This is a genomic window from Enhygromyxa salina (assembly GCF_002994615.1).
In the GTDB taxonomy this organism is placed as follows: Bacteria; Myxococcota_A; Polyangia; order Nannocystales; family Nannocystaceae; genus Plesiocystis; species Plesiocystis salina_A.
Window position 1 is genome coordinate 1 of record NZ_PVNK01000149.1, and the last position, 95,894, is coordinate 95,894.

At 69.3% G+C, this 95,894-nt stretch carries 77 protein-coding genes, 2 tRNA genes and 1 pseudogene; 29 read left to right on the plus strand and 51 right to left on the minus strand.

Going from position 1 to position 95,894, the window contains the following annotated elements; all coding sequences use genetic code 11:
* Positions 1-1,191, plus strand: a 1,191-nt coding sequence (locus ENSA5_RS37710; protein ID WP_181197799.1) for a carboxypeptidase-like regulatory domain-containing protein, incomplete at its 5' end; no start/stop codon positions are given.
* Between the two features lie 78 nt (positions 1,192-1,269).
* Complete coding sequence (locus ENSA5_RS15890; protein WP_181197800.1) at positions 1,270-4,464, plus strand: serine/threonine-protein kinase; 3,195 nt, start codon at positions 1,270-1,272, stop codon at positions 4,462-4,464.
* 43 nt (positions 4,465-4,507) lie between these two features.
* Here ENSA5_RS15890 and ENSA5_RS15895 read toward each other — a convergent pair whose 3' ends face one another.
* The 11 genes from ENSA5_RS15895 to ENSA5_RS37715 form a co-directional block, all read right to left on the minus strand.
* Positions 4,508-4,801 carry a hypothetical protein gene (locus tag ENSA5_RS15895; protein ID WP_106392514.1) on the minus strand — a complete coding sequence of 98 codons (294 nt, stop codon included), beginning with the start codon at positions 4,799-4,801 and terminating at the stop codon, positions 4,508-4,510.
* 81 nt (positions 4,802-4,882) lie between these two features.
* Positions 4,883-6,766, minus strand: a complete 1,884-nt coding sequence (locus ENSA5_RS15900) for a Na(+)/H(+) antiporter subunit D (RefSeq protein WP_106392515.1) — start codon at positions 6,764-6,766, stop codon at positions 4,883-4,885.
* Complete coding sequence (locus ENSA5_RS15905) at positions 6,756-7,076, minus strand: hypothetical protein (protein ID WP_106392516.1); 321 nt, start codon at positions 7,074-7,076, stop codon at positions 6,756-6,758. The genes ENSA5_RS15900 and ENSA5_RS15905 overlap by 11 nt, the downstream gene beginning before the upstream one ends.
* A 13-nt stretch (positions 7,077-7,089) precedes the next feature.
* A complete protein-coding gene (locus tag ENSA5_RS15910; RefSeq protein WP_219906798.1) occupies positions 7,090-8,649 on the minus strand; it encodes a monovalent cation/H+ antiporter subunit D family protein in 1,560 nt (519 codons plus the stop codon).
* On the minus strand, positions 8,649-10,187 hold the full coding sequence (locus ENSA5_RS15915) for a monovalent cation/H+ antiporter subunit D family protein (RefSeq protein WP_106392517.1): 1,539 nt from the start codon (positions 10,185-10,187) through the stop codon (positions 8,649-8,651). The genes ENSA5_RS15910 and ENSA5_RS15915 overlap by 1 nt, the downstream gene beginning before the upstream one ends.
* Before the next feature lie 9 nt (positions 10,188-10,196).
* Positions 10,197-10,574, minus strand: coding sequence for a cation:proton antiporter subunit C (locus ENSA5_RS15920; protein ID WP_106392518.1), 378 nt, complete (start codon positions 10,572-10,574; stop codon positions 10,197-10,199).
* 3 nt (positions 10,575-10,577) lie between these two features.
* Positions 10,578-11,060, minus strand: a complete 483-nt coding sequence (locus tag ENSA5_RS15925; RefSeq protein WP_219906799.1) for a Na(+)/H(+) antiporter subunit B — start codon at positions 11,058-11,060, stop codon at positions 10,578-10,580.
* Entirely contained in the window at positions 11,060-11,746 is a 687-nt protein-coding gene (locus ENSA5_RS15930; RefSeq protein WP_219906800.1) for a DUF4040 domain-containing protein, read from the minus strand. Before ENSA5_RS15930 ends, ENSA5_RS15925 begins: the two co-directional genes overlap by 1 nt.
* A complete protein-coding gene (gene mnhG, locus ENSA5_RS15935; protein WP_219906801.1) occupies positions 11,743-12,261 on the minus strand; it encodes a monovalent cation/H(+) antiporter subunit G in 519 nt (172 codons plus the stop codon). Before mnhG ends, ENSA5_RS15930 begins: the two co-directional genes overlap by 4 nt.
* Complete coding sequence (locus tag ENSA5_RS38895) at positions 12,261-12,605, minus strand: MrpF/PhaF family protein (protein WP_219906802.1); 345 nt, start codon at positions 12,603-12,605, stop codon at positions 12,261-12,263. The genes mnhG and ENSA5_RS38895 overlap by 1 nt, the downstream gene beginning before the upstream one ends.
* Entirely contained in the window at positions 12,602-13,090 is a 489-nt protein-coding gene (locus ENSA5_RS37715; RefSeq protein WP_181197801.1) for a Na+/H+ antiporter subunit E, read from the minus strand. Before ENSA5_RS37715 ends, ENSA5_RS38895 begins: the two co-directional genes overlap by 4 nt.
* A 280-nt stretch (positions 13,091-13,370) precedes the next feature.
* Between ENSA5_RS37715 and ENSA5_RS15950 the strand changes: the two genes are divergently transcribed.
* Together ENSA5_RS15950 and ENSA5_RS15955 are read left to right on the plus strand one after the other, a co-directional pair.
* Positions 13,371-16,082, plus strand: coding sequence for an endonuclease MutS2 (locus ENSA5_RS15950; RefSeq protein ID WP_181197802.1), 2,712 nt, complete (start codon positions 13,371-13,373; stop codon positions 16,080-16,082).
* A gap of 143 nt (positions 16,083-16,225) precedes the next feature.
* Positions 16,226-16,771, plus strand: coding sequence for an RNA polymerase sigma factor (locus tag ENSA5_RS15955; protein ID WP_181197803.1), 546 nt, complete (start codon positions 16,226-16,228; stop codon positions 16,769-16,771).
* An 80-nt stretch (positions 16,772-16,851) separates the two neighbouring features.
* On the opposite strand, the gene ENSA5_RS15960 is transcribed toward ENSA5_RS15955, so the two are convergent.
* Positions 16,852-17,985 (minus strand): hypothetical protein, encoded by a 1,134-nt coding sequence (locus tag ENSA5_RS15960; protein WP_106392522.1) that lies wholly within the window; start codon positions 17,983-17,985, stop codon positions 16,852-16,854.
* A 507-nt stretch (positions 17,986-18,492) separates the two neighbouring features.
* Between ENSA5_RS15960 and sppA the strand changes: the two genes are divergently transcribed.
* Positions 18,493-21,141, plus strand: a complete 2,649-nt coding sequence (sppA, locus tag ENSA5_RS15965; RefSeq protein WP_106392523.1) for a signal peptide peptidase SppA — start codon at positions 18,493-18,495, stop codon at positions 21,139-21,141.
* Between the two features lie 45 nt (positions 21,142-21,186).
* Positions 21,187-21,903: a TerB family tellurite resistance protein gene (locus ENSA5_RS15970; protein WP_106392524.1), complete on the plus strand. Its 717-nt coding sequence runs from the start codon at positions 21,187-21,189 to the stop codon at positions 21,901-21,903.
* Here ENSA5_RS15970 and ENSA5_RS15975 read toward each other — a convergent pair.
* The gene (locus ENSA5_RS15975; RefSeq protein WP_181197804.1) at positions 21,898-22,674 is read right to left on the minus strand and encodes a thioesterase II family protein; all 777 of its coding nucleotides are present in this window, start codon (positions 22,672-22,674) and stop codon (positions 21,898-21,900) included. The genes ENSA5_RS15970 and ENSA5_RS15975 overlap by 6 nt on opposite strands.
* Positions 22,675-23,114: 440 nt before the next feature.
* On the opposite strand from ENSA5_RS15975, the gene ENSA5_RS15980 reads away from it, so the two are divergent.
* On the plus strand, positions 23,115-23,591 hold the full coding sequence (locus ENSA5_RS15980) for an RNA recognition motif domain-containing protein (protein WP_106392526.1): 477 nt from the start codon (positions 23,115-23,117) through the stop codon (positions 23,589-23,591).
* 92 nt (positions 23,592-23,683) lie between these two features.
* Here ENSA5_RS15980 and ENSA5_RS15985 read toward each other — a convergent pair whose 3' ends face one another.
* The 4 genes from ENSA5_RS15985 to ENSA5_RS16000 form a co-directional block, all read right to left on the minus strand.
* Positions 23,684-24,898 carry a tyrosine-type recombinase/integrase gene (locus ENSA5_RS15985; protein WP_106392527.1) on the minus strand — a complete coding sequence of 405 codons (1,215 nt, stop codon included), beginning with the start codon at positions 24,896-24,898 and terminating at the stop codon, positions 23,684-23,686.
* A gap of 307 nt (positions 24,899-25,205) precedes the next feature.
* Positions 25,206-26,543, minus strand: coding sequence for a hypothetical protein (locus ENSA5_RS36025; protein WP_146155752.1), 1,338 nt, complete (start codon positions 26,541-26,543; stop codon positions 25,206-25,208).
* Positions 26,544-27,149: 606 nt separating this feature from the next.
* Entirely contained in the window at positions 27,150-28,094 is a 945-nt protein-coding gene (locus ENSA5_RS15995) for a DUF4435 domain-containing protein (RefSeq protein WP_146155753.1), read from the minus strand.
* Positions 28,078-28,977 carry an AAA family ATPase gene (locus ENSA5_RS16000; RefSeq protein ID WP_181197805.1) on the minus strand — a complete coding sequence of 300 codons (900 nt, stop codon included), beginning with the start codon at positions 28,975-28,977 and terminating at the stop codon, positions 28,078-28,080. Before ENSA5_RS16000 ends, ENSA5_RS15995 begins: the two co-directional genes overlap by 17 nt.
* Positions 28,978-29,368: 391 nt before the next feature.
* On the opposite strand from ENSA5_RS16000, the gene ENSA5_RS37720 reads away from it, so the two are divergent.
* Positions 29,369-29,593, plus strand: a complete 225-nt coding sequence (locus tag ENSA5_RS37720) for a hypothetical protein (protein ID WP_181197806.1) — start codon at positions 29,369-29,371, stop codon at positions 29,591-29,593.
* Positions 29,594-30,201: 608 nt separating this feature from the next.
* On the plus strand, positions 30,202-30,537 hold the full coding sequence (locus ENSA5_RS16010) for a hypothetical protein (protein ID WP_106392531.1): 336 nt from the start codon (positions 30,202-30,204) through the stop codon (positions 30,535-30,537).
* A 118-nt stretch (positions 30,538-30,655) separates the two neighbouring features.
* Here ENSA5_RS16010 and ENSA5_RS16015 read toward each other — a convergent pair whose 3' ends face one another.
* The gene (locus tag ENSA5_RS16015) at positions 30,656-30,967 is read right to left on the minus strand and encodes a helix-turn-helix transcriptional regulator (protein ID WP_258182877.1); all 312 of its coding nucleotides are present in this window, start codon (positions 30,965-30,967) and stop codon (positions 30,656-30,658) included.
* A gap of 104 nt (positions 30,968-31,071) precedes the next feature.
* Here ENSA5_RS16015 and ENSA5_RS16020 point away from each other — a divergent pair, with 104 nt between their 5' ends.
* Complete coding sequence (locus ENSA5_RS16020; protein WP_106392533.1) at positions 31,072-31,299, plus strand: helix-turn-helix transcriptional regulator; 228 nt, start codon at positions 31,072-31,074, stop codon at positions 31,297-31,299.
* On the opposite strand, the gene ENSA5_RS16025 is transcribed toward ENSA5_RS16020, so the two are convergent.
* Positions 31,300-31,626: a helix-turn-helix domain-containing protein gene (locus ENSA5_RS16025; RefSeq protein ID WP_106392581.1), complete on the minus strand. Its 327-nt coding sequence runs from the start codon at positions 31,624-31,626 to the stop codon at positions 31,300-31,302.
* A gap of 309 nt (positions 31,627-31,935) precedes the next feature.
* Between ENSA5_RS16025 and ENSA5_RS16030 the strand changes: the two genes are divergently transcribed.
* The 3 genes from ENSA5_RS16030 to ENSA5_RS16040 all read left to right on the plus strand — a co-directional run bounded on the left by ENSA5_RS16030 (position 31,936) and on the right by ENSA5_RS16040 (position 34,071).
* Positions 31,936-32,301: a helix-turn-helix domain-containing protein gene (locus tag ENSA5_RS16030; protein WP_106392534.1), complete on the plus strand. Its 366-nt coding sequence runs from the start codon at positions 31,936-31,938 to the stop codon at positions 32,299-32,301.
* A gap of 69 nt (positions 32,302-32,370) precedes the next feature.
* Positions 32,371-33,279 (plus strand): hypothetical protein, encoded by a 909-nt coding sequence (locus tag ENSA5_RS37725; RefSeq protein WP_181197807.1) that lies wholly within the window; start codon positions 32,371-32,373, stop codon positions 33,277-33,279.
* Between the two features lie 471 nt (positions 33,280-33,750).
* Entirely contained in the window at positions 33,751-34,071 is a 321-nt protein-coding gene (locus ENSA5_RS16040) for a helix-turn-helix domain-containing protein (RefSeq protein ID WP_106392535.1), read from the plus strand.
* On the opposite strand, the gene ENSA5_RS16045 is transcribed toward ENSA5_RS16040, so the two are convergent.
* From ENSA5_RS16045 to ENSA5_RS16065, 5 genes are all read right to left on the minus strand, one after another.
* Positions 34,068-34,307, minus strand: a complete 240-nt coding sequence (locus tag ENSA5_RS16045; protein ID WP_106392536.1) for a helix-turn-helix domain-containing protein — start codon at positions 34,305-34,307, stop codon at positions 34,068-34,070. The genes ENSA5_RS16040 and ENSA5_RS16045 overlap by 4 nt on opposite strands.
* A gap of 117 nt (positions 34,308-34,424) precedes the next feature.
* A complete protein-coding gene (locus ENSA5_RS16050; RefSeq protein ID WP_106392537.1) occupies positions 34,425-34,766 on the minus strand; it encodes a helix-turn-helix domain-containing protein in 342 nt (113 codons plus the stop codon).
* Positions 34,767-34,768: 2 nt separating this feature from the next.
* Positions 34,769-35,170, minus strand: coding sequence for a peptide deformylase (locus ENSA5_RS16055; RefSeq protein ID WP_106392538.1), 402 nt, complete (start codon positions 35,168-35,170; stop codon positions 34,769-34,771).
* Positions 35,130-36,299, minus strand: coding sequence for a serine/threonine-protein kinase (locus ENSA5_RS16060; protein WP_106392539.1), 1,170 nt, complete (start codon positions 36,297-36,299; stop codon positions 35,130-35,132). Before ENSA5_RS16060 ends, ENSA5_RS16055 begins: the two co-directional genes overlap by 41 nt.
* A 25-nt stretch (positions 36,300-36,324) precedes the next feature.
* A complete protein-coding gene (locus ENSA5_RS16065) occupies positions 36,325-36,906 on the minus strand; it encodes an RNA polymerase sigma factor (RefSeq protein WP_181197808.1) in 582 nt (193 codons plus the stop codon).
* 206 nt (positions 36,907-37,112) lie between these two features.
* On the opposite strand from ENSA5_RS16065, the gene ENSA5_RS16070 reads away from it, so the two are divergent.
* Positions 37,113-38,567, plus strand: coding sequence for a serine/threonine protein kinase (locus ENSA5_RS16070; RefSeq protein ID WP_181197809.1), 1,455 nt, complete (start codon positions 37,113-37,115; stop codon positions 38,565-38,567).
* Here ENSA5_RS16070 and ENSA5_RS16075 read toward each other — a convergent pair whose 3' ends face one another.
* Both ENSA5_RS16075 and ENSA5_RS36030 read right to left on the minus strand, forming a co-directional pair.
* A complete protein-coding gene (locus ENSA5_RS16075) occupies positions 38,568-39,080 on the minus strand; it encodes a hypothetical protein (RefSeq protein ID WP_106392542.1) in 513 nt (170 codons plus the stop codon).
* 75 nt (positions 39,081-39,155) lie between these two features.
* Entirely contained in the window at positions 39,156-39,500 is a 345-nt protein-coding gene (locus tag ENSA5_RS36030; RefSeq protein WP_146155755.1) for a hypothetical protein, read from the minus strand.
* Here ENSA5_RS36030 and ENSA5_RS37730 point away from each other — a divergent pair.
* From ENSA5_RS37730 to ENSA5_RS16095, 4 genes are all read left to right on the plus strand, one after another.
* Positions 39,499-40,122, plus strand: a complete 624-nt coding sequence (locus ENSA5_RS37730; protein ID WP_181197810.1) for a hypothetical protein — start codon at positions 39,499-39,501, stop codon at positions 40,120-40,122. The genes ENSA5_RS36030 and ENSA5_RS37730 overlap by 2 nt on opposite strands.
* Positions 40,122-40,757: a peptidoglycan recognition protein family protein gene (locus ENSA5_RS16085; RefSeq protein ID WP_106392543.1), complete on the plus strand. Its 636-nt coding sequence runs from the start codon at positions 40,122-40,124 to the stop codon at positions 40,755-40,757. Before ENSA5_RS37730 ends, ENSA5_RS16085 begins: the two co-directional genes overlap by 1 nt.
* A gap of 177 nt (positions 40,758-40,934) precedes the next feature.
* The gene (locus ENSA5_RS16090) at positions 40,935-41,234 is read left to right on the plus strand and encodes a hypothetical protein (RefSeq protein ID WP_106392544.1); all 300 of its coding nucleotides are present in this window, start codon (positions 40,935-40,937) and stop codon (positions 41,232-41,234) included.
* 13 nt (positions 41,235-41,247) lie between these two features.
* Entirely contained in the window at positions 41,248-41,439 is a 192-nt protein-coding gene (locus tag ENSA5_RS16095; RefSeq protein WP_106392545.1) for a helix-turn-helix domain-containing protein, read from the plus strand.
* Between the two features lie 235 nt (positions 41,440-41,674).
* On the opposite strand, the gene ENSA5_RS16100 is transcribed toward ENSA5_RS16095, so the two are convergent.
* Positions 41,675-42,649, minus strand: coding sequence for an alcohol dehydrogenase catalytic domain-containing protein (locus ENSA5_RS16100; protein ID WP_106392546.1), 975 nt, complete (start codon positions 42,647-42,649; stop codon positions 41,675-41,677).
* A gap of 104 nt (positions 42,650-42,753) precedes the next feature.
* Here ENSA5_RS16100 and ENSA5_RS16105 point away from each other — a divergent pair, with 104 nt between their 5' ends.
* The gene (locus tag ENSA5_RS16105) at positions 42,754-43,167 is read left to right on the plus strand and encodes a hypothetical protein (RefSeq protein WP_106392547.1); all 414 of its coding nucleotides are present in this window, start codon (positions 42,754-42,756) and stop codon (positions 43,165-43,167) included.
* Here ENSA5_RS16105 and ENSA5_RS16110 read toward each other — a convergent pair.
* From ENSA5_RS16110 to ENSA5_RS16125, 4 genes are all read right to left on the minus strand, one after another.
* Positions 43,104-44,822: a DUF8728 domain-containing protein gene (locus ENSA5_RS16110; RefSeq protein WP_106392548.1), complete on the minus strand. Its 1,719-nt coding sequence runs from the start codon at positions 44,820-44,822 to the stop codon at positions 43,104-43,106. The genes ENSA5_RS16105 and ENSA5_RS16110 overlap by 64 nt on opposite strands.
* A gap of 5 nt (positions 44,823-44,827) precedes the next feature.
* On the minus strand, positions 44,828-45,865 hold the full coding sequence (locus tag ENSA5_RS16115) for a zinc-binding dehydrogenase (RefSeq protein ID WP_106392582.1): 1,038 nt from the start codon (positions 45,863-45,865) through the stop codon (positions 44,828-44,830).
* Positions 45,866-46,078: 213 nt separating this feature from the next.
* Entirely contained in the window at positions 46,079-47,035 is a 957-nt protein-coding gene (locus ENSA5_RS16120; RefSeq protein ID WP_106392549.1) for a DUF3829 domain-containing protein, read from the minus strand.
* Positions 47,032-48,081 carry a diacylglycerol/lipid kinase family protein gene (locus ENSA5_RS16125; RefSeq protein WP_181197811.1) on the minus strand — a complete coding sequence of 350 codons (1,050 nt, stop codon included), beginning with the start codon at positions 48,079-48,081 and terminating at the stop codon, positions 47,032-47,034. Before ENSA5_RS16125 ends, ENSA5_RS16120 begins: the two co-directional genes overlap by 4 nt.
* Before the next feature lie 135 nt (positions 48,082-48,216).
* Between ENSA5_RS16125 and ENSA5_RS16130 the strand changes: the two genes are divergently transcribed.
* A complete protein-coding gene (locus tag ENSA5_RS16130) occupies positions 48,217-50,478 on the plus strand; it encodes a S46 family peptidase (protein WP_106392551.1) in 2,262 nt (753 codons plus the stop codon).
* A 106-nt stretch (positions 50,479-50,584) separates the two neighbouring features.
* On the opposite strand, the gene ENSA5_RS16135 is transcribed toward ENSA5_RS16130, so the two are convergent.
* Complete coding sequence (locus ENSA5_RS16135; protein ID WP_106392552.1) at positions 50,585-50,908, minus strand: LB_289 family protein; 324 nt, start codon at positions 50,906-50,908, stop codon at positions 50,585-50,587.
* Between the two features lie 570 nt (positions 50,909-51,478).
* Here ENSA5_RS16135 and ENSA5_RS37735 point away from each other — a divergent pair.
* Positions 51,479-52,747: a hypothetical protein gene (locus ENSA5_RS37735; protein WP_181197812.1), complete on the plus strand. Its 1,269-nt coding sequence runs from the start codon at positions 51,479-51,481 to the stop codon at positions 52,745-52,747.
* On the opposite strand, the gene ENSA5_RS16145 is transcribed toward ENSA5_RS37735, so the two are convergent.
* A complete protein-coding gene (locus ENSA5_RS16145; protein WP_146155756.1) occupies positions 52,729-58,230 on the minus strand; it encodes a VIT domain-containing protein in 5,502 nt (1,833 codons plus the stop codon). The genes ENSA5_RS37735 and ENSA5_RS16145 overlap by 19 nt on opposite strands.
* A complete protein-coding gene (locus ENSA5_RS16150; RefSeq protein ID WP_106392554.1) occupies positions 58,217-58,840 on the minus strand; it encodes an RNA polymerase sigma factor in 624 nt (207 codons plus the stop codon). The genes ENSA5_RS16145 and ENSA5_RS16150 overlap by 14 nt, the downstream gene beginning before the upstream one ends.
* Positions 58,841-59,064: 224 nt before the next feature.
* Between ENSA5_RS16150 and ENSA5_RS16155 the strand changes: the two genes are divergently transcribed.
* Together ENSA5_RS16155 and ENSA5_RS16160 are read left to right on the plus strand one after the other, a co-directional pair.
* Positions 59,065-59,346: a hypothetical protein gene (locus tag ENSA5_RS16155; protein ID WP_106392555.1), complete on the plus strand. Its 282-nt coding sequence runs from the start codon at positions 59,065-59,067 to the stop codon at positions 59,344-59,346.
* 154 nt (positions 59,347-59,500) lie between these two features.
* Positions 59,501-60,643, plus strand: a complete 1,143-nt coding sequence (locus tag ENSA5_RS16160; RefSeq protein ID WP_106392556.1) for a hypothetical protein — start codon at positions 59,501-59,503, stop codon at positions 60,641-60,643.
* Positions 60,644-60,974: 331 nt separating this feature from the next.
* On the opposite strand, the gene ENSA5_RS16165 is transcribed toward ENSA5_RS16160, so the two are convergent.
* Positions 60,975-62,222 carry a sterol desaturase family protein gene (locus ENSA5_RS16165; protein WP_106392557.1) on the minus strand — a complete coding sequence of 416 codons (1,248 nt, stop codon included), beginning with the start codon at positions 62,220-62,222 and terminating at the stop codon, positions 60,975-60,977.
* 82 nt (positions 62,223-62,304) lie between these two features.
* On the opposite strand from ENSA5_RS16165, the gene ENSA5_RS16170 reads away from it, so the two are divergent.
* The gene (locus ENSA5_RS16170) at positions 62,305-63,195 is read left to right on the plus strand and encodes an alpha/beta hydrolase (protein ID WP_181197813.1); all 891 of its coding nucleotides are present in this window, start codon (positions 62,305-62,307) and stop codon (positions 63,193-63,195) included.
* A gap of 150 nt (positions 63,196-63,345) precedes the next feature.
* Here the strand turns inward: ENSA5_RS16170 and ENSA5_RS16175 are convergent, their stop codons facing one another.
* From ENSA5_RS16175 to ENSA5_RS38900, 5 genes are all read right to left on the minus strand, one after another.
* Positions 63,346-64,320, minus strand: a complete 975-nt coding sequence (locus ENSA5_RS16175) for a DUF481 domain-containing protein (protein WP_106392559.1) — start codon at positions 64,318-64,320, stop codon at positions 63,346-63,348.
* A gap of 20 nt (positions 64,321-64,340) precedes the next feature.
* On the minus strand, positions 64,341-65,147 hold the full coding sequence (locus ENSA5_RS16180) for a mechanosensitive ion channel family protein (RefSeq protein ID WP_106392560.1): 807 nt from the start codon (positions 65,145-65,147) through the stop codon (positions 64,341-64,343).
* Positions 65,148-65,325: 178 nt separating this feature from the next.
* Positions 65,326-73,110, minus strand: a complete 7,785-nt coding sequence (locus tag ENSA5_RS16185) for a transglutaminase-like domain-containing protein (RefSeq protein WP_106392561.1) — start codon at positions 73,108-73,110, stop codon at positions 65,326-65,328.
* A gap of 175 nt (positions 73,111-73,285) precedes the next feature.
* On the minus strand, positions 73,286-73,993 hold the full coding sequence (locus ENSA5_RS16190) for a response regulator (RefSeq protein WP_106392562.1): 708 nt from the start codon (positions 73,991-73,993) through the stop codon (positions 73,286-73,288).
* A 60-nt stretch (positions 73,994-74,053) separates the two neighbouring features.
* Positions 74,054-75,961, minus strand: a complete 1,908-nt coding sequence (locus tag ENSA5_RS38900) for an ATP-binding protein (protein ID WP_219906803.1) — start codon at positions 75,959-75,961, stop codon at positions 74,054-74,056.
* A gap of 135 nt (positions 75,962-76,096) precedes the next feature.
* Here ENSA5_RS38900 and ENSA5_RS16200 point away from each other — a divergent pair, with 135 nt between their 5' ends.
* Positions 76,097-77,488 (plus strand): sigma-54-dependent transcriptional regulator, encoded by a 1,392-nt coding sequence (locus tag ENSA5_RS16200; protein ID WP_106392564.1) that lies wholly within the window; start codon positions 76,097-76,099, stop codon positions 77,486-77,488.
* Positions 77,489-78,135: 647 nt separating this feature from the next.
* On the opposite strand, the gene ENSA5_RS16205 is transcribed toward ENSA5_RS16200, so the two are convergent.
* Both ENSA5_RS16205 and ENSA5_RS16210 read right to left on the minus strand, forming a co-directional pair.
* Positions 78,136-79,602, minus strand: a complete 1,467-nt coding sequence (locus ENSA5_RS16205; protein WP_181197814.1) for an OmpA family protein — start codon at positions 79,600-79,602, stop codon at positions 78,136-78,138.
* Between the two features lie 151 nt (positions 79,603-79,753).
* Positions 79,754-80,248 (minus strand): hypothetical protein, encoded by a 495-nt coding sequence (locus ENSA5_RS16210; RefSeq protein ID WP_106392566.1) that lies wholly within the window; start codon positions 80,246-80,248, stop codon positions 79,754-79,756.
* 232 nt (positions 80,249-80,480) lie between these two features.
* Between ENSA5_RS16210 and ENSA5_RS16215 the strand changes: the two genes are divergently transcribed.
* Together ENSA5_RS16215 and ENSA5_RS16220 are read left to right on the plus strand one after the other, a co-directional pair.
* Positions 80,481-80,551, plus strand: a tRNA-Asn gene (locus ENSA5_RS16215).
* Positions 80,552-80,585: 34 nt separating this feature from the next.
* Positions 80,586-80,656, plus strand: a tRNA-Glu gene (locus ENSA5_RS16220).
* Between the two features lie 56 nt (positions 80,657-80,712).
* Here ENSA5_RS16220 and ENSA5_RS16225 read toward each other — a convergent pair.
* From ENSA5_RS16225 to ENSA5_RS16240, 4 genes are all read right to left on the minus strand, one after another.
* Positions 80,713-81,129, minus strand: coding sequence for a response regulator transcription factor (locus tag ENSA5_RS16225; RefSeq protein WP_106392567.1), 417 nt, complete (start codon positions 81,127-81,129; stop codon positions 80,713-80,715).
* Positions 81,130-81,217: 88 nt separating this feature from the next.
* Entirely contained in the window at positions 81,218-82,111 is an 894-nt protein-coding gene (locus tag ENSA5_RS16230) for an alpha/beta hydrolase (RefSeq protein WP_106392568.1), read from the minus strand.
* A 9-nt stretch (positions 82,112-82,120) separates the two neighbouring features.
* The gene (locus ENSA5_RS16235) at positions 82,121-84,064 is read right to left on the minus strand and encodes a patatin-like phospholipase family protein (protein WP_146155758.1); all 1,944 of its coding nucleotides are present in this window, start codon (positions 84,062-84,064) and stop codon (positions 82,121-82,123) included.
* Entirely contained in the window at positions 84,061-84,987 is a 927-nt protein-coding gene (locus tag ENSA5_RS16240) for a hypothetical protein (RefSeq protein ID WP_146155759.1), read from the minus strand. The genes ENSA5_RS16235 and ENSA5_RS16240 overlap by 4 nt, the downstream gene beginning before the upstream one ends.
* 88 nt (positions 84,988-85,075) lie before the next feature.
* Between ENSA5_RS16240 and ENSA5_RS16245 the strand changes: the two genes are divergently transcribed.
* Positions 85,076-86,437: a phthiocerol/phthiodiolone dimycocerosyl transferase family protein gene (locus tag ENSA5_RS16245; protein ID WP_146155760.1), complete on the plus strand. Its 1,362-nt coding sequence runs from the start codon at positions 85,076-85,078 to the stop codon at positions 86,435-86,437.
* Between the two features lie 54 nt (positions 86,438-86,491).
* On the opposite strand, the gene ENSA5_RS16250 is transcribed toward ENSA5_RS16245, so the two are convergent.
* From ENSA5_RS16250 to ENSA5_RS16265, 4 genes are read right to left on the minus strand one after another with little or no spacing between them, the layout of a single operon-like run.
* A complete protein-coding gene (locus ENSA5_RS16250; RefSeq protein WP_106392572.1) occupies positions 86,492-87,340 on the minus strand; it encodes an SDR family oxidoreductase in 849 nt (282 codons plus the stop codon).
* 3 nt (positions 87,341-87,343) lie between these two features.
* Positions 87,344-88,228 (minus strand): SDR family NAD(P)-dependent oxidoreductase, encoded by an 885-nt coding sequence (locus ENSA5_RS16255; protein ID WP_106392573.1) that lies wholly within the window; start codon positions 88,226-88,228, stop codon positions 87,344-87,346.
* On the minus strand, positions 88,183-88,956 hold the full coding sequence (locus ENSA5_RS16260) for a lysophospholipid acyltransferase family protein (protein ID WP_106392574.1): 774 nt from the start codon (positions 88,954-88,956) through the stop codon (positions 88,183-88,185). The genes ENSA5_RS16255 and ENSA5_RS16260 overlap by 46 nt, the downstream gene beginning before the upstream one ends.
* A gap of 53 nt (positions 88,957-89,009) precedes the next feature.
* The gene (locus ENSA5_RS16265; protein WP_308726551.1) at positions 89,010-89,948 is read right to left on the minus strand and encodes a 3-oxoacyl-ACP synthase III family protein; all 939 of its coding nucleotides are present in this window, start codon (positions 89,946-89,948) and stop codon (positions 89,010-89,012) included.
* 245 nt (positions 89,949-90,193) lie between these two features.
* Between ENSA5_RS16265 and ENSA5_RS16270 the strand changes: the two genes are divergently transcribed.
* Positions 90,194-94,210, plus strand: coding sequence for a serine/threonine-protein kinase (locus ENSA5_RS16270; RefSeq protein WP_106392575.1), 4,017 nt, complete (start codon positions 90,194-90,196; stop codon positions 94,208-94,210).
* Between the two features lie 7 nt (positions 94,211-94,217).
* Here ENSA5_RS16270 and ENSA5_RS39205 read toward each other — a convergent pair.
* Positions 94,218-95,744 (minus strand): annotated as a pseudogene (locus tag ENSA5_RS39205) (aldehyde dehydrogenase family protein).
* Positions 95,745-95,894 lie beyond the last annotated feature (150 nt).

Below are 95,894 nucleotides of genomic sequence, written 5' to 3' on the forward strand. Positions count from 1 at the left end.
ACCACGCCCATGACCGCCGCCTCGCCCTCGGCCTGCTCGAGACCGCCAGCGGCCACCGCCCACGCGGGCCCCGGGCGCGCGCGGGCGGTGGCCGCTGGCGGTCTCGAGCAGGCCGAGGGCGAGGCGGCGGTCATGGGCGTGGTCGTGTCACCCGAGCTCGGTCCGCTCGCGTCGGGCCGGATCGATCTGTGGTGTCGAGACGGGGAGCTGGCCGCGCGCGTGGCCGTTGGCGAGGACGGCAGCTTCTCGGGCCCAGCGTGTCCGGGGACGACCTGTGTCCGCCTCGTCCACCCGGCCTTCGAGCAGCCGCGGGGCTGGGAGCTCGAGCCCGACGAGGCGCGGGAGCTCACGGTCGTTCACGCGGCCCAGGTCAGGGGGACGGTCTTGTCGACGGCAGGCGATGCCATCGCCGACGCGAGCTTGATCGTCCACGACGCAGACGGCCGACGCGTGGCCGCGCGAAGCGACGCAGGCGGTGAGTTCCGCGCGGCGATCCCCGGGCTCCGGCCGTGTGACGCCTGCGACCTCGAGCGCGGGACGCCGACCTGTCGCGCGGATCCGCGGCCGGCGAGCACCAGCCGCGGGCGCGTGCTCGTCTCGGCCAGCGACTACGCGCCGGTCGAGGTCGAGGTCGAGCTGGAGATCGGCGCCGAGATCCCGCTCGAGCTGGTCCTCCCGCCCCCGGCGGCGCCGATCACGGGTCGGGTGCTCGGGCTCGATGGGCGGCCGTTCGGGGCCCGCGCGATGGCGCTGGCGACGAACGTGGCGCGGGAGGCCGAACAGCACGCCTGCGCAGTCGACGAGTCCGGTTCGTTTGTTCTGTCCGGCCTCGGTGACGGGCGTTATCGCTTGCGGGTGGTCCGGGATGGCCGCGAGCTCGCGACCGCCGACGATGTCGCGCCCGGTGACGAGATCGAGCTGCGCGCCGAGGTGCCCGCGCGCGGCGTCACGCTCGGGATCAAGGTCACAGCCGCGGACGACCGGCCAATGGCCAAGGTCCGCGTCGATGGCGGGCCGTTTCGCGGGGCCTGGACGGACGACGAGGGCTACGTCGCCGCAGCCAGCGTGCTCCCAGGCCGCTACACACTGCGCTTGCGGGCAGCCAAGTGCCCCGTCGTGCGCGAGATCGTGGACGTGGCTGCGCCTGGCATGGTCACGCCGAGGATCGTGCGGCTGCCTCCCGGCTGCTAGCTGCGCTTGCTGGAGTGTGGGGCAGGTAGTTCGTCGAGCCCCATCGCCGTCGGGCTGGCATTGGGTAAGATGTGCGCCGTGGCTCCCTCTGCCGAACCAACGGGCTCGCAGTCCGGCAGCCACAACCCATTCCCGCAAGTGTTCGGCAAGTACGTGCTGCTCCGGCCGATGGCGCGCGGTGGCATGGGCGAGCTGTTCCTCGCGGCCGCGGGCGAGACCGGCGGGTTCGAGAAGCTGTGCGTGGTCAAGAAGGTCCTGACCGACCTCGAGGACGACGGCGTCCGCCGGCGCTTCCTCGACGAGGCCAAGGTCGTCGTGCGTCTCAACCACGCGAACCTCGTCCAGGTGTTCGACGCCGGTCGGGTCGTCGAGGACTACTACCTGGCCATGGAGCTGGTCGAGGGCAAGGACCTGCGCGGGGTCTGGAACCGCTGCGCCCAGCTCCACCGTCGGATCCCCGTGGAGTTTGCGACCTTCGTGGTCCGCGAGCTGTGCCGCGCGCTCGACTACGTCCACGACGCGATGAGCCTCGACCTCGTCCACCGCGACATCTCACCGCCGAACATCATGGTGAGCTACCACGGGCAGATCAAGGTCACGGACTTTGGCCTCGCGACCCACGCGATCAAGAGCGAGCTGACCAACCCCGGGGTCGTGTTTGGCCGCTTCAGCTACCTGTCTCCCGAGCAGGCTCGCGGGCTGCCGGCCGATCGACGCACCGACATCTACGCGTCGGGCATCGTGCTGTGGGAGATGCTGACCGGGCGCCAGCTGTTCCCCGCCGATCGCCACCAGGCGGCCGGCGCCGCCGCGCTCGCGGAGCTGCGCAACCCCGTGATCGAGGCGCCCTCGTCGATCGTTCCGGGGATCCCCGATGGCCTCGACGCGGTCGTGCTCCGGGCGCTCGCGGTCGAGCGTGAAGATCGCTTTCAGACCGCGGGCGAGTTCAAGGTCGCGCTGTCCGAGGTCCTGACCCGCCACCACCCGAGCTGCGACGTCGATCGCGTGGCCGCGTTCATGCGCGACATCTTCGCGCGCGAGTACAAGCTCGAGGCCCAAGACTACGCCAGCTACTCGCGCGAAGACTTCTCGCCGATCCGCGCCCAGGCGACGATCGATGACTCGGACACGCTCAGCATCAGCGACTCGATCGAGGTCGGGCAGCCGACGTCGCGGTCGCGGTCGCGGTCCCGCGCCGGTCGTCAGGCGAGCGGCGATCTCTCGAGCCCGCCGCGGAGCGCCTCGGGCCCGAGGCGGGCCGGGGCGGCGAGCGCCGAGGCTCGGGCCGACGAGCAGGGCTCCTCGAGCTTCGAGCTCGACGACGGCGACATCGTCGAGCTCGAGTCGAGCAAGATCTACTCGGGATGGGACGGTGGCCCCTCGGCCGAAGAGCTGGCCGAGGCCGCGGCCGCGCGGGTCGGGACCGTGGTCGGCAAGCGCTACCGCGTCGATCGCCTTCTCGGTGTCGGTGGCATGGGCGCGGTGTTCGCTGCCACGCACCTCGCGCTCGGCAAGACCTACGCCCTGAAGATCCTCCACGAGGTCTACGGCCGCGACCCGGACATCATCGATCGCTTCATGCGTGAGGCTCGGGCCGCGACGCAGACCGGGCACCCGAACATCATCGATGTCCTCGACATCGGGACGATGGACGAGGGCGACCTCTACTTCGTCATGGAGCTGCTCGACGGCACCGACCTCGGGTCCGTGATTCGTCAGTCGGGGCCGCTGGCGGTCCGTCGCGCCGTGCACATCGCTCGTCAGATCTGCCGGGCCGTGAGCGCGGCCCACGACGCGGGCATCATCCACCGTGACCTCAAGTCCGAGAACGTGGTGCTCCTGGTCAAGGGCGGCGACCCGGACTTCGTCAAGGTCCTCGACTTTGGCATCTGCAAGCACATCGACACGGTCAGCCCGTCCCAGACGACCCCGGGCATGGTCATGGGATCGCCGGCCTACATGTCGCCCGAGCAGGCCGCCGGGGCCGAGGCCGACGTCAAGTCCGACATCTACGCGCTCGGCACGATCTTGTTCGAGATGCTGACCGGGCGCCTGCCCTTCACCGGGCGCAACGCGGTCGCGGTGCTGGTCAAGAAGGGCAGCGATCCGGCGCCGGACGTGATTGAGCTGCGTCCCGACGTCCCTTCGCCCCTCGCCGACGTCGTGGCGCGCTGCCTCGATCGCGAGCTCGAGCGGCGGCCCGAGTCGATGAAGGCGCTCGAGTACGAGCTCACGCGGGCGATCGAGGGCCGGGCGTCGGCGGTCGCGGCGGTCATGGGCCTGCAGATCGACGCCGAGGTCGCTGCGTCGGCTTCGGGCTCGGGACCCACGCGGCGGGCGAGCGGGGAGCCGCCGCCGTCGGAGCGCTCGGTCAGCGAGATCCCAGCCGAGAAGATCGTGACCGTGCACGATCAGGCCGCCGCCGCCCGATCGAGGTCGGCGCAGGCTCAGGTGCAAGATCGCGGCTCGCGGCGTGTCTGGCTCGGGCTCGGGCTCCTCGGTCTCGTCGTGGCGGTCGGGGTCGCGGGCGTGATGATGTTTGGGCCGCCGCCGTGGGGGGGCGAGGGCGAGGGGCCCGGAGCAGACAGCGGCGCCGCGGCCACGGACGCCGGATCGGAGCCGGCCGAGGCCGACCCGACCCCGGGCGGCGGGGGGTCCGAGACCGACACGAGCGGAGGCGAGACCGGGGACCCGAGCGCGGACGGAGGCGAGACGGGCGAGGAGCCCCCGGCCAACGACGCCGCCTCGATCGTCGCCCGGGCCGAGCAGGCCCTCGCCGCCTCGCACTGGCGCGAGCCGCTCGACCGCAGCCTCGCCGTCGAGCTCAACAACCTCGGCATCGTCAATCCTGGCAACGAGGCGATCGGTCGCCTGCGCCAGGCGGCCGAAGAGGTGCTCGAGCCCCTCGCGCGGACGGCCGCCAAGGACAAGGACTGGGCCACGGCGGTCGGCGCCTATCGAGACTTGCTCTCGGTCTGGCCCGAGCACGAGCGCGCCCGGGCGGGCCTCGTTGACGCCCTGCGTCAGTTTGGCCGGGCGCAGCGGGCCGCGGGTGACTTCACCGGCCTGCTCGACACCGCCGACGAGCTGCTCAGCCGCGAACCCAAGATGTTCCTCGCGCTCAAGTATCGGGCCGAGGCGCTCGCCGGGCTCGAGCGCTGGGAGGAGGCGGCCCCCGCCTACCGGGCGGCGATGCGGGTGCGCTCGTCCAACAAGGACGTCAAGAAGGGCTACTGGCGCGCTCGTCAGAAGCTCAAGCAGCAGGGCAAGTAGGCGCCAACAATACGCCCCCGCAGTTGGCTGCGGGGGCGGGCTGCTAGATGTCGAAGCTCAGCATGATGAGCTGGGGGATGAACTCACCGCGGACGCCGATCATGTTCTGGTGATCCTTGGCGATCCGGCCGCCCACGTGGACGCCGCCGGGTTTGAGCACCTCACCCTCGATGCTGTCGTCCTCGAAGATGTACTCGCGGGTCGGGCCGTCAGCGACCTTCGCACCCTCGTCGGTGGTCGCGGGGCCGGCCGCGGAGGAGCTTGGGCTCGGGGCCGCGGCTGCGGCGGTCGGGAGCAGGAGCAAGGCGGCGCACAGGGGGAGGAGGTACTTGTTCATGGGTAGCTTTCGTCTCCGGGAGGCACCAACGGCCCGGAGCGTCGCGCGGTCTGACGCGGCCTAAAATGGCCGAGCAAAGCCTCAGTCCACGAACAGGTTGAGGATCAGGAACACCAGCAACACGACCGTCAGCAGGAGCACCGTCGTGCCCACGCCCCAGGGCCGGTAGCGGGCGCCCTCGGCCTCGCCGGCCGCCGGTCCCGAGCCAAACTCGCGGGCCGCGGCCCGGGGCAAGCCCTGGATCAGGCCCTTGTGGAAGGGCTCGGCGGCGAGCAGCAGCGGCCGAAACACCCACTGCCACAGGCCCGGGAACATGCGCCGATAGACCCAGTCGGCGTCGAGGGTGATCGTCAAGGTTCGCTTGAGGCGATCGAGCAGGACGAAGAACGCGAGCCCGGCGAAGAGCAGCAGCTGCAGCTGGTTGATCACGTGGGCGTAGGTGAACGCGTGGTAGAGCTCGCCGCCGTCGGGCTTTTGGAAGGGGAGGATGTCGTAGAGCGGCTGGGGGTAGACGCCGAGCGCGACGCACAGCGCGGCGAACAAGATCATCGCCGCCTTCATCGTCCACGGCGGATCGAGCTTGCGGTCGTCGTTCTTGGGCGCGGGCTTCTGGAAGAACACGAACCAGGGGAATTTGATCCCGGCGTGGAGGAACACGCCAGCCGAGGCCGCGACGAGCACGAACCACGCGACGCTCGGGTGCAGGAGCGAGTCCCACACGAGCTGCCCGCCCTGCTCGGTCACCGGCGCCCACAGCTCGGTCATCGTCGCCGCGTCGGTGATCATCGACTTGGTCGTGAACCCCGAGGTCAGCGGGACCGCCGAGATCGCGAGCGCGCCGATGATCCCGCACCACATCGTGATCGGCATGGCCTTGTAGAGCCCGCCGAGGTCGGTGCACTTGCGCTTGCCGGTCATGAACAGGACCGAGCCGGCCGACATCAGCAGCAGGGCCTTGTAGATGATGTGGGCGAAGGCGTGGGCGGTCGCGCCGTTGACCGAGAGCCCGGTGCCGATCCCGACCGCGCAGACCATGAACCCGACCTGGTTGATGATCGAGTAGGCCAGGATCCGGCGCATGTCGTTCTCGAGGATCGCGTAGACGATCCCGTAGATCGCCATCAGGCAGCCGACCCAGACCAGGATGTTGCAGCCCGAGAACAGGACCAGGAGCACGTAGACCGAGGTCTTGGTCGTGAACGCCGACAAGAACACGGTGCCCGAGGGCGAGGCCTCGGGGTAGGCGTCGGGCAGCCACGAGCCCAGCGGCGGGGCCCCGGCGTTGATCAGGATCCCGAGCAGCATCAGGACCGAGCCGGGGCTCTCGAGGCTCGGGACCCGCCAGGGCTGGCCCTCGCCGACGACCATGCGCACGGGATCGACGAGCTCGCCGCCGAGGGTCATGGTTGGGATCAGGATCGAGCCGCTGGCGTGCACGTGCAGCGCGATGCCGGCCATCATGACCGCGCCGCCGAGGAGGTGCATGTTGACGTAGCGGCGCCCGGACTTGCGCGCGGCCTCGGAGTTGCCGGCCCAGACCACGAGCGTCGAGCCGACGGCCATGATCTCCCAAAACAAGAACAAGGTGATGAGGTCGCCCGCGAAGGTCACGCCGATCGCCGAGCCGGCGTAGAGCTGGGCCCCGGCCAGCTCGACGCGCCGGTCCTCGTAGCCGGGGCTCCCGGGCTTGCCTCGATCTTGGTGGTAGGCGAACAGCCCGCCCGCGAAGGCCATCAGCGCGAAGATCGTCGCGAAGGCCTTGGTCGGGAGGTTGAACTGGGCGAGGACCAGGTCGTAGTCGAGCCAGTGCGTGACGATGCGCCCGTGCTCGGGGAACATCCAGATCACGGCGAGGGCCGCGAGCGGGGCGATCAGCGACCAGGCCTTGTGGGCCGTGCCGGGGGTGAGCGCCGTGAGCAGGGCCCCGAAGATCAGGATGAAGCCAGGCGGGAAGCTAGCGACCATCGCGGAGCCTCCTGCCCTTGGCGTCGCGGGTGGGGTCGAGCGGCGAGTGGTCGTAGTAGGTGTCGGGCCGCATCAGGATCTTGCCGATGATCAGCTTGCTGACCATGACCATCAGCCAGCAGGTCGCGAAGCCGAACACCGCGTAGAACACCGGCCAGCCATCGACGATGAACTTGGCCGCGTGGTGAGGATCGTGCTCGCGCAGGTGGACGAGCTCGAGCAGCTTCGGATCGAGGAGCAAGAGCAGCCCGAGCACGGCGTAAAAGCCGAGCCAGAGCTTGCGGATGGTCTTGGGGTCGTCCAACGCCATGGCTCGCTCCGTCCTACTGGGGCATCGCCTCGGCCAGCATGCTGGCGTAGCCGACGAACAGGTCGGGGTAGAAGAACAGCGCGACGGTCGCCGCCGCGGTGCAGGTCAGCGCGAGGACGATCGGCCAGGGAGCCTCGCCGTGGTCGTGGTGATCGTCGTGACCGTGTTCGAGGTCGGGCTCGGGTGGCTTGCGGAAGAAGGCGCGGTAGACGATCGGGAGGAAGTAGGCCGCGTTGAGCAGCGTCGAGGTGCACAGGACCGCGATCGTAAACCCGCTCTCGGCTGTCCAGGCGCCCTGCATCAGGTACCACTTCGAGATGAACCCGCCGGTCGGCGGCAGCCCGATCATCGACAGGGTCCCGACCGCGAAGGCCCCCATCGTCCACGGCATCTTGCGCCCGATCCCGTCGAGCTCGGAGACCTTGGTCTTGTGCGCGGCCGTGTAGATCGACCCGGCGGCGAAGAACAAGGTGATCTTGCCGAAGGCGTGGGCGGCGATGTGGATCGCGGCCGCGCGGACCGAGATCGGCCACAGCAAGGCCGCGCCGAGGGTGATGTAGCTGAGCTGCGAGATCGTCGAGTAGGCGAGGCGCCGCTTGAGGTTGTCCTGGAACAGCGCGATGAAGCTCGCGATGACGATCGAGAGCCCGGCCGCGTAGAGCAGCCAGCCGCCCTGGTCGTAGAGCCGCAGCTGGTCGACGCCGATGATGTAGACCGAGATCTTGCAGACCGAGAACACCCCGGCCTTGACCACGGCGACGGCGTGGAGCAGGGCCGAGACCGGGGTCGGGGCGACCATCGCGGCCGGCAGCCAGCGGTGCGCGGGCATCAGCGCGGCCTTGCCGACGCCGTAGATGTACATCGCGAAGATCAGCCCGAACAGCGCCGGGGTCAGGACCCCGTCGGCGAGCGGCTGCGCGAAGACCCCGCCTTGGGTGAAGTCGAGGGTCCCGGTGTAGACGTAGGTCGCGATCATCGCCGGGAGCATCAGGCAGACCGAGGTGCCCATGAGGATGCCCAGGTAGGTCCGGCCCGACTTGATCGCCTCGGGCGTGCCCTTGTGGGTGACCAGCGGAAAGGTCGCCAGCGACAGGGCCTCGTAGAACACGAACAGCGTGAACATGTTGGCCGAGAAGGCGATGCCCATCACGCTGGCGATCGACAGGGCGAAGCACACGTAGAAGCGGGTCTGGTGCTTCTCCTTGTTGCCGCGCATGTAGCCGATCGAGTAGATCGAATTGAGGATCCACAGCGAGCTGGCGATCATCGCGTAGATCATCCCCAGCGGCTCGAGGTGGAAGGCCAGCGGCATGCCGGGGATGACCTCGACGAGGGCCTCGGCCTCGCTCGGGGTCGCCTCGAGGAAGTTGTTGAGGTTGGCGACGACCCACAACAAGGCGGCGGCGGTCACGAGCGTGACGCCCTCGCGGAGGTTGGGCCAGCGGCCGGCGGCGGCGATCAGGAACGCGCCGATCAGCGGGACCGCGATCGCGAGGATCGGGCTGAGCGCGAACTCCCAGGTCGGGAGGCCGGCCGCGACCGTTGCCACGAACATGCTGGGGGTCGCGGTCATCAGGGTCCTCCCTCGAGCAGCAGCTCGGCGGCCGCGTGCGCGCTGTCTGCGGTCCACCCGGCGTCGACGCCGAACGCCACGCTCGCGCCGATCAGGATCCACATCGGGATCAGCATGCTCAGCGGCGCCTCGCGGACCTGCTTGGTGGGGTCGTCGGGCTTGCCGAACCAGATGATCTCGACGAGCCGCCAGATGTAGACCAGGGCCAGGACCCCGCCGAGCAGCACGATGAACGCGATGCCCCAGTAGCCCTCGTCCATCGCGCCCACGACCAGGTACCACTTCGAGATGAACCCGGCCGTCAGCGGCACGCCGATCAGCCCGCAGCCGCCGACGGTGAACGCCGCCATCGTCAGCGGCATCTTGCGTCCGATGCCCTTGAAGTCCTCGATCTTGGTCCCGCCCGCGCGCAGGGCCACGGCGCCGACGGCCATGAACATCCCGCCCTTGATCAGCGCGTGGTTGAAGATGTGGATGACCGAGGCCGTGACCCCGGACTCGTTGGCGAGCGAAAAGCCCAGCACGATGTAGGCGATCTGGCCGACCGAGGAGTAGGCCAGGACCTTCTTGACGTTCATCTGGCGGATCGCCGCCATCGACGAGATCACGACCCCGGCGCAGGCGCACAGGCCCAGGAAGTAGAGATCGGCGCTGCTGTCGTAGACGCCGCCGTAGATCGTGAACACGAAGCGGAAGGTCATGTACACGCCGACCTTCGTGGCCGTGGCCGCGACCAGGGCCGTGACCGCCGAGGGCGCGTAGGTGTAGGCGTTGGGCAGCCACAGGTGGAGCGGAAACAGCGCCATCTTGAGGCTGAGCCCGACCATCAGCAGGGCGAAGCTGACGAACACCGTGCGGTTGTTGGCCAGCTCGCCGCTTTGGTGCATGCGGACCAGCTGCTCGTGCATGTCGTTCATGTTGAGCGTGCCGGTCAGCATCAGGAGGTAGCCGATGCCGAGGAGGATGAAGGTGGCCCCGATGCTGCCGAGGATCAGGTACTTGAGGCTCGCGACCAGGGCCCGGCGGTCACGGTCGCCGCCGAGGGCGACGAGGGTGTAGACCGTCAGCGAGCTGATCTCGAGCAGGACGTAGATATTGAAGGTATCGGCGGTGACGGTGATGCCGATCAGCCCGGCGATCGCGAGGAGCCACACGCTGTAGAACAGGTGGTGACGGTCCCTGGCGATCTCGGCCATGACGCTGTCTTTGGCGTAGATCGTCGACAAGAAGCCGATGATCGCGACGACCAGGATCACGTAGCCGTTGAGGGCGTCGACGCTGTAGCCGATGCCGTACTGCTCGGGCCACGAGCCGAGCCGGTAGACCATCGCCTCGCCGGTGGTGTGGACCTCGAACAGCATCGAGGCCGCGCAGACCAGGATCAGGCCGGTGATGATGGCCGACCACAGCCACGCGACGAAGCCGCCGCCGCGCTGGATCAGGCCGGTGAACAGCGCGAGCAGCCCGCCGAAGAGCGGGAGCAGCACGACCAGCACCGGGAGGTGCGCGTGGATGGCTTCGGGAAGTACCAACTCCATGCTCGTCCCTCAGCTGTCGCGCTTGTCGGCCTCGAGGATCTCGTCTTCCTCGATGGTCCCGTACTTGCGTTGAATGTTGACGATGATCGCCACGGCCACCGCGAGAGTGCTGACCGAGACCACGATCGCGGTCAGCATCAGCACGTGGGGCAGGGGGTTGTCGAAGGGGCCGGTCTTGGCGGCGTCGGTCCAGATCGGCGCGACGCCGCGCGTGCCGTCGGGGCTGCGGTACACGCCCATGGTCACGTAGAACAAGAACACCCCGGTCTGGAACAGGCCCAGGGCGATCACCTGCTTGAGCAGGTTGCGCCGGGCGATGACGCCGTAAAAGCCGATCATGATGATCACGATCGCCAGCCAGTAATTGAAGTGGCCGAGGGACTCCATCGCCTACAGGCCCTCCTCGCCGGGGCGGATCGTCGAGCGGCGCTCGCTGATCATCAGGTAGATCGTGACCATGACCGAGCAGACCGTGAGCCCGACCCCGTACTCGACCAGGCTCATGCCCAGGGCCTCGCCGTCGCCCGCGTGGTGTGGTTTGAGCATGCCGTAGTCGAGGAAGGTGCCGCCGCGGAGCAAGCTCGCGAGGCCGACGGACGCGTAGAACAGGGCGCCGAGGGCCATGCACGCGTCGATGATCGGCGGCGGGATGCGCCGCCGCAGCTCGTCGGCGCCGAACACGAGGCCATAGAGGATGAACGCGGCGGCGAGGATGACACCACCTTGGAAGCCGCCGCCCGGACCGATCTCGCCGTGCAGGATCACGTAGACCCCGAACACGAGGATGAAGGGGATCGTCATCTTTGCGACCACCCGGAGCAGGGTCTGCTGACTCATCTGCTCGCCCGGGCGGCCGCGATCGGGGCTGGCCATCAGGATCGGCTCCCTTCGGTCTCGCGACCCCGTCCTTCACGAGGCCCGTTGCGGTCGGCGGGGCTCGACGCGACGACCCCGGGGTCGCCCTCACGCCGCCTGCGCAAGAGCAGCAAGAGGCTGATCCCAGCCACGAAGATGACCGCGGTCTCGAACATCGTGTCGTAGCCGCGGTAGGCCGCGAGCAGGCTGGTCACGGTGTTGGGCGCGTGGCCGTTGAAGTCGTCGTCGGGGTGGCCCTCGTGGGCGTGGCCCTTGTCGCGCGGCGCGGCGGTCTCGTGCTTGCCGACCTGCTGCTGGACCAGGCGCGGGACCCGGTGGGTGTGAATCGGCGCGTTGGGATCGCCGAACTTGGGCATGTCGATCGTGCCGTAGATCAGGACCAGGCCAGTGATCACGCAGATCAGCAGCGCGGGGACGTGGACCGTGGCCTCTTTTTTGGCGAAGCGCTTGGTCAGGACCAGCGCGCCGAGCAGCAAGATCGTCGAGATGCCCGCGCCGACCGAGGCCTCGGTGAAGGCGACGTCGAGCGCGTGCATGTTGGTCCAGACCAGCGCCATCAGCAGGCTGTAGATGCCGGCGAGGATCGTGGCCGAGAACAGGCTGCGGACGCTGATGACCGCGATCGCGGTGGCCGCGACCAGCAGGAGCAAGAACACGTCGAGGACGAGGATGGGGTTGATCACGGCTCGTCCTCCTCGGGCTCGGGTTCGGGCTCGGCCCGCTGGGGCTCGGCCGTGCCGACGTCGAGGACCGGCCCGGCCGTCTCTTCGAGCTGCTCACCGACGTCGCCGGCGACGACGATCTCGGCCACGCGCGAGGCTCCGGGGTCGTTCTCGACGGGCACGCGGGTGTAGCGATCGAGGCGCGCGGCCTTGGCGATCGCGTGGGTGGCCGTCGGCGCGGTCAAGAACAGCAAGGCCGTGAGCAGGACCAGCTTGACCATGATGTTGGCGAGCCCGAGCCAGGCGTCGCCGTGGCCGCCGTGCTCGTCGGGGCCGGTCACCGTGTCGAGCAGCTGCTGGCCCGCGAACAGGGCCAGGCCCAGCAAGATCAACGCCTGCGCGAGGGTGTCGGACTTGCCGGCCGGGTGGAGGCGTGAATAGAAGTCCGGCATGCGCAGGACGCCGACCGAGCCGGTCAGCGCGAACAGGGCGCCGATGGCCATGAACACGGAGCCGATGATCTCGAGCACGCCCATCAGCTCAGCCTCCGGTACTGGATGTACTTGAGAATCGCGATGGTCACGACGAAGTTGATCAGCGCGTAGACGATCGAGGTGTCGAGGTAGAAGCTCGGATCGGCGTGGCCGAGGTCCAAAAAGGCGATGCAGGCCACGAGCACGACGGTCTTGGTGCCCATGGCGTTGACGGCGAGGATCCGGTCGAACACGGTCGGACCGCGCAGCGCGCGAATCATCAGGAGCACGGCGCCGGTCAGGAGCACGAGGCAGGTCCCGAACACGACGAAGGCCGCGGCGGGCGGACCCTCGGCGGTCTGCTCGGCGAGGGGGATCAGCGCCAGGCTCGGGTCGACCAGACTCACTGGACCTCCTGTGGGCCCTCGACCGCGAGCACGCGTCGGTGCATCTCACCGGCGAGGAGATCGTTGGCGGCGTCCGTGGTCAGCGCGTGAACGAGGAGCTCGTCCTTGCCGACCTCGACCGTGACCGTGCCCGGCGTCAGGGTGATCGAGTTGACGTAAGTCGCGACTCCGTAGGCCGTGCGCAGCTCGTGAGGCACGGTGATCATCTGCGGCTGGATGTCGAGCTGGCCGATCTTCCATACGCGCTTGAGCACGTCGATGTTGGCCAAGAACACCTGCCACAGGAGCCACGGGAGGTACTTCAGGGTCCGAAACCACCAGCGAAAGGGCATGCCCTCGTCGTCGATGATGCCCAGGCGCTTCGAGAGCAAGGTGATCGCGGCGCTGCAGACGAGGCCGGCGCCCATCAAGAACGCGCTGTGGATCTGGCCGGACAGCACCACGTAGAAGGCCATCAGCGAGACGAACAGGATCCAGGCGTGCATGAGCTTCGCGGGTGGGGCTGGGCTTCGCGGGTCTGGCCGGGTCACAGGGCGTCTTGACCCAGGCGCGAAGCATGGTACGCCCGCCAAGCACCGAAGTGCTAGTACCTCGTCCCGCTGAGATTCTGCGCAGCAGGCCGCTCGCCCAGGAGACCCGCAGGCATCAACAAGGTTTTGTGAACGGGTGTCCTCCTCTCGCACATCTGCGCGCTCGGGCGGCCGATCGGGCGCTGCCGGCCCTTCAGGGCCGATCGAGGCGCCTGAGCCCGCGGACGCGCCGCTGTTGCTACGGTGGCTGTCCAGTGGCCGCAAAGACGCGCTCCGGCACCTCGGCTGGTCGGGTCTCGTCCGCCACATCGCGGATCTCTTGCACAGCGACATGGCCCGGGCCCGGCTGCTCGATGAGCTCGCCGCGATCGACGGCGTGCTCGGCCATGAGCACGAACATCGCCGCGAGCACGGGTACGAAGGCGCGGATCCGCGGATCGCGGCCGCGCTCCACCGCCTGCCCTCACTCCGGCCCGAGACCGAGATCGACGCGGCCCGGGCTCGGCTCGACGAGCTCGTCGGGGTTGGGGTGCTGCTCTCCTTTGACGGCGACGATGGCCCGGGGATCGCGGCGGCGCTCGGCCGGCTCGAGGATCTCGACGAGAGCCTCGGCGTCGCGGGCGGCGGCGGGCTACTCAGTGTCGTGGAGCTGATCGGTGTGGCCGAGCTGTGTCGCGCGTGCGCAGGTCTGGCGGCGCTGTTCGACGCGGCTGGGCGGCGCGAGCTCGACGAGTACCGGTCGCGCGGGTTGCGTGCTTGCGAGGCGCGCCTGAGCGAGGTTGCGGGCACTGCGGCCCCGGGCCCGGTCGAGGTCCGCCCCGAGCTGCTGGCGAGGATCGACCGCTCGATCGATCTTCGCGGTGACGAGCCCAAGATCTCGGCCGACGCGAGCCCGGCCCTGGCCGAGGCGCGAAGGCAGGTTCGCGGTGCCAGGCAACGCTTGCTCACCAAGGCCGATCGCCTGCTCCGCAACCCCTCGGTCGGCGCGGCGCTGCGCGATCGCTACTGGACCGAGCGCGACGGTCGAATCGTGCTGCCGGTCCGCAGCGATCGGCTCGGGGCCGTGCGCTCGCGTGGCGCGATCATTCATGGCTCGAGCGCGAGCGGGCAGACCTTCTATGTCGAGCCCGCCGGGCTCGTCGAAGACAACAACGCCCTGCGCGAGGCCGAGCTCGAGGCCGCCGAGGAGGAGCGCAAGATCATGCGCGTGCTCTCGGCCGAGGTCGCCGGCCACGCGGCGGCGCTGGGCGGGATGCAGCGGGCCTGCATCGAGGTCGATCTCATGCTCGCGCGCCATCGCTTCGGCGAGGCCCTCGACGGGCAGATCCCGACGCTGGTCGGGCCCGACGAGCTCGCTGACACCGAGGGTCCGGCGATCGAGCTGCGCGCCGCTCGACACCCCTCGATGTTGCTCGACGGCGTCGAGGTCGTGCCCAACGACATCGTGCTCGAGCGCGGTCACGCGTTGATCGTCAGCGGCCCCAACGCGGGCGGCAAGACCGTCGCGCTCAAGACCCTCGGGATGCTCGCGCTGATGGCTGCGGCCGGGCTCGCGCTGCCCTGCGAGGGCCACCCCCGGATCCCGCTGTTTCCCCGCTTGATCACCGACGTCGGCGACGATCAGTCGATCAGCGCCAACCTCTCGACCTTCTCCGCCCACGTCAGTCACGTGCTCGAGGCCCTGCGCGCGGCCGAGGGGGCGCCGGGCTCCGAGGTCCTGGTCTTGCTCGACGAGGTCGCGGTCGGGACCGATCCCGAGCAGGGCGCGGCGCTGGCCGAGGCGATCCTGTGCGCGCTGGTCGACGCCGGCGCCACGGTCGTGGCCACGACCCACTACGATCGGCTCAAGCTCCTCGCGACCCAGCCCGACGCGCGCTTTCACAACGCGGCGGTCGGCTTCGATCTCGCCCGCATGCGTCCGACCTTTCGCCTCAGCCTCGGCGTGCCCGGGAGCTCGAGCGCGATCGCGGTCGCCCGGCGGCTCGGGATGCCCGAAGCCGTGCTCACGCGGGCCGAGACGCTGCTCGGCGACGAGGGCGTGAAGATCGACGAGCTCCTGCGCGACATCGAGGCCGAGCGCCAGTCGCTGGCCCGGACCCGCGAGCGCCTCGAGCGAGACCAGCTGCGCCTGCGCCAGCGCGATCGCGAGGTCCGGATCCGCGAGCGGCGGGTGCTCGAGGGCGCGCGCAGCCGCAAGGCCAAGGCCTACTCGGCCGCGGTCGAGCAGCTGCGGGCGCTCGAGGGCGAGCTCAAGACCAAGCGCAAGCGGCTGCGTCGCGCCGATCCAAACGCGCTCGAGCAGCTCCCGACCCGGGCCGAGCTCGCGGGCGAGGCTCGGACCGCCCTCGCCGAGCACCGCGCGGTCGACGAGGCCGAGGCCGCGGCCGCGGCCCTGCCCGAGGATCGCCTCGATCCGCGCGCGCTCGCCCCAGGTCAGCGGGTCCGGGTCCGGAGCATGAAGCAAGACGGGGTCATCGTCGCGCTGTCCGGAAACCCGCCGCGCCGGGCCACGGTGCAGCTCGCGACCTTGCGGACCACGGTCAAGGTCCGGGACCTCGCGCGGGCGCTCGAGCCGGTGCCCAAGCGCAAGCTCAAGCCCGGCAAGGCCGCGCCGATCCTCGACTTTCAGGACGCCGTGAAGGCCCAGGCCGCGGCGCATTTCTCGGGCTCGGGCAGCGACGGGCCGCTCGCGGTCAAGACCAGCGTCGACAACGTCTGCGACGTCCGGGGCCAGCGCTTTGAAGACGTCCAGGATCGCGTCGCAGACTTCGTCGCCGAGGCCCTCGGCCGTGACCAGGACATTGTCTTGATCCGCCACGGCCACGGCGGCGGCGCGGCGCGCAAGGCCGTCCGCGAGGCCCTCGCCCGGCTCGGCAGCGTTCGGCGTCAGCGCCCGGGGCTCGCGGCCGAGGGCGGCGACGCCGTGACCGTCGCCTGGCTCGAGTGACGGTCTGGGGTCTCGGGTCGCGAACGCGCGGCACTAGCATGGCGATCGTCATGCAAGTCGACCCGCCTCGCTCGAGCCCCCCAAGCGATGAGTCCCTGCTTCAGCGTTGGCGAGGCGGAGACCGCCGCGCAGGCGACGTGCTCGTGACTCGCCACGTCGGCGTCGTACGTGCCTACTTTGGCCGCCGGGTCAGCGGCCCCGACGGCGAAGATCTGGTCCAGGAGACGCTCTCGAGGCTGACCCGCGCGATTCGTGGGTTTCAGGCGCGGTCGAGCTTCAAGACCTACTTGCTGAGCATCGCGAAGAACACCTTCAATGACTATCTGCGTCGGGGCTACCGGAGAGTCTCGGTCGAGAGCCTCGAGGACGGCGCGGCCAGCGAAGACCCCCTCGCCGAGCGCTGGCTGCTCGAGCTCGAGCGTCACGGCCTCGCGCTCGACTGCGTCCAGCAGCTGTCGCCGGAGACCCGTGAGTTCGTCGAGCGCTTCTACTGGCAGGACACGAGCGCCCGGGCGCTCGGGAGCGAGAAGGGGATTCCGGCCGGGACCGTGCGGCGGCGGCTGTTCGATGCGCGGGCCTCGATGCGCGAGTCGTATCGGGCGGCGCAGGGCGAGCACGCGCGCTGCGCCGGGGGCGTCGAGGTCGAGATCGATCAGCTCCGCGCGTTCCTCTGCTCCGGCGCGACCTGAGCGTTCAGGCGCCCCTCGCCCCTCGCCGTCACGAGGGGCGAGGGGCGAGGGGCGAGGCGGGGCGTGTCTTGTTTGCGAACTCAGTGACCGAAGGTGGGCTCGACGCTCGGCAGCGGCGCTTCGACCGTCGCCGCGCTGTCCCGAAATTGCCCGATCTTGACCGCTTCTTGGACGCGCGGGGTGGCGTCGGGCTCGAGCCGCATTTGCTCACGCCCTCGCGCGATTCTGTCCAATGATGGATAGACCCACTCGACCCACGCGTCGTCGTCGATCAGCAGTTTCCAGCGCATCAAAACCTGCAACCGTGCGCGTTGAATTCGTTTGCGCCGATTGGTCTCGCCCTGCTCCAAAAACCGAGGAGGGCTGGTTTCGATCTCATCGTCGGCGAGTGAAAATTGCTCGAGCATGCCAAATACCTCGAGGACGAGAAGGTCGCTCGCGGCACGGTTGGCGGCGCCGTGCTGGGGCGCGTTGACGACCGCGGAGTCGAAGTAGGCGATGACCGCAAAGCAGTAATCGATGATAATTCGTTGGGGGCCGCCGGGGCCCGTGAGCCGACGGAATAGTCCCAGTGTCATTGCGTGCCAATTGACCGCCCGGCGAAAGGCGGGGTCCCGTCGGCGCTCACGGTTGATGCCACCCGAGAGCTCGCGGCGAAGCTCGCTCACGACCTCTCGCCAGGTCGGCTCGACAGCCTCGAGCGCGTCGACGGCTGCGCGCGCGAGCGGTGGTGCCGGCCACCTTCGCCAGCGGTGGTTGGACTCGGTCAGCGCCTCAAAGCTGGCGACGACGCGCTGCCAGCCCTCGGGGGTGCGCTCGGCGAGGCGGGTGAGCAGCTGGGTCAGGGTCCGGCTGCGGCGGCGTCCGAGCGCGTCGTCACACAGCGTGGCCAGGAGCCCGCCCGCGTAGAGCGAGCGCAGCGGAGCCGCGCTCAGGCGGGTGCTCAGGACGAGCACGGCGAGCTCCAGATCCCGCCGTCGTCGACGAAACAGGCTGATGAGCGCGTCGCGGTCGAGCTCGGCGCCTTGACCGAAGGCGGCCCCGCTGAACGCGTCGAGGTGGGCGCCGACCTCGTCCTCGAGCTGCTCGAGGTTGGCGCACAACGAGCGAAAACCAGCCGCGTCGGTCGGCAGGCTCGGGATCAACGTGGTCGGATCCGTGGCGCGGCGGCGAGTGGGCGCGTTTGTGTTGTCGTACATGACATTGTCTTTCATCTGATGACGCTGGATTGGGCAGAGCGTTGTTGGAGGATTGTGTGGTCGAGGAGCGGCGGCCGAACGGGTTCGGGCGTCGACTCGTCGATCGATGCTTTCGGGACATGGTGGGTCATTGGTCCGATAAGCGGTGACCTCCGGGGGGTCACCGCGGCTTTTGCAATCATGCATTCATTGGGTCGTTCTCAGGCGCGGAGCGTAGCTCGAACGAACCACAGGATTATGAATGCCCAGCAAGACGTGCAAATGGCCAAGCGCATGTGAATGTGCGGTCGCTTGGAGTGTATCAGGGGCCGATGACGCAGCCCATTTTTGAGGTCTCGGCGCGCGGACGCTGAGCCTCGGGCGCGTCGTGACGCGGGTCGCGGATCGCGTGGCGACGAAGGCCGGGGCTCGGCCCCGCGCGGCCGGTCGAGCTCGCTGTTCGCGGGCCCGTCGTGACCCGGCCGTCGACGTGATATGACTGCGCGTATGCCCCGTCGCTTCGCGCGGTCAGTTGCTCTTGGCTTGGCGCTGTCGTGCTTGGTCGCGCTGCTGTGTGGGCCGCGGTCGGCGCTCGCGGGCAACGGCGGCGAGGCGCGTTCGATCTTGCGCGAGCCGGACCGGCCCTACGGCGTCGTCGCCGGTGAGGCCGACGCGAGCGCGGTCGTCCAGAACCCGGCCAACCTCGCTTACCTCTACGGCTTCAACGCGGTCATCGACTTCGCGTTCAACACCAAGTCGAGCGGTCGGCGTGGCAGCGGCCTCGGGGTGTTCGCCGCCGTACCGCTGCCCTGGCAGATCTTGTCGCTCGGGCTCGGGGTCCAGGGCCTGTGGCGCGAGCAGGTCACGTCGGGCGGAAACGTGGACACGGCCGACGCCGCGCTCGGAAAGTTCACGATCGCGGCCGCGCTGCCCTTGATGCGCTGGGCGCCGGGGCTGGCGATCGGGGTTCAGTACTCGCGCTTGTTCTCGGGCGTCAACCAGCTCGCGCCCGGGCTCAACCAGGTCGATCTGGCCCTGAGCTGGCGAGCCAATCGCTACTTGAGCCTGGCCCTCGTCGCCCGCAACCTCAACGCGCCGCGGACGGGCACGCTCGGGCGCGCGGCCCCGGTCTTCGATCCCGAGCTCGCCCTGCGCCCGCTCGGCGACGAGCGGCTCGAGTTTGCCTTCGGCATGCGGACCCGCTTTGGCGGCGACGTCGACCAGATCCTCGCCAGCCCCGATCCTCAGATCCGCGGCTACGCGCTCCAGCCCCGGGGTCGGGTGCTCGTCGGTGGCCGCGGGGTCCGGCTCTACGCCGAGGCCGAGCGGGTGGCCTACTTCGACGACGACGAGACCAAGGTCCAGAGCTTCGACGCGGTTCGGTTCAGCGCGGGCGTTCAGTTCGACACCCCCCACTTCGGGATCGCGGCCGGAGCCAACGCCGGCCTCGGCACCCGCGGCGCCGACGGTCTCCACGGCGCGAGCGCGCGCGTGCGTTTTTCGCGGGCGCGCTACGCCGAGGTCCTGCCCGTGCGGCCCCGGCGGGTCACCCGAATCTCGCTCGCGGGCAAGCGCGACGATCGCCAGCTCGCCGAGCTCGTGTGGACGATCGACGAGCTCGCGCGTCGCCGCGGCGGCGTCATCTTGGTCGAGCTCAGGGGGACGGGCTTCGGCGCGGCGCAGCTCGAGGAGATCCGCGAGGCGCTGCTGCGCTTCCAGGACGCGGGCGGCCGGGTCGTCGCCTACCTCGAGGGCGGCGCTCTCAGCCACTATTTTTTGGCCGCGAGCGCCGATCGCATCATCGCCCATCCCCACGCGGCGCTGTCGATCACCGGCCTGACCACTCGGACGCTGTACTGGGGCGAGCTCCTGACCCGGATCGGGGTCAAGGCCGAGTTCGTGCGGATCGCCGAGTACAAGGGCACGCCCGAGGTCTGGAGCCGGGCCGGGCCGACGGCGCCGGTCGCCGAGCAAAACCGGGCGCTGATGACCGACCTGTGGAACCACATGGTCCGCGTCATCGGGCGCTCGCGGGCCCGCGATCCCGCCGTGGTCTCGGCCTGGATCGACGCGGCCCCGTGGCAGCCCGACGACGCCCGACGCCGGGGCCTCGTCGATGATCTGGCCTGGCCCGACGAGCTCGACGCCAAGCTCGAGCAGTGGCTCGGTCGCCGGGTGCGGATCGAGCCGCCGCCCGCGGGCCCGGACCGGCCGGGGACCTGGCGCGACCCCGCCCACGTCGCGATCTTGCACATCAGCGGCACCCTCGTCACCGGTGAGTCCCTCAACCTCCCCTTGCTCCGGCTCGAGCTCGCTGGCAGCGACACCCTGGCCAAGCAGATCGCCAGGCTGCGCGAAGATCGCGACGTCAAGGCCGTGGTCGTCCGCATCGACTCGCGCGGCGGCTCGGTCCGCGCGGCCCAAGAGATCGCCCGCGAGCTCGACCGGACCCGCGCGCGCAAGCCGGTCGTGATCTCGATGGGCCGGGCCGCGGCCTCCGGCGGCTACTACATCGCGACCGCCGGGCAGTACATCTTCGCCAACGCGACCACGGTCACCGGGAGCATCGGGATCTTCTTGCCGAAGCTCGACCTCTCGGGTCTGCTCGACAAGGTCGGGGTCAACGCCGAGCTGCTCTCGATCGGAGATCGGGCCACGATGCGCTCGTACTGGAAGCCCTACACCGATGACGAGCGCGCCGCGGCCATGGCCGGGATCCAGGCGTCCTACGACCTCTTCATCGAGCGCGTCGCCGCGGCCCGGGCGATGACACCGGAGGCCGCCGACGCCCTCGCGCGGGGCCGGATCTGGAGCGGCGTGCGGGCGCTCGAGGTCGGCCTCGTCGACAGCTACGGCGGCATGCACGAGGCGGTCGATCGGGCCGCGCGCATGGCCGAGCTTCCGGTTCGGCCCGGGGCCGAGCCGAGCGTGCGCCACTATCCTCCCCGGCCAACCCTGGTCCAGCAGCTGCGCAGGGTGTTCGGGCTGGATCTCTCGCTGCCGCTGGGCAGCGCGGTCGGTCTCGGCGGCGGGCCGGGCATCCATCCGATGACCGATCCGATGACCGGGCGCGCGCTGAGCTTCGCGGACCCGCTGCTGCGGACGCTGAGCTTGCTGCCCGCGTCGATGTGGCACGGCGACGCCCCCGAGGCCCTCGCCGTTGGACCGTGCCACGTCGAGATCGACGGTTAGCGGCTCCGGCTGGATCGCGTGGCGCGACTGGCGTAAAACGAAGCCATGCTCACGCCCGAGCAGGAGTGGACCCTGGTCGCCTGCGGCATGATCGCCCACGCGGACGACATGCTCGAGTTTGGCGAGTGGGACCAGATCCTGCGCTTGATCGACACCAACGTCGACGACGAGCAGATGCAGCCGTGGCTCGACATGCTCGGCGATCGTCCGACCCTCGAGCGGCGCTTCGCCGAGCTCGAGCCGCCGCTGCCCCACTTCGCCGAGGAGCTGCTCGAGCAGGCCTGGCGCATGGCCCTGGCGGATGGCAGCGGGTCCGAGGTCGAGGCCGCGGTCCACGATCGCATCGCCGAGAAGATCGGGGTCAGCCCCGATCAGGCGCAGAGTTGGCGCGACCGCTGGACGGCCGAGGCGGCGACGCGGGCCGAGCTCGTCGTGGGCTTCGCCGCCGCCCTCGCCAACCTCGACGGGCGCATGGACAGCGCCGAGGCGGCGCAGTTCGACTCGCTGCTCGAGCGCATGCCGGTCTCGGTCTCGCGCCGCGTCGAGCTGTCGATGCTGCTGTACTCGCCGCCGAAGCTCGAGGCGCTCGGCGGGCGGCTCGTGGGTCTCGAGCGCGACGCCCGAGAGGCCGTGCTCTACGAGGTCGCGCCCCTGGTTCAGGCCAGCGAGCGGGGCGATCGAGAGCGTGAGGTGTTCTTCGAGCTCGCCGAGCTCGCTGCGGTCTCACCCGAGCGCGCCCGCGAGCTGCTCGCGCAGCTATGAATCCCCGGCGAGCTCGATCAGCTTGGCGAGCAGCCAGCGCTTGCCTGCCGGGCTTGCGAGGTAGAAGTGGTCGCCCTCGGACTGGGCCCACTCGAACCGGGCGCTCGTGAAGGCAGCCCAGCCCTCGAGGCCTGCCCGCCCGACGTGGGGGTCGTCGACGCCTCCGAAGGCGTGGATCGGGAGCTCGAGAGGGGGCTCGTCGCTGAACGCGTGGGTCTCGTTGATGGTCAGGTCCGCGCGCAGGACCGGGAGCGTGAGCGCGAGCAGCTCGGGCTCGTTGAGGATCGCCTGGGGGATGCCGCCGTAGATGCGCTGGACCTCGTCGACGAGCTCGCGGTCGTCGAGCTCGTGGAGCCGGAGGGTTCGCCCGAGGCCCGGAGCGTTGCGGCCAGAGACGACCAAGACCTCCGGTCGCGGGAGCTCCCGGCGCCGCATCTCGCGGGCGAACTCGAAGGCGAGCAGCGCGCCGAGGCTGTGGCCGAAGAGCGCCAGGCGGATCCCCTCGGCGAGCAGCGGCGCGACGGCGTCGGCGAGGGGTTCGACCACCTCCGCGACCGAGGTCACGGGGGTCTGACGCAGGCGCGCCTCACGACCGGCGAGGCGGACCGGGAGCAGCTCGACGTGAGCCGGGAGCTCGGCGAGCCACGGCCTGAACGCCGACGGACTGCCGCCTGCGTGGTGGAAGCTCAGCAGCCTGACGCTCGGGTCGGGGCGCGCGCGTGGGCAGGCCAGCCACGTTCGCGTCAGCTCGGGGGCGTCTTTGAACTGCACTGGGGGCAGGGTAGCCCGGCGGGGCTGGCGGTGTCAGTCGCCGCTCGAGGTCGAGGGGCGCAAAACGCACGTGGCGCGATCTCTGCGGCCTCCGCCTGTCTGGAAACCTTCACGGTGATGAGCTACGGTACGGCCTTGCTCGGGCGCACCACCCGGTTCAGGGGGGCGCCGATGGAGACAAGACGATCGCAGCTCGGCAACATCGCGCGCTCTTTCGCACCGCTCGCACCGCTCTCTACGGGGCTCGGACGAGCGTGAAGGGGCCACAGCGTTGATGGTCGATCGGGTCGGCTGGATCATCCAGAGCAACAACAACCGATGGCGGACAAGCGGGGCGCGGTGCTTCAGTCAGAAGCGCCGCGAGCCGATCTCCAACGCTACTCGTCCGCGCCGAGCGAAGATCGCCGGGCGGGCTCAACCACTCACGAGGAAGTCAATGTATGGGGCGAGGTAGTAACACCCAGGCCAAACGCAGGCGTGAAGCCGAGCGCGAGCGCAAGAAGCGAGAGAAGCAGGAGCGCGCCCGACAGCGGCGGGCCGAAGGCGGCGGAGGCATCGAGATCGCCTCGGTCGAAGACATTCAGACCGCGGCGGTCAACGCCACCGTCGAGGGTGTCCTCGCCGACGGCACGATCCTCTCGGGCGAAGACCAGAGCGCGGCGTCGGGACCCCCGTGTCGCCTGTTCGTGGGCGGGCTCAGCTGGGAGACGACCGCAGGCGATCTTCGCAAGACCTTCGCGGACATCGGCGAGGTCGTCGACGCCGTCATCGTCATGGACCGCGACACCGGCGACTCCCGTGGCTTCGGCTTCGTGACGATGGTCGATCGCAAGGTCGCGACGAAGGCGATGCGCGAGCTCGGCGGCTTCGAGCTCAACGGCCGCAGCCTCCGCGTCGACATGGCTACGGATCGCTAGTCCCCTGTAGCTGAAGTTCCTGGCGGAACTCCAGCCACAGGGATCTAGCTACTAGATCTTGAAGGAGGGCCTTCACAGGCCCTCACACTAACTCAGGATCCGTCTCCTAGGGGCGGTTTCGAGACCGATTTCGGTCCCGGCCGTTTCCATGTGCTGCCCATGTGCTGTGACTTTGCACCCCCGCGCCGGGGGTTGGCCCCATGCGGGCGGTCGGGGGCGAGGCGACCGATCAGATCGTCGCCGAACCCCCGGGCCAGGTGCGCGTAGCGCATGGTCATCAGGATGCTGCCGTGACCGAGCCACTGCTGAACCTGCGAGATCGGGATCCCACGCATGACCGCGTGCGATGCGAACGTGTGGCGCAGGCCGTGATTGTGGATCGGGCGCATGTCGATCGCCGTGGCGATCTCCTCGAGTGCGTCGTTGCAGGGGTTCGCGTAGGTCACCCCTCCATTTGGACCCGGGAACACGAGCTCGCCGTCGACTCGTGAGCGCTGGACTTCGAGCGCCTCGACCGCGTCCCACGTGAGCGGGAGCTCGCGGATCTTGTCGTTCTTCGTCGTCCGGAACCCGTTTTTGGGGTGGTAGGACCGCTGGACCCGGACGCGACCCCGATTGAGGTCGACGTCCTCGCGCCAGCGCAGCGCGACGAGCTCACCGACGCGCAGGCCGGTTCGGATCGCCACCACCACGAACGGATGCCACTCCGGGGAGTGCTCCGCGGCCGCCGCGATGAACGCTTCGGTCTCCTCGAAGTCGAGGAAGTCGAAGTCGCTCTTGCGCTCCTTGAGCTTGCCGATTTGTGGGACCTCGTGGAGCAGGTTCCACTTGTGCGCGACGCGGAGCATCCGCCCGAGCACCTTGATGTGGTGGTTGACCGTCTTCGGATCGAAGGGCTTTCCCCGACGGGAGAGCTGCTCGAGCTTCTTGGCCTTGTAGGCGTCGATCGCTCGTGCGTCGATCTGATCGAGCGGTCGCTTGCCGAACGCCGGGATCAGATGGTGGAGGATGATGCCCCGCTTCTTAGACAGCTCGGTCGGCTTGTTGACGGTGGCTTGGTAGGCGAGGAACTCCTCGGTGAAGCCCTCGAGTGTCGGTGTCTGTTGCTTGGCTCCTTTCCACTGGCCGGACACGAGTTGCGAGCGCAGCTCACGCTCGTACTGCTCGGCGCCCCGCTTGGTCTGCACGGGGGAGACCTTGCGGATCGTCTGCTTGCGCCCGTCGGGCCAGGTATGTTCGATGTGGACCATCCACTTCTCGTGTTGGCGCCCTTGTTTGTCGCGCCACTTTCGCTTCCTCACGCTCATCGCTGTTTCCTTTCAGCGATGCCGTGGTCTTGGCGTGCCGAGGCTAGCACAGCCCACGACTCGGGGCGAGGGATTGCCCAACCGGCCGGGATTGGATCAGAGCCGACATCACTTTGTTGAGTCTGCCGGAGGCAGCACTACACCGAAACCGCCGCGGGAACGGGCCAACCCCGACACCCGGATGGGGCCCGGCTCTCAAAATCAAAGCGGCGGCGGTTCAGGAGACTTGCTTGCCGATGTGATGCCGCTTGACCAGGCCGCAATCCACATTGCCGCTTCGGATGTCTTAGACGCCTGCCTTCAAACACTAATCTGCATCAAGCTTCTCCGCTTGTTTTTGGAGGTTTCGGAGACCCCGACGTTTCAGCTTCAAATCGACGTGCGGAATCGTCACGTTCGCCTCGGAGGCAGACCCGAGCAGGGCCTCGTAAGGGTGAAGTGTCTCGGGAGTTGATGCCACCTGGAAGAGCCCCCGAGATAGACTTGCGAATGTCTCTGCCGGGATTGGCTCATTTCGCTCCTGAGCATACTCAAGAGACATCTCAACCAGCCAGTTCGCCCGCTCGAGATCAAGTTTGAGCCGCTTGAGGTAGAACTCCTCGTCCGCATGCTGCTTGGCCCAGTTCTGCGTGAAGCGCAGGAAGAACAGCAGGGTCCCGAGAAAACCTGCGGAGAGTACGACTTGAGTAATTGAACGCGCCAGCAAATCCTGGGGCCCCACATCCGAAAAAAGTATGATAACGACAAGGGTAGCAAAGAGAGAAGCCATCGTGAGTCCGGAGGCCCAAAGGACGGGCGTGCGTTTACCTTGAGTTTCATCGGTAAGTGAAAAAGACTCTTCGCGCTCGTTGATGATATCCATCATTGCATTCCGAAGGTTCCTCCGAGCTGATCGATTGTCATTCAGATCAGCAGCTTCTTCGCGCGCCGTAACCGCAGCTTTGCGATCGGCCAGTTTGTTGCGAATCTCCGAGGTATTGGCTTCAAGCTCTGCCTTGTACTCATCAAATTCCGCTCGAAGGGCATCCTTATCTGCCGCGAGTTCCTGGGCAGCAGCCGTGCCCAGGGCGGTTTTGCGTTCTTGATATTCATTCTCAAGTTGCTCCCGGCGCCGAACAGATGTCTTTGTCAGTTCTTCGATGTGAAGTTCGAACCGGGCGAGTTGAGCGTCGCGGCGTGAGACCATGTCACTGACCACCGTGTCGGGGCTCGTCGACGCATGGCTTAGAGCAGCTGCCAGATTGGAGTAGACACTATCCAAGAGTGGGAGGTGCTGCTCCAATATCTTGTTGTTCTTGTTTGCGACATCTCGATCCTTCGTCCACTGTTTGTAATTTAGGTGGTTTGTATTGGCGTTCGCAGGTTGTTGAGGGAGTGGCTTCCTGTTCGGAAATGCCGCAAGATCATCAAGAGCGACATTCGGGTTCCGGCTGAGTTTGATAGTGGACCCAGTCTTCTCGTACGCCAGCGTGACGGTCTCCCAGGAAAGAACTGATGTCGGTGCAGCGTCGCGGCGGATTTCCTGACTAGTGCCAAAGAAAGAGGTGCTGCGGACTGACCACTCATCCGGGGCGGAGCCAGATTGAGCGATGGCGGACCATACCGCATCGAAAATCGTCTTATCGGGTTGTCGCGATACTTTCATGGTGTTGTGGCTTCGTGTGTGGGCTCCGGCTGTCAGCGGACACGATGGCACACCGCGAGCGACACCCGCAAGTACCCCCTTGGGTGGCTGGCAGTCGGGCCCATCTGTGTTCATGAGCTTGGGTCGCCTTCCAGCATCGATGCAAGTCTCAAGCGCGTGGAGGACCTGACCGGCCGCCACGTGCTCAACCTGTTGGTACGGACTCACTGGGAGTGAGTTCCTGCAGCCACCATGACCCCGATAGTGACCGCGTTCGGCGCCTACATGGGGGGATCGTGTTCATAGCTACAGCGCGGCATGGCAAGCTAGCTCCTGGAGCGCGGTTTCGCACCCGGGAGCATCTGCCGGGCGGTCGACGCGCCCGACGCCAGTGATCAGCCACGAAACGGCGATGACAAACAGTAGTGTCGCAGCGAGGTTCTTTCCCGCGGCCACCCACACGTCTGCGGCGAAGTCCTGAGAATCTGCGGGTGCCCTTAAGTCGGGATCGGAAGTCCTTGCGCAGCGCTCGGCGCGATTTCGCGCCCCTGCGTTACGGGTGGGTGGTCCAGCCTGGTACGGTGAGCAGTCATTTCCGACGACAGAACTGGACGGAAAGCGGCACCACTATACATGCTTTTCTTCTCCAGTTGTTGTTTTGCCAGTTGTTTCATCTCGAACAGTCATGCCAAGGATGATATATCCACTCCTCGCTTCCCACTTCCGAATCGCAGAACACATTTCTGTCGCAGCGAAGTCGGCCTCATCGTATGCGAGGCGCAATAGTCGCTCTGTGTTGATTTTGCTAGCGATGGGGCTAGGGTGGCTGGCAAGGCAACTGCGCAGTCCAATGCTAAAAATGTGACTAAAGTCGTGGCCTGAGCAGAAATCCCAATCAGGCGAAAGCCGAGGCGCCTCCGAGACCTTGCCACTGACGAACTCTGCCGATAGTCCAGCAGCCCTGGTGTTCGCAACAGTCGCCCTGATGAACTTGGAAAGGTCAACAACTAGGTCGCGCCCCCCCACAAACTTGCCGTAGTCAAGCCCCTTAAATTTCAACCCCAAGGCCTCGCGCTCATTTGCATACCGAGCCCGAGCAATTTTGCTGACTTCTTCGAAAATGGCGTCGCGCACAGAAGTGTTGCGGCGCTCCTCAAATCGAGTCCTTTTCTGCTCGGAACAATATTCCTCGACAACTCGGTCAAATGCAGGACTAACGATAATCATCATTTCAATATCATGACAGTCGGCAACTACAACATTCTCGAGGTCTCGGGCCATGGCACTACAGCCGATCCGATCGAAATCTGAATCGACTACGCCGAGAACGCCTTCTGTCTTGCTCTCGTTGAGTATGTGAATCGCCCCTACCACGTTGGCTTTACCATGCGCGCACACCGTCATGCACTCTTCGTTGTCGACCAGGTGCTTCAGGAACCTCTGATCTGTTGGGCCCTCGACGACAAGTATCGCTCCGCCAAACCCTGCACGCGTCAACTTGACGTCCGCCGCAACATGGGCACCGTCGATGCAGTCAATTATATTTGACATGCTATCACCCTGAAAGTCCAACCATGAGATCGTCCCGATCTCCGATAATGGCTGGAGAGTGCGTTGCGATTACAAAGTCGAGATCAGCAACTTGGGCGATCCTTTGCATGTCGCGCAGAAACTTGCGCTGCCACACGACATGCAACGAAAGTTCGGGCTCATCGATCAGAATTAGCTGTTTCCCCCGACTGCTGAACAGAAGCTCATATGTGAGCACAACTTCATGCTGCTCGCCAGACGAGAGGAGTTCGAGAGCGACACGATGGCCCCCTTCGCTTACGAATCGGAAACCGTCATCCCGACTCAGTTCCATTGATTTGTGCAGGAAGCGCTTGGCATCGATAATCATCTTGAAGAGTTCAGCGCGTTCTAGCAATGGCTGGTGCACGTGAAACTTCTTCTCAACGTCTTCCAGATAGAACCATAAGACCTTACGCTCTGCCTGGTCAAGGGTGGTTTCGGGCAGTGGGACCTGTTCCTCGGCATCGAGTAATCCAACAGTCATCAGTCGACCTCGCGTGAGTTCCACTTGCTTGTAGCGCGCGCGGATGGACTCCTCTGTGGCATGCGCGGGAAGTGTCCCCTCCAGAATCCTCTTGGGAAATGTGCGATCGAGAGATGCGCCTACCGTCCCTGAGTCGCGGATGCTGTCCTTGATTCGACGACTAAGATCCTGTGCCAAACGCTCCACAGCATGGTCAGATTCTTCCCTGCCGTACTCGCTAGGGGGTCGTCGTTTCCTCAGTCGCTGGGTTTCAATGAACTGTGTCGAAACGCTCCTGAGCAGATTTGTGAGCCATTCGTCGACAGGTCGGCGGAGGCCAAAAATCTCCGCGGGCAAGTACTCCGGGTACTTCTCGCACACTTCGCTAAACGATAGGTGCTCGGTTGTGCGATCGTCCATCCATTCTCGCGGACCGACTCGGTGAAGGCTAGGGACAAAGCGCTCGACCATTGCAAAGCGATCGGTCATTTTTGCTGAGCGACCCCCGCGACGCGGGGGAGGTATTAGCGCGGACCGTTTGCGGCGCTTTGCGTCCGTGTAAACATATTGAATCTGAGGGATGTGCGTATCTGTGCTGTGTTGTCGGGTGATCGTCAACCGGCCCGAAGGCAAGAACTCTACATCGACTTTATCAAAAGCGACTTGTCGCCATATGAGTGACGTTGGCTTAAACACGGCCTGGATCAGACGAAGCACGGTGGTTTTTCCAACCCCATTTGGCCCATGTAAAATAGTTATTCGATCGTTGGTCTTGAACTCAATGGGGTGACTGAATGACCCAAACAACCCCTTGACTGAAAAACTCTTCAGTCGCAGTGGGTCAGGGGACTTCGTCGCGGCGGACTTCTTCGTCGCGGCGGACTTCTTCGTCGCGGCGGACTTCTTCGTCGCGGCGGACTTCTTCGTCGCGGCGGACTTCTTCGTCGCGGCGGACTTCTTCTTCTTCTTCGCGGCGGACTTCTTCTTCGCCATGTCTAGGCGACGCTACATCGGCAGGACGAGACTGGTCTACTAGAATTTGGCAGGGGCGATTTCGACCCTCGCATGAGTCCCCAAGTGAGAGAACGACCTGGACATTTGCCGAGTGGCGTCCCAACGGCCTCTCACTCGGACTCGGCGACTCGACGAATTCTTGGTCCTCACCACCCCTGTGGCAGAGTGAGGCACGTGTTCAACTGGCGATGCAAACCGGCCATGGGCTGCGCGAACAACGGGAGGCCTATTGGTGGCCATTGTCCTTTTGTTGATCTTCGCAGGCGCGCTGTTCGACTAGGCGAGGTTCTGTTCGAGGATGGCAAGCGATGCCGAAGAGCTAGCTAGAGTCTTCGGTTGACGAAGTGGGGGCGAAGCCGACGAGCTTGGAGTCGCACCACGCACCTCGGGTTCGCGTCCATCGCTCGGTCCCTGGCGTCCACTTCGAGTGGATTCATTCGACTGATGAGTCGCCGATCGAGTGTAGCGAGTGGATCTCGGCCACGGTGGAGGAACTCTGGGACGAAGCCTCGATGACGACGCCGACGAGCACTCGCAGTACGATGGCGACGCCAAGCGACCGTTTAGGGCACGAGCTCGACCCCGAGGGTGAGACCTGGGACCGCGGAGCATCGAATAGAGCCGCTGGACGTGGTGATCACGACCGAGGCCGACGAGCGGATCTTGTCGCCCTGGAGGCGGTGGACCCTTGAAGCGGCGGTTGTCGTCGTAGGTGGTGTAGTTGTCGAATTCGGTGTCGGCTTGCTCGGCGAGGTTGGTGCGGTCGACGAGGAACAGCACCAGGGTCTCGATGCCGGTGCTGACGTCATGAAGGGCAGCGGGCGGACCGGGGCGTTGAGCGCCTTGGGCAGGCCCTCGGAGTACATCTTGGCCTGTAGGACCACGACGCCCGAGAGGGTCCTCGAGGGCTTGCCGTCGACGAAAAGCAGGTCTCCCACGGGGTCGCCGTCCGCGAGGTCAAGATGAAGCGCGGCCATGCTGGGCCATCGGTTGCGGAGCCGTATTGTCCCGCGTCGCGTGTGACCAGTGCAAGCGGCAGCGAGCCGCTGCGGACTCCCGGCCTCGATGAAGTCAGCCACAACGCTCAGCGCGTGCTGACGTGCGCCGACAGAGCCCGGAGCATGACGCATGCGATCTCCTGCTCGCGCGCGGGGAGTCCCCCGACGAGAGCGAAGACCTCGTCGCTCGCACACGTGGCCAGCAGGGCAGACCCAGTCTTGCCCAGCGCCCGCGCGACCTTGAAGACCGTGTCGAGCGTCGGCGCACCCACCGCTTGCTCCAGCCGCCCGACCGTCTCCTTGGAGACCCCTGCGCGTTCTGCGAGCTGCCCCTGGGTGAGGCCGAGGCTGCACCGCTGCCGTCGGATCCGCTCACCCAGCTCGTCGTGGGTCAGCATGCCGACAGGGTCTGATTCGGTCATCAGCCCAGGGCACGCAGCACGGGCGGTCGATATTCCCGCGGCCGCTGACGGCTGCTCGGTCACGGGTGTACCGTACCCGGGTGACCGAGCGTCGCGGCTACGAGGTTCTCGCCTCGAACCTACACCGCCTCGTCTTCGAGCGTGGCACCACGCTCGACGAGGTCGCACGGGCGGCTGGCATCACGCGCGAGCAACTCGACGCGATCTGCACGGGCGAGATCGACCCTGACCTCGATGTCGTCTACCGGATCGCGCAAGCCGTCGGCGTCACCGGGTCCGAGCTGATCGCCGAACCCAACTACAACTGACTACGGCGGCGATACGTGCGCGGACAAGGCGCGGAGCATGACGCAAGCGATCTCCTGCTCATGTTCAGGCAGCCCGCGAACGAGCTCGCTGACTTCGTCGCACGCGTGCTCGGCGATCAACGCCGAGCCCGTCGTGCCCAGCCCCTTCGCAATCTTGTAGAGCGTGTCGAGCGTCGGCGAACCCATCGCCTGCTCCATTCGTCCGATCGTCTCTTTCGAGAGACCAGCGCGCTCGGCGAAGAGCTCTTGCGTCAGACCGAGGCGACGACGCTGGGCGCGGATCCGCTTACCCAGCTCCTCGGGGCTCAGTTCTCCGGGGCTCAGCATGGCGACCACCCATGGATACGCAGTCGTTGATCGCTTGAGTGGGTCATCGCATCCGAACCTCGACCGCGACCGTAGCAGTAGCCCAGGTACCGAGCAAGACACTCGTCATGGATTGCGGCGGCGTCCGTAATCCGTGACTTGTTCTCGGTCGCCGGGGGTCGACCTGCTCGCAACAAACTACGTCTGATCCGGCATCGTTGACCTGTTCGCCATTGCGGTAGTTCGCGATATTGACGGCATGTCAGATGTCGTCGCGGATCTCTTCGCACCCTTCTCCATCCATTTGGATGCGCTCGAGGAGTTGCCCTCGTGAGCGAGGAGCCCGGTGGAAGGCGTCGGACCGGAGGCGATCGGCGCTTCGGTCGGCATGTGCGCTCGTGCCGACGGGCCCGCGGCCTGACGCAGGAGGTCCTCGCGGGTCTGTGCGACCTGTCGGCCGACACGATCCGACGGCTGGAGCAGGGCAGCTTCTCGCCGTCGCTCGACACGCTGCGGAAGCTCTGCCACGGGCTACAGCTTCGGCTCTCCACGTTGTTCGAGAGCTTCGAGCTTGGCGACCGACCCGGCTCGCGGGAGCTGGCCGATGCCGTGGCGCGCATGACCCCGGAAGAACAACAGGCGCTACTTCAATTTGTCGCCGTGCTTCACCGCCGAGTCGACGAGGATCAGGACTGACCTTGAACACTGGTAATGACGACCGACGCAGCGGGACCACTTGTCGCGCAAGTTCGGAGACATTTGCCGATGGCTAGGCCCAGGCACGGGCTGACGCCCCAGGAGACCTATCTCGACCTCGCCGAAGCCGTCGAGCGTGGTGCCGTCGCGGGTAACGGGAAGCTCGAGCCCGATGGCCTGCGCGCCTGCTACACGATCGGGATCGGAACCTGGGAGGCGATGCTCTCCGACTTGCTCGATCTGCTCGCCACCGATGCGGGCTCAGCTCGAGAGGCGCTGATCGATCTGGGCGTCCCGACGGAATTGCTCAGCGCGTGGGGCCAGAGCCCGATGATCGGGACCAAAGCGAGTGTGGAGTGGTTGGCAGCTAGGCGGGCCGACCCCATGGGACGGATCGCGCTCGGGCCCAGCGCGCGGGCGTTCCGAGGCGATGACTACCTCGATCTCGCCGAGGTTGGGACGCGCCCGGCGATCGCGGGCGACGGTGCTCTCGACCCGGCCCGGCTACGCCAGCGCTACACAATCGAGCGCGGTCCATGGCTGCGCATGGTCGCCGATCTGCTCGGCCAGTTGGTCGGCGATGCTGGTTCGGTCGAGCACGCGGCAACAGTGCTCGCAGTGAGGCGGCCTAGCTTGGGGAAGTGGGTCCGGTGGTTTGTGTCGCGGGGGTCAGTCGACGCGGCGCGCTCACGCTGGCCGGTCGCGCCGGGCGATGACACGCCCACGAGCGCGGCCTACCTCGACCTCGCTGAAGCCGTCGAGCGTGGTCGGCTCGCCTTCGACAACCCGCCCGAGCTCTCGGCAGTTAGCGACAGCTACACGGTCCGGCTTGATAACTGGGAACGCATGACCGCCGACTTGCTCCGACAGATCGTCGCAGACTCTGGGTCGATCCGGAAGGCGTCGAAGGTGGTCAAAGTACCGCGGACGACGCTCGCCACTTGGGTCCGTGAGGGCAGGCGAAGGTGGCCGCGATGATGGCAGATGATGTCGGGCCTTCTGTGCTGCGCGCGGTGGCCTGGCGACCATGTGCGCACATCCTCGTGCGTACGCTCGAGGGCTCGTGAGTCAAGCCTGTCGGTCGCATGATGCCCCGGCAGCCTGCTGAGCTTTTGATCCCTCACCCAAGAAAGGAGGTCTGAGTCGCACAACATGAGGTCCGCGGGGAGCACCGACGCCCGCCGACGGCGGCCCGCGTCTGCACACCCCGACTTGCACGTGGGGTAGTCGTCGGCTACCGTCCAAAACAGCCCTGTAGGAGGGGCTAGGCATCAAATCAACTTCGTCCGCGGCAGCCCGCCTAGGCTGCCGCGCGACCTGCCGGGCGAAAGTCGGGGCTCGGTGAGTAGCGGGGTGGACTCCTACCCGCTCCGCACCCGCGTGTACGCTCATGTCCGACCAACGCCCCCGCTCCGCCCCCCGCACGGCTTCAAATTCGAGGCCCGACTCATGAACACCAGCGACTTCGGCAAGCGCCTGCGCGAACTGCGGGAGGGCCAGCAACTCTCGCAGGAGCGGATCGCCAAGCTCGCGGGGCTCTCCGCCGACACGATCTCTCGCATCGAGCTCGGCCGGATCAGCCCCACCCTCGACACCATGGTCAAGATCGGCCGGGCCCTGGGCCTCCCGGTGCTCGGCCTGATCCGCGACGACTTCGACCGCCCCGACGAACTCGCCGCGCTGATCCGCGAACTCCCTGCCCGGGACCAGAACCTGGCCTTCGCGTTGGTCGGCGCCATGCGAGTCCAGGTCGCGGTCGGCGACGACTAAGACGGCTTCGGCTTGCCCCGCGGCTCCACCAGCAACTCGCCGACATCGACCTCGAGCACGTCGGCGAGTTTGTTGAGCCAGTCGAGATCGGGATCGTATTCGCCGGCCATCGCGGCGAACAGCTCACGCCGGTCGATCCCGGCGCGGTCGGCGAGAACCGTGAGCGGGACCTTCTTGGCCTCGGTCAACCGACGCAGGTTCTCAGTCAGGAGGTGGTAGCCCTCGAGCGAGGTCACGGGCCCACGGTACCGCTCGGCGGACCGTGACCCAATCAGCCAGGACAGGGCGCTCGGGCGACAGCGCGCCCTGTACTTGTAGAGTCGTCGGGAGCGCCGGGATTGATCCCGGGCTTCTCAATTTTTTTCGTCCGGGAACGCCGCGATCAGCTCGCGCACAAACGCGGTTAGCGCGCTCACCGGCAGATCGGGCCTCCCGCGCAGCACGGTCACCAGCTCTTGGATCTCCGGGTCCACGGGCTCCCCGACGTCCAACGCCTCGAACAGCGTGCTCATGGGCAGGTCGAGACCTCCGGCCAACTTCCGCATGGTGTTGAGCGAGGGCGAGAATTCGTCCCGCTCGAGCCGTCGGATCGTGTCGACCGCGAGCCCCGAAAGCTCAGCGAGACGCTCTTGTGTGAGCCCACGTGCCTTGCGAAGTCGTCGCACGTGGTGCCCGAACAGCGTCCCGAACTGCATGCTCACCGTCGCCCCACGTGCTGGTAGAGCGTCGCGCTCGTCGACCCGGTCCGCACGACCACGTTGGCCGCGACCAAGCGGCGCAGCGCCCCTTGGAGTTTCCAGCGGGGACCACCCACGCGAGCCCGGAGGTAGCCGGCCCCAACTGCCCGCCCAGCTTCAACGAGAACCTCCTCGACCAGCTGGTCGAACGCATCGGCCCGCACGCGCTTGGCTCGCTCGAGTCGGGCGACGTCGATCACCGGGCCGTCGTCGTCGGGGATGGACAGGCAGCCAGCGTCGGGCTCGGACAGCAGCTCGCGCAGCGTCAGCCCGCGGAGCGCCGACGCTCGGGCCCCGCCTTGGTCGAGGTACCCGAGCACGTTACCCAGGGTCCACTCGGGGTGGGAGCGCAGCACCGTCACGAGCGCGAGTTTCTCGGCTTCTTGCAGGGCGCTCTCGAGCTGGGGGATCGCCGACATCGCCCACCACCGCGCGAGCCGGGGCGAACTTCCCGACAACATCGACGATCTTCCCGGGGAGCTTGGGCCTGGCCTTCGCGGGCGCCGCCGCCGGCATGAGCAGCTTCGCGGCGACCAACATCGAGATCGCCGCCGCCGCCCCAACTCCGATCCGAGCCTGACGTCGAGAGCGCCGTTGCTCCGAGCCGATCACCGCGAGCGTGAGCGCGTCGGCGACTTCATCCATCGTCGCAAATCGATCCCCAGGCCGGGCCGCGAGTCCTCGCCGAAGTACGCACTCGAGCTGCGCGGGCACGCCAGCCAGGGAGCGTCGCTTGGCCGGCTCGACGACCTCGACGAGCATCGCCTCGTACTCGACCCCCTCCCTCGCCCACGGCCGCTGCCCGAACAACGCCTCCCACAGCGAGACGCAGAACGAGAACTGATCCGAGCGAGCGTCGCTCTGGCCTTCGAACAGCCACTCGGGCGCCGCGTAACAGCGGGTTCCCCCGCGCTTCGATGGCTCTGGGCGGGCGGTCTCGTGCAGGAGACGCGCGAGACCGAAGTCGACGACTTGCACGCGCCCGTCCGGTCCAACGAGGATGTTTCCTGGCTTGACGTCGCCGTGCTCGAGCCCGGCTCGGTGCGCGGCCGCGAGGCCCCGGCCGGCCTGGACGAACAGCAGCGTTATCGCGCGCCAGCCGATCGGCATCCGCATCCGCTCGGCCAGCGACCACCCCTCGACAAAGTCCATCACCAGGTAGGCGTGCTCGCCGACGCGTCCAAGATCGTGAAGGGCGACCACGTTGGGGTGGGCGACGCGGGCGAGAGCCCGTGCTTCGCGTTCGACCGCGAGCGCGCGCCCGGGAGCGCCGACATGAAACACTTTGACCGCGACCTCGCGCTCGAGCGCGCAGTCGAAGCCAGCGAAGACGACGCCGAAGGTCCCGCGACCGATCTCCCGATCGAGCTGGTAGCGGCCAAGCCGGACGAATCGTGGCCCAGCCTCATCGGCCCACGTCGCGGCCACGCGCTCGGCGAGGGCCGCGACTTCGGCGGCCTGTTGAGGAGAACGACCATGGGCGCGCGACATCGCCCAGCACCGCGCGAGCGCGTGATCAATTCCTGGGCGTCGATGACGGCGACGACCGCAAGATCGGCGTCCGCAGGGCGAGCTTCAGCAGCTCGCCCAACCGGTGCCGCCCTCGGTGGCGCCGGGTCCAGACCGTCTTGACCGAGATCCCTTCGCGCTCGGCCAGCTCCGCGTCGTCGGCGCCGTCGAGCCAGTGCTGGACCGCCTGTCGCTCGTGCTCCGGTAGCTGCGCGAGGCACCGGGCGAACGCTTCATGCCACTCCCGATCGTAGATGCTCGACGCGGGGCTCAGCTCGGGCGTCACAGTTCGAGCATACAGCGTCTGTTTGCGCGCCCACTCGCGATGCCGTTCGCGTGTCTTCGTCTTGGCTTCGAAGCTCGCGGCCTTGAGTACCCACTTGCGGAATTCGGCTGCACCGCTCGACTCGAAGGTGTCGAGCTTCCTTAGCGTGTCTTCGCAAGTTTGCTGAACCAGGTCGTCGATCTCGGTGTCGCTGAAGTTGTTCGAGAAGAACGACCGAAGCACGCGATTCAACCAGATCCCGAGCTCCGTGTATGCTCTTGGGTCGCCGGCTCGCGCGGCGTGGATCAACTCGTCGAGCTTCATGATGTACACGATACCGCAGCAGCGGCAGCTGGCGACCTGTCCAAACGGACACCGCAAGGACTTCGCGTCCACGATCCTGCGGCACTGGTCACCGCACATCTGCCCGGTCTGACTGGTGTACATTGGTGAGGTTGTCGGATGACGAACAACCCCCGGACTCGCCGGGCCGGCCCCGTCGGCTTCCGCCCCACTGGCGGAAGATGTGGATGGACATGCTCGACGCGCGGACGGCTCATCAGGCGCATCCCGACAACCCGCTGGCCAAGATCGGCCGATTCGACGGCTGGAAGCTGATCGGCCACGGTGGGTACGGGGCCGTGTTCGAGGTCATCGATCCCGAGCTCGATCGCCACGTCGCGCTCAAGCTGTGCCTGACCCGCGGACCCAAGGCGGCCGAGGCCATCACACGCGAGGCCAAGGTCATGGCGAAGCTCTCGCATCCCAACATCATCACCGTTCACGAGACCGGCAACCTCGGCGACGACGTGTTCTTCGTGATGGAGTTGATCAAGGGCGCGAACGGGAAGTTCGAGAACACCGGAAACCACCTGATCTTCAAGCGGCCGCACTGGCGTGACGCCGTCAACGTCTACCGCCAAGTCGGCCGCGGTCTCGCCGCCGCGCACGAGGCGGGCGTCGTCCACGGAGACTTCAAGCCGGGAAATTTCCTCACGGATCCAACCGGCCGCCCGCGCGTGGTCGACTTCGGGCTCGCGCAGGTGATGCGCAGCTATGAGCCCGACGACACTCACGCGGGGTTGGAGCATCGGATGGGAACGCTGCCCTACATGGCGCCAGAGGTTCTCCGCGGGGAGCCTGGCGACGTGCTGGCGGACCAATGGTCGTTCTGCGTGGCGCTGTGGGAGACGGTTGCGGGCGCGCTACCCTATCTTGGCGGGACCATCCTGGACCTGCTCGAGTCGATCACCGATGACGAGCCCTTCTCTCCGAGGAGTGCGGGAGAGCTGCCTGCGAAGTTGCGGGCGATCTTGTGCAAGGGGCTGTCGGCGGACCGCGGCGAGCGCTATCCCAGCATGGCCGCGTTGGTCGACGCACTCGAGGAGCTGATCGATGAGCCGCCTGGAGATGGGGAGCCGTCCGCCAGCGAAGTGCCCCCCGCAGGCAGGCCACGTGGGGGGATCTTGTTTTTTCTGGCCATGGGGGCCGCGTTTTGCCTGATGCTCGGCGCGCTGGGCCATGCGTTGCTGTCAGTGGGAACACGACCGACGCCGCCGACGCCCGCGAGCGCGACCCGATCGCCGTGCGCGTTGCCGGCTTCGGCGCGGCCGTCGACCGAAGTGGACGACGATGTTCTTGCCGCCTGCGTGTTGATCCGAGCGGGCCACTTCGAGCGGGCGAACGATCTGTGGGAGGCGCAACGCATCGCTCGGGAACCCAGCCCGTGGAAAGATGGCTTGGTGTACACGTGGGCCGACTTGGGCTCAGACACGCTGATCGTCGCGCAGACCTTCGCCGATGAAGCCAAGGCCCTCGACCGGGTGGACGAGAACAAAGCGCGTTCCGCCGCAGAGAATGCCCTTCATTGGGCGATCCTCGTTCGCTCTGACGTGGAAGAGGGCGAGATTGCAGCCGACGCCGCCGCGGTGATCGAACGGGCGGACCTCTATCGGCCGTTCGGCGGCGTCGGCTCTGACGGCTAGCTACTCAAAGCAGTCGACTGTGCCATCCCCGTTGGACACGCCGTGCTCACACGCCAGGAGTTCCCCTTGGCATTGGTCTGTGGTACCGATAACGACGAGCTGGCAGGCGCCGCCTGAAGTGCAACACGCCACGAGGGCTGCCAGCTCGGCCTTCGGCACGGGCGGAGGCGCGATGCACCATCCGTGGTCGCACATGCTCGGGAACGGCTGGTAGCAGACCACGCCGGCCGCGGTCTCCTCGCCGTACTCGCAGTACTTGGGTTCGCCGACGTCGCAGTCGCCGTCCCTGCGTGTCAACGTGCACTGCGCCTCGCCGTCGCGGATCGTGCAGCAGATGTCGTCTGCCCAGACAGGCACGTCGGGCCCAGCCCACTCGCAGTACCGCGAGAGGGTCTGGCCGACGGCGTCGGTTATTGGTGCTCCTGACGGGTCCAAATAGACGTCGTCGCAGAGATCCGGCGAGTAGATCGCGAAGGTTGTCAAAAGGGTGGTGAGTAGCGTGGTGAGCTCCATCCGCGGACGCTAGCACGCGCAACGAGCGCACATGCATTGCGCTGTCGCCACCATTCCTGACGGCCTCCGGCGACATTACCCAACGCAGCCGTCAAATGCCGATTGCACGCTCGAGGGCAACGCGGGGCACGCTGCGATCGCAGCCGTGTAGTCGTTGGTACAACTGGCATTCCAGCCGTCTTCACAACCCGGATTCCCGTCGAGACACTGCACGTAGAATCGCAAAGCCGAATTCGCACAGTCGAGGTAGTCCTTGCCGGGCTGTTCGTTCCCGTCCAGGGCATCGTCCAGGCACCCCCGCTCGGCACCGGAGAACGAGGTGCTGCCGCTGTGGGTGAAGCTGGGGCCGAAGCGGATCCAGTGGGCGAAGTCGTGGCTGAGGAAGCGGGCGGCTGCGGAACGCAAGAAGGAGCAGGACATGAGCGCGAAGAAGGCTGGCAAGAAGAAGACCGCGAGCAAGAAGAAGACCGCGAGCAAGAAGAAGGCCGCGACGAAGAAGAAGGCCGCGACGAAGAAGAAGGCCGCGAGCAAGAAGAAGGCCGCGACGAAGAAGAAGGCCGCGAGCAAGAAGAAGTCCGCGAGCAAGAAGAAGACCGCGACCAAGAAGAAGCCCGCGACCACGGCCAAGGTCAACGGCGACGGGGTCAGGTCAGCGAAAGCCGATCCGAAGCGCTCGGGCGAAAAGGCCACAGGGGCCAACGAACAGGCGGCGGGCAAGCGGCGACTCCGGTTCGACCGCAACGACGTGGTCCGGTTCCGCAAGCGCTCGCAAGTAGCCAAGGGGCTCGGGGTCCGCGGCGACACGCACTACACCGTCGAGGCGGTGACCAGCCACGAGGGGCGCCCCCTCGTCGTGCTGCGCTACGGCGAGGGAAAGCACTTCGCGCTCATGAAGGTTCCGCCCGGCCACCTGGCGATCGTCCGGCGAGCTGACCAGGTCCCGGCCGAAGTCCGGGCCTGCGCGGCGAAGCTCTCTCGGTACGAGGGCCCGATCTCGGCCACGACCCGCCGTCTGTTGGCCGAGCTCGCGCGGAGGTCGTGATGCTGGCGGTGGCGCTCGGATTCTCGCCGGTGGTCGCGTTCGGGCTGGTCGCCTGGTGGGCGCACGCTCGGGAGACGAAGCTGGAGATCGTCAACATGTTGGACGTGGCGCCAGCAACGAAGCGATCGAAGCGGACGCGAGCCGTGGACGCGGTGGTCCTGCATCAGATGTCGTTCCAGCGCGGGAACGATCTGGACCGCTACCGCAAGGTGACCGCGCACTTCGTGATCGCTCCGGACGGCAGTGTCGGGCAGCTGCACCCGATGAGCGCTCGGCTGGTGGCACCGAAGGGGTTCAACGGGCGCTCTGTGGCGATCGAGTTCGCGGGCAACTTACGCGCGGCGAACGGGAACTGGTGGAGCCCGGAGACCCACGGACGCGACTCGCTCACCGCCGCGCAGGTCGAGTCGGGCCGGAAGCTGCTGCGGCTGCTTCGCTCGGCGGGCGTGCGCTACGTGTTCGCCCACCGCCAGAGCGACTACGACAAGGGGAACGATCCGGGGCCGGAGATCTGGTCCACGGTCGGGCAGTGGGGGATCGAGAAGCTTGGGCTGTCCGACGGGGGGGCGCAGTACGCGGTCGATAGCGGGCGGCCGATCCCGGAGAGCTGGCGGACATTCGACGTCAACGCTTGAGAGGCCATGGGAGAGACGACATGCAAGACAACCAACGAACAACGGCCCCGCCCCGAGCTCGATCGTCCCGTGCCCGCCGGCCGACGGACCACACCCGTCAACGACGAGTACCACCCGCGCGTGGCAGTGATGCGCCCACCCGGCTCCTATACTGCCTCAGCTGACGAAGAGAGACCCATGGATCACGATGACCCCGCGCTCACCGCTTACTGCGACTTCTTCTCCGCCGTCGTCGACGCGAGGTGGGACAAGGAGAGCCTCGAGGAGTTTGAGGCGACCTTCTCTGCCGCCAGCGAAGTTCTGACCGGTCAAGCGCTGGGCATGATGATCTGGACGATCACGACGCTCATGCGCCGGCGAATTCCAACACCCGAGGAGCTCGAGGAGCTCGGGTTCGATCCGGCGACCTTCCTCGCGCTTCTCGACGTAATCATCCGGTCGACGACGGCCGCCGATCCGGGCGAGTTCATTCACTGAGGTCGCAGAACCCATGTCCGGCACCAAGCCAACGTCGACGTTGCCCGAGTTCCTCAAGGCCGAGGAGCTCGCCGAGCTGCTGCGTATTAACCGCAAGACGATCTACGAGGCCGCCCGGCGCGACGAGATCCCCGGCGCGATCAGGATCGGTCGGGTCCTGCGCTTCCGGCGTGACGCCGTGTTGGCCTGGATGTCCTCAAGCTGAGTTCGGCCGCTGCTCGAGTGCAAGAAGCCGGCCCCGCGAATCTGCGGGGCCGGCTTCTTCGTGCCTCTAGATCGTGTGCTGTGAGTGTGCTGCGAAGCTGCTCCGCGCTGGGGTCAAGCAGTGCACGAGACGGGACGAGACGGATCCCGAAAAATCAATCAAATCGGTGGGTTACGAGCCAAGACCGCGACATCGTTCACGTTCTTCGCAACCCGCCGGAGGGCCTTCGCAGGCCCTAGCAGCCTGGGTCGACCAGGACCTTGAGCACGCCTCGGCGCGAGGCGTGCTCGAGCGCTTCAGTCGCGCGCGCGAGGGGATAGCGCGCGGCGATGAGCGGGCGTGGGTCGAGGCCGCCGCGTGCGAGCAGGTCGACCGCGCGCGCCATGTCCCCGCAGCGCGATCCGATCACGCGTAGCTCGTTGACGACCACCGTCGACAGATCCAGGGGGATCGGCGCGGCGCTGGTGGTCTTGAGGATCACCGCGCCGCGCGGGCGGGCCAGCCACAGCGCGCGGCTCAGCCCGCTGGGGTGGCCCGTGGCCTCGACGACGAGCGCGGCCGCCCCCTGGTCGCGGGCGTCGAGCTCGCGCTCGAGCGAGGTCTCGATGCCGAGCGCAGCCGCGACGTCGAGCTTGGCGCGGTGGTGGCCGATCGCGCGGACCGGCTGACCGGCGGCGTGCAGCGCGAGGCCGATCAGCAAGCCCAGCTTCCCGTCCCCGAGCACGTCGACGCGCGGGACCTCGCCGGGGCCCGGCTCGAGCTCGTCGAGCACGTGGAGCGCGGCGGCGAGGGGCTCGGCGAAGACCGCGAGCTCGTCGTCCACGGTCTCGGGCACGGGCACGAGGTTGCGGCGGGGCAGGGCGACGCGCTCGGCGAACACCCCCGGGCGCCCACGGATCCCGATCGTCGCGCGGGCACGGCAGTGGTGGCCGTCGCCGTGGGTACAGGCCGGGCAGGCTCCGCAGCCGATGTTGATGTCTGCGACGACGCGGCGTCCGCCGAGCTCGGGGTCCGCGGCGTCGACCAGCCCCACGAACTCGTGGCCGAGCACGCCCTCAAAGCCCGCGTAGCCGTCGACGAGCTGGAGGTCGGTGTCGCAGACCCCGGCTCGACGCACGTGGATCAGCGCCTCGTCCGCGGCCGGGACCGGCTCGGGGTGATCGTCGCGGACGCGGAGCTCGCCAGCGGGGTCGAGGATCAGCGCGCGCACGCTCGAGTGTCGCTCGCCCCTCGCGGCCGTCAAGGGATCTGCAAGGCGCGAGGATTCGCCGGGTTTTTGGACGGCCATCCGGGCTCCGCTAGCTTGGCCGCGCCATGCCGCCGACCACCGCGACCGTGACCCGTCGAGACAGCCGCCACATGATCGGCAGCTTCGTCGCCCCCGGCAGCGAGGCAGGCGCCGGCGAGGGCTTCATGGTCGCGGAGCTCTCGCGCGAGGGCATGTCGCTGCTTCGCGTCGCCAGCAAGCAGGGCGAGGCGCGGGGCCTCGATCGCCGCTTCAATTGGCTGGCCGTCCCCTTGCCCGAGCGCGGCGCTCAGGTGTGCGCGCTGACCGAGGTCGTCCACCGGCGGCGCTTCGGCCCGCTCGAGATGCTCGGTGTTCGCTTCGAGCAGATGTCAGCCAGCGACCGCGAGCTGCTCCACGACTACCTCGACGAGCGAGATCACCTCAGCTTCGGGGCCCGCGGGCTGTTTGGCGCGCGGGATCGCGCCAACCCGTCGCCCTGATCGACGCAGCCTCGCCAGCGCTCGCGGACGCCGAGGACCTCGAGCAAGAGGACCCGGACCTCGTGGGGCTCGGCGACCTGGGCCGACGCAGGATCGACGAACTCGGCGAGGACGCGAAGCTCGAACACCCGGCTCAGGGGCGCGGCGATGTGGTCCGGGAGCACGAAATACTGCGGGGCCCGCTCGACGAGCACGCAGGCCTTGGCCGCGTCGTCGGGCGCGTGGGCGATCGCGGCGTCGTTGAGGCCGATGACGTCGATGATCGTCATCGCGCGCGGGGTTCGGTAGCGCATCGCGCCCGCGCCCTCGACCGCGACGCGGGCGTCGGCCGGGAGCTCGCGGGTCGCGAGCCGGGCGGGGTCGCTGTGGAGCAGGGCGATGCCGCGCTCCTGGGCGCGCTGGATCGTGTGGGCCGCGGGGATCTGGAGACCGGTCAACAGCGCGATCGGCAGGATCAGGACCACGCCGAGCACTCGGTGGGTCCGGGCGACGCCGAGCGCGATCACGATCGGCGGGATCGCGGCGAAGATCGCGAAGTAGCGGGCCTCATAAAACAAGGTGTCGGGGTTGAGGGGTCGGGTGATCGCGGTCCCGAGCATCCCGGCGAGGTAGGCGACGAGCAGCGCCGAGAGCTGCCAGCGCCGACGCGGGGGCTCGGGCCGCGACGAGGAGTCGGAGTCGCGCGGGTCGAGCACGCCGCGATCGGACAGATCGGTCCAGACCGCCGCGGCGATCAGCGCGAGCCCGCCGACGCCCACGAACCACGGCTGCCACGGCAGGACCTGGGCCCCGAGATAGTCGAGCCCGCTGCCGAGGCCGCTGGCCTGGCCGAGCGTCGACTTGACGTAGGCGGTGTTGGGCCACGGCCAGCCGCTGACGAGCTCGCAGTAGACCACCCAGAGGCCGAGGCCGAGGCCGGCGCCGAGCGCTGGCGTGGCGACCACGAGCGACCTCAGACCGGCGCGCGCGCGCTCGGGCCCGGGCAGACCGCGCTTGGCCAGCGTCTGGCCGAGCCACGCGAGCGCGGCGAAGCCCAGGAGGCAGGCCAGCGCCTCGGGCCGCGCGAGCTCGACGGCGAAGCCGAGCACCCCCGCGAGCAGCCACTGCTCGCGCAGGCTCGTCCGCAGGCAGGCGAGCAGCAGGCAGGTCGTCAGGGGCACCTCCATGCCCGAGCTCGCCCCCTGCAGCAGCGTCGGCGAGGTCGCGGTCAAGATCCCGGCGAGCAGCGCGATCGACATCGCTGGCATCGGACGCGCGACGCTGGCTCGGGCGTGGACCAGGTCGAGGGCGATCGCGCTGGCGAGCCCGGCGGTCGCGGCGTGGAGCAGCGCGCCGAGCAGCTTGACCGAGCCGACCGGGTCGGGCTCGGTCGGCCACACGGCCAGCGCCGCGACCCACAGCGGGCTCGAGAAGCCCGTCTCCTGGTCACCCGGGTTGTAGGACAGCCCCTCGCCGAGGCTCAGGCTCTTGGCGTACGCGAGGTGGATCCAGGCGTCGTCGAGGCAAAAGTCGCCGACTCCGGCGCCTCCGAAGGCGTAGGCGCAGGCCAGGATCAGCCCGATCACCACGCTGATCCGCGGCGCCCACAGCTCGCGGGCCGGCGGCTCGTCGCTCGGCGTTTCGGGGGGCGCCGTGGGCTGGTCGTCGTTTCGCATCGGGCTCAGGCGATCTCGAGCACGACCTTGCCAAATTGCTCGCGGCGATCCAGGTAGCGCTGAGCCTGGGCGGCCTCGGCCAGGGGAAACACGCGATCGACGATCGGGCGCAGCGCGCCCTCGCCGATCAGCTGCGCGATGCGGAACATGCTGGCCTTCGACCCCATGGTCGAGCCCAAGATCTGGATCTGGCGAAAGAACACGTGGCGCAGATCGGTGCGCGCGTCCCAGCCCGAAGAGGCGCCGCATGTCACGACGCGCCCGCCCTTGCGGCACAGCTTGATGCTGTGCTCCCAGGTGGATTCGCCGACGTGCTCGAACACCAGGTCGACGCCCCGGCGCCCGACGCCGGGCAGCGCGCGGACCTGCTTGGGCCAGTCTTCGTCGCTGCTGCGCACGCAGGCGTCGGCCCCGAGCTCGCGCGCTTTGTCGAGCTTCGCGTCGGTGCTCGCCAGCGCGATCACGCGCGCGCCGTGGAGCTTGGCGATCTGGAGGCCAGCCGAGCCCACGCCGCTGCCAGCCGCGTGGATCAGCACGGTCTCGCCGGGCTCGATCCGTCCGCGCACGACCAGCATCTGCCACGCGGTCAAGAAGGTCAGTGGAAAGGCCGCGGCCTCGACCATCGACAGACACGCGGGCTTGTCAACGAGGTTGGTCGCGGGCACGGCGATCTGCTCGGCGTAGCCGCCTCGGCAGCTCTCGCCGAGGATGTGATAGCGCGGGCACAGGTTGTCCCAACCGGACAGGCACTGCTCACAGCGTCCGCACGACAGCCCGGGGTTGAGCACGACCTCTCGGCCAACGAGCTTGGCGTCGACCGACTCGCCGACCTCGCGGACGACCCCGGCGATGTCGCTGCCGAGCACGTGGGGGTAGTCCAGACGCAGGTTCGGGAGCCCCTTGCGGACCCAGATGTCGAGCCGGTTGAGCGCGCACGCGTGAATCTGGACGACGACCTGGCCCGGCTCCGGTCGCGGGGCCGGGAGCTCGGCGAGCTCGAGGACCTCGGGGCCGCCGTGCTCGCCCAGGATGACCGCGTTGATCGAATTGCTCATGGTGTCTCGCTCGGCACGCGCCCGACTTGTGCGCTGCGGCCCTTGTCGGAATAACAAAGGTGTGGTCGGTCCGTCCAAGACGGGGTCGCCGCGGGTCCTGGGAGGACCGGGGCGCTCTGGGGAGCGGGGCCCGCCGCGACCATGAAAGTCAGGCGAGCTCCCGGTAGAGCGCCAGGTTCAGGGCCAAGCTCAGGGCCAAGCTCAGGGAAAGTCGAAGTCGAGCGTCTCGGCGTCGCGGACCAGCGAGGAGTAGCCGTCGGTCAGCTTCACGAGATCGCCGAGCTTGGGCTTGCGCTGGCCGAGCTTGCGCTGAAACTCGGCCGCGATCGCGTGGAACTCTTCGACGTCGTTGGCGAAGGTCGACATCCAAAAGACCTTGCCCGCGGCCTCGGGGTCGGACTGATAGATGGTCGAGAACTGCCCCCGGGCCTGATCAAATTCGTCGTAGAGCGGCTGGCACTGCTCGGCCGTCGCCGCTTCATCGCTCATGCACCGGACCATCGGACGCGCGCGGATCATCAGGCGGCGCGAGGCGACCTCGAGCGCGCTCCGGCGACTCTCGAGCACGCCGAGCAAGAAGACATCGTTGTTGATGTGGGCCTCATCGATCGCTTGCTGGAGCTCGAGGTCGGCCGTGAGCCAGGCGTCGTGGGCCGCGCGCAGCTGGGGGTCGAGCTCGCTCAGGCGCGCCCACTGGTCGTCGCGCCAGCCCTCGTTGTCGAGGTACGCGGCGAGCGTTCGGGTCAGCTCGGCGTAGTGGCTGCCGGCCGCGACGATGCGCGCGGCCCCGGACTCGATCACGGGCATGCTGGGCGGCGTCTTGGCGGCCTCGAGCACTCGCTGGCACGAGCGAAAGGTGTTGACGCTGATTCCGCGCAGGTACACCCCCTCGCGCTTGCGCTTGGGCGTGCCCTGGGAGTCGACCTGATCGCTGTAGCGATCCCAGCTCTCGACCATGACCGAGGCCACGACGTCGCGGCAGGCCGAGAACCGGCGCAGCTTCGAGTCGACCTCTTCGGCGTAGTCGGCCGGGTCGACCTCGGCGTCATGGTCGTCGGGCTGCTGCTCCTCGACCTCCTCGAACAGGTGACAGCCGCTCGCGCTCAGGCCCACGGTGGGCAGGGCGAGCACGGCGACCACGGCCGACGCGAGTCTCATATCCAGTGCGTATCCTCGGGGACGATGATGCGCAGGTGGTGAAACAGGTTCTCGACCTTGTAGTGGTGCGCGGCCACGAATTCTTCGCCGTCGATCTGTGCGGGGATCTCGGGGCCCGAGTTGGCCCGGAACAGGCGGATCTCGATCGAGCGTCCGCGGCGAAATTCTCGACCGCTGAGCCCGACGACCTCGAGGTCATCGTTGGTCACCGGGTTCTTCTTGTGCCGGGCGAGCGCCGACATGACCCAGTCGGCGTGGCTGCGAAAGGGCAGGACCTCGAATTTTCCGTCGTCGGCGCGCGAGTCCTCGACGAAGATCCACTCACCCCCGTAGAGGATCGTGCCGTTGACGACGAGATCGGTCAGCCCGACCCACTCGCAGACCTCGCCGTCGACGGTCACCTCGCACGAGAACAGCGAGCCCGTCGGCCCGCCGACCACCGACTTGACCATCTGGCTGACGGCGGCGCCCGCGTAGACCAGCTTGTCGCGGTAGAACTGCTTGACGACCGGGACCTTGGCGACGCGCTCGCGGTCGCGGTTGCGCTGGGCCAGGATCCGAGCCGAGAGCCCGAACCCGCAGTTGTCGAACCACAGGTCGGAGCGGAGGGTCTCGCCGTCCTCGTCGACGGCCTCGATCCGGCCGACGTCCATCCACTGCTCGCCGCCGTCGGCGATCGTCTTGATGTTCTGCTCGAGCGCCCGGGCCCCGGCGCTGATGCCGAAGGAGCGGCCCTGATCGTTCGCGGTGCCCATCGGGAGCATGCCCAGGGGGACGTCGATCCCCGCCCGCTCCCGGGCCAAGATGATGCCCTTGGCCGACTCCGCGAAGGTCCCGTCGCCGCCGAAGTAGATGACCCGGGCGACGTCCTCACGCTCGATGCGGTCCGCGAGCGCGGCCACGGTCTTGCCCTCGGGCAGGGTCGAGAAGAACTCCGGATCCAGCCCCGCCGCGGCGAGGCCCTCGAGCGCGCGATCGATCGCGCGCTCGGCCTTGCCGGTCTGGGCGGTCGGGTTGGCGACCAGGATGGAGGTGCGGGCGCTCATGGTGACGGGCAGGATGCCGGAAGGGCGAGGATAGCAGGGCATGGGCGCCACCCCAGAAGGTTTCATCTTCGGAGCGAGCTGCGCGTGCGCTTGCTGGTTCCCGTGTGGCCCGCAGATCTGATACCCCTGCGCACCATGGCCAAGCCATCGCGTTTCCACATGTGTTCACTCTCGTTGCTGGCCGCTTGCGTGGCGCTGAGCTCGGCCTGCAGCAAGCCCGATGCCGCGCCGGGCACGGACAAGCCCGTCAGCGAGGGCGAAGAGATCGCCGAGACCTTCAGCTTCGCCAACCCCGGCGGAATGTGGATGCCGGCTCAGCTCGGCGCCGGGGGTCACGCCGAGACCCTCACCTCGCTCGGGCTCGAGTACGACCCCGCGGCGCTGACCCAGCCCACCGAATTCCCGCTCGGCGCGATCGTCAGCCTCGGGGGCTGCTCGGCCTCCTTCGTCAGCCCCGACGGGCTGCTGATCACCAATCACCACTGCGTGATCCGAGCGCTGGCGCGCAACAGCAGCAAGGACGAGAACCTGCTCGAGGACGGCTTCTTGGCCAAGACCCGCGCCGACGAGCGCTGGGCTGGGCCGGGCCAGCACGTGTACGTCACGACCTCGTTCACCGACGTCAGCGAGGAGGTCCTCGCCGGGCTCGAGGACATCGAAGATCCGAGCGCGCGCTGGGACGAGATGCAGTCGCGGCGGCGGGCGATCGAGAAGGAGTGCGCGGAGGCCAAGCAAGACGTGACCTGCCGCGTCGCCTCCTACTTCGAGGGCGCGCAGTTCTTCCGCATCGAGCAGCTCGAGCTTCGCGACATCCGCCTGGTCCATGCGCCTGACGCGGGCATCGGCGTGTTCGGGGGCGAGATCGACAACTGGCGCTGGCCCCGTCACACCGGGGACTACTCGTTTTACCGGGCCTACGTCGGCAAGGACGGCAAGCCCGCCGACCACGCCGAGGACAACGTCGCCTACCAGCCCAAGCACTACCTGAAGGTCGCGACCGAGGATCTCGACGAGGGCGATCTGGTGATGGTCGCGGGCTACCCCGGGCGGACCTCGCGGCTCAAGACCGCCGCCGAGGTCGACGACGCCACGACCTGGTCCTACCCGCACAAGATCGCCCGCTACGAGCAGTACCTCGCCGCGCTCGCGGCCGCGGTCGGCGACGATGAGACCCTCGCGATCAAGGCCAGCCCCCGGGTCCGCGGGCTGTCGAACGGGCTGACCAACGCCAAGGGCATGCTCGACGGGCTCGGCAAGGGTGGGCTCGCGGACAAGCGGCGCCAGCAAGAGGCCGAGCTCCAGGCTTGGATCGACGCCGACGAGCAGCGCAAGGCCGCCTATGGGACCGTGCTCGCCGAGATCGCTGCGCTCGACGCCGAGTCCAAGGCCACGCGCGAGCGCGACGCCGCGAGCGCGGAGCTGATGCGGTCGTCGTCGTTGCTCCACCGCGCGCAGATGATCGTGAGCGCGGCCGAGGAGCGCGAGAAGGGTGAGGGCCCCGACGAAGGCAAGATCGCCGAGGCACGAACCGGCCTCGAGGAGGCGCAAAACAGCTACGCCCGCGAGATCGATCGTGCGGTCCTCGAGCTGCACCTCGCCCGCGCCGCCAAGCTCCCCGCCGATCAGCAGCCCGCCGCGCTGAAGCTGTTCGTCAACGCCGACCCGATCGACGACGCCGCGATCACCAAGGCCCTCGATCGCCTCTACGCCAAGACCAAGCTCGAGGATCCCAAGCAGGTCATCGAGCTCTACGGCAGCGCCAAGCTGGCCAAGCTGAAGCGGAGCAAGGATCCCTTCATCGTGCTCGCGCTGGCGCTCGCGCCGATCATCGAGGAGCAGCAGGCGCTCGGCGTTGAGCGCGCGGGCAAGCTCGCGCTCCTGCGTCCGCGCTACATCGCGGCCCTGCGTGAATTTGCGGCGAGCAAGGGCGAGATCCTCGCCCCCGACGCCAACTCGACCCTGCGGATCACCTACGGGACGGTGCGCGGCTACAGCTCCAACGGCACCGAGCACACGCCCTTCACGACCGTCAGTGAGATGCTGGCCAAGCACACGGGCGAAGATCCCTTCGACTTGCCCGAGGCCGCTCGCGCGGCGATCGAGGCCGGCGAGTTTGGACCCTACGTCGACCCCGAGCTCGGCGAGCTGCCGATCGACTTCCTCGCCGATCTCGACATCACTGGCGGCAACTCGGGCTCGCCCACGCTCAACGCCCGCGGCGAGCTGATCGGGCTGGTGTTCGACGGCAACTACGAGTCCATGGCCTCGGACTGGGTGTTCATGCCGGAGATCACCCGCTCGATCCACGTCGACATTCGTTCGGTCTTGTGGGTCATGGACGCGGTCGATGGCGCCGATCACCTCCTGACGGAGATGGGCGTCGAGCCGAGCATCTGAGCCTCGGGCAAAACACCACGCAAAAACACCAGGCAAAAACAAAAGAGGCCCGCGTTCTCACGCGGGCCTCTTTTGTTGGAGCTCGAGAGCTCGGGAGATCGGGGGCTCAGGCCTCGGCCAGGAGTCCCATGACCTCATCGAAGGGCGTGCTGCGATCTTTGACCTTGGTCCGCTTGATCGCGCGCTTGAGCGCCGCCTCGCACTCTTTGTCGGACAGATCCTCTTTCATCTCCATGAGGACCTCCAGGACCGAGTCGTCTTGGACGTTGTAGATCGTCTCGTCGTCCCACATGAACACGTCCTCGAGCTGCTTGGCGTAGCCACCGACCGACACGTCGATCTTGCCGGTGAGACGCTTCTCGCGGATGCTCTCTTTCTTCTGCTGGCGGCCGATCTCGCGGGCGATTCGTTCTTGATCGGTGCGTTTCATGGGGTCCTCCTCGTTGGTGTTGCGATGTGCGCTCGCAGCAGGAGCGGCGGATAGCTGGATTAGCTACAGGCCGGCCTCCCCTGGGCGCTTGGCGCCGGTACTCGTGACTGAGGTCGTGGATCACCGGCGCCGCGGCCCAGTGTTTAGGGGCAACTCGCGTGTCTGTCCAGCTCCGCCGAAAAACTCCGCTCCCGTGTCAGCGGGAGCGCACGCCGTACACCTACAGGACTAGCGCGCCACGAGCTCGGCGCACGCGCAAGCTCCTCGCCTTCTTGCGGATCACCGGGTTGCGATCTCTGCAAGCGCTGCAGGGGCGTCGGCGTTTGGGCCCAGCCAACCCTCGTGTCTGTGATGAGCCACACGTCCGCACCTGCCGCCTGTACCTTGTGTTGCTGGGTCCACGAAACTCACTTGTCTGGATTGTGCTGGCGTTGCCTAGTAGGGTCTCAATACCGCACCGCAGATCTGTTCTCGGGTCGGGGACACGAGAATTGCCGTACGCGATATGCGCGTCCCGGCGACCAGCGGAGCGCGACTTAGCGCAAATCGTCGAATCATCGAGTGAACTACATGGCCAACGAACCGAGCAAAGAGTCCAGCCTGTTTCCGAGCAATGATGACGAGCGGGAGAACTCCGGTCTCCAAGACATCCTCGCCGTCGCCGCGAAGATCAAGGACAAGGAGGACGATCCGGCGTCTGCCGAGTCCGAGATGAACGCCGAGGACTCGGGCTTGATCCTGTTCACGGCCGGCGGCGATGACGTCGGCGAGACCAAAGAAGAAGATGACGACGCGCTGTTCGGCAGCTTCGCGGGCGGGCTCGGAGCGGGCTTTGGGGCGGCGGCGGCTGATCCGCTGAGCTCGTCCACCGATGTGGTCCCGCTCGCCAGCACGTCCGAGGCCGCGCCGGCCACGGCGACGGCCGAGGAGCCCAAGCGCAACCCGCTGGTCGCGGTCGCGGTCGTCCTCGGCCTCGTGCTCGCCGGTGGCGCGGCCGTGCTCCTGACCGACAAGGGGGCGCAGCCCGTCCAGGACCAAGCCCAGGCCGGCGTGTCGGCCAAGGACAGCCAGGGTGATGCCGCGGTCGGCAAGGTCGAGGAGCCCAGCGTCGCCGACGCTGAGCCGGCCGAGGGGGGAGGCCCGGCGCTCGAGCCCGAGCCCGAGCCCGAGCCCGAACCCGAGGGCGAGACCGAAGGGCTGCTGGCCGGCGAGACCGAAGGCGCCGGGCTGCTCGCCGACGCCGACGCCGCCGACCCGATGGCCCAAAAAGAAGGCTTGCTCGAGAACGACGGCAGCAACGGCGTCGCCAAGGTCGGCAAGTGGGATCAGGGCAAGAGCTCCGCGTCGAACAAGCCCGCGCCAGACTCCAACGCCGCGCCCGCGCCCGAGCCCGAGCCCGAGCCCGAGCCCGAGTTCGATCCCTTGCCCGAGCCTCAGCCCTCCGGCAGCGGCGGCAAGGTCAGCGAGGAAGACGTCGACTGCCTCCTCAACCCCGACATGCCCAAGTGCCAGTCGGGCGCGGCGCCCAAGCCCAAGGAGCAGGAGGTGCTCGCGCCCAAGGTCCCCGACAAGCTCAGCACCTCGCAGCTGCGCAGTGGCATGAACAAGATCAAGAGCGCGGCCAAGAAGTGCGGGGGTCAGCACGGCGTGCCGCCGGGCACCAAGGTCAAGGTCAAGGTCTCGATCGAGGGCTCGACTGGAACGGTCAGCTCGGTCGCGGCCAAGGGCGAGCACGCCGGGACGCCGCTCGGCTCCTGCGTCGAGGCGGCGGTCAAGCAGGCGACCTTCGACGTGTTCAAGAAGCCCTCGATGGGCATCGACTACTCGTTGAGCATGTAGTCGCGGTCGAGGGTCTTGGCCAGGCGCCTGGCCTGGGCGACCGTCTGGACGAAGCGCGGCTGCCACTCGCCGGACTCGATCTCGGCGAGCAGGCTCGCGGCTTCGCGCTCGTGGCCCGTGGCGAGCAGGTTTTGGGCCCGCCGGAGTCGATGGAGCGGGTTGGTCGCTTCGACCGCGATCGCGCGGGCCCAGACCCGGTCTGCGCGCTCGAGGTCCGCGCCACGCTCGAGGGCGTCGGCGACCCAGGCCAGGGCCTGACCCTCGGCCGGGTGGCGATCGAGGGTGCTCGACAGATGACGCCAGGCCTCGTCGTCGTGCCCGAGTGACCACAAAAGCTGGGCGCAGAGCCGATCGATCTCGGGGTTGTCGGGGTCTTCGAGGCGCCAGCGGTCGGCGACGCTCAAAGCCGCCTCGAGGGCCGCCGCGCGGTCCGCCGCGGGGGCGGCGAGCGGCCGCGCGAGCCGGGCGCGCAGATCGAAGAGCCGCGCGAAGCCCTGGCGCAGCTCGCCGAGGCCCATGCCCTCGCGCTCGAGCACCGCGACCATGGCCTGCTCGAGGGTCGCGGCGGCCTCGTCGAGTCGACCCTGCTGCTCGGCGAACAGCGAGGCGCGCAGGAGCAGCGCGGGCGCGTCGTCGAGGCCCTCGCGGGCGAGGAGCGAGCGCAGCACCGAGCCGGCCTCGCTCATCCGCCCATGACCGAGCAGGGCGTCGAACAGCGCGAGCGCGAGCTCGGGATCCAGGGTCGAGGGATCGAGGCCGCCGATGATCCGCTGGGCCTCGTCGACCTGTCCGAGCTGCTGGGCCGCCGCCAAGAAGCGCATCGCGAGCAAGGGGTCACCGGACGCGGCGACCCGCTCGCGCAGCCGGGTCCACGCGAGCTGCCAGCCGGCCTCGCCGCGGGCCTGGGTCATGGCGTACTGGACGGTCGAGTCGACGATCGGCATGGTCTCGTCGGCCCGGGCCGCGCGAAAGCTCCGCTCGAAGATCTCGGCGGCCTCTTCGTTGCGACCGTGCTGGTACAGGGCGAGCCCGGCCTGGTGGAGCGCGACGTACTCGAAGCGGTTGTCCTGCTCGGCCAGCGACAGCCACGCCGCCGACTTGCGCGCGTACTTCGACCACCAGCGGTTGGCGATCTGCAGGGTCGCAATGTAGGCGTAGGTCGGGTGCCGATAGTCGCGCAAGAAGGTCTGGAGGCTGCGCAGCGTGGACTCCTCCGGGCCGCGCTCGGCCTCGCGCAGCAAGGTCCGGTAGCTGGCCATGAACCCGACCGGGGTCCGGCGCAGCGCGTCGTCGCGGCCGAGCTTGGCCAGCGCCTGGGACTTGATCATCTGCGCGCCGAGGGTCGCGCGGAGATAGGACGCGATCGGGCCCTCGACCCCGGCGAGGATCGCCGCGCCCCTCTTGGTCTGGGCGAAGCGCAGGGCCGCGCCCGCGAGGACGAGCTCGCCCGGGACCACGCGCCCGGTGTGCGCGTGGATCTGCTCGAGCACCGCGAGCTGTTCGCGGTGGTCGGCGAGCGCCGCGAACCCGGCCAGGCGCTGGTGCTGGAGGCGCAGCCACGCTTCGTCGCCGGGGCTGTGGGCGTCGAGGGCGAGCTCGAGGTCGGCGGGGCTCGGCAGCGGGAGGCTCACCTTGGTCAGCTGGGGCGCCGCGAGCGGCTCGACGGCGCGCGCGGGGCCGACCCGCGCGAGCTTCCGCTCGTGCTGACCGCCGAGCAGGGTCACGCCCTCGTCGGTCCAGCGAAATTCGGTCACCGAGCTGAGCCGCTGGCCGACATGTGCGCGCAGCGCGACGACCCGGTGCTCGCTGTCGAGCTCGACCTCGAGCCGCGCGCGGGGCTGCTCGGGCTGGGCTTCGCTCGCGGCGGCGGTCGCCACGAGCTCGAGGGTCCGGGGCCCGCTGCGCGTGACGTCGTAAAAGTGCGCGAGGTGATCGGCGCGCGGGACCATCCACGGGACCCACTCGCTGAGCAGCGCGGGCGAGGTCGGGCCGACGGCGCGGGCGACCGAGAGGCCGAGCTCGGGGTAGTCGGCGCGGAGCTGCTCGCCGTCGTAGATCACGTGCTCGTCGAGGAAGCCCCAGCGCTCGCTGACGACCGCGAACCGACCCTCGGCGTCGATGTCGAGGGTCCCGCCCTCGGGCAGCTCGTAGCGGGCGTCGGCCTGGGCCGCTCGGGCCGCGCGGATCAGCTCGGCCGCGGCCTCGCTGACCGAGCCGCGGGTGCCGTCGAGCCCGGTCAGCAGCAGCTGCTCACGGGCGAGGTCGAAGGGCTCCTCGAACAGCGCGGGCGCGAGCTCGCCGAGATCGTCGAGGCCCGAGTCTGACGAGTTGTGCCGGGCCTGGGGCCACGGCTGGGCGCCGACGAAGCCGCCGCCACCGTGGCCGGGGGCGAACGCACCCGTGACGATCGTCGAGGCGAAGCGAGCGTCGCTCGCGAGCGTGTCACCCAGATCGCCGGCCGTCGCCTGTTGCCTGTTCAGGCCCCCCGACCACTGGACGGGGCCGAGCTCGCGGCTCACGAAGCCGCCGAAGCTCCGGCTCGTCTCCTCTTGCGTGAGCGAAGCGCGGCGCGAGCTCCGGCCGCGCGCGCCGAAGCCCGCGCGCGAGCCCTCGCCGATCCGCCCGGCCTCGCCCAGCCCAGTCGTACCCTCGCCGCCGACGCCAAAGCCGAAGCCCGTGCCGCCGCCGCCGCGTCCGGTGCCCCTGAGCCCGAGGCCGCCGAGCCCGAAGGCTCCGGGCCTGGCCAGCGCTGAGCTCGGGCCCGGCCCGCGGGTCCGGAGGTTGCCCCAGCCCGCGGACAGGCCGTTGTTGGAGTAGTCGACGAGCATCGGCACGGGCTCGCGGACGACGTACTGGCCGTGACCGGCCTCGGTCCTCACGCCCTCGCGCACGACCTCGATCCGGTCGGGGGCCGGGTAGTGGGCCCAGCCGTCGGCGGGCGGGCGGTGGACGTCGAAGTCCCGGTACATCTTCTCGCTCTCGAGCACGAGCAGCGAGGTCGTGGGCGTGACCAGGAAGTGCTCGAGCCCGAGCTTGGTGATCTCGGCGGCGTGCTGTTCGACGCTGGCCGAGCTCAGCGCGCCGACGTGGGCGCGGGCCCAGGCGCGGGGGATCCAGCCGGCCTCGTCGGCGGCGTGAGGGAGCTCGATGCGCTGGTGCCAGTCCTGGCCGTCGGCGCGACCGCGGAGCTCGACCGCGACCGGATCCGGGTCGTCGGCGCCGAGCTCGGCGAGGACCTCGAGGGTCTCGCCCTCGGCCAGCGAGCGCGCGTCGGCGTGGGTCCGGGGCTGGGCGATCGCGCGGCCCTGCGCGTCGACGAGGGTGGCCTCGAGATCGAGCACCCGGGTGGTAGCGAGGGTCGTGAGCAGCTCGAGCGCGCGCCACGAGATCGGCTCGCCCTCGGCGAGGTGCAGGTGCAGCCCGTCGCCAGCCGCGGCCAGGCGCGCGAGCGCGGGCGCGTCGTAGCGCGGGCCAAAGCTGACGCCGACGAACTCGACCTCGGCGGCGCGGAGCTGTTGGCTGAGCGCGTCGACGTAGGCCCCGGGATCGGCGAGCTCGGGCCCGGGCTGAAGATCCTGGCCGAGGCCGTCGCCGAGGTAGAGCACCGTTGCGACGCGCTCGCGACCGTCCCCGACAGGGGCGGCGGCGGTCGTGAGGCGCTCGATCCCGGCGTCGAGCGCCGCGCCGAGGTCGGTGGCCCCGAGCCCGACTTTGGCCCGGCGGCTCAGCCACAGCTCGAGCGCTTCGCGGTCGAGCCCGGCGAGCAGCTCGAGCTCGGAGCTGGCCCACTGCACGCGGCTGTCGAACCCGAGCACGCCCACGCGGTCGCCGTCGTCGAGGTGATCGAGCAGCGCGAGCAAGAACCGCCGCTGGGCCTCGAGCTCGGCGGGCCCGCGCGAGGCCGAGCTGTCGAACAGGATGACCCAGTCGCGCGCGGGCGCGGCCGTGGCCTGGCCGAGCTCGGCGCCGAGCTCCGGGCGGAGGCGGAGGCCGACGTGGCGGCGCCCGTCGGCGTGGGCGAAGCGGTGGTGCTCGACCTGCGGCGGCGCGAGCCCGGGGCCTTCGCCCGCCAGCGTAGCGACGATGTCGGCCCCGACGCGGTGGTCGAGGGCTCGGAACTCGGCGATCAGATCGGGGCCCTCGTCGTGGACCTCGAAGGCGTGGTGCTGCGACGACAGCTCCCGACCCGCGCCCCCGACCACGCGGACGCGATAGTTGACCCTGGCGACGGGCAGATCGAGCTCGGGGATCGGCACCCGGAGCTGGCCGCGGCCATAGAGCTCGTCGAGCGCGGCCGTGTACGAGAGCAGCACGCGCTTCTCCGTCCGGCCCGGGAGCGGAAAGATGCGGACCTGAAACAAGTTGCCCTGCATCCACTCGAGCAGGGCCGGATCGCGGCGGCGGTGGACGATCTGCTCGTAGATGTCGCGCCCGCGATCGCGGCTCACGACCCCGGCCTCCATGCGCTGACCGTCGACGTACATCGCCAGCCGCGAGATCGCGGCCTCGGGCGGGAGCGGGAACTGGTAGACGCCCTCGAGATCGCGCTCGAGGTGATTGAAGAAGGTCTGATCGATCGTCGCGCGCACGTGGCCGTCCTCGACGTGGACGTCGACGTTCAGCTCGCGCATCGGCAGCGGCCACTCGGGGCTGGCCTGAACCTGGCCGGTCCAGCGGGGCACGCGGGCCACGAGGTTGCCGCGGCGGACCGGGCCGAGCTCGGCGTCGGGCGCGAGCAGCTCGCGGGCCCAGTCGATCTCGAAGCTCAGGCGTCGGCCGGCGATGCGCTCGGGCGCGAGCTCGCTGCGCAGCAGCGCCTGCTCTCCGGCTCGCAGCAGCAGCGAGCTCGCGGCGCCCGTGGACGACTCGACGGTCGCCTGCCCGCGAAACACCGCCGCGAGGGTCTGGCCCGCGTCGCTGCGCAGGAGCACCCGAGTTCCGAGGACCAGCGCGCGACCTTGCGGGGTCTCGACCAGCAGCGGCGCGGCGGCCTCGCGGACGTCGAGCAGGACCTCGCCAGCGACGAGGCGCAGGTGCCGGGGTCCGAGCTCCTCGAGCTCGGTGCCGCTGCGCAGCAGCGCCCGGCTGCCGTCCGCGAGGGTGACCTCGCGGGCGCCGAGCTCGTGGTGATCGTAGCTCGCGAGCTGCGCAGCGCCGTCGCGCTCGAGCAGGCGCCCGCCCAGCCCGAGGACCCACGCGAGCAGCACGGCGGCCGCGAGCGCGACGACGAGCGTGGCCGCGCCGAGGCGCCGTCGGGCCTTGGCGCGGCCGGGGCGGCGGCGCTCGGGGACCGCGCGGAGCCCGGCCGCCTCGCCCGGTCGTTCGTCGGCCGTGTCGCGCACGGCCTCACGCAGGCCCGCGAGCATCCGCGCTCGGGCCTCGCTCGGGACCTCGGGTCGGCGCTGCGCGTGGCTCAAGAGCCGCTCGATGTTTGCGTCGAGGACGGCGTCGTCGGGCTCATCGGGTCGCTCATGCTCGGACATCTGGAACCTCTCGTTCACCAAAGGCGCTGGCCAGGGCCGCGAAGGCCTCGCGGAAGGCCCGGCGCGCGCGGGCCAGGAGCGACTTGGCAGCGGCTTCGCTGCACGCCCACGCGGCCGCGAGCTCGCGCAGGCTCTGGCCGCGGATGTACTTGCGCTCGAGCGCCTCGCGGTAGTCGTCGGGCAGGTTGGCGATCGTCATGTGGACGAGATCGCGGGTCTCGTCGCGCGCGAGGACCTCGTCTCCGAGCGGCGCGCGGTCGAGGCCCTGGAAGATCTGCACGAGGGTCGCGTCGATCCGCTCCCAGGTCTCGCTGAGCTCGTGAGCCCGCCTGATCGTCCGCAGGTGCTTGCGGATCACGTTGCGCGACTGCCCACACAGCCAGCCTCCGAAGGATCCGCGCGCCGGATCGAAGTCGTGGCCGCGCTCGAACGCGCGCAGGAAGGTCTCCTGGACCACGTCCTCGCACAGCACCGCGTCGCGACCGACGCGGTAGAACACGAAGGACCACAGCCCGTCGACGTGGCGCTCGTAGAGCTCGCCGAGCGCCGACTCGTCGCCGACTCGGGCGCGGGCCAGCCGTTGGGCGTCGGCGCGACGCTCAGCGCCCATCGAGCCCTCGCGCGGGGTTGAACCTTGGCTTCAATGCATGCTCCTCGGACGCCCAGCGCCTCACGAAGTACTGTCCGCTCCCGCGCTGGAGGTGTCGCAATCGCGGGGATTTTTTTCTGGTCCGCGGCCGCCGTGCCCGAGAAGGCAGTGGGGCCAAACGCCACATCGGGAGACTTCCCAAACTTCGTGCTTGACGCTCCCCACGCCCCGGCTAGAGTGGCGATGTGGCCAAGGGCGCAGACCGGCCGACGGACAAGAGTCTGTTTTGGCAGATCGTAGAGGAGCGTGACGTGCGGCTCGACCACGTACAGCGCGCGGTGCTACGTTACTTGGCGGACGTCGGCGGCGCCGCGACGGACTTCGAGTTGCGGATGCGCGTCAGCCACCCGCCCTCGCGTATCCGCCAGGCCCTCGAGGGTCTCGCGCGCGAGGGTCTCGTCGAGCTCGAGACCTCCGAAGGCTACGTCGTCGCCAGCTTGACCCGCGGTGGTCAGCGCGTCGCCTGACTCGCCACTGCTGCATCCATTACCGCTAATCAATTCTCCACTGTAGTTACCTGTACCCGGCTGTCGCCGACCCCCTTGTTCGCCGAGGGTCGCGCCGTGCGCCGGGCTGATACATTTGGGGTCTCCGCGTCGGAGACCGACGAAGATCACTGAGATGGACTGGGTCCTCGCGTTCGCGATTGGGATGGGCACCGCCCTGGTCGAGTTGCTCTCGCGCTATCGCGACGAGCCGATCAAGGTCATCGCGACCAGCCAGTTCGCCTGGGTCTACCTCCTGCTCAACGGGCTGATGGCCCTCGGCGCCCACGCGATCTTGCTCGACAGCGAGCTGACCAGCACCGAGACGACCACGAGTCGCCTCGGCCTCTCGGTCGGGTCGGGCCTGTCCGCGGCTCTGGTCTTGCGCGCGCGGGTGTTCACCGCCCGGCTCGGCGACGAGCAGGTCTCGATCGGCCCCGGCTACGTCGTCGATCAGCTCCTCGGGATCATCGACGCCCAGATCGATCGTCGCCGCGCGCTCCAGCGGGTCTCGATCGTCGTCGAGGTCATGGACGGCAAGGACTTCGACGGCTCGCGCATCCACGCGAGCACGATGATCACCGGGAGCCGCCAGAACCTCTCGCTTCAGGATCAGAAGGATCTCGCCAATCAGATCCGCGAGGTCGTCGATCGCAAGATCCCCGATCACGAGAAGTCCTACGCCCTCGGCTTCATCCTGCTCGACTTCATGGGCGAGGCCTTCCTCAAGGCGGTCGCCGAGAAGCTCCCGAGCGTCGAGCAGGCGCCAGCGAGCGTGCCGAGCTTCAACGCCGCGAGCATCACGGACACGGGCGCGGGCGTGGTCAAGAGCCGGACCTGGGGCGCGTCGCTGCCGGTCCAGCGGGCCAAGGTCGTGCGCGAGCTGTTGACCGGCGTCCCGCTCGCGGCCCTGCGCCTGCGAACCGTCGAGCTCCTCGACAGCGGCCAGCTCGGGGCCAACGAGGACGAGCGCCTGCTGCTGCGCCAGCAGATCGCCGAGATCCTCGGGCGCCGCGAGGCCAGCGAAGAGGACAAGGTCTTCGCCCTCGGCTTCGCCGTTCACTCGCTGTGGGACTCGGCCCGCTTCCGCCAGCACTTCGAGGATCTGCGCGACGGGATGCCGCCGCGCGCGGTCACCCTCGACGGCGACGAGAGCGGCGAAGAGCTGGTCGAGGTCAGCATCGACAGCGAGGACTCAGCCGACGACCGGCCGAAGACCGGTGAGCACCCGGCGATCAGCATCAACGCCGGCCCGCTGCCGATCGCCAAAGAGCGCTAGCAGCCCGGGGTGCAATGCATCGTGTCGCCTCGCGCCGGAATTTTTGCCGAGGGCGCGAAGCCAAAACGCCGCTGTACTGGGCGTACTGCAAGTTTTGGCGACAAAGCCCTCGGCGAAAAGGCCAAGCGAGGTGGCGCGAGGCATTGCACCCCGGGCTGCTAGCAGCCCGGGCCGAGGTGGCGCCCAGCGGTTCGACGCGGGGTCTCCCACCGCCGAGAGCACAGCGGGGCCCCCAGGGCGACGACAGAGCCTCATCAACGAGTTCGAGGTCCCCGCCACGAACCCCAGATGAACCCCAGATGAAAGCTCGGGCACGCGGTGCGGGTCCGTTTTAACGTCCTCGGGTCGACGCGCGGGTCTTGGCCCGCCAGATGTTCCAGCTGCCCCACATCATGGCCAGGGTCCCGAGCCCGATGCCGACGAGCAGCCAGCCCTCCAGCCACACGCTGGCGAGGTACACGACCGCGCCCGCGACCAGCGGCCCGCGCACGAGCTCGAGCCAGTCGGCCCAGCGCTTGCCCTCGATCAGGCCGAGGAACACGGTGCTGCTGAGCACGATCGCGCCGGCCCCGGCCGCGAGCTGGCCCCAGTCGTACCAGGCCTCGAACATGAGGTAGACCAGCATCAGCGCGCCGACGAGCAGGTAGTGGCCGCTGAGGTACCAGGCGAGCTCGCGCGGGATCGCGGGCCGGTACTTGGCGGATTTGAGGCGCTTGACCTCGTTGGGGTCACGCTCGACGCCCGCGGGCAGCCACGCCGGGTGGGCGAACCACACCCACAGCTTGTCGCGCGCGCGGGTGGCCTTGGCCGCGAGCCGGCCCATGTGGCGGAAGTAGTCGAGGTTGGTCCACACCGGGTTGTAACTGTGAACCGGGACCGTGGTCCCGTAGACGACGCGCTCGCCCTCGGCCTCGAAGGTTCCAAACAGGCGATCCCAGCCGATCAGGATGCCGCCGTAGTTCTTGTCGAGGTACTGATCCTGGACGCCGTGATGGACCCGGTGGTGCGAGGGCGTGTTGAACACCCACTCGATCGGGGCCGGCAGCTTGCGGACCAGCTCGGTGTGGATGAAGAACTGGTAGAGCAGATCGAGGGCGTAGGCGAGGAGGAAGACCTCGACCGGGATGCCGAGCAGCGCGAGCGGGACATAAAAGAAGAACCACGTGACCGGCTCGAGGATCGGCTGGCGGAGCGCGACCGCGAGGTTGTAGTCCTCGCTTTGGTGGTGGACCCCGTGGACGGCCCACAGCACGTTGATCACGTGGCTGTAGCGGTGCCACCAGTAGTAGGCGAAGTCGACCGCGATCAGCCCGACCAAGAACACGGCCCAGCTGCTCTCGCCCCAGTCGATCAGCGCGTAGCGCTCGAGGACCCAGGCGTAGGCCAGGAGCGGGACGAACTTGAAGAACACCTCGAGGGCCTGAAACACGGTCCCGCTGGCGACGTCGGCCAGCGCCGTGCCGAAGTAGTAGTAGCCCTGTTTGCCCTGGCGTTTGGCGATCGCGGCCTCGAGGAGGATCGCGGTCAAGAACAGCGGGACCGCGAACGCAATGGGGTTGATGGCGTGTTCTTCGGTCATGCCCTCCTTCCTTCATACGCCATCGACGGCGGGTGTGCAGGGAATTGCACGGTTTTTGTGTCATGATGCCCCTGACCGGACCATGATCCTCGCTCACGAGCTGTTGACTTCGGACCGCGCGGCTGCGCGCTGGATGGTGTTCTTGCACGGGATCCTCGGTCGCCGTGCCAACTGGCGTAGCTTCGCGCGCAAGTGGCTGCGGCAGCGTGACACCGACGAGCGCTGGGGAGCCGTGCTCGTCGATCTGCGTGATCACGGCGAGTCGCTGGGGCTGGAAGGGGAGCGCACCGTCGCGGCGGCGGGTGCCGATCTGATCCCGCTCGCGGAGGCGGTCGTCGCCGAGCACGGCGGCCGGGTCGCGGGTCTGCTCGGGCACAGCTTCGGCGGCAAGGTCGCGATCTCGGCGGCTGCGCAGCTGCGCGGGGTCGGGCGCGAGGTCGACGAGCTGTGGGTCATCGACGCGCCGCCGGGGCCGCTCGAGCAGGGCCGCGAGCGCGTGACCGATGAAGTGTTCGCGGTCCTCGCCGAGCTGCCGCCGCGCTTCGACAGCCGCGACCACTTCATCGACGCGGTCGTCGCGGCCGGCATCTCGCGGCGCGTCGCCCTGTGGCTCGCGACCAACGTCGTGGAGGCCGGAGCCAAGGGCAGCGACAAGGGCGGCTGGCGCTTCGGCCTGGAGCTCGACCGCGTGACGGCGCTGCTGCGCGACTTTGGGGCCGTCGATCTGTGGCCCGCGCTCGAGGCCGAGTCCGACGCGGGCGTGGGCGTCGGCCTGGTCCTCGGCGCCCGCTCGGACGCCGTGCCTGCCTCGCAGCGCGCCCGCGCCGAGCTCCTCGCGGCGGCCGGGCGTATCGAGCTGGCGATCGTCCCCGACGCCGGCCACTGGGTTCACGTCGAGAACCAGGCGGGGCTGTTGGAGATCCTCGCTCGCCCGCCTCGGGCGAGCGCAGGCCGCACGCCGTCCGCCCGCTGACCGCCGAGCAGCTGGTCGCGGCAGTGAACGCGACGAGGAACACGCCGAGGAAGCCGCCGAGCGGCTCGACGCCGAGCCCGAAGACGCGCGCGGGCGCGCCAGCACTGTGCTGGCGCGCCCGGGCGAGCGAGTGAGCTCTCGAGCGAGCTCCTAAAAGAAGCGGTAGGCGAGCTGGAACGAGGTGATCGTGTCGAGCTTGACGACGTTGGGCAGCGGCTGGTTCTCGTAACGCAAGGTGAAGGTCACGGCGAAGGACAGGCGCTCGACCAGCTGGGTGTTGAGGCTTGCGAGGTAGTTGAGGCGCAGGCGCTGGGGGTCGATCACGCTCTGGAGGTACTCGAGCCCGGTGTCAAAGCCGACGCGCTCGGACAGCTTGTTCGAGTACCCGGCAAACAGGCGCACGGCGTGGTTGAGCTGGAACTTGTCGAGGCGCTCTTGTTCGCCGTTCATGTCGAGGACCGGGTCGCCGTTCTCGTCGACTACGGGCAGCGCTGCGTCGGTGCGCAGATCGTACTGAAAGTCGTAGCCAGCCTCGAACCACAGCCTGTGGTCGGTCTTGTTGAGCGCGTAGAAGGCGAAGCCGGGGTCGACGTTCATGCGAAAGTCCAGACCCTGGAAGGTGTCGTGACGCCCGGTCGCCTGGACGAAGGCGGTCCAGCGCTTGGCGAAGAACACGTCGTAGCGGACGAGGCCCTGGACGTTGCCCGTGTCGGTGTCGTACTTGGGCGGCGGGGTGTCGGAGCCGCTCGCGCCGTAGTTGCCGGCGAGCGAGGCCCCGAATTGGTGGATGGTCCGGCGCAGGCGGAAGTTCGACAGCCCGGTGAAGGCCAGCGAGGTCGAGTTGCCGGTGTTGAAGATGCCGCCGAGCGCGATGTCGAACTCGGTCGCGTCGTTGGCGTGGGGGTCGACCTCGCCCTCGGCGGAGGCGTCCTCGGTCGCGATGTCGGTCGCGGTCGAGAACTTGTCGCCGGAGGCGAGCTCGGTCGAGCCCGAGCTCGCGTTGTCTTGAGAGGCGGTGCCCTCCGGGACCGCGGGGTCCTCGGGCGGGGCCGCTGCGGCGAGGCTGGGGACTGCGAGCGCGGCAGCGAACGCGAGGCTGGCGAGCGTGGGTGTGTAGCTTGGCATGGGCGAGTGGCCTTGGTTGATCAGGCGGCTTGGTGGACGACGATCTGGTTGAAGGGGATCTCGATGTCAGCGGCGGCGAGCTCCTCGTAGACGGCCGTGCGGACCTGGTGAAGCATGTCGGCGTACCTGGCGGGGTCGCAGTGGGCGAGGACGACGAAGTCGAGGGAGCTCGCGCCAAGCCCGACGAAGGCGATGACCGGCGCGGGGTCCTCGAGCGCGAGATCGCAGCGCGCGGTCGCCTTTTTCAGGACCGCGATGACCTCGGGGATGTCGCTGCCGTAGGCGACGCCGACCTCGATGTGGGCCCGGCGGCTGCCGCTGACCGTGTAGTTGATCATCACGCCGCCGGTCGCGGCCCCGTTGGGGATGATGACCGTCTCGTTGTCGAGGGTCAGGAGCGTGGTCGTGAACAGGCCGACGACCTTGACGTGGCCCTCTTTGCCCGCGGCTTCGATGTAGTGGCCGACCGTGAACGGCCGAAACAGCAAGATCATCACGCCGCTCGCAAAGTGGGCGAGGTTGCCCTGGAGCGCGAGGCCGATCGCGATACCGGCCGAGCCGAGCAGCGCGACCAAGCTCGTGGTCTGGAGGCCCACGCGCTCGAGCGCCGCGATCACGGCGGCGGCGAGCACCAGCCACCGAGTCAGCGAGGCCAGAAATCCGACCAACGATTTGTCGAGCTGACGCTTGTTTAGCGCGCGCGCGACGAGATCGCGGGCCCAACGGGCGACGATGACGCCGACGATGAAGATGACGATCGCGGTCACGGAGCCGACGATCAGGGGCATGTAAGGCTGGAGGGCTTCGGGGACAGGTAGGTTTTCCATCGGGAGCTCGGCTGGATCTGGAGTGGGACGAGAGCCGACCGGCGAGGTACGGCCAGGCTCGGATCGCGTGCGGGCGGGACTCTAGGGGCTCGGTCGCGCCCGTGCAATCCGCACAACGACGTAGCCACCTGTGGCCGGCGAAACGAGCCTAGTCAGCGACCGAGGGCCCGGCGGTCGGTCAGCGACCGACAGGATCAATCGCGAGGATCTCGAATTTACCCAGGGAGATCATCGCCAGGACGTCGACGACCTCGAGCTCGAGGTGGCCTGAGCCGACGCTCGCGGTCCCAGCCGTGGGATCCACCTCGCGCCAGCGGGTACCGTCGTGCCACGCGACCCAGGCGTGGGCGACCATCTCTTCGCCGCTGGCGGCCATGCCCTCTTGGAGGCGCGCGGGAATGCCGGCGGCGCGCAGGAGCGTCACGGTCAGCAGCGCGTACTCCGTGCAGTCGCCCTCGCCGCGCTCGAGGATCGTCACGGCGTCGAGGCTCGTCGGCGTGATCTCGTAGTGGACCTGGTTGTGGACCCAGGTCACGATGGCCGCAACTGTTGCCGCGTCGTCGCCCGAGACACGCAGGGCGTTGGCGACGTCACGAATTTTCTGATCCTTGGCCCGAATCATGTTGTCGGAGGCGAGCATGCGATCGCGCTCGTCCGCGGTCAGGACCTGGGTTGTGGCGCTCGCTACCGCGCGTGAGGGCAGCACGGTCATGCGTAGCTCGTCGGGTCCGACGAGCTCGACGCTGATCCGGGCGTTGTCGTCGGGCACCGCCGTGCGGGCGAATTGCTCGGCCTCGTCGACCCGGATCCGGTAGCTGAGGCCGCTGTCGGTCTCGGCCTGGCCGAGGCGCCGCGGGAGCTTGCTGGCGTTGCCGACCTCGGGGCTCGCGAGCCAGCGGTCGATGAGCGCGAGCTCCTCGTCCGACTCGGCCAGGTTGAGCGCCACGCTCGCGCTCAAGACCCCTTCGTCGCTGTTGGGATCGGCTGGGGTCCACTCGCCGCGGAGCTCGACGCGATCGACGAGCCCGACCATGGTCGCGATCAGGCGCAGGTAGTCACCGCGCCGATCGCCCGTGTAGCGCTCGGCCATCTCACGCACGACGGCGGCGGCGCGCTGTCCGTCGAGGCTGGACGCGGCGAAGGCCGCGGGATCGTCGAACCCGGCGCGCTTGATCGGGCTGTCCTGAGCGTCTTCGGCCAGGGCTTGGGTCGAGGCCACGATCAGCGCGCCGTCGCTCACAACCCAAAACAGCCCGGCGTGCTCGCGCAGCTCGCCCGCGGCGGGCGTGCTGACCTTCATGGCCTTCATGGCCTTGCGCAGGTTCGCGTCGAGGGGCATGACCAGGACCCAGTCTTGCCACAGGGCGCTGCCGACCTCGGGGTACCAGCCGAGCAGGACGGCGCGCGCGGCCTCGGCCAGCTCGACCGGCGGGAGCTTGTCGTCGGCCGAGAGGCCGCAGGTCTGTTTATCGTCTCCGGACTCGGGGTTGCGCCCCGACACCTTCGCTTCGCTCGGGCCCTCAGGTCCTCGGAGGCCTTGGTCGGGGGCGGGCGCGGGTGGCGGGGCGCCGTTGCCGTGGCCGGCGCAGCGCTCGAGCTCCGCGTCCTCGAAGTACTCGCGCAAGGTGTCGGGCTCGAGCGCGACCGCGACCGCGGCGACGTGCTGATCGGGCAGCAGCCGGCGGAGCCCGCCAAACTCGCCGATTTTTGTGCGCTCGCCGCTCGCGCGGGCCGAGAACTCGATGCCCTCGTTGTCGAGCACGACCTCGAGGGCCAGCTGCGGGAGCCCGAACTCCTCGGTGAAGTCCACGGCCTGCAGCGCGACGCCGTCGCGCCAGCCCGTCACGGCCGCGGCGAAGCGGGGGTCGGCGGCGAGGGCCTTCGCGCCGCTCGGGGGCTCGCGCAGCAGCTGCTCGGCGAGATCCGAGCCCGAGAACACCAGGAGGCGGTCACCGATGAACATGTAGTGCTCGGAGTCGACGATCACCCGGTTCTCGTGGAGCTCGATGGTCGCGTAGTACTCGAGCTCGTGGCCGGCGATGGTCCGGACCAGGCGCAGGCGCTCGGCGGTGATCTGCGGCGAGCCGTCGGGCTCGAGCTCGTCCTCGGGGGCCTCGATCAGCGAGTGGAGCGCGACCGGGAGCGAGCCGAGGGTCAGGGGCAGGCCCGCGAACTCGGTCGCGAGGCTCAGGGGCACGGCGACCCCGGCGTCGTCGCCGAGCTCGCGGGCGGCGAGGGTGCTGAGCACGGCGTTGCGATCGCGGACCGTGGCCGAGCACGCGAAGCTCTCGCTGCCCTTGGGTGAGACACACTCGATCGGCTCGCTGAGGTCGAGCCCGCCGGCCTCGCTCAGGAGCGAGAACGAGCCCTGCAGCAGCATGTCGTAGATCAGCGTGCGGACCAGGTAGGCGTCGGCGGCGTTGGCCGGGGCCAGGCGGCGCAGGAGGCCCTCGAGGCTGGTCGCAAACAGGCCCGCGTTGCCGACCCGCACGTAGGTCCACTCGTGGCCCGGGGTCAGCTCGGCGAGGGGCGTCGCGCCGAGCTGCTCGACGCTGCGCGGGGCCGGCCGCGGCCGGTGCTCGCGGACCCAGATCGTGGCCCGCTCGGCGTTGGTCGCGGGCTCGCGCCGGGTCAGCAGCTTGCGGCCGGCGGCGTGGTCTTCGGCCATGGACTCGAGGCCCTCGCGCGTGCGCTTGGCTCGCTTGGGCCGGTCGTCGTCGGGGTCGAGCTTCACGGCCTCGACGAGCTTGGCGAGGCGCTTGCGATCCTTGGCGTCGAGCTCGCGCGCGAGCGCCCAGGCCAGGTCGATCGCGAGCCCGCGGGCGTTGTCGTCTTCGATGCCGGCCTCGATCAGCTTGTCGGTCCGCTCGCGGATCGCCGCGAGGTTGGCGGCGCCGGGGATGTCCATCAGGCTGCGGACCGCGAGCACGGCGTCCTTGCTCGCGCCGTCGATCACGACCTCGCGGAGGCGCTCGACCTCGGTCCGGGGCATGCCTGGGCTCGCCTGGCCGTCGAAGTAGTCCATGGTCGCGCTCGCGGCCAGGGCCAGGGCGCGGAGCCGGGGGTCGCGGAGCCCGAGCAGCTCGCGGGTCAAGGCCCGGCTGTGCTCGTCGGGCAGCGCCGCGATGACCTGCAGCAGCCCGAAGGCCGGCTGCGCGCCGCTGGTCGTCAGGGCCGGATCCGAGATCGCGGGCTCGCGCTCTTGGTAGAGCACGCGGCGGGTGTCGGTCATGACGCGCTCATGGTGGATCTGCGTCGCGGCCCGGCCGAAGGCGTGGACGGCAGCGTCGGGGTCGAGCAGAGTCAAGAGCGCGAGGCGAGCGGCCTCGGGCTGCTCGGGCGCGGTGCAGGTCAGCAGCGCGCGGCGCTGCCAGGGCTCGCGGGTGACCAGGAACAGGTCGAGGAGCAGCTCGGCGCGGGGCTCGGGGGCCAGCGCGGCCAGGTCTCGATCTTTGTCGAGCACGCAGCTGTCGACCTCGCTCGCCGTCATCCGCGACAGGAGGCGGCGGGCCTCGAAGCGGGCGCGGTCGTCGGGCAGCGGGCGCCCGGAGCTGCGCATCGACTCGGCGGCGGCGGCCGACTGCGACCAGTCGAGGGGCCGGAAGCTCTCCCGCAGCAGCACGATCTGGGCCAAGAAGGCGCCGAGGTCGTCGGGCGTCGAGCCGGAGATGAGCATGAACAGGTTGCCCCCGGTCGGGATCAGGACGTTGTGGATGACCGACTCGCCGTCCGCGACGAGGAACTCGATCGCGGGCCCGGCGGGCAGCTCGAGCTCGCGGGTCCACAGCAGCGCGTAGTTGCGCGCGGTCCACTCGGCGATCAGCGGCTCGGCGCAGCCGAGGCCCTCGCAGCGCGAGGCTCGGGGCTCGCGGACGACGAACTGCACGCGGCTGTGGGTCTCGGCCTCGGGGTCCTCGGGGTCGGGCGCGAGCCCGGGGATCGGCTCGTGGATCCCGAGCCCGTCGGGGTTTCGCTCGGCCGCGGCCGCGAAGAAGGCCTCGGCCGAGGTCTGGATGTCGGCGTGGCGCGTGGGCGCGAGGGCGTCGAGATCGGCGTCGTCGATCGTCGCGATCTGGACGTCGAAGGCCTCGGGCGTGCGCAGCCACGCGGGCAGCTGGTCTTCGGCGCCGGTCAGGACCGCGGGCAGGGCCTCGTCGCTGAGCCACGGGTGCGCGGGGAATTCGAGGCGCGCGGCGGCGAGCAGCTGGCGGGCGGCGTCGAGATCGTCGGGGCCGGTCAGCAGCGGGAGGGCGTCGGCGAGCACCAGCGGGTTGTCGGGGTGGAGCTCGACGAGCTCGCGGGCCAGGGCCAGGGCCTGCTCGCGCATCCGGGCGTCGCCGTACTCCGACAGCAGCATCAGCTTGACCACGTGGCACTCGGGGTGGTCGGTGGCCACGCGCTCGTAGGCCGCGAGGCCGCGGTCTTCGGCGTAGGCGTCGAGGAGCTCGAGCATCGCCGCGCGGGTGATGCGGCCGGCCTCGAGGTCGGCGCGGATCAGCGCGGTGATCGACAGCCCGTAGTGCGCGGTCGAGCGCAGCTCGGCGTCGCTGGTGTCGCCCTCTTGCCGGGTCGCGGCCAGCATCTGCGGCGAGCGGGCGGTGAACTCCGGGGCCTCGTCGTCCTCGGCGCTCGGCAGCCACGCGAGCAGGCGCTGGGCGTAGAGATCGGCGGCCTCGAGGTCGAGGCTGCGCACGGCCGAGCCGGCCGCGTAGGCGAAGCGGCGGCGGTCCGCGGGCGCGAACTGGCTGATGATCTGCTGACGCAAGAGCGCCCCGCGGTAGCGGCCCTGACCGAGCTCGATGTCGTCGGGCTCGGTCGCGATCGCGTCGAGCGCGAGCTGATCGACCCGGAGCTTGGCGCCGCGCTCGTCCTCGTCTTGCTTCGACAGCCACAGCGACGCGTTGAGCAGCCAGACCGGATCTTCGCGCAGGCCGTCGATCGTCGCCGCGGTCGCGAAGAACTCGCCGAGGTCGAGGCCGTTGGCGCGCGCGCGCTCGGGGTCGTTGAGCGCGAGGTAGGCGAGGTCGACGGCGAGGAAGCGGGTGCCGCCGAGCTCGTTCCACAGCGGCACGCAGCGCTCGGCCGCGATCTCGAACTCGTCGCGCTGGAACATGCGCAGGCACGCGTACTGGGCGAGGTCGGGATCTTCGATCGGCGCGTAGAGATCGCTGATGACGCTGCGCGTGACCGGATCGTCGGCGTTCCACAGCTCCTCGCGGACGATCGTCCAGCTCAGCAAGTCGTCGATCGCGTGGCGCTTGCGAGCGCCGGCCAAGAGCAAGGTCGCGTGCGACCCCGCCGGGGGCTGACGAAAGCCCTGGTAGCGCGGGGTCGCCGAAGCCAGCGCGACCAGCTCGCTGTCGCGTCCGATCAGGTAGGTCAGCCACAGCTCGACGTCGCGGTACTCGACCCGCAGCTCGGGCGGCGCGGCGCCGAGCCAGGCCAGGACCTTGGCCGCGATCGGGAACGAGTCGGCGGGCATCGGCGCGGCCTCGAGCTGCTCGAGCAGGCGCTGGAGCCCGAGCTCGGCCAGCGGTCGGACCTTGGTCGCGGGCTCGCCGATGCCGAGCAGCGCGGCCCCGTCCTCGCGCGCGAGCCACAGCTTGGTCAGCAGCGGGCCGTCGATCTCCTCGCGCGCGGCGGCGTCGAGCAGCTCGCTCGCGTGCCAGTGCACGGCGCTGTCGGGGAACAAGAGCAGGGCGTCGCGGACCCGGCCGACCTCGCGCTTGCGCAGCTCGAGGGTCCGCAGCGCGCCCTCGAAGGCCGGCAGCGCGCGCGGGCGCCGGGCCAGGGCCTCGAGGTAGAGGGGGTGGGCGGTGGCGTGGTCGTGGGCGGCCTCGGCCACGCGCGCGCGCACGTAGGGGGCCATGAAGCCCCGGGGATCTTCGGCGTCGGCGATCGCCAGCGCGCGGTCGCGGAGGATGGTGTGGTCGGCGAGCTGGGCGGCGAGCGCGAGGCGGCCGGCGACCATGCCCTTGGCCACGCCGTCGAGCTCCTCGACCGCGAGCAGCAGCTCCGCGGTCGCGGCGTCCCACGCACCCATCCGCGCGAGCGCGAGGCCCCGGGCGAACAGGGCCAGGCGCGAGCGGCCGGGGAACAGCTCGCCGACCATGGCCGGATCGCCGGGCAGCCTGCGCTCGAGAAACCACGTCGCGTCGACGTCGGCGCTGGGGACCTCGAGCAGGAGGTTGGACAGCTCGCGGGGCTCGACGAGGCCGTCTTCGAGATCGCGCAGGGCCATGCTCGCGATCGTGCGGGTCTCGGGCCGGAGGATCTGTCCGTTTTGCTCGAGGCGCGCGCGCGCGAGGTCGGGCCGGTTGGCCGCGAGCTCGCTGAACAGCGCCGCGGCCTGAAAGTCGGTCGTCGCGGCCACGCGCGTACCGGCGTAGACCGAGAGGCGCTCGCGGACCGCAGGCAGCTGCTCGCCCTCGAGCCACGGGATCGGCGAGAACCACGACGCGCGGACGTTGGCCGAGCCGCCGAGGGCGTCGAGGCCCGCGCTGTACTCCTCGCTGGCGACGTCGAGCTTGGCCAGCTCGTCGAGGACGTGGCGGCAGTCCTCGTCGAACAGCTTGCGCTCGCGGCAAACCGCGAGCTTGTTGCCGAGCTCGGGCTCGCGCCCGGCGACCGCCGCGAGGGCGCGGTCACGCACGCGCTTGGGGGAGTCGGCGTCGATCGCCGCGGAGCCGAGGACCGGGAGCGCGAGCCGAGGCGCGGTCCGGCCTTGGGCCTGGGTCACGAGCTTTCGGTCGGCCGCCCGGGCGAGCGCGACGTGCTCGGCCGGGGCTTGCTCCTGCTCGAAGTTGCTGACCCAGTTCGAGATCGAGGTCGAGCGCTGGGCCCGGGCCTTGCGGCGCCAGCGTTGGAAGTCGGCCCGGCCCGCCTCGGTCCCGGACTCGAGCGCGACCATCGCCGTCAGCGTGTCGCGCAGGTCCTTCTCGGCGTCGGTGGCGTCGTCGAGCTCGAGCTCGGCGAGCAGCTCGCCCGCGTCGCCAAAGGTCCCGCCCGCGACCATCTGCTTGGCCCGAAACAGGGCGAGGGCGCGGCTGCTCGGGGTCTCACGATGGCGCAGCAGCATCCGCGCCTGGCTGCCGAGGGGGGCGGCGCCGTTGGTGGCGAGGTCGGGGAGCAGGGCCTCGTCCTCGCTGATCTCCGCGCGGGCGAGGGCGTCGAGCACGACCCGGGCCGCGAGCGCGTCTGGATCCCAGCGGTCGGCCCGAAGGACCGCGCCGAGCCAGCGCTCGTAGTCGGCGTCGCGGCGCTCGGTGGCCGCGCGGTTGGCCTCGGTCCAGAGCAGATCGACGGCCTCGGGCCCCGCCGCGGCGAGGGACTCGGGCGCCAGGCGGGGGCTGCCAGCGGGGAGGCCGGGGCCACGGTAGCTGCGCCAGCGCAGGCGCTGGAGGGCGACGAGCATGCTCGGGTTGCCCTCGAAGGCGTCCCACAGCTTGGCGTAGCCCCAGCTCAGGTCGGCCTCCTGGGTCAGCTTCAGCGCGCGGGCGATGGCCTTGCGCGCGCGCTTGGGCGTGGCCATGAATTGCGCGGCCTCGACCACGAGCTGTCCGTCGAGGAGCTCGTCCCCGATCTCGACCGCGAAGCGGGCGGCCTCGTCGAGCTCGTCGAGCGCCGCGGCGTAGGTGGCCTCGGAGTCGCCCTCGATCCGGACGATCAGCAGGCGCCCGCGGGCGAGGTCGAGCTGCTCGCGGGCGAAGGCGGCGGCCTCGTCGGCGTTGCCGAGCTTGGCCGCGAGCCGGGCCGCCTCGCGCGCGCGGGCCTGGCCCTCGCTTCGCTCTCCGAACGCGCCGAGGTGGCCGAGACGCACGCGCTCGGCGAGGGCCTCGGCGTCGAGCGTCCGGGGCTCGGTGTGAACCGTGACTCGGGCCGTCGAGCACGCGCCAACGAGCGCGATCGCCAGGACGAGGACAGGTAGGAACGAGGTCCAAGACCGGCGGCGGCGCTCAGGCATCCCCCCGACCGTAGGTCATGACGCTCATCCGAGCCAGGAGCCTTGTCCCCCAGGATCCTCGCCCCGGCGCTGCTTCGCGGCACCGCAAGCTCGCCGCGCTCGGCCCCCGAAGCGATCGCGTGCCGGGCTGGGAGGTCGGCGTCACCCCAAGCAGGGCGGGTGCCGAAGGCGTGCCTCAGTCGATCTCTCGGGTCGCGCGCTCGAGGTTGACCTCGACCAGGCGCCAGCACTCGTCCTCGTTCTCGACCTCATCCTCGAGCAGACGCTCGAGCGCGAGCTCGATCTCGGCCATCGCCCGCGAGACCTCGGCGTGGCCGTAGGTCCCGGCGGTGCCGTGGAGCGTGTGGGCGATGCGGTGGGCGGCGTCGACGGCGGCCTTGCGCTTGTCCTCGTCGGCCGCGTGGGCGTGCTCGATCGCCGCGCGCAGCCCGTCGATCTTGCTGCCGAGGCCCTCGGAGTAGCGCCGCCGCAGGGCCGCGAGGCGGTTGCGCCCGCGCTGCTCGACGGGCTGGTCGAGGATGTTGCGGATCTCCTTGGGCAGCTGCATCGGATCGAAGGGCTTGGGGATCACCCCGGCCGCGCCGAAGCCGACGTAGCGCTCTTTTTCGTGGGACTGGACCTTGGCGGTCATGAAGATGACCGGGATGTTGCGGGTCTCGGCCATGGCCGCGAGCGCCTTGAAGGTCGCGACCCCGTCCATCTCGGGCATCATCACGTCGAGCAGGATGACGTCCGGTTTGTTCGCGGTCGCGAGCTCGAGGGCCTGGGCCCCCGACGAGGCCAGCATGGTCTTCCAGCCGCCGACTTGAGACAGGCTCATCTCGGCGATCGTGCGGATGTCGGGTTCGTCGTCGACGAGGAGGATGGAGTTGATCTCGGCCACGGTGGCTCCGTCAGCGAAGGGGAGGGGGAGGGAGGCAGGACGCAGGAGGCAAGGAGGTGGTCAGAAGGCGCGCTGGGCCTCGTCTTCGAGGGTCCGCAGGGCCTCGGCGAGGGCTTGACGCTGCTCGCGGTCCTCGGCGGCGCCGGAGCTGGTCACGAAGTTGGACAGGGCCGAGGCCACGCGGATCAGGCTCGAGCGCACGGGGACGGGCAGCCCGCGGCGGCGGGCGAGGCTCGTGGCCTGGCGGTGGAGCTCGCGGGCGAGGTCGCGGTCGTGGTCGCCCCCGCTCGAGCCGATCAGCACGACCGCGCCGTCGACGAGCTCGAGGACCGGGTTGCTGCGCTGGCCCTCGACGCGCGCGCGCCGGGCCTTGCGAAAGGGGCTCGACTCGGCCCGAAACCGACGCAGCGGCCGCTCGCGCTCGGTCTCACCGATCTCGAAGTGAAAGCGAGAGCCGACCCCGGGCTGGCTCTCGACCCCGATCACCCCGCCGTGGGCGTCGACGATCGCCTTGGAGATAGCGAGGCCGAGGCCGCTGCCCCCGGCCGAGCGGGTGTCGGACTCGTCGAGCTGGGAGAATTTCCGAAACAGCTTGGGCAGCTGATCTTCGGGGATGCCGGGGCCCTCGTCGCGGATCGAGAAGCGCACGGTGCCGGTCGCGACCTCGTCGAGCTCGACGTAGACCGTGTCGCCGGACTTCGAGAATTTGATCGCGTTGGACAGCAGGTTGATCAGCACCTGCAGGAGGCGATCGCGGTCACCCCGCAGCTCCGAGGCTGGCTCGAATTCGCGGACCAGGGTCACGCCGCACTCCTCGGCGTAGCCAGAGATCTCGGCGATGGCCTCGTTGGCGAGCGCGACCGGGTCGAGGAACTCGTTGCGCAGCTCGAGCTTGCCGGTCTCGATCTTGTCGAGATCGAGGATGTCGTTGACGAGGCGAATCAGCCGCTCGGTGTTGCTCAGCGCGATCTTGACCAGGCTGCTGGTCCGGGCCTCGAGCTCGCCGACCACGCCCCCGTCGAGGAGCCCGAGCGAGCCGCGGATCGAGGTCAGCGGTGTCCGCAGCTCGTGGCTGACGATCGACACGAACTCGTTCTTGAGCCGCTCGATGCGGGCGCGCTCGGTGATGTCGGTTGCGATCCCGACCACGCCCTCGAGCCGGTCGTCACTCGTGACCGCTGGCGAACAGCGCAGCTCGAAGGTCAGGCGGCCGATCGGCGCGGTCGTGAGCGTGGTCTCGCCCGTCATCGCCTTGCGCACCGCGCCGAGCAGCTGCGGCACGTGGGCGAAGACCTCGAACACCGAGCGGCCGATGACGCGCTCGGGCGAGACCCCGAGGCCGGCCGCTCCGAGCCCGTCGAAGAGCGACAAGATCCCGTCGGGGTCGATCGAGAACAGGACGATCGGCGCGCCCGTGATGATCGTGCGCAGGCGGTTTTCGCTCGCAACCAGGGCCTCCTGGGCGCGTCGCCGCGTGCTCACGTCCTCTTCCGTGATCAGCGCGAGGCGCTCGGCACGGTCGACGGCGCTGACCTGAATCAAAAACCACGTCCGGCCCCGGGGGCCGTCGCGGGGAACCTCGCTCTCGTAGCGACGGCGCCGACCGTCGAGGACCTCGAGCACGCCGGCCACGAACGCACCGATCTCGTCGGTCGGGCCCCCTGGAGTGAGGCCGGCGAGGTAGTGGCTGCCGATCGGCCGCCAGGCGGGCGCGTCGGGCTGCTCGTTGGCTGTGGGTGACAGCCAGGCGCGATTGGCAGCGACTACCCGGCCATCTCGATCGATGAGGGCCGCGCGATTGGGCATGGCCTCGAGCAGCTCGTCGGTCGGTCCGTGCGCGCGCTTCGGCGCGTCCTCATCGGCGCGCTTCGGCGCGGCCCCGTCCGCGCGCTCCGGCGCACCGATAGTCACCGGGTCGCGGTCCGGTTCGCCGCCAACCCGGGCCTGCTCGCCGCTCGAGGACGTCACTGCGCCGCAGTATGCCGTCCGCGGGCGTGCATCACCAGCAGCGAGTCGCCCGGCCGGCCCGAACCTGGAGTTCGAGCTTGGCGTCGGCGTCATTGTACTTGTCACCCGTCAATGTCCGCTGTCATAAACGAGTGGATGAGGGAACCAGGTGCACGGAGCAAGGCCAGGGTGTTGGTGGTCGACGACGATGTCGACCTGCTGGCGCTGCTCGAGGCCGGGCTGGAGGGCGGGGGCTACGAGGTCGAGGTCTGCGGTTCGGCCGAGCGCGCGCTCGAGATGCTCGAGGTCGCGGCGCACGACATGATCATCACCGACATCAACCTGCCGGGCATGAGCGGGCTCGACTTTTGCTCCCGGGTCGTGTCCGAGCGCGGGAACCTCGTGGTCATGGTGATGACGGCCTTCTCGAGCATCAAGTCGGCGGTCACCGCCCTGCGCGCCGGGGCCTACGACTACCTGCTCAAGCCCCTCGACATCGAGGCGCTGGTCCATCGGCTCGACCGCGTAGTTCGCGAGCAGGACACCCAGCGCGAAGTGCAAAAATTGCGCGAGATCGTCGCGGAAGAGCGGGGCTTCGAGGGCCTGCTCGGAACCAGCGCGCCGATGCAGAAGCTCTACGATCTGGTCGCGCGCGCGGGCGAGACCGACGCCTCGGTCCTGGTCACGGGCGAGAGCGGCACGGGCAAGGAGCTCGTGTCTCGCGCCTTGCACCGTCGCAGCGTCCGTCGGGGCGCGCCCTTCGTCCCCGTCAACTGCTCGGCGATCCCCGACACCCTGCTCGAGAGCGAGCTCTTTGGCCACTCGCAAGGCGCGTTCACCGACGCCCGTAAATCCCGGGCCGGGCTGTTCGTCGAGGCCACGGGTGGGACTCTGTTCCTCGACGAGATCGGTGAGATCCCGCTCCAGGTCCAGCCCAAGCTGTTGCGCGCGCTCGAGGAGCGCAAGGTTCGGCCGGTCGGCTCCGACAAAGAGAGCGACGTCGACGTCCGGCTGGTCGCCGCGACCAACCGGGATCTCGAGGCCGCGGTCGAGGACGGCAGCTTCCGCGAGGATCTGTTCTTCCGCGTCAACGTCATCCACATCCACGTGCCGCCGCTTCGCGCTCGCGGGGGCGACGTGCTGCTCCTGGCCCAGAGTTTTCTCGAGCGCTACGCCGCGCGCTTTGGCAAGGAGGTCGCCGGGCTCAGCTCGGGCTCGGCCGAGCGGCTCATGGCCTACAGCTGGCCGGGCAACGTCCGCGAGCTGCGCAACTGCATCGAGCGCGCCGTCGCCCTCGGCCGCGGCGCCGAGATCGAGGTCGAAGATCTGCCGGAGCGTGTGCGGACCCACAGCCGCGCCCAGCTGGTCGTCGGCAGCGACGATCCCTCCGAGCTGGCCGAGCTGGCCGAGATCGAGCGCCGCTACATCCTCCACGTGATGGAGGTCGTCGGTGGGAACAAGAGCCTCGCGGCCAAGACGCTGGGTCTCGACCGCAAGACCCTCTACCGCAAGCTCCAGCGCTACGCGCGTGCTGGGACTGCGAGTTGAGTTGTTTTTTACCCCCCCGACCATTAGCGACTTTGCCACGCACGGCCGCTGCGCGGCCGGTCGCGTCCTCGCTGCGCTCGGTCGCTCGGTGGGCTGGGATGAGCTTCGCAGTCGTTTGTGTGGCGGGTTGTTTTTGACCCCCGCAGGCGTCAGCGACTTTGCCACGCACGGCCGCTGCGCGGCCGGTCGCGTCCTCGCTGCGCTCGGTCGCTCGGTGGGCTGGGATGAGCTTCGCAGTCGGGTGCGTGGCCCCCTAGAAGGGGGCTCGGGTTCCTTTGACCCCCCACAGGCAGCTGTTTTTGACCCCCACAGGCGTCAGCGACTTTGCCACGCACGGCCGCTGCGCGGCCGGTCGCGTCCTCGCTGCGCTCGGTCGCTCGGTGGGCTGGGATGAGCTTCGCAGTCGTTTGTGTGGCCCCCTAGAAGGGGGCTTGGGTTCTTTTTGACCCCCCCGACCATCTGCGACTTTGCCACGCACGGCCGCTGCGCGGCCGGTCGCGTGCTCGGTGGGCTGGGATGAGCTTCGCAGTCGGGTGTGTGGCCCCCTAAAATGGGGGCTCGGGTTCTTTTTGCCCCCGCAGGCCTGAGTCGAGGGGGCAGCGCTTGATTCAGGCCTCGTACCGCTGCGGCGCGGTGCTGGGCGCGACTCAGTCGCTCCCGGTCTTGACCTGGAACTCGATCCGGCGGTTGTTGGCGCGACCGGCCCGGGTCTCGTTGGTGTCGATCGGCTTGTCGGGACCGTAGCCGGCCGTCGTGATCCGATCTTCACTGACGCCCATGCCCACGAGGTAGGTCTTGACCGAGTCGGCGCGCTCGCGGGACAGCTTCATGTTGTGGTCGGGCTTGCCGCGGCTGTCGGTGTGGCCGGCGATCTCGATCCGGATGCTCGGGTACTGCTGAAGGATCCGGACAGCCTCGTCGAGGGTCTTGATCGAGCTGCGCTGGATCGTGGCCTTGTCGGTCTCGAAGGTGATGCCCTCGATGCTGCCGGTGAAGCGCTTGACCTCGTCGGGGAGCTCGTCGGGGCAGCCGTCCTCGTCCTCGAAGCCGTTGGCGGTCTCGGGCTCGTCGATGCACTGATCGACGTCGTCGAACAAGCCGTCGCCGTCGGTGTCGTTGATCGGGCAGCCGTCGGGAGCGACCCCGGCCTCGTCGGGGCAGCTGTCCTGGTCGTCCCAGAAGCCGTCGCCGTCGCGGTCTGACTCGGGGCAGCCGTCGTCGTCTTGGTAGCCGTTGACGGTCTCGGGCTCGTCGACGCACTGATCGTCGGGGTCGAGGAAGCCGTCACCGTCGCGGTCGCTGGGCGCGAGCTCGGGCTGCTCGGGCCGCGCCTGGGGCTCGTTCTTGCGGTTGAGGGTGATCGAGAGGCCGAGCAGGGCCTCGAGGTTGTGCGAGATGAAGGTGTTGTCGACGCCTCGCTGGTGGCTGACGACGTCGCGGAGGTCGAGCCGGAGCATGACCCAGCGGTTGAGGTAGATCTTCGCGCCGCCGCCGAAGTGGAGGGCCGGATCGATGTCGCTGCCCAGCGGTCCGCTGGTGTTGACGCCGAGCATTCCGGCGCCGACGAGCACGAAGGGGGTCACGCTCCACCGCCCGAGCTGCGCGACCGCGTGGCCGCGGACCGTGAAGGGGACCACGCCGCTGCCGTCGTCGAGCTTGCTCGGCATCACGCCGCCCTCGGCCTCGACGCCGAAGTAAGGGATCGGGTAGTAGCCGAAGCGCGCGCCGAGATCGGGGTTGAGCTTGCGCAGCGGCTGCCAGCCCTGCATTGGCTGGGTGAAGTCGGGCTCGAACAGCTCGTGTGAGCCGTTGAGGAGGAACACGCCGCCGTAGACGCCGAGCTCGAGCATGTGGGGCTCGGGGGCCCAGCGCTTGATCCAGGGCCGGTCGCTGCGCGGGTTCCACTTCTCGACCTGCTCGACCTGCTCGACCTTCGCGGGGTCATCCTGGTCATTTGTGGGGGAGGTGGCTGCACCACTGGCGTCGGCTTCTGCGTCGCTCTCGCCCCCAAGCGAGACCCCGCCAGAGACGCCCGCATCACCCGATGCCTCCGGCTCTGCGCCGCTGTCGCCGTCATCGGGGGGGCCCCACGCGAGGGCGAGAGACGGGGCCATGAGGCCGAGGGCGCACACCAGACTCGGAATTTGCAGTCGCATCCTGAAGCTCCGCGGGCCGCTGAGGCCCGCGCCGCCAATTGTGCCTGGTCTGAGATCAGATCACAGGTTTTTGACAAATCGCTGCTCGTGGGATTTGGCAGTTCGCCCCTCAGGCGTCCTCGAGCTCGTCGAGGATCACCACGACGGTCCAGGGCTCGCGGCGGTGCGGTGAGCCCCCGACGCTGTGCGCGCGGAGGCGACCGCGGACCCGGACGCGGTCGCCGGGGCCGACCTGCTCGACGGAGGCCTGGAGGTCGACGCCGAATTGCTCGCGCAGCTTGGCGTGGAGCTGGCCGACATCGCCGCCGCGCTCGACCTGGATCAGCGCCGCGCCGCTCGCGTCGCGGAGCACGAAATTGGTCGCCTCGTAGGCCTCGATCTCGCCCTCGGACCCGTGGATGCCGAAGTAGCGCTGCGCGACGCCGGGCCGACGCGCGCGGTAGTTGAGGACGACCGCGGGCTCGTCGTCGACCGGGTCCCGGAGCAGCTCGAGGGCCTCGACCTCGCCCGCGAGCTCGACGCGGCTGTCGGTCGCGCGCAGCTCGGCGATCTGCCGCGCGACGTAGGGCCCCTCGCGGGACAGGAGACGGTCGAGCCAGCGCACGGTCTCGGGAGCTTACCCTTTTTGTGCCGTCTGGCTTGACCCCGAGATTTTCTCGGCTATCCCGTGGGCGTTGGAGTTGGTCATGGACCGGACGCGAAATATTGAGCCGCACGGGCGAGAACATGCGCCGCGAGAACGCGAGCGCAGCGGCCCGTGCGAGCTGGATCGTTCGTAGACCGGGGGTGATCTGCCAGACCCCGCGCGCGAGCGATCACGGCAGTGTGTCGTCGATGGGTTCGTAGCTGAGAGGTGTAGCTACCGGCTGTTAACCGGTGTACGTGGGTTCGAGTCCCACCGGGCCCTCTATCGTGAATGTGGCCATGTGGCCGATGCTTTGGCCCGAGTGGTCCATTGGTAGGATGTTGCATTTTCAATGCAATGGAGCGGGTTCGATTCCCGCCTCGGGTATTGATTGACTGATTGGTATCTCTGGTTCTCAGCCAGAAGACAGGGGGTCGACTCCCCTACGGGATACTTCGCTCGGCGCCGGTCGAGTGGCCGAGCGCGACCTCGAGCGCGGCGACGAGCTCGGCGAGGTCGAGGGGCTTGACGACATAGTCGTTGGCCCCGAGCTGCAGGGCCTCGACGACGTCCTCGCTGTCGCCGCGCGCGGTCGCCATCAGGACCGGGAGCTGGGTCTTCGAGAAGCGCTGGCGGACCTTCTGGAGGACCTCGAGCCCGTTGACGCCGGGCATCATCACGTCGAGCAGGATCACGTCGAAGCGGCGCGCGTCGATCGCGTCGAGGGCCTCGATACCCGACCGCGCGGCCTCGACCTCGTAGCCGCGGCGCCGGAGCCGACGGCTGAGCATGTCGAGGTTGTCCTCGTTGTCGTCGACGACGAGCAAGCTCGCGCCCTTGCTCTGTGCGCTCGCGGTCACGGCTCGAGATCGTCGCGCGAAACGGGCCTCGATGCACTGTGCGTGTTTTGCGTCGGCGCGCGGCCGTCGCGTGACCCGTGCGCTGGGGTCACGAGGTGCGCGCGCGGGTGAACTCGCCGACCGCCTCGATCGCTCGCTTGGCCTCGTCGAGCATCGCCGCCCACAGCTGAAAGGCGTGGAACATGTCGTCCCACAGCTCGAGGGTCACGTCGACGCCGGCTTCCTTGCAGCGCTCGGCGAAGCGCTCGCTGTCGTCGCGCAGAGCCTCGGCCGCGCCAGCTTGGAGCAGGATCGGTGGCAGCCCGGCGAGCTCGGCGTGCAGCGGCGAGGCGCCCGGGGTCTTGGGGTCCTGGCCGGCGAGGTAGGCCTGAGCCATCATCGCCACGTAGGGAGCCTTCATCGACGGGTCTTCGACGGTCGCCAGCGAGCTGGAGCTGAGGGTCAGATCCGTCCACGGCGACATGCACACGAGCGCGCCGGGGCTGTCGAGGCCCTCGGTGTCGCGGATCTGCAAGGCGGCGCCGAGCAGCAAGCCCGCGCCGGCCGACTCGCCGACGAGCGCGACCTTGGCGGGGGCGTAGCCGCCGGGGCCGACGAGCCAGCGGTAGCTGGCGAGGGTGTCGTCGAGGCCGGCGGGGAAGGGGTGCTCGGGCGCCCGGCGGTACTCGATCGCGAGGGCTGGAGCCTTGGCCGCGACCGCGATTCGGCTGATGAGATCGCGGTGTGAGTCGACCGAGCCCAGCATGTAGCCGCCGCCGTGGACGAACAGGATCGCCCGACCCTCGTCGGCGTCCGCGGGCCGGATCCACTCCGAGCGCACGACCCCGGTGTCGACGACCTCGCGGGTCACGCCCGGCAGCGGGGGCGCGAGCCGACCGACGTTGTCGAGGTTGGTCCGCATGCCGTCGAGGCTGAGATCGCTCGCCTCGGTCAGCTGTGACTTCAGGAATTGGTGAACTGCGTGGAGCTGGGGGTTGTCCATGGCCGTGTCTCAGGGGGCGACCGCGAGGGCGAAGCTTGGGTCGGTGGGGGGGATTGTGGCGGTGGTGGTGTAGGTGATCTGGGGGGCGGCGAGCCCGGTCGCCGCTTCGAACAGCGGCTGGTAGTCGGCCGGCGGCGGCGGCGGGACGTTGATGAGCTCAACCTCGAGGGCGCTCGCGTAGCCGCTCGCGATGTAGGCCCCGACGGCCGCGAGGACCTGCTCGGCGTCGCCGCTGAGCCGCCAGGAGCCGTCGGGCGCGAGCTCGAAGCCGATGTCGACGGCCGGGCCGATCTCGACCAGGTTGGTGCTGCGGTTGATGCGGACGCGCCCGGCCCCGTCAGTCAGCAAGAGCTGCCAGTGCGCTTGGGCCTCGATGATCGCGTCTTTGAGGGCCTGCGAGTTGGCGGCCTCGTGGGCGATGCGGGGGCCGGCGTACCACGAGCCTGCGCTCGAGAACCGGGTCGTGGCGTTGTAGAACACCTGCGCGTACTGCTCCTCGCCGAGGGCCGCCTGACGAAAGAGCATCAGGTAGGCGCGATAGGCGTCGAGGCTGCGCACGAAGGGGTTGAGGGTGATCGCCCACTTGGTCAGGAAGGGGACCGGGACCTCGTCGGGCAGGCGCGGGATCGAGGCGACCTTGGGGATGGGCTGGGCCGCGATCACCAGCTGGGCCCCGGCGGCGTTGAGGATCGCGGTCGGCAGGTCTTGGGTTGGGCCGCCGTCGAGCAGCCGGGTGTTGCCGATGTAGGTCGCGACGAAGGGCGGCAGCGAGCCGCTGGCCATCAGGCTCTTGCCCGCGAGGCCGGTGGTCTGGTGGTTGGTCTCGCCCGTGTCGGCGATGCTCGAGACCGAGATCGTCGGCTGGCCGAGCTCGCTGAGATCGACGAAGCGGGTCGCCCACGCCAGCCACCAGGTCAGCGGGATGTTGTTGACCAGGGCAAAGAACACGCCCCAGCCGATCGTGTTGGAGTTGAGCAGCATCCGCGTGAGGCCGCGATCGCCGAGCGCGGCGTAGAAGGCCCCGATGAACGCGCCGGTGCTGGAGCCCGAGAGGAGGTCGATCGGGACGCCGGCGTCCTCGAGCTGCTCGATGAAGGGGATGCCGACGTAGGACTGGGCCCCGGCCCCGCCGATCGCAACGCCGACCCGCCGGGCCGTGACCCCGCGGGCCCAGCGACCAAAGCTGCGCACGTTGTCCTCGACCACGGGCACGGGCACGCTCGGGTCACCCTCGAAGCGGAGCCGAAGCGCGTGGAGCGGCCACGCGCTCGGCATGAAGCGGGTCGAGCTGTAGATCTGCGAGACGACCGCGACCCAGCGCCGCAGCCAGCGTCGGAACCGGTGGGTTGCGATCGCGTCTTGGATCCAGACCTGGAGCGAGTTGGCCGGGTTGGCCGAGTTGACGATCTGGATCAGCTCGATCAGCAGCGTGCGCACGAGCTGGGCCTCGGGCATCGGCCCGAGCAGCGCGACGGGCTGCTGGTTGACGTCGGCGGGCAGGAGGCCGAGGGTCAGCGGCAGGTCGTTCCAGACCTCGGGGTCGTCGAACAGGTAGTCGACGCTCGCGGTGCAGTCGAGCCCGGTCATCGCCCACCACAGCTCGGCGTTGCGCGCTCCGTTGGGGTTGACGCCGCTGGCCTCGATCAGGATCTGGTCGAAGGCGATGCCCCAGTCCTGACAAAAAGTCTGGAGCTCGGCGTGGACCACCGGGGTCAGGTTGGGGGTCCCCGGCGGCACGCGGATGTAGGTGGGCGGGGTCGTCGGCGGCGGGAGGCCGACGTCCCAGACGACGTGCAGGACCCAGGTCAGATCATCGAGCTCGGTCCGGATCGTGTCGGCGAGGACCTCGACCACCCCGGGCAGGGGCAGGGTCGTGTGGTCGACGGTCGCGTCGGCCAGGACCATGGTCATGGCGCCGCGGAGGACGACGGGGGTCAGGCTCGTCACACTCATGGCTTGACCCGCTGGCCGTTGAACATGGGCCCGAGGCTGCGCGCGAACCCAGGCATGTAGCCGCTGAGGGCGGCCACCGCCTCCTTGGTCACGACCACGGCCGTGGCCTTGGTCGTGGCCGTGGCCGCCTTCAGGGTCGCGGCGCCCTCGTCCGCGAAGAGGTCGGAGCCGCCGACCTCGCCAGCGCCGAAGGAGAGCAGGGTCTCGTCGACGACGAGCTGCAGCTGACCGCGCAGGACGTAGTAGAGCGCGGGGCCGGGGGCGACCGCGAGGCCCGGAGGGGGAGCGGCGGGCTGCTGCGGCTGGTCCGGGTCCTTGGCCGTCGGCTGGTAGGTCACCGTCGGGGCCAGGTCGAGCAGGCGGTAGAGCGCGACCGCGTTGACGCGGGAGAACTGCGGCGTCGCACGCAGCGCGGCCACGATCTCCCCGCCGTGGACGACCGTCGGGAACATCGCGAGCAGCCTGTCGCGCAGGACCCCGCCCGGCTTGGACATGAACACGGCCTCGAAGCGATCGGGCGCGAGCTCGAGCGTCGAGATCGGACCCTTGGCGCGGCAGCGAATCATGGGGAGGTCCGCGCGCGGCCAGGTCCGGTCGAGCCCGGCCTCCGCGGCCCAGTCGTTGACCGCGCCGAGCCCGAACACGGAGCCGGTGGTCAGCGTCCAGGCGCCGTTGTCGTCGCTGCTGTGGGCGGGATCCCAGGTCGCGTGACCGTGGACGAGGATCCGCAGCGGAGCGTCGCGGTTGGGGACCTCGTCGTAAAACAGGCGCGCACCGTCGTCGTGGCGGACCAGCGTGAGCGCCTGGCCGAGGGGCTCGAGCGCGTCCGCGGTCAACCCGCTCAGCATCGGACAGGTGAGCAAGAAGCGGGACAGTGAGGTCTCGTCGGGGGTGGTCAGCGTGTCGGCCAAAATCGGGCTCACCAGTGCGATCGCGGCGACCGGGATCCCGGCGCGGCGGGAGGAGTATATCCTACGCGGCACCGGCCGCGGGCCGGCCCGAGGGCTCAACTTGAACCGCTACCTGACAACCTCCGAGCGCCTGTTTCTCGCGATGGCCGAGCAGGTCGTGATGAACCCGGTGGTCATGGTTCGGTGCCGTGGCTCGCTGCCGGTCGAGCGCGTCGAGCATGCGATCCGGACCGTCCAGCGTCGCCACCCCGCTCTTTGCGTCAAGCTGGTGCGGGACGCCACGCCGTGGTTCTCCGAGCGCGACGTGCCGCCCGTGCCGCTGCGCGTGATCGAACGTGAGTCGAAGGACCACTGGCGGGCGATCGTGCGAGATGAGCTCAACACGCCGATGGCGGCCGAGGGCCCGCTGATCCGCTTCGTGCTCGTGCGCGACTCGGCGGGCGCAGAGCTGATCTGCACGACCGACCACGTCAACGCCGACGGCCGCTCGGGCCTGTTCGTGCTGCGCGACGTGCTGCGGGTGATCGAGGACCCAAAGCTGCGGCTGGTGCCCCTGCGCGAGCGCAGCTGCTTCGACGACTACCTGCCCACGGGCCCCTGGGATCTGGCCCTCGGCCCGCGGCTGCCCGACGCGCTGCGGGGGCTGGTCGCCGAGCGATCGCAGGAGCTCCTGGCCCGCCTCGAAGGGGGTCGGCTCGCGCGTCTGCGGGCGCGGGCGCTGGGCGTGCCCGCCGAGCCGCGGCCGCCGCTCGAGCCCGCGCCGATCGACTTCGTCCACCGTCGGATCGACGCCGAGCGCACGGGCGCGCTGGTCGAGGCTTGTCGCGCCCACGACAACACCGTGCTGTCGGCCCTGGCGGTCGCCTGCGCCGACGCGCTCGTGACCGTCGAGGGCCCGGGCGCCCGCGGGCTGATCGGCTGCATCACGCCGATCGACATCCGCTCGCTGCTCACGCCCTCGGTCGGCGACGACTTCGGGATCTACGCGTGGGCGCCGACCTCGTACCACCCGGTCGGCCCGGGCGCCGACTTTTGGGGCCTGGCCAGGCGCATGCAACGGATCGTGAAGGCCTATCGCAGCGTGCCCGCCCTCGCCGGGATGCGGCGGCTGCTCGACCTCATCGAGCTGAGCGAGGGCACGGCGCTGGCCGGCGTCTACGAGCGCGTCAGTCGGGTCGTGCTCGACGGGCTGATGGTCGTCAGCAACCTCGGCCGGGTCGCGCTGCCCGAGCGGGCCGCGGGGGTCGAGGTCGAGTCCTTCGGCTTCTTCGCGATGATCCCGGCCGCAGACTTCGTGCTCGGGGTCCAGAGCTTCCGCGGGGTCATGGAGCTCAATTATTGTTGTTCGCGCAACTGGATGCGTCAGTCGGTGATCGAGGGCGTCGCCGACCGCGTCGAGGCGACCCTCGACGCCGCGATCGGGCGGCCGCCCTCGCCGGGCGCCGAGCGGATGCGCTACTGAGCGACCGCGGCGGCGGGGCGGTGGCGGCGGAGTGGCGGTGGCGGTGGCGGTGGTTCAGCGCTGAAACAGCTGGATCATCCGCGCCTCCCACCAGGCCTGGGTCGCCGGCCCCGAGGCCAGCGCGCCGATCCAGGCGTCGACACCCACGAGGTGGCGCAGCCGCGGTCGCTCGGCCAGCGCGAGCTTGGCGATCACCTGCGCGACGTCGTCGGGGTCGGCGCGGGCGAGCAGCTTTTGGAGCTGGCGGGTGCCGGCGTCGAGCCCCGTCTTCAGGCGGCCGTAGACGGAGCCGGGCTCGCTCTCGACCTGGTTGCGGTTGCGCGCGAAGATCTGGGTTGGAAACAGGCCCGGCTCGACCAGGCACACGAACACGTTGAAGGGCACGAGCTCGTAGCGCAGCGACTCCGACCAGCCCTCGAGCGCGAACTTGCTGGCGCAGTAGCCCGCGTGGCCTGGGATCGCGCTGCGCCCGACGATGCTCGACACGTTGATGACCCGCCCGTGCCGACGCTCGCGCATCGCGGGCAGCAGGGCCTGGGTCAGGCGGACCAGGCCAAAGAAATTGACCTCGAACTGCGCGCGCAGGGCCGCCTCGTCGAGCTCCTCGGCGAAGCCCGTGAGCATCTGCCCGGCGTTGTTGACGAGCACGTCGACGGCGCCCTCGGCGTCGAGGATCTGCTCGACGAGGGCCTCGCGCTGGTCGGCGTCGGTCACGTCGAGGGTCACGAATTCGACGCGCTCGGAGCCGAAGCCCGAGGCCTGCAGCGCCCGCCGCAGCTCACCCGCGCGGCCGAGCTCGCGCATGCTCGCGTAGACCTTGAACCCGCGGGCACACAGGGCCACGCAGGTCCGCAGACCAAAGCCGCTCGACGAGCCGGTGACCAGGGCGGTGCCGCGTCGCATGGCTCAGGCGTCCCCGGATCCGGCGGGGCCCCCGGGGCTCGCCGCGCCCTCGATGACCACGTTCATCAGGGTCTGGTAGACGGCGTGCATCTGCCCGCCGGTGAAGTCGATGATCGCGCTGTTGAACCAGTACCCGGCGTCGTCGGCGAGGACCGAGACGAAGGCCGCGACCTCGTCCATGGTGTTCATGCGCCCGGCCGGGAACATCCGATCGTGGATCGCCTTGACCCGGTCCCAGACCTCGGCCGGGAAGATCCACTCGAGCGCGGCTGACTCGACGGTGCCGAACTTGAGCGCGTTGACGCGGTAGCCCCGGGGGCCGAGCTCGAGGGCGAGGTGGCGGACGTAGGTCTCGAGCGCGGCCTTGGACGCGGCGATGACCGAGAGGTTGCCAAGCAGCGACTCGTTGATCGCGTTGTCGAGCGCGAGCAGGCGGGCGCCAGGGGCCAGCATGTTGCGGCGCAGCAGGGCCTGGGTCCAGTACACGAAGGAGTGGGCCATGCTGTCGAAGGTCTTGGCGACCTGCTTGGGGTGGATCCAGCGGTCCTCGGGCCCGCTCGCGAGCAGCCCGACCGAGGCGTTGGCGATCGAGTGGACCATGATGTGGACGGACTCGGTCCCGATCGTGGCGAGGACCGTGTCGGCCTCGTCGTCGATCAGCTCGGGCTTGCCGGCGTCGGCGACGAGCCAGCGGATCTCGCGACCGGCGGCCTCGACCGCGGCGCTGACCTCGGCGACGCCCTCGGGGTGGTTGCCGCGGTGCAGCCCGATGATGTTGAGCCCGGGCTGGTGGGCGAGGGCTTTGGAGATCGCGGCCCCGGCGCCCGAGGTCGCGCCGAGCATCAGCGCCCAGCGAGTGTTCTCAACGTCTTGCGGTGCTTGTTCCATGGTGGGTCGAGGGGCGTGACCCCGGCCCGGACTCGGGCGAGGTCGAGGAGCTCTTGCACGCGGGCCTGGACCCGCTCGTGGAGCGCTTGCAGGGCCTCGCGATCGCCGAGCAGCGACGCGCGCTCGGGCTTGGGGATCACGGGCACGATCGGGCGTCCGATGATCTGGTGGACGCGAGCGGGGAAGGGGGGCGACCACGGGTACAGACCCAGCGGCCCGAGCCCGGCCCACAGCGCGGCGTCGCCGTTTTTGATCGCCAGCCGCTGCTTGGCCCGCTCGCTGTCGAAGAGCCCGAAGTAGGCGTCGTCGACGCCCGAGGCCGCGACGGGCACGACCTCGACGCCGCGCGAGATCGCCAGGCGGAGGTAGCCGAGCCCGCGCCAGTCGACCTCGTAGCGGACCCAGCCCGGGCGCAGGCCCTCGCTCGCGCCGCCGGGCGCGAAGATGACGTGGCGGCCCTCGCGGATCGCGTTGTCGAGGGTCGGCCCCTTGCCGGTCGACCACTGGAGGCCCTCGGTCAGCCAGCGCAGGTAGGGCCAGTTCATGAAGTTGCGGTGGACCAGGGCCAGCGGCAGGTAGCCCTGCTCGCGGTGGATCTCGGCGCCGAGCATGAACAGATCCCAGGCCAGCGGGCGCCCGTGGTAGCCGACGACGAACTTGCACTCGTGGGTGCGCAGGTGGTCCATGCCCTCGACGGTGTACGAGAACCATCGCCGCCACCCGGCCATGAGCGCGAGCCAGTGCGCGGTCGCAGCTCGAGAGGGGCGGCGAGCGCTCAGGCTCACGCGCCGACCTCGTAGATCATCGCCCCGTAGCTGATGCCCGAGCCGACCGCGACCAGGAGCACGAGCTGGCCGGGCTGGACCTTCCCGCTGCGCCACAGACGATCGAGGCTGACGGGGATCGAGGCCGCCCCGACGCTGCCGATCTCGCCGACGACGCGCAGCAGCTTGTGCGCGGGGATGTCGAGCTCGCGCGCGAGCATGTCGAACATGCGCCCGTTGGGCTGGTGCGGCAGGACCCAGTCGACCTCGCTCATCGTGACCCCGGCGAGGTCGAGGGCCGTGCGCGCGCTGGTCAGGATCGCGCTGGTGGCCTCTTGCGTGATCTGCTTGTTGGACACGCCGAAGCGGACGATCTCGGGTTGGTGGGTCAGGCCCGCGTGGGCCAGGGTCACGCTGCCCCGAAGTCGACCGTCGTTGCGCAGCCAGGACGCGCGCAGGCCCTCGCGCCCGCGGCCGGGTCCGAGGACCAGCGCCGCGGCGGCGTCCCCGAACACGACGTAGGAGCGCGGGTCACTCGGATCGAGGTGGCGCGACCACAGCTCCGAGACCACGATCCCGACAGGGTGCAGCCCCGTGGCCACGCTGCGCGCGCCGATGTCGAGGGCCGAGAGGAAGCCCGTGCAGGCGTTGTTCAGATCGATGCAGTCGCAGCTGCCGCGGAGCCCGAGGGCGTCGCCGACGGCGTTGGCGGTGGCCGGCAAGAGCATGTCTCCGCCGGTGCAGTTGACCTGGATCAGGCGCAGGAGTTGCGTCGCGTCCATGCCCGCGCGGTCGAGGGCGACGCGCATGGCCTCCGCGGCCAGCGAGGCGTGGGTCGTCTCGGGGTCGGCCCACCAGCGGGTCTCGATCCCGGTGCGGGCCACGAGCTCGGCGGGATCCCGCCCGGGGTACGCGCGCTCACAGACCTCGGCCGTTGTGACCGCACGCCCGGGCAAGACGCTGCTCGTTCCGAGAACGCGGACGGGGATCAGTGGCTCGGCGGTCCGCGGCATCCTTGGGCCGAGATGATGCCACGCAGATCAAGTCTGTACAATTTGCCGGCGACAGTATGTCAATACTGGCGGAGCGCGCAGATTCGAACCTTTGCGCCCATGGCGGGTTTCTGTTCTCGGTCCACGAAACATGAGGATTCGACTGATCGGAACCGAAGACCCGGGTACCATGGTTTCACTGGGAGCTGTTGTCCGAGCACGGCCACAATTTCGACACTCGCTCGACGCCCGCCGGCGCCGGTGCCACCGTTGATGACGAGGGGAGCATCGCCGGGACGCAACTGGGCGCGCTCACGGATCTGACCGAGGGCTACGGCGGCTACGAGACCGCGCGGCTCGAGCCGGGCCAGCGCCTCGGACCCTACGAGCTCGAGCGTCACCTCGGCTCCGGCGGCATGGGCGAGGTCTACTCGGCCCGTCACACCACGACCGGGAAGGAGGTCGCGATCAAGTTCCTGTCGCGGACGACGCCGCGGCTGCTGTATCGTTTCAAGCGAGAGTTCCGCGCGCTCGCGGACGTCTCGCACCGCAACGTGATCAGCCTCGGTGAGCTCGTCGTGCCGCCGACGGGCGCCGCCTTCTTCACCATGGAGTTGATCGACGGGCTGCCCTTCGTCGAGTACGTGCGGCGGCGCGCGCGGGCCGGCGAGCTGCCCAACCTCGTGCGTCTCGGCCGCGCGCTCCGGCAGCTGGTCGCGGGCCTCGGGCACCTCCACGACGCCGACTGTGTCCACCGCGACGTCAAGCCGTCGAACGTCCTGGTCACGCGCGAGGGCCGGGTCGTGCTCCTCGACTTTGGCCTGGTCTCGGAGCTCCACGACGAGGACGAGGGCATCTCGCGCGATGGGCAGCTGCTCGGGACGCCCGCCTACATGGCCCCGGAGCAGGCCAGCATGAGCCAGGTGTCGTCGGCGACCGACTTCTACGCCGTCGGGGTCTTGCTGTTCGAGTGCCTCACGGGCGTGCTGCCCTATCGCGGCTCGGCGATGGAGATCGTCTTGCTCAAGCAAGACGAAGACATCCCCGATCCGAGCGACCTCGTGTCCGGGATCCCGCCGGCGCTGCGCGAGCTGTGCATCGGCTTGCTGGCCCAGGACCCGAGCCAGCGGCCGCAGCGTGACGAGATCCTCGACGGCCTCGCCAGCCGAGCCCTCGGCGCCAGCGAGCACAGCAGGCCCCTCCCGAGCGCGAAGCGTCGAGACCGGCGGGGGCGCGCGCCCTTCGTCGGCCGACGCGCCGAGCTCGAGGTCCTGAACGGCGCGCTGCAGGACGTCCGCAACACGGGCGAGGCGGTCACGATCCACGTCAGCGGTGAGAGCGGCTACGGCAAGTCGGCGCTCGTCGGCAGCTTCCTCGCCGAGGTCCGGGCCACGACCGACACGATGATCTTGCGCGGTCGCTGCCTCGAGCGCGAGTCGGTGCCCTACAAGGGCATCGACTCCGTCGTCGACTCGCTCTCCGCTCGTCTCCACCGGATGTTCGAGGACGAGGTCGCCGAGCTGCGTCCGCGCTACGTCGCGCCCTTGATTCAGATCTTCCCGGTGCTCAGCGACGTGTGGAGGCTCGACGGGGTCATGGAGCAGCGCTTCGAGCCCGCCGAGCTGCGCCGGCTCGGGCTCGCGGCGCTGCGCGAGGTCCTGAGCTCGATCGCCCGAACGCGGCCGCTGCTGATCCACGTCGACGACTTTCAGTGGGCCGACGTCGACGGCGCCCGGGTCTTGACCTCGCTGCTTCGACCGCCCGATCCCCCGGCGATCCTGTTGGTGGTCTCGTTCCGGGCCGAGCCGGGGGCGGGCGCCGACGGCTCGGCCGGTCTCAGCGGTGGCCTCGGCGAGGCGCTGCGCGAGCTGACCTCGGCCGAGGCGCGGCTCGGCCGTGACGTGCGTGAGCTCGCCGTCGGTCCGCTGTCCGGGGCCGAGGCCAGCGAGCTGGCGTGGACGCTGATGGGCGTCGAAGACGGCGGCTCGATCGGTGAGCGTGAGGAGCTCCGACGCCGGGCCGACGCGTTCGCGCGCGGGGCCAAGGGCAACCCCTTCTACATCGGTCAGATGGTGCTCGACGACGACGCCGAGGCGGGCGAGTCCGGCGACGACCGGATCGTCGCGCGGCGCATCGTGCAGCTCGAACCCGCGGCGCGGCGCTTGCTCGCGACGGTGGCCGTGTCGGGGGGGCCGACGCCGATCGCCGTGGTCCGCGAGGTGTTCGGGAGCAAGGGCGACGCGGCCGAGACCTCGTGGTCGGATCAGCTGGCCGAGGTCGGCGAGGTCATCGAGAAGCTGTGTGAGCTCGGGCTGCTCACGCGCCGCGGCGGCGAGTTCGACAGCAGCCACGACAGCGCCACGAGCGGGACGCTGAGCGGACCGCTGCTCGAGGCCGCGCACGGGCGCATCCGTGAGGTCACCGTCGGCGAGCTCGAGACCGACGAGCTCGAGCAGATCCACCTCGAGCTCGGCTCGGCGCTCGAGCGCCTCGGCGGCGACGCCGACGCCCTCGCCGATCACTTCGAGCGCGCGGGCGAGCTGGTCCGCGCGGCCACCTACGCCGAGCAGGCCGCCGAGCAAGCCGTCGAGGCCCTGGCCTTTGGTCGCGCCGTGCTGCTCTACCGTCGGGTGCTGCGCCTGCTCGACCTGCTCGAGCAGCCCGTGTCGACCCGCGGTCAGGGCGGCCAGGCCCCCGATCCTGCGCGCCGCCGCCGGCTGCGGGTCGCGCTCGCGGGCCAGCTCGTCAACTTTGGCCGCTCGAGCGAGGCGGGTCGGCTGCTGCGCGAGCTCGCCGACGAGGCCGAGCCCTCGGACGACGGGCCGGGCGGGCGCCTGGTCCTGCGGCGCAAGGCCGCCGAGCAGCTGCTCCACGCTGGCCACGTCGGCGAGGGGCTCGAGCTCGCGGCCGTGGTCCTGCGTGAGATCGGCGAGTCGCCCCCGCGGGGTTTTTGGACCTCGATGTGGATGTTCATGTGGGGGCGCCTGCGCCTGGCCTTGCGCGGGCTCGGCTATCGGGCCCGGCCCGAGGCCGAGCTGCCCGCGGCACAGCTCGAGCACATCGACACGCTCTTGACGATCTACAAGGGCCTGGTCCTGCACCTCGAGATCCACTCTTGGGTCCTGCACAACCGGCTCTTGCGCCTGACCCTCGACGCCGGGGAGCCCCGGCGGCTGGCGACGATGTTCGCCAACGAGATGCTGATCGTGGCCAGCTTCGGTGGTGAGGGCAAGGTCCACGAGCTCGCGGGCCAGGCCCGGGAGCTCGCGGCCTCGGCCAACGACGTCGAGCTCGATCGGACCATCGATCTCCAGCGCGACCTCGTCGACTACGCGCTCAACCGCTTCAGCGACGCGACCGACCAGCTGCGTGAGCTGCTCCCGCGCCTCGACGACGTCGCCGGGGCCGACTGGATCCGCTTCTCCTCGGTCCTCGTCTACTCGAGCCTGTGTGTGATCACCGGGCGCTGGGCCGAGCTCTACCGCAACTTGCCGCAGTGGCTGGCGGCCGCGCGCGAGCGCGGAAACCTGCGCGAGATCGTCGAGCTCGACGCCTACGCCGCGATGACCGAGCTCCACCGCGGCGACCTCGGCCAGGCCCGCTACCACCTCGACAAGGGCCGAGAGGCCTGGGACGACACCCGCTACAACTACACCACGCTGATGCTCGATCGCGTGGAGATCTTCATGCTCCTCGCCGAGGGCGAGCTCGACCGCTTGCTCGAGCGGATCGACAAGCTGCTCGTCGCGGTCAGCCGCTCGAGCGTCGCGCTCAACCCCGTGGTCAAGCGCTTCGTCGATCAGCTGATCGGGCGCTGCTGGGCGGTCGTGGCCGTGCGCCGGCCGAACGACGCCAAGCTCCGGGCCCAGGTCCGCAAGGTCTGTCGCCGCCTGCGTCGGACCAAGGTCCCGCTCTACATCGGCGAGGCCGCGATCAACGAGGCCGCGCTGTGCTCGATCGCCGGCGACGAGGGCGAGACGCGGCAGCGCTGGCGCGAGGCCGAGCTGCTCTTCGATCAGCACAGGATCGAGTGCCAGCTCGCGTGCGTGCGCTGGCACCTGGCCACGGTCACCGAGGGCCGCGAGACCAAGCGCTTCTCTCGCGCGGCCCACAACTACTTCGCAGCCAACGGCGTCGCCGATCCCGCGAGCATCGCGAGCATGCTGGTCCCGAGCGCGCTGGCGGGCCCGCCCGACCCCGCAGACCCGGCAGCGCAGCCGGGGTAAGGCAAGCTCAGTCCCAGCGGATGCCCTGGGCCAAGGGCAGCGTGGTGCCGCCGTTGATCGTGCAGGTCTGGCGGCGCATGTAGGCCTTCCACGCGTCGCTGCCGGCCTCGCGCCCACCACCGGTCGCCTTCTCGCCGCCGAAGGCCCCGCCGATCTCGGCCCCGGAGGTCCCGATGTTGACGTTGGCGATGCCGCAGTCGCTGCCCTGGGCGCTCCAGAAGTGCTCGATCGCCCGGGCGCTGTCGCTAAACAGCGCGCTCGACAGCCCCTGCTCGACGCTGTTTTGGCCCGCGATCGCGGCGTCGAGCTCGCCGTCGGGGTAGCTGCGCAGATACAGGATCGGCGCGAAGGTCTCGACCTGCATGGGCGGGAAGCTCTCGCTCGGTCCGAGCGAGTCGGGCACGCGGATCAGCGCTGGCCGGACGTAGTGGCCAGCGCTGTGGATCGAGCTGCCGCCGCTGAGGACCTCGGCCCCGAGGCTCTTGCTCTGGGTGACCATGGCGGTGAAGCGGCCGACGGCCGCGGCGTCGATCAGCGGGCCGATGAGCTTGTCGGGATCGCGGGGGTCGCCGATCCGCTCGCCGAGCTGATCGTAGGCGGTGATCAGCTTGGTCGTCAGCTCGTGGGCGACGGAGCGCTCGACGAACACCCGCCGGGTGGTCGTGCAGCGCTGGCCGGCGGTCCCGACCGCGCCGAAGGCGATCGCCCGGACGGCGAGATCGAGGTCGGCGCTGCGATCGACGATCACCGCGTTGTTGCCCCCGAGCTAGAGCAGGGTCCGACCGAGGCGCGCGGCGACCCGCGGGGCCACGGCCCGCCCCATCGCGCACGAGCCCGTCGCGCTGACCAGCGGCAGGCGCGGGTCGTCGACCAGCGCGTGGGCGACCGGATCGTCGGGGCCGATGATCAGCTGCATCGCGTCGCCGTGGCCGGCCGCGGCGAGGACCGGCTGGAGCAGCCCGTGGACCGCGAGCGCGCTCAGGGGCGCCGCGAGGCTCGGCTTCCACACGACCGGATCGCCGCAGACCAGGGCGATCGCCGCGTTCCACGACCAGACCGCGACCGGGAAGTTGAAGGCCGAGATGCACAGCATCGGTCCGAGCGGCAGCCACTGCTCGAACATGCGGTGATCGGGCCGCTCCGAGGGCATCGTCCGGCCGCCGATCATCCGTGACAGCCCGAGGGCGTAGTCGCAGATGTCGATCATCTCCTGGACCTCGCCGCGGGCCTCCTCGATGCCCTTGCCGACCTCGATGCACACGAGCATCGCGAGGGGATCTTTGTATCGACGCAGGCGCTCGCCCATGGCCCGAACCATCGCGCCGCGCTCGGGCGCCGGGACCCTGCGCAGCGACTCGAACGCGCGCGTCGCCGCGCCGACCTTGGCCAGCGCCGTCTCGAGATCGTCCTGGCCGAGGTGCCCGAGGAGCTCGGCGCGCGAGGGATCCTCGCAAGCGAGCGACGCCGCGCTCGGGCTCACGAGCGGCAGCGAGATGTCGAGCTTGGAGAACAGCGCCCGCAGTTCCGAAGACATGTGGAACCTTAGTCTATGTCGCCCTTAGCGCCCAGATCAGACCCGCGATCGCGGCGGCGAGCAGGGCCAGCGAGCCCATGATCGCCAAGCTGAGCTTGATCGTGTCCACGGGCGAGCGGGGCGGGCGGGGCGAGCTGCTCGGCGCGAGCT

Bases quoted from the DNA above. Each gene is read 5' to 3' on its own strand.
- ENSA5_RS15895 (WP_106392514.1), bottom strand. From the start codon at position 4,801: ATGAACAAGTACCTCCTCCCCCTGTGCGCCGCCTTGCTCCTGCTCCCG.
- ENSA5_RS15960 (WP_106392522.1), bottom strand. From the start codon at position 17,985: ATGAAAGACAATGTCATGTACGACAACACAAACGCGCCCACTCGCCGC.
- ENSA5_RS36025 (WP_146155752.1), bottom strand. From the start codon at position 26,543: ATGAAAGTATCGCGACAACCCGATAAGACGATTTTCGATGCGGTATGG.
- ENSA5_RS37725 (WP_181197807.1), top strand. From the start codon at position 32,371: ATGGCTAGGCCCAGGCACGGGCTGACGCCCCAGGAGACCTATCTCGAC.
- ENSA5_RS16145 (WP_146155756.1), bottom strand. From the start codon at position 58,230: ATGTCCGAGCATGAGCGACCCGATGAGCCCGACGACGCCGTCCTCGAC.
- ENSA5_RS16125 (WP_181197811.1), bottom strand. From the start codon at position 48,081: ATGAGCGCCCGCACCTCCATCCTGGTCGCCAACCCGACCGCCCAGACC.
- ENSA5_RS16050 (WP_106392537.1), bottom strand. From the start codon at position 34,766: ATGCAGTTCGGGACGCTGTTCGGGCACCACGTGCGACGACTTCGCAAG.
- ENSA5_RS15915 (WP_106392517.1), bottom strand. From the start codon at position 10,187: ATGGAGTTGGTACTTCCCGAAGCCATCCACGCGCACCTCCCGGTGCTG.
- ENSA5_RS37735 (WP_181197812.1), top strand. From the start codon at position 51,479: ATGGCCAACGAACCGAGCAAAGAGTCCAGCCTGTTTCCGAGCAATGAT.
- ENSA5_RS16230 (WP_106392568.1), bottom strand. From the start codon at position 82,111: ATGGACAACCCCCAGCTCCACGCAGTTCACCAATTCCTGAAGTCACAG.
- ENSA5_RS16255 (WP_106392573.1), bottom strand. From the start codon at position 88,228: ATGGAACAAGCACCGCAAGACGTTGAGAACACTCGCTGGGCGCTGATG.
- ENSA5_RS16040 (WP_106392535.1), top strand. From the start codon at position 33,751: ATGAACACCAGCGACTTCGGCAAGCGCCTGCGCGAACTGCGGGAGGGC.
- mnhG (WP_219906801.1), bottom strand. From the start codon at position 12,261: ATGGGCGTGCTCGAGATCATCGGCTCCGTGTTCATGGCCATCGGCGCC.
- ENSA5_RS15970 (WP_106392524.1), top strand. From the start codon at position 21,187: ATGCTCACGCCCGAGCAGGAGTGGACCCTGGTCGCCTGCGGCATGATC.
- ENSA5_RS16205 (WP_181197814.1), bottom strand. From the start codon at position 79,602: ATGGCCCCGTCTCTCGCCCTCGCGTGGGGCCCCCCCGATGACGGCGAC.
- ENSA5_RS16065 (WP_181197808.1), bottom strand. From the start codon at position 36,906: ATGAAGCTCGACGAGTTGATCCACGCCGCGCGAGCCGGCGACCCAAGA.
- ENSA5_RS15985 (WP_106392527.1), bottom strand. From the start codon at position 24,898: ATGAGCGTGAGGAAGCGAAAGTGGCGCGACAAACAAGGGCGCCAACAC.
- ENSA5_RS16200 (WP_106392564.1), top strand. From the start codon at position 76,097: ATGAGGGAACCAGGTGCACGGAGCAAGGCCAGGGTGTTGGTGGTCGAC.
- ENSA5_RS15925 (WP_219906799.1), bottom strand. From the start codon at position 11,060: ATGGCCAGCCCCGATCGCGGCCGCCCGGGCGAGCAGATGAGTCAGCAG.
- ENSA5_RS37730 (WP_181197810.1), top strand. From the start codon at position 39,499: ATGAGCGCGAAGAAGGCTGGCAAGAAGAAGACCGCGAGCAAGAAGAAG.
- ENSA5_RS16090 (WP_106392544.1), top strand. From the start codon at position 40,935: ATGGATCACGATGACCCCGCGCTCACCGCTTACTGCGACTTCTTCTCC.
- ENSA5_RS16260 (WP_106392574.1), bottom strand. From the start codon at position 88,956: ATGGCCGGGTGGCGGCGATGGTTCTCGTACACCGTCGAGGGCATGGAC.
- ENSA5_RS16075 (WP_106392542.1), bottom strand. From the start codon at position 39,080: ATGGAGCTCACCACGCTACTCACCACCCTTTTGACAACCTTCGCGATC.
- ENSA5_RS15980 (WP_106392526.1), top strand. From the start codon at position 23,115: ATGGGGCGAGGTAGTAACACCCAGGCCAAACGCAGGCGTGAAGCCGAG.
- ENSA5_RS16160 (WP_106392556.1), top strand. From the start codon at position 59,501: ATGGACTGGGTCCTCGCGTTCGCGATTGGGATGGGCACCGCCCTGGTC.
- ENSA5_RS16085 (WP_106392543.1), top strand. From the start codon at position 40,122: ATGCTGGCGGTGGCGCTCGGATTCTCGCCGGTGGTCGCGTTCGGGCTG.
- ENSA5_RS15900 (WP_106392515.1), bottom strand. From the start codon at position 6,766: ATGGTCGCTAGCTTCCCGCCTGGCTTCATCCTGATCTTCGGGGCCCTG.
- ENSA5_RS16170 (WP_181197813.1), top strand. From the start codon at position 62,305: ATGATCCTCGCTCACGAGCTGTTGACTTCGGACCGCGCGGCTGCGCGC.
- ENSA5_RS16105 (WP_106392547.1), top strand. From the start codon at position 42,754: ATGCCGCCGACCACCGCGACCGTGACCCGTCGAGACAGCCGCCACATG.
- ENSA5_RS16150 (WP_106392554.1), bottom strand. From the start codon at position 58,840: ATGGGCGCTGAGCGTCGCGCCGACGCCCAACGGCTGGCCCGCGCCCGA.
- ENSA5_RS15910 (WP_219906798.1), bottom strand. From the start codon at position 8,649: ATGACCGCGACCCCCAGCATGTTCGTGGCAACGGTCGCGGCCGGCCTC.
- ENSA5_RS16135 (WP_106392552.1), bottom strand. From the start codon at position 50,908: ATGAAACGCACCGATCAAGAACGAATCGCCCGCGAGATCGGCCGCCAG.
- ENSA5_RS37715 (WP_181197801.1), bottom strand. From the start codon at position 13,090: ATGCACGCCTGGATCCTGTTCGTCTCGCTGATGGCCTTCTACGTGGTG.
- ENSA5_RS16025 (WP_106392581.1), bottom strand. From the start codon at position 31,626: ATGCTGAGCCCCGGAGAACTGAGCCCCGAGGAGCTGGGTAAGCGGATC.
- ENSA5_RS36030 (WP_146155755.1), bottom strand. From the start codon at position 39,500: ATGTCCTGCTCCTTCTTGCGTTCCGCAGCCGCCCGCTTCCTCAGCCAC.
- ENSA5_RS16015 (WP_258182877.1), bottom strand. From the start codon at position 30,967: ATGCTGACCCACGACGAGCTGGGTGAGCGGATCCGACGGCAGCGGTGC.
- ENSA5_RS16180 (WP_106392560.1), bottom strand. From the start codon at position 65,147: ATGGAAAACCTACCTGTCCCCGAAGCCCTCCAGCCTTACATGCCCCTG.
- ENSA5_RS16185 (WP_106392561.1), bottom strand. From the start codon at position 73,110: ATGCCTGAGCGCCGCCGCCGGTCTTGGACCTCGTTCCTACCTGTCCTC.
- ENSA5_RS16175 (WP_106392559.1), bottom strand. From the start codon at position 64,320: ATGCCAAGCTACACACCCACGCTCGCCAGCCTCGCGTTCGCTGCCGCG.
- ENSA5_RS16000 (WP_181197805.1), bottom strand. From the start codon at position 28,977: ATGGACGATCGCACAACCGAGCACCTATCGTTTAGCGAAGTGTGCGAG.
- ENSA5_RS16070 (WP_181197809.1), top strand. From the start codon at position 37,113: ATGGACATGCTCGACGCGCGGACGGCTCATCAGGCGCATCCCGACAAC.
- ENSA5_RS15920 (WP_106392518.1), bottom strand. From the start codon at position 10,574: ATGGAGTCCCTCGGCCACTTCAATTACTGGCTGGCGATCGTGATCATC.
- ENSA5_RS16110 (WP_106392548.1), bottom strand. From the start codon at position 44,822: ATGCGAAACGACGACCAGCCCACGGCGCCCCCCGAAACGCCGAGCGAC.
- ENSA5_RS16095 (WP_106392545.1), top strand. From the start codon at position 41,248: ATGTCCGGCACCAAGCCAACGTCGACGTTGCCCGAGTTCCTCAAGGCC.
- ENSA5_RS16235 (WP_146155758.1), bottom strand. From the start codon at position 84,064: ATGAGTGTGACGAGCCTGACCCCCGTCGTCCTCCGCGGCGCCATGACC.
- ENSA5_RS16250 (WP_106392572.1), bottom strand. From the start codon at position 87,340: ATGCGACGCGGCACCGCCCTGGTCACCGGCTCGTCGAGCGGCTTTGGT.
- ENSA5_RS16165 (WP_106392557.1), bottom strand. From the start codon at position 62,222: ATGACCGAAGAACACGCCATCAACCCCATTGCGTTCGCGGTCCCGCTG.
- ENSA5_RS16120 (WP_106392549.1), bottom strand. From the start codon at position 47,035: ATGAGACTCGCGTCGGCCGTGGTCGCCGTGCTCGCCCTGCCCACCGTG.
- ENSA5_RS16130 (WP_106392551.1), top strand. From the start codon at position 48,217: ATGGCCAAGCCATCGCGTTTCCACATGTGTTCACTCTCGTTGCTGGCC.
- ENSA5_RS16060 (WP_106392539.1), bottom strand. From the start codon at position 36,299: ATGTCGCGCGCCCATGGTCGTTCTCCTCAACAGGCCGCCGAAGTCGCG.
- ENSA5_RS15905 (WP_106392516.1), bottom strand. From the start codon at position 7,076: ATGGCGTTGGACGACCCCAAGACCATCCGCAAGCTCTGGCTCGGCTTT.